Below are 113,061 nucleotides of genomic sequence, written 5' to 3'. Positions count from 1 at the left end.
ATGTCTAACAACAAGGGCACCTGGTATGTTGGCGTGTCTTTGTCGCCGCTGAACATCAGCATCCTTCACAATGCAGTGGCGGTAGAAACTCTGTCTCTTGATAACGTCGAATACGAGCAGGCCTTGAAGTGGCTCGATGCACAGCTCAACAACGCGGGACTGACACCTGCATCAACTGGCAAAATCCCTTACAAACTGCCTGACGAAGCAGCGGAAGTCACCGTCTTCCACGCCAGCCGCGAGGGAGCGGCGTTGCGTGCGCTCGCTGCCTGGTTCGATTTGGCCAACGATGTCCTCACCAACTTCGCCATTGCAAATGACGCCCTCCAACCTGGCCCGAGCCCCGTACGTTGCTGGCCGCACCACTTCGACATCGCCACCTACGTCGGTCTGGAAAGCGGCGACTTCGAGACGGCCCGTGGTGTCGGCGTCGGCCTTTCGCCCGGTGATGAGAGTTACGCGCAGCCTTACTTCTACATCAACCCCTGGCCCCATCCCGCCAAGGAGGATCTGCCGCAACTCCCCCTGCCCGGCCACTGGCATACGGAAAGTTTCGTCGGCGCCATCGCGACCGGAGAGGAAGTCGTCACCCTGAACGACCTGAAAAGCGAACTGCCGCTGTTCGTGGCGGGCGCCTTCGATATCGGTCTGAAAAAGCTGGGGTTCTAGTCAGCTATGTCGGCAGCGCTAACGATCTCGGTCCTGCTGGCCTGTTCAGTCGCCATTGTCCGCATCGCCTCCGTGGCGATGCGGCTGACCGGCCTGCCGGACGATGTGGCCCGCTTTCAATCCGTCTCCGCGCTGACCGGAGCCGGCTTCACCACGCGTGAATCCGAGATGATCGTCAACTATCCGGTGCGCCGGAAAATCCTCATGATACTAATGGTACTGGGTAATCTCGGTCTCGTGTCGGTCGCCTCGACCTTCATCGTTGCTTTCGTCGACGCCGATCAGAGCACTGATGCTATGGTCACACAAAGCCTGGCTATCGCGATCGCAATCTGCCTGACCCTCCTCGTCATGACCAACAAGCACCTGGATCGCTTGATGTGCCATTTTATCGGTCTTCTACTTTCGAAGGTTACAGCATTGGGCGCCCGCCCGTACCAGCGCACCCTGCAAATTGACGAAGGTTATAGCGTTGCCGAGCATGTCTTCAGGGGCTCGGCGTCGGTGTTGGTTGGCGAGCTTCCGATTGCAGACTTTAACCTCAAGCTCTTAGCCGTACGGAACGGCGAAGATTATCAAGTCAAGACAGAGGGCGGCGAAACCGAACTGTCTGCCGGCGATATCCTGGTCTGCTATGGCAGTGATACGGCGCATGACCGGTTCGGGCTTTTTACCAGATACCATTAGGCCAAGGTTTGCGCCTGCTCCAGTGTAAGCGGCATTGCCGCTTTCGATCGATTGGGACGCTGGCCGATATCGGCTGCTCTGGTCGTCGCTGGATCCAGCTCAGACAAGGCATCGTAATGGCTTAAATAGAGACGCCCAGCATGCGCGCAGAAGGATTCTGAACGTCTCAGTTTATCGGTAACCGGTCCTTTAACCTCTGCGAGATGCAAAGCGACACCAGCCGCTTCCAGGCGCTCAATCAGGGCCTCCAGGCTTTCCAAAGCGCTGGCATCGATCTCGTTGACCGCAGCGCAGTTCAGAACTACGTGTCGGACCTGCGGATCGGCGACCGCCATGTCGTAGATCTTATCTTCCAGCCAACGGGCGTTGGCGAAGTAGAGGCTCTCGTCGATGCGCAGGCTAAGGACGGACGGGCTGGCGATCACATCGTGGCGTTTGACGTTGCGGAAGTGGTGGGTACCCGGCACCTGACCCAGCCGCGCGAAGTGCGGGCGCGCAGAACGTGCCAGGAACAGCACGACCGAAAGGCTGACACCGGCGATGATCCCGGCCTCGACCCCGACGAACCAGACAGTAAGGATTGTGGCCAGCATGGCCGAGAAGTCCTTCTTGGAATAGACCCAGGTGCGCTTGATTGCGCCCAAATCGACCAGGGACAGCACTGCCACGAGGATCGTCGCGGCCAGAGTGGCTTTGGGGAGTTGATGAAACAGCGGCGTCAGCAGGAGTGCTGTTAAACCGATGCCTACGGCGGTCAGAACACCGGCCAGCGGCGTACGGGCACCCGCATCGAAGTTCACCACCGAGCGGGCAAAGCCGCCGGTCACCGGATAGCCGCCACTGAAGGCCGAGACGATGTTGGCGGCACCCAGCCCGACCAGTTCCCGGTTCGGCTGGATGCGCTCCCGGCGCTTGGCGGCAAGAGTCTGGGCAACCGATACCGATTCCACGAAGCCGACAATTGAGATCAGAAATGCGGAAGGCACGAGCAAGCGCCAGAGTTCCGGGTCGAAGCCGGGAATGGAGATAGGCGGCAGTCCCTTGGGGATTTCGCCAACAACCCTCACGCCGGCCACATCAAGGGACAAAAACTCCACCACAAGAATGGTCGCGATTACGGCGGCAACGGGACCGCCCTTGGCAAAACTGTCCGCCAAACGGTCGCTACAACCGAAGCGCTTAAGCAGCGGTTTAAGCTGAGCCCGCACCCAAAAGAGAAAAAGTGTGGCGAGGCCGCCAATGAGCAAGGTCGGTAGATTGGCTTCGCCGATATGCGCAACAAGGGACTGCGCGAGTTCGAGCAGCGTGTGACCGGAGGCCTCGATACCGAAGATATGCTTGAGCTGGCTGGCGGCGATTAGAATCCCGGAGGCGGTGATAAAGCCGGAGATCACAGGGTGGCTAAGCAGGCTCGCGAGAAAGCCCAGCCTTAAAAGCCCAAGGGAAATAAGCATCAAACCGGAAAGTAGGGCCAGCACCAGCGCCGCACCGAGATACTCGGGCGTCCCGACGGCGGCGAACTGCCCCACCGCGGCCGCCGTCATCAGGGACACCACGGCAACCGGCCCAACCGCCAAAACATTCGACGAGCCAAAGAGCGCATAGCCGACCAGTGGCAGAATGCTCGCGTAAAGGCCGACCTGCGGCGGCAGGCCGGCAAGCAACGCGTAAGCCAGGCTCTGTGGAATCAGCATGATGGTGACAATCACCGCCGCCATGGCATCGCTACGCAGAAGTTCGCCGTTGTAGCGGCGCAGCCAACCGAAACAGGGTAGAAAGTGGTCGACTTGAGATGACAAACCTGAGCCCCTCATACCGTCAGTTGACCACTTCCGGGGCCACCTTCTCAGGTTTGGCCAGCCATTCCCTTCCCTGCAGCATGGCCTGCCAATAGACCGGAGGCAGGATCTTTTCCTTCATCAGCCAAGCCAGCCGGCTGGGTTTCTGGCCGTTGATCATCCAGGAAGGAAAGCTCGGGAGCAGCTTGCCGCCGTAGCCGAATTCAGCCAGTACGATCTTGCCGCGCTCCACGGTCAGTGGACAGGATCCATAACCGTCGTAGTGTGCAACAGAGACATTCTTACCCATATCGGCCAACAGGTTTTGCGCCACGACGGGGGCCTGCTTGCGTGCCGCCGCCGCCGTCTTGGCATTAGGCGCATTCATAACGTCGCCGAGGCTCCAGATGTTCTCATAGGTCTTGTGACGTAGGGTGTTCTGATCGACATCGACCCAACCGGCTGCGTCGGCCAGCGGGCTGACCCGGATGAAATCAGGTGCGCACTGCGGTGGGCAGACGTGGATCATGTCAAAGCTGCGCTCGACGTATTCGCTCTTGTCGTCGGAATCGGTCTTCACGAAGAAGGCCCGCTTTGCCGGCCCATTGATCGAGACCAGGTTGTGGGTGAACTGGAGGCTGATATCGTACTTCTTGACGTAATCCATTAGTGCCGGCACGTATTCCTTTACACCGAACAGCGCACCGCCGGCATTGTGGAACTCAATATTGATGTTTTTGAGAGCACCGCTGTGCGCCCAGTGATCCGCCGAGAGATACATGGCCTTCTGCGGTGCCCCGGCGCATTTGATTGGCATGGGCGGTTGCGTGAAGAGCGCCGTGCCCTGACGCATCGACTGCACCAGCTCCCAAGTGTAAGGAGCGAGATCGAAACGGTAGTTCGAGGTCACGCCGTTCTTGCCAAGGGTGTCGACCAGACCGTCGATCTTGTGCCAGTCCAGCTTCAGCCCCGGGCAGACCACAAGCCGGCCGTATTCGATCAGGCGACAGCCTTCCAGCAGCACCGCATTGCGGTCGGGCTCGAAAGCGGCGACCGCGGCCTTGATCCAGTGCACTTTGTCCGGCAGCACTGAGGAAAGGGTACGCACCGTTTCGTCCGCCTCGAACACGCCCCCGCCCACCAGGGTCCAGCCCGGCTGATAGTAGTGGATGTCGGCGGGGTCGATGACTGCGATTTCCAGGTCCGGCGCACGGGTCAGCAAGGAGGCCGCAACCGAGATTCCGGCGGAACCGGCGCCCACGATCACCACATCGAACTTGCCGTCGACGGCCTCGAGCGGCGTCTTGCCGTTGTTCGCGATACGCCGCACCACGCCGTGCATGTCGTAGCCGGCATTCTGGGCCTTTTCCAGGATGTCGGTCAGTCCCATCATCCCGGCACGGCTCAGCGACCAAAGCGTGACCGAGCGAGTGCCTGTCCGGCAATAGGCCAGCGCCGGCTTGGGCAAACCGGCGAAAAGCTTGCCGAAGGATTCCGCGTCCTCGTCGGTGACCTTGCCGCTTACGACCGGCAGGTAGTGACAGCTCAGGCCGGCCTGTTTGGCGGCCTCTTCGATCTCGTGGAACAACGGCTGATCGTTGCCCTCGCCGTCCGGGCGGTTGCAGACGATGGACTTGAAGCCTGATTTGACGATCTCCGGCAGATCGGCAGCGGTGATTTGTGGTGAGACACTGATGTCGCAGTCAACTTGTTTGATTTCCATAGTTGGTTTCCTCTCACCTTTCGGGCGTATTACTTGAATCTCTGATCTGCTTTAGGTGCGTCGTTCCTACAAGGCGTCAACAGGCAACTTCAAATAGTGGACACCATTGTCATCCGCAGGCGGCAACTCGCCGGCGCGCATGTTGACTTGGACAGACGGCAGAATGAGTTTCGGCATTTCCAGTTGCTGATCGCGCGCCGAACGCATGTTGACGAACTCGTCTTCGCTGATGCCGTCGTGGACATGAATGTTCCCAGCCCGTTCGGCAGCCACCGTGGTTTCCCAGCAATAATCCCGACCACCCGGCGCATAGTCATGGCAGAGGAACAGCCTGGTCTCGGGCGGCAGCGTGAGGATTTTTTTGATCGAGCGAAAAAGGGCGCGGGCATCGCCGCCGGGAAAGTCGCAACGTGCGGTCCCGAAGTCGGGCATGAAGAGCGTGTCACCCACAAAGGCCGCATCACCGATGAGATAGGTGACACAGGCCGGCGTGTGTCCCGGCGTATGAATAACTCGCGCCTGCAGCTCGCCAATGAAGAAGACCTGACCATCCTCGAAGAGGTGGTCGAACTGACGGCCGTCAACTGCGAATTTTTCCTCAGCATTAAAAACAGACTTGAAAACGCCCTGTACCGCCTGGATTTTAGATCCAATCCCAATCTTCCCGCCGAGCTCCTCCTTAAGATAAGGCGCTGCTGTCAGGTGATCGGCATGAACATGAGTCTCCAAGATCCAATCGACTGTCAGGTTCTGCGCTCTGACAAAGGCGACAACCTCGCCGGCCGATTTTGTGGAAGTCCGGCCGGACTTCGGGTCAAAATCCTTCACTGAATCGATGATCGCGGCGCGGCACGTTTGATGGTCGATAATCACGTGAGTCGCGGTGTTGGTCGCCTCGTCGAAGAAGCTTTTAACCTTTGGCTGCATAGATGTTTCCACTCCCCTTCTCAACCCTGGGCTTTTTTCAAACTGCAGATTCCAAGCAGACGGTAGATTGGACAAAAACGGATTAAAGCGGTGACCAGGGGAACGATCCCGATGAAGCCCCAGACATAGGTGGAATCCCAAAGCGCGAGCCCGATCAAAGCCATGCCGACGATCACGCGAAGCATCCGGTCCAAGGGTCCAATATTTGCTGACATTTCATTTCTCCTGGAGTGCGATGGTTCTTGATTGAAGCAATCAAGAACGCGATCCGCCCTCTATCTATACGTTTGGAGACTGGCTCTCGCTTTTAACTGGTTCAGTGAAAACCGATCAGCCTCCATGGCATTATCGCTGTAGGGGTGAGGCAATTTGCGCCAGACTATGGCTTGCACGCTTTGGCCGTCTGTGACTTAGTCACGTTCCCGCGAACCTTTACCTTGGGAGCAACTGCAGGAAGCCTCATGAGCGACAACTGGATCGAACGATTTCCCGAGCTCGCGGCTTTACCGCTCCAGGATCAACGGCATCTGAAAGAGCGCGCAGCCAGAGTAGCGTTGCCGGCGGGCACAACGGTGTTTGCGCCTGGAGTGTCGGCGGAGAGCTTTCTTCTGATCCTCGGCGGTACCGTCCGGGTCCAACAGGTTTCACCAGGCGGCCGGGAGATCGTGCTCTACCGCGTGACCGGCGGCGAGACCTGCATCATGACTACGTCCTGTCTGCTTGCCGACGAAAACTACGTAGCGGATGGTGTAACCGAAACCGATGTCGAGGCTATTGCAATTCCCAAAGCAGCTTTCGAAGAGGCGCTCGCGCAGTCGCCGGGTTTCCGAAGACTTGTCTTCGCAGGCTATTCGCGACGCATATCCGATTTGATGCATGTGGTCGAGGAAGTGGCCTTCGAGCGGCTCGACAAACGCTTGGCCCAGCGGCTGCTGGCCCGTGCGGGTGCAGCGACTGCAATCAAGGTCACTCATCAGGATTTGGCAACCGATCTGGGCAGCGCACGAGAGGTCGTTGGCCGACTGTTGAAAGAGCTGGAACGGCGCGGTTGGATCGCCTTGTCCCGCGGCCGGATCGACCTGCGGGAACCTGCTCGGCTTAAGACGCTGGCCGAGGGAAGCTGATCTTTCGGCAGGAGGACTCGCGTGACATCTGCAAGTGACACTAACTCATGACAATCCTTCGGACAGAGCGCTTGTTGCTGCGTCCCGTCCGGGAGGAGGACGTGCCGACTTTCGAAGCTTTCTATGGCGACCCTGAGGTGATGTCGGTTCGGAAGTACGGCGTACTGGATCCTGAAACCGCACGGGTTCATGTCAGGGCGATGCTGGATCATTGGGACAAGCACGGCTTTGGCATGTGGGTCGTGGCCGATCTGGCGGACGGCGTCTTCATGGGGGAATGCGGTGTCCGATGGCAAGAAGAGGGCGCCGAATTCGAGTTGAGTTACGGTCTTAGTTCCCAATTCCGTGGACGCGGCCTGGCCACCGAAGCGGCACGGGCAGTGATCGATCATGCCCGTGGGACGCTCAAACTCGAACGCGTTGTCGCCATCGCCCGGAGCAGCAACCATGTGTCGCATCGGATTCTGGAGAAGCTCGGCATGGAGTTGATCAGCCGCAATCCCTTCGGGCGCCCCGATTTGGTGAAGTATCTTCTTTCGACAAGAACAGGCGCCTCAAGTTGATCAGTTTAAAACACAAACCAATCAAGAAGCTTGCATAGTTACGCTGATTTGCGCAGTCTCATAAAATTAGTACACAAACAAAAAAGAGTCGGCGTTATGTATCTCAACATTGGTTTCGTTACCCAGCTCGAATTCGGCCATAATAAAAACCGTATGGATCCGACGGGCTGCTGGTACAGCAGTGCCTGTATGGTTGCCTATGCCTTCGAGGCAGGCCCGCGCTTGGGCGTGCCCGAGCTTTTTTCCCGCCCAATTGAACACGCAGACGGCACAGCCGGTATCGGCCACTGGGCAATGGAGCTCGGTTGGCTCCCCACCTTCATGAAAAACGAACATCTGGTGAAGGTCGAAGATGGACTGCCAGCGGATATTCCCGCGATCCAAAAGCTCCTCAAAAAGTGGGGCCCTATGATCATCTACTGGTACAAGACCAACGATAAGGGACAGAGTTACGGCCATGCGTCCGTCCTGATTGGAGCTGAGGATAAAAATATTATCCTGCACGATCCGGAGAATGCGCCGCACACGATCATCAGCTTGAAGAGCTTCCGACCGAAGTATGATCACATGGCAGGTGAGAATAATGAGTGGTGGCCTTTGTTGCGCCACGAAGGCCCAGAATTTGGCTACAAGGGCCCGGTCGTCGGTTAGGCGAATGACCACACCCAACTTCGCACTCTAGGGCTGGGGGTTAATACAACGCTTCGAGCCCCTCGTCCCAATAAGGGCGTTCGGCGCCAAAGCGCTCGACCGCATAGTCGACGAAGACACGGACCTTTGCCGGCAGATGACGGCGTTCGGGAAAGACCGCATAGAAGATCTGCGATGGCATTGGGTATTCCTCCAGCAGCCGCACCAGGCGGCCCGCCGCAATGTCCGGCCCGGCAATGAAGGTCGGCAGTCGGCCGATCCCACAACCGCCGATCACAGCTTCGCGCAGCGCCTCGCTGTTGTTGACGTGATAATTGCCGCGAGTCTGAATTTTCGTAGCGGCATCATGTCCCTGAAATACCCATTCCTGGGCATCGCTGGAATAGGCGTAATGTAGGCAGTTGTGATCCAGGAGATCCGACGGTTTAGAAGGTCCGCCACTTTCTGCGATGTATTCGGGCGCTGCGCAAAGAACATTGTAACAGGGCGCTAGCTTACGTGCGATCAGCGCAGAGTCCGGCAGACTACCGGCACGGATGGCAACATCGAAGCCCCCCTCAATCAGATCCACAACCCGGTCCTCCATCACCATATCGATTTCGATTCCGGGGTAGCGCTTCAGGAAGGCAGGGATCAGAGGCGCGATATGTAGACGCCCGAAGGACATGGGGGTGTTGATTCTCAGCCGCCCCTGAGGTGCGCTCTGCAGCTGGGCTACTGCATCCTCGGCTTCCCGCGCCGCAGCGAGCGCTTCAACGGCGTGTGCGAAATAGCGTTCACCTGCTTCCGTCAGGCTCAAGCGCCGCGTTGAGCGATGCAAAAGTAGAACACCGAGGCGGCTTTCCACCTGCGACACTCGCTTGCTGACCGCGGATTTCGACACACCCAGCTTTCTGGCAGCCGCCGCGAAGCCACCGTTTTCAACGACAGCCACAAAAACCGGAATGGCACCAATCCCCTCCATATATCCCCCATAGTCAACTTTTTCTCAACTTACTGTTTCTTTTTATCGCAATTATCATTCTTAAGGAAACGAATTACATCCCTTTCCATTAGGAAGATAAAGGGACTGGACCATGGGGAAGATGTTGAAAAATGGCGAACTGCACAGCAAATCTAGCGACCTGAACGGCCAGTTCGTGAGAGCCGACAGTGGTTTCCGCGATTGGGTCAGTCGGGACGGCAGCACTGATTTTCCAGCGGAGGCCGACCGCTACCATCTCTACGTCTCGATAGCGTGTCCCTGGTCGCACCGCACCATGATCATGCGCACACTCAAGGGGCTGGAAAAGGTCATTACGGTGACCACTATGGACGCCCTGTTGGGTGAAGAAAGCTGGCGCCTCGATCAGAAGAGCTTCGACGAGACCGCCGGTGTCCCAAGAGATACTTTTCTCTACGAAGTCTATTTGCGCGCAGCGCCACGCTACAGCGGCACAATTACGGTCCCACTGCTTTGGGACAAGAAGACACGGCGTATCGTGAGCAATGAATCCGCAGATATCATGCGCATGCTCAACAGCGCTTTCGACGACTTCGTAACCTTTCCCACCGATTATTATCCCGGCGACCTTAGACCCGAGATCGACCGAATCAACGCTATGGTCTACGACGCCATCAGCAACGGTGTTTATCGGGCGGGCTTCGCTGCTTCCCAAGACGCCTATGACGAATCGGTAAACACGCTCTTTGAGGCGCTCGACAATCTGGAGCTTCTGCTCAGCCATCGGCGTTATCTTGCAGGCAATAGAATAACCGAAGCCGACTGGCGTCTCTTTACGACACTGGTCCGTTTCGACCCGGTTTATGTCACGCACTTCAAGACCGATCGCAAAAGGATCGCAGATTACCCGAACCTAAGCGCCTATCTTCGGGAACTCTACCAGGTACCGGGTATCTCCGGGACCATCGATATACCCCACATCCGCCGGCACTACTTTCTGAGCCACCGCCACCTCAACCCGAGCGGCATCATACCTGCTGGACCGGAGGGAAATCTCGACGGACCGCACGGGCGCGAGTTTCCTCCGCAAGCCGTCATCCCCTCAGGCCGATAAGGCCGGTTTCCGCCTGCAGAAACCCTAGACCCTAACAAAACGATAGGACCTTAACGATGATCAAACTTGAGCACGCAAATCTGGTGGTCGAAAACATCCCCGCAAGCTTGGAATTCATCCAGACCGCATTTCCCGACTGGAAGATACGCGGTCAGGGTAAAATGACGTGGCACGGCAAACCGCGCAATTGGCTTCATGTCGGCAGCGACGACACCTATCTGACACTGAACGACGACGGCGAAGGACCGAATCGGGACCTCACCGGACACAGGCCCGGCCTCGCGCATTTAGGATTCGTGGTTGACGATCTCGACGGCGTCGTCTCCCGCCTCGAGGCCAAGGGCTACGAGATCGACATTAAAGGCGCCGATCATCCCTTCCGCAAAAACGTCTACTTCCTCGATCCCGCCGGCTTTCAGTTCGAGTTCGTCGAATACATCAGCAGCAAAGCCGAGGAACGCAATCTCTACGATTGATCACTGCAATAAAGGAACTGCCATGCACACCAAAAACAATACCCGCCAGCGCGCCCACGACCTGGTGACAAATCTATACAGAACCGTCGACAGCCGGAATGTCGCGGCACTGTCGAAATTCCTCTCTGATGACGTCGTCTTTCAACTCGGTAATCATGAACCGATCCGCGGCAGGGATGCGGTTCTGACCGCCAACGCCGCTTTCTTTAAAACCATCAACGGAATGGCTCATACGATCGAAGGCGTCTGGGCACAAGACAGGGACGTTATCTGCTCAGGCTATGTCCAATACATCCGCAGCGACGGCACCGAACTCTCCCTCCCCTTCTCGACCATTCTGTCTCTGGAAGACGGCCTCATCGCCGACTATCAGGTCTACGCGGATATCTCTCCGCTGTAGATCGGCAGCTGAATCAGACAGCGCCGCCACTAATGCTGCCACTGAGTGCGCTTCTCCCATTTTGCCCGTGCGAGAACTTTGGCCGGCCCACGCTTGCGATACATAATCGCAACGCGTATTTTCTCGCTAAGCTTGTGGGCGCGCAAAACGATTTCGAATACTGGCACATCAATCGCTTTGGCTGTGTTTCATTGGATGATCTTCTGACCGGCGGTGAAGTCGAAATGCCGCCGGGAGCGCCGACGCTGTCAAAAAAGACCCTGACCAACTCGTCGGGAAGCAAGTGCAAGTTCGTAGCGATCACGATACTCGAAGAAAAGGGCAGTTCGAACATCGCATCAGTCGACCCTTTTGCTGATTTTAAGGAACAAGAAACAGTTGACGACTGGGAAATCTTAACTTGGACATTTAGGGCCCGCTGGCAAGCACATTCCGAAGCCGCTGCAGGTCCTTGAGATAGGGAAGCCGCACCTGCGCCGCAGTGACTCGCTCTATGTCCAGTTCAGCGGCTATAACTTCCTCGCCGTCCCCTGCCCGCACGACGTCCGATCCGTCGGGTGCAACGATGCAGCTGGCGCCAAGATAACACGAGCCGTTTTCCTGGCCGGCGTGGTTGGCGTAGAGAAGCCAGACCCCATTTTCAAAGGCACGGGTCGGCATCATTTGATAGGCGACCGAACCCCAGTTGTCGACCAACGCGGTCGGTACGAGCACAACCTGCGCACCAGCCTCGGCAGATGCTCGCACAGCCTCTGGAAATTCCGCATCGTAGCAGACCAGGATGCTGCATCGAATGCCATTCAACTCAAACAGAGTCAGTCCTCCACCGGATGTGAAGTACTGTGATTCGAAACCGGGCGGTAGAAGCAGCTTGCGATGGTTGGCAAGGAGCCGACCACTGGAATCGATGCAGGCGGCCGAGTTGTAGATCTTATTGCCATCTCGTTCGGGATAACCGAAAACGATTGCTGTGCCGCAATGCCGGGCAATCTCGGTCAGCTGTCCTGTCAGTGCGCCGCCAAAAGCTTCAGCCAATTCGGTTATCGACTCGCCCACGTTGTAACCCGAGAGAAAGAGCTCGGGGCAGACCACGAGATCCAGTTGGGTCTTTAGTAACGCCGCCGAAAGTCTATCGAATCGCTGCTCGGGCGTCAGACCGCCTCCTGCCGATTGAAATATACCTGAACGCATGCGATTAGCGATCCGCGACCAGAATTTCGCGCGGGTAATCGGTGAGATATTCGCTGCCATCTTCCGTCACAACAATGGAATCCCCGATGCGGCCGCCCAGGCTGCCGTCAATTGAAATGCCGCCATCGACTGCAAATGTCATGCCGGGTCGGAGGATCGTCTTGTCGCCTGCTTTCAGCTCGGGTGCCTCCAGATAGGACATGCCGATCGAGCGGCCGGTGCGATACCCGGTCTCATATCCGCGGGCGCGGTAAATTTCGTTGGCCGCTTCTGCCACCGATTCCGCGGTGACCCCAGGCCTGATGGCGGCAACGGCGGCCTGCTGCGCATCGATCGCCGCCTGCTGCACCCGGGCGGCCGCGTCAGAGACTTCCCGGACAAAGAACATGCGATCGAAACCGAGTTTGTAGAGTTTGAACTGGGCCATGTTGCAGAAGCAGAAATAGACCGGATCACCCTTTTCCAAAGGCTTCACACTCGCGCGCCGATGCACCATCGAGGTATCGCGGCCCGACTGCATGATCTGCAAGTTGTGAATCATGGGCGAGATGAAGGCTTCCCACCCTTTTGCCGTCAAGAAACCCGCCGCCTTACGGGTTCCGGCATTGATCACGGCCAATGCAGCTTCATATTCCGGCGCACCTTCGCTCAAAGCATCTTCGGCCGCCTGCATCATGGCACCTGCGATTGCACCTGCCTGGCGCATGACGTCGATTTCCTCCGGCGACTTAATCGTACGCATGGCGCCCAACAACGACGAGACATCTTCCAGCCTGGTTTCGGGCCGTTGGTCGTCGAACCAGTTGCGCACGATAGGCGGCAAAGCGCTGGCCTCTACGCCAATCCGGCCCGGCGTCTCGCCCAGGGCGCGCGCCAGCACCTTCTCCCAACGGTTATCGCCAGCATCTTCCCAGGTCACGATGTCTTCAACCCAGGTCATGGCCGACACCATTTCGCTTTCCATCAAAGGCGTGATCACGACCGGTGGAACATCCGGACGCAACAAAAGGAATGTCGGCCGCCCGAACTCGACCGACAGATAGCCCCAAAAGCCTGCGAGATAGGCGATCGAACTCTCGTCCGTGATGACGGCAACATCAATCCCGGCCTCCTGCAGCCGGGACTGAAACTGCGCCGTTCGCCGGCGGGCCTGATCAAGCATGTCGCGCTCCCCAAAATTTGATGGTTGCTCGTCTGTTTCGAAAAAGCGATCAGACTCTACGCGCGCTGATACTTCAATAGGGAAAAACCGGCCGCGACAAGTGCCACCCCGGTCAGGCGGTTTGTCAGGCGGATCGCGCGCGGCGACGCGAAGAGCTTTGCAAGCGTTCGGGCGGCCAGCACATAACCGCTGTCTGCGACGAGGCACAGCAGAATGTAGCTGACACCCAGGATCGTAAGCTGAAACTGGGGATCGCCCCCTGGCGACACGAACTGAGGCAAAAAGGCGATATAGAACACCAGACCTTTCGGATTGGTGAGAGAGGTCAGGGCCGCCTGAAAGAACAGCACACGGTAAGGCGTTCCAACGGCAGGGTTCGACGCAGCGACAGGACCTGTACGTATCCGCCAGTACTGAACACCCAGATAGACCAAATAGGCCGAGCCAACCCACCGCAGAACATCGAAAGCAGTCTGCGAGGCCACAATCATCGCGCTGATGCCAAGAACCGTCGCCGACACCATTGTAATGTTCGCGATCAGCGATCCGGTGATGAGACTAACCGGTCGCCGGATATCGCCGGTCAACGACTGCGCAAAGATCTGCAATACTGTCGGTCCCGGCACCGCAGCGACGGCCAGACCGGCAACAAGAAACAGGCTATAAAGAGTCCAGTCCATTTTTTTACTCCGGTGGCCACTTCCTCTGGCCACAGGCTCCCTCAAGTTACACTGAGTAGGGAAATCTCGATCAGATCTGTTGGTCTATAAATGCGGCAGGAGGATTTTGTTTCTGCAGAAATGCAGCGGTCGCTTCCCAGAGCGCAAACCGCCCCATCTCAAGATGCATCAGATGGGTGGCTTTTGGAATGACAACATCGCACTTCTGCTCACTCCCAAGACGACGCAGCAGAAACCCGGCGTCTTGATCGTTGCAGAGGCTATCCCATTCCCCGCGTATCACCAGGGTTGGCAACTTGATCGAAGCTGGATCGTAGCCCAATTCGCCTTGCCACGCAGCCGCAATATCGGCTGCCGGTCCGCCGGGCACTTCGACCGACGGTGGATTCCGAGTCAAGGCAACAGGATCGCTGGAGAGATAAGCCGGCCCCCAAAGACGAAGATCCGGCTCTTCGAGCACGGGAGGATTTCCATTGGGCAGGTCGGCGATAAAACGCGCGAGTTGCGCTTCTACAGTGATCAGGCGCGTGGCGGGCAGTGCATCCACATTTGCAGTGCTACTCCCCTGCCTCTGCGCGATTGGGCCGAAGAAAACCAGCCGCCCGAACGAATGAGCGCAGTGGTTCAGATAACAGCCGGCAGCGATGCTGCCCCACGAGTGCGCGATAAGATTGACGGGCTCACCATCCCTTTGCTCACGGATGTAGTCAACAACACGGCTAATCTGCTCCGCAGCCGATTTCGCCCGGCTATCAGAAAGAGACGTTGACGAGGCATCCATACGCTCCGATCCACCGAAGCCGGCAAAGTCGAAACTCCAAGCATCGAATCCGCGGCTGTGGAGATCGTCCTCCCAGGAACGACCATCTACGAACCGATATCCGAATGACAACGCCGATGGAAAGGTTGCACCATGCACATAGAGGACAGGCGGACCACTGTTGCGCAAGCGACGCAATTGAAGAGCCGGACGACCGGCAATCAAAAACACTTCCACTTCGGACACCGGAACTCCCCACTCTTGCCATCTGCGTCAAGCACGCAGGCCGACAGGATAACCTATGGCGGTTAGAGAACAATTCGGTCGGTACCGAATTATGGTAGCGCCTGATTAGTGGTGGCTCGACCTGCCGGTATTTGCTTTGTGCGCCAACACAAAATAAATGTTGCCTCGTTCGATCTATGCAAAGACCTCACGTCGACCGTCACGACATCAGGCCTTTCATTGTGTATTTGTTTTGGGTCTTAACTATACCGCGGGCGGCTAATCCAGATTTGACCCCGCCAATGCCTGCGCGTACTGCCCCGGTGTGACGCTGAAAGCCTTGCGAAAGTGTCGGTTAAGTGCGCTTTGATCGTAGAAGCCGACCATGAGTGCGACTTCGGCCGGACGGCGGCCTATAGCTAGCAGGCGGCGGGCCTCGCGCAGGCGCAGCTGGTTCAGGTAGGCGTGAGGCGACAGTCCGGTTTCCCGGTTGAAACAGCGGATCACGTGAAAGGCCGTCATGCCGGCGAGTTCGGCAAGCTGCGCCAGGGTCACGTCCTGGCTGAAGTGTGCTGACAGAAATTCGATTAGTCGGGCAACGGTTTGACGTTCTTCGCCGGGGAGCTTGGGTTGATAATGCGGTGTGCCATGGCGTTCGAAGAGCTCGGCCAGCGCTTCCAACAGACTGCTGCTTTTAGTGAGCGTGGCATCGCCCTGTTCAAACGTTTGATGCAAGGCGACAAAGCGGCGGGCAAGCTCGGAATCCAGCAACTTGTTGTCTTGGAAATAGGGTAAGAGCGGCATCCGCAACTCGAGGCCTTCCGCCGCCTCGTCCAGCGCGGCTGTCGAGAGGTAAATCGCACGGTAGCGCCAGCAGTTATGATCACCGACCCGCCCGGAGTGAGGTTCGTCCGGATTAAAGACCAACAGGGTATCCGGTTCCGCATGGTCCTCTACCCCTCGACTGCGGAACCTGGAGCCACCTGCCTCCGTTACGGCGATAACCAGTTCGTCATGCACATGAGGCGCGAATTCAAGTGTCGTGAAGTCGGCGCGCATCATCAATGTGCCGGGCACGGCACCGTCACTCCACAGAATGCTGCGGTTGGCGGTTACCACGTCGTTCATCCTCGCCTACTGCTCGCACCGGCCACCCAGGCCGGTACGCACGCGAGCATAGCAAAGCTGCGTATCACTGGGCCAGGAATCCGCCATCCACCGCCAGGACGTGACCGGCAACGAACGCCGCGCGTTCCGACGCGAGCCAGAGAACGGCCTCAGCCACTTCCTCCGGCTGTCCCAAGCGGCGCAGTGGCAAGCCGGCGGCGACCGTAGCCATATCTGCCACTTTCGATGCCCGCAGCATGGGGGTTTCGACACGTCCAGGTGCGACGGCGTTGATACGGATGCCCTGCGGAGCGTACTCCATCGCCACCGACTTGGTCAGTGAGATCATAGCGGCCTTCGAGGCCGAATAGACGGAAAATCCTGGGTTAGGATTACGCACACCGCTGACTGATGCGGTATTGACGATCGCCCCACCGCCCTGCGCCAGCATCACCTCAATCTGGGCCTGCATCGCGATGTGAATCGCGCGGACGTTAACTGCGAATATCTGATCGAAAACCTCCAGTGGCTGATCGAGGAAGGCCGCGCGATTTTCCTGACATCCGGCGTTGTTTACGGCAATGTCGAGACGACCTAAGCGAACGACGGCTTCTTGCGTGACCTGCCCGATCTGATCCGGCACGGACACGTCGCAAGACATAAAGGTAATCTCGCCGGTAAGAGGCACCGCTGCACGCACCACCTCTTCGGCGGCTGCCAGGTTGCGGCCGGTGATCACGACCTGCGCACCCTGCCGCGCGAAGGCCAGTGCGGTGGCACGGCCGATCCCGGAGGTGCCACCGGAAAGTATTACGGTCTTGCCTTCAAACCCGGGGCCATTCTCCTCAATTCCGGGATCATCCGTCATAATGCCAACTCGACCAGGCCGATACGCAAACGGCGGTTATGACGGCCCTTGTTTTCCACCTTCAGGATCTTGATTTCTCCGGCTTCGCCCGTGGAGCCCAAGTGAGTACCGCCACAGGCCTGCCGGTCCAGACCATCGATCTCTACGATCCGGATCCGGCCGTCCGACTGCGCCGGCGGAGAAACCGCCTTGCTTCGCAGAGTGCCTTCTTCCTGAGCCGCGGCAGACAAAGGCACAAGTGCCGTCCGAACGGCAAGATCCTGACGCACAACATCGTTGATGCCCGGCTCGAGCGCACGAAGCCTCTCGTTATCCGCGTCCGGCAGGTCGAAGTCGATCCGGGCGACGCCGCTGTCCGACATTTGGACGCCGGTCACGAGCGATCCGTCGAATTCTTGAAACACCAAGGCGTTGACAATGTGAAGGACTGTATGGAGACGCTGCATCTGCGCGCGAAAAACCGGATCCACTTTCGCCACAACAGTGCCGCTGGGCATGATTTCCTCGGCCAACAGATGCCAGATCTGCCCGCCCCGGCTTTCCACGCCGCTTACAGCGGTTTCACCGCCCGCCCACAACAGGCTGCCACGATCAGCCGGTTGTCCGCCACCACCCGGGTAAAAACTGGACCCCGAAAGCAGGACCCGTCCAGGTTCCGCCTTGATCACGTTGCATTCGACATCAAAAAGCGTTGGATCCTCGTGACATAAATACTGCGACATCAATACATCCTGCGCTAATAAAACAGCATCAATGAGAACAGCGCCACCAGTTGCTGTCTTGGTAAAAATTGACCTGTAATCTGATAATCGCCGACAACCACCAAGCCTGTATTTTCCAGAAAAATTAAGTGGTACCGGGCGCTCAGGCTGCCTTTACTGCGGCGTCTAACTGCCGATTATCCAGCAAGTCTTCATGAAATTCCCACGTTTCCCTCAGCAACCGGCCAAGCATGGAAGGTCGATCGCGGCTATCTCTTGTGCATCGATTATTGGGATGCAACAGAGAAAGACCCGCTCAATGAACAGCTTAAAACCCAGCCTATCACCAGCGCCCGAGGATACGCCTTTTGTCGAATTCTGGAACGAAGTGCTCGCGCCCAAATTTATCAGATTCAAACACATTCTCGTCGATGGCCTGACGCAACACAGCGAAGCCGTTTTCTCATCTCTGCCGGTGCAGAGAGGCGACCGGGTCCTCGACGTCGGCTGCGGCTTTGGGGATACGGCGATCAAACTGGCCGAACTGGTAGGCTCCGACGGCGAGGTTGTTGGGTTGGATTGCTGCGACGCTTTTCTCGAGTATGCGCGTAAGGACGCTTTTGCCGAGGGAGCAGGCAATGTGAGTTTCATGCGCGGCGATGCCGAAATCGCACTGCCGTCGAGGGACTTTGATTTCGTATTCGCGCGGTTTGGTACAATGTTCTTTGCCAACCCGGTCGCCGGCCTTCGCAACATGCGCACGGCCCTGCGACCGGGAGGACGAATGGTGCACATCGTTTGGCGTGACCGGGTCGACAATCCCTGGCTCTCCATGGCGAAAGACGTTGTACTTCGCTACTTGCCACAACCGGGCACGGGCGCTCAGACCTGTGGTCCGGGTCCATTTTCCATGTCCAACGAAAACATGGTCAGAGCCATGATGCAGTCTGCCGGGTATGATAACATCGAATTTCGGCGGGTCGACGCACCCGTTCTGGTTGGCAACGACGTCAGTGATGCAATTGCCTTCCAACTCGCCATCGGACCAGCCGGCGAGGTGTATCGCGAAGCCGGTGACACGGCAGAAGAAAAGCACAACGAGATAGAGGCCGCGCTTACCGACGCAATCAACAAGCAAAAAACCTCGGCTGACGGGATTGTCATGGACAGTTCGTCATGGGTGATCACTGCGACAAACCCCGAATAACAAGGAGACTTTTTAATGAATTTTCATGACGCCAAACGGCTTTCATTCGACAAACCCGGCCGCGGGCGGGTCTACGACAGCATTTTGGAAACGATCGGCAACACACCGCTGGTCCGAATCGGAAAACTTGCTTTCGAAATGAAGTGTCAGGCCGAAGTACTGGCCAAACTCGAATTTTTCAATCCGATCTCGAGCGTGAAGGACCGAATAGCGGTTGCAATGCTTGAAGCGATGGAGGCCGATGGGACCATTGGACCAGGCAGCGTGATCGTTGAACCGACGTCGGGGAATACCGGAATTGGCCTGGCCTTCGCCTGCGCCGCGAAAGGCTATCGCTGCATTCTTACGATGCCCGACAGTTTCTCGATCGAGCGACGCAAGCTGATGAAATTTCTCGGAGCAGAGCTCACGCTGACGCCACGTGAAAAGGGCATCGGAGGCGCTATCGAGAAGGCCAAGGAAATCATTTCCGAAACCGACAAGGCAGTGATGCCATGGCAATTCGGCCATCCCGCTAATCCGGAGGTCCATCGGAAAATGACGGCAGAGGAAATCTGGCACGATACCAACGGCGTCATCGACGCGGTGGTTCTCGGCGTAGGCACGGGAGGTACTCTGACCGGCGTCGGTGAACTGCTTAAGGAGCGTAAGCCTGATGTGAAGGTCATTGCGGTGGAGCCTGAAAACAGCCCGGTGCTATCGGGTGGCGAGCATTCACCCCACATGATCCAAGGTATTGGCGCGGGCTTCGTACCGGATGTTCTTAACACCAGCCTCATCGACGAAGTTCTGCTCGTGAGCAATGAAGAGGCAATGGAAACTGCGCGGAAATTGGCTGCGTCCGAAGGGATCCCTGCCGGCATCTCATCCGGCGCTGCCCTCACCTGTGCGATGCGGGTCGCACAGCGGGACGAGATGAAAGGCAAGACGGTCGTCACCGTGTTACCGAGCTTCGCAGAACGCTATTTGTCGACGGCACTGTTCGATAGCTTCGGCGAAGACTGACATAGTTGGATGCGCTGCTGTCCTGGCAACCCCAGGCAGCAGCGCTGCTTATTCGGGCGCATTCAACCAAGTCGAATAGCGCATTGAAGAGTGTTAGCCGTTAAGCGATCCCTGCTTTCGCCAGCCCTTCGATATAGGTCTCTATCTGGTCGGCCTGCTTCAGATAGAAAAGGTGTTCGCGTGCAAAATCGATGGAGAATTCCGGCTTGGTTTTTTTCAACTGACCGACTGCGCTCTTGATCTGTTCCTCGTCGCCGAGATGTCCCAGCGCCGCAACGAGATGTGCACTGGCCCAGTACTGTGCGTTGGGAATCTGCACAGATTTCCTAGCCCACAGGACGGCATCCTGAATCTCCCCGCGAAAGAGATGAGCAAGAGACCGATAGGAATAGAATGCCCAACGGAAGGGATCGTGAGGACTCAAGCGAATAGCCATCTCGAACTGCTCTATCGCCTCGTCGAGCCGCCCTTCGTAGGCAAGGGAATCACCAAGTCCGCAATATACCACCGCAAGGCAGGGATTGAGTTCCACGGCGTGTTCAAGTGCATCGATTGCGAGACTGTATTCACAGCGCGCCAAGTGGACGCGTCCGATTGTAAAGTAACCGTTGGCGTCTTGGTCATCCAGCTCAATCGCCCGTTTGGCGGCAACGAGCGCCTCGTCCATCACCGTCTGATCGGGCGGCGCGTCAAAGTAAACCATGCTGAGAACAATAGCGTAGGCGAGTCTCGAGTAAGCGCTGCTGAACTCTGGATCCAACTCCAGTGACTTGCGAAGCAGTTCCTGAGACTTGAGGTTGGCCTCTGGGGTAAATTTGTAAAACTGAGCAACGCCCAGCTGATAGAGATCCCAGGCGCCAAGGTTTTTATGTGGCCGTCTCTCGGCCTTTCTCTGTTCTGTTAAACCGAGTTCAGATTCAATGCGAGCGCTTACCGTTTCCGAGATTTCATCCTGTAGATCGAAAATATCGACCATGTCCCGGTCGAACCTTTCAGACCAAACCGAGTTTTCGGTCTCGGCATCGACGACCTGGATCGAGATGCGTGCGCGCGTACCGGCTTTTCGAACGCTTCCCGTCACGATGTAGTCGGCTTCGAGCTGCCGCCCGATCGATCTTATGCCGTCCGTCGAATTGCGAAAAGCAAAGGCGGAATTCCGGGCAACAACCGTCAACCATCGGTTCTTGGCCAACGCTATCGATACGTCTTCGGTAATACCGTCTGAGAAATAATCCTCGCCCGGATCGCCGCTGAGATTGCTGAACGGCAACACGGCAACTGAGGGCTTCTCGGCAATCGATGCGAGCGCCTTTTCCTCCAGGTCTCCAATTCGCCTGTTGTTGAGTACAGGCTTGCCGTCTTCAAGAGGTGCTACAAAACGAAACCCGCGACCATGGATGGTACGAATTGTGTGCTGAGATGTACCGTCGTCACCTATGGCTTTTCGCGCGGCCTTGATTTGACTGCTGAGCGCCGCATCCGAGACGATCCTGTTGTCCCAGATCTCGGCAAACACCTCGTCCTTGGTTACTGTCCGGTCGTTGTTTTTTGCCAGATAGACAAGCAGGTTGAATACCTGTGGCTCGACAGCGACACGCTTTCCGGACTCGCGCAGCTCAAACAGAGCGCTATCAAGTTCGTAACTGCCGAAGCGAATTACACCGGACGCCGGCGCCGTTACTCCAACGTCAACACGGAACGCCTCGATCGGCCTGGCAATATTCTTCACCGTCTGCTCGCCCAGAGATACGAACTGCGCTTGCACATTGCCGCCGATGTGATCGTGTACTTGCTTTGACAAAACGATGCCACCCGGTTGCGCGATACTCTCCAACCGTGACGCGACGTTGACGCCGTCACCGTAAATATCGTCGCCTTCCACGATGACATCGCCGAGGTGGAGACCGATACGCAGCTTGACCTCATGCTTCTCGCCAGGCGGGCTGTTACGTTTGCCAAGTTGCTCCTGGATGTCTATCGCACATTGAAGGGCTGTAACGACGCTCGAAAATTCAGCGAGTGTGCCATCCCCCATCAGCTTTACGACTCGCCCGGAGCGCTGCCCAATGGCGGGATCAATGATATTGGTGCGAATTTCCTTCAGACGTTCAAGAGTGCCCTCTTCGTCGGACTCCATCAGGCGGCTGTAACCGACAACGTCCATCGAGACGATGGTCGTCAATTTCCGTTTCATCCGCCTTCCCCCGCCGTTCCGTTCAGTCGTCCGGAATTTACCAAGCTTGTAACGCCCCCACGTCAAACCAAATCCGAGTAGAACAGTCTGCTATTGGCAGGGGCAAGCCCAATTTACCGCAAACATCGAAGGGTTGTAGCGCAACTGCCGAAACACCCGTGTGTTCACTACATGATCCAAAAACCGAATTCTCTCAGCCGCTAACACCGGACCCTGCTCCAAATTTCTTGTGAATTTGACAGAACAACGCGGCTGCGCGAATACTCCCGATCTGACCGGGTCTGACAAGAAGCCCGGCGGAACAGGGAAGAAACGCATCTAACCGGCGCAGGGCAGCTAACATTTTGGATCAGCGGAAACGCCTCGAAAGCTACCGAAACAGACTTTACGGCTACGCGGTTAGCTTAACCCAAGATCCCGATCTTTCTCGGGACCTGGTTCAAGAGTCGGCTCTTAAAGCCTTGAGCGCAAAGAACGTTCCAAGCGATGAACCGGCCTTTCGGGCCTGGTTATTTCGGATTCTCCGCAATGCATTCCTCGATCACCTGCGCGCTGCCAATCTTTTGGCCGGCTTTATGGAGGAAGAGACTGAAGAACCAGATCAAGACGTATGGACAACGGAAGAGCGCATGGTGGATGCCATCACGGTTCGCATCGCCATGGCAGCCATGCCGGCGAGCCAGCGCGATATTATCGCGTTGATCGACATCGCGGGCCTGCGCTACGCGGAAGCGGCAGAATTGCTTGAAATTCCCGTCGGAACCGTGATGAGCCGCATCAGCCGTGCGCGCCAGGCTTTGCTCCTCAGGATCTCGGACTCGAACGTCACACCGATGAAGATTGTACACGGAGGCCGCAGACCATGAGCCGCCTTGAGAACGATTGGAAATCGCTGAACGCCTACGTCGATGGGGAGCTATCGCCCAATGAGGCAGCAGACGTTGCACGTAAAATTGCCCGGGATCCAGAGGCCGCCGCTGCAGCCGCATCACTCTCGAGCCTAAAATCCTCCCTGCTCGAAGATGCTGAGACATCGGATGAATTCGAGCTGTTTCCGCAAGTAGCGACACCCCTTAAGGCAAACGCCCTTTGGCAGGCCAGTCACTTGGTCGCCGCCGCCGCCATCCTGGTGGTCTGTATCGCAGTCGGCGCACTCTATCAATGGAGCTGGACAGGCACTGGAGAGGGACTTTCGAACGTGGCCGCCACTGCCTGGTACCGGCAGGCCACCGATATCCACCAGGAGTGGGCGGTTGCAACGGCGAATGAACGCCCGCCATCACTTACCATAACAGCCACAGGCAACATGAGCGCAGCGGAAATCCGTATTCCCGATCTTTCAGATAGTGGCCTCGTGCCGATCCTGCTCGAACCGGTCTCACAGCTAGGCGCAATGGACGGCTACCGCGTCGGTTACGGTGGCAGCCGGGGTTGCCGCATTAGTCTTTTCGTGCTGCAGGGTGCAGGAGAAATCCCAGATCACCTGGCTGAGTTACAAGATGGCGTACCGCAAGTCTACGCATGGCGGCACGATGAAGCACGCTATCTGCTGCTGGCTGAAGGCATGGCCGGTCCGCGCTTTCAACTGATCGCAAGGACCTTGAAGAACGTTACGGCCAAGTGGCAGCCACTTGCCCCTGACGTCCGAACCGCTCTCCAAAGCAACCGCCGGGAAAGCGTCCCCTGCGCCGTCTGAGAACCCGCCGAATATAAAAATCCGATTTGGATGGAATAAAACTGCTTCATCCCGCGTTTCTTCTCCCAATCGCATAAAGCGACTTATAAAAACTTTGGGAGGAAGAGATGGCTAAAGGGAACAAAGACCGCGGGCTGTGCGAGGTCTATCAGGACGATCCGGACCGCGCCGACAAACTGGTGTTCGGACGCGAAGCCCATAAAGACCGGAGAGGCTTTCTGCGCGGCGCCGGCCTCGCGACCATGGGTGCCATGCTCGGTGCCACCATTCCCTTCCATCGCAATTTTCCCGCCGGTTTGATCCCGTCCGCGCTGGCCGACGACAGCGAGGTGGCACTCTTCAAAGTCAAAGACGGCCTGACGCTCCTGAACGATCGGCCGATCAATGCCGAGACTCCGCCGCATCTGTTGGATGATTCAGTCACTCCGAACGACCGTCATTTCGTCCGCAACAACGGCGTTGTTCCTGACATCGCTTACCGCATGGATGCGTCAGACTGGAAACTGACGGTCGATGGCGAAGTCGATACTCCGCTGGAATTCTCGCTCGACGAGTTGAAAAACAAGTTCGAGAACGTCACGCTGAAGCTGCAGGTCGAATGCGGCGGCAACGGCCGTGCCGCCTTTAATCCGCCGGCCAAAGGCAATCAGTGGACCTTGGGAGCGATCGGCAACGCGGAATGGACTGGCGTGCGCTATGCGGACGTTCTTAAGGCCGCAGGTGTGAAGGAATCGGCGATCTACACCGCGCACTACAGCCTGGATGGACACCTGTCCGGCAAGCCTGACAAGCTCCCAATCTCTCGCGGCGTGCCCCTCGCAAAAGCCATGGAACCGCATTCGATCATCGCCTTTGCCATGAACGGTGAGCCAATCCCGCCGCTGCACGGCTTTCCCGTGCGCACTATCTGCCCAGGCTGGCCCGGGTCGACATCGCAGAAATGGCTGCAGCGGATCGAATTGCGCAACGTTGTCCACGACGGGCCCAAGATGACGGGCACCTCCTACCGTGCCCCCTACTATCCGGTAGCGCCAGGCACGAAGGTCGACAAGGCCGACTTTAAGATCATCGAGTCCATGCCGGTCAAATCTCTGATCACCACGCCGCAAACCAATCAAGCTATCACCGGCCGCAGCCTGGCCCTGCGCGGTCATGCCTGGGCCGGCGACAACAGTGTCTCACGCGTCGACATCTCCCACGACTTTGGTGCCACCTGGACCCGAGCCGATCTGTCTGCTCCGCCCAATCCTTTTTCCTGGCAGGACTGGACCGCCGAGATCTCATTCCCCGAGAAAGGCTACTACGAGATTTGGGCGCGAGCGACTGACGACAAAGGCAACAGTCAGCCCTTTGCGATCAACTGGAATCCCAAGGGTTACCTCAATAACAGCATGCATCGAATTGCCGTGACGGTCCGCGCCTAAACTCCGCGCGACGCACCGCCGTCGGACGCCCCCAGCCCGACTGGCGTGGAAAGCCGGCCAAGTTCCCCAGGCCGGCTTTCCTTTGGCCCTGTTCCAGCTTTTGCATTTGGATCCTGTTTTATGCTCTCGATTTTCCAGAACCCTATCCGAAGCACTTTTGCGATTCTCCCTGTTACTTTTGGTCTCGTATTTCCATTCACCCTGACCAGCTTCGCCGAGACTCTGTCTCCTGCCCCGGTGCAAACAGCAACCAGTGACACGACAACGAGCAGCCTCGATGAAGATGACGAGTTCGGTCGGGATTGGCCTCTCGGCCCGGGCCGGGATGACACTGGTTATCTCTGCAGCGCCTGCCATTCTCTCGCTATCGTCAAGCAACAGGGCCTGAAGCGTGATGATTGGGATGAACTGCTTGACTGGATGGTTGACGAACAAGGCATGGACGAACCTGAAGCGGCCGACCGCAAAGTGATCCTGGATTACCTCGCCAAGAACTTTAACATCGATCGGCGGCTGAAGTAGCTGCCCTGAGGCAATGCCATGGAACATCGCCTGTTTTTTTTGCACTCTCTAACTTTGTAACACAGGGGCTGTCGGTGACTTTTAGGACGAAGCCGCAGCATTGACCTGATTGGCGATCCAGTCGAACACCAGCGCCGGTCCACGCGAAGGGCTGGCATAGTCGCGTGACATGACATATCCCGCCGCACTGGTCACAACGTCCGTCGTTGCGCGCACCAGCAAGCCGTTCTGCAAAAGGTCATCGACCAGACCAAGCCATCCAAGAGCCACTCCATGTCCGGCAACCGCCGACTGAGTGACCATGTCGTAGTTATTGAAGCTGACGTAATTTTGGGAGCGTTCACCAACAATACCGAGACTGTCAAACCAACCCTGCCAGGTTTGCCACTCTGCTGAAGGCGGCTTCGACAGGCTCAACAACTGGGTGTCCAGCAATTCGGTAGATGAAGATATAGCTCCGTTTTTCTTAAGAAAACCGGGGCTACAGACAGCAGCGACTTTTTCCTCCAACAGAAGGACGTCACCCTCCAGCATTCGGCTCAAGGAATTCACGTGAATAGTGACATCACAATCATCATCGTCCGGATCCGGTGGTACCTGTGACGCAAGAATTTGTATCTCGATTTCTTCTCCAAGATCCGAACGCAGCTGAGGCAAGCGCGGAAGCAACCAGAAAGTCGAAAAGGCAAAGTCGGCGGACAGCCGGACCCTCGGCTTCGATTTGCGGTCGAGTAACGATGTAACCGAGTTGGATAGCTGCTTCATCGAAGGCCGCACGACATTGAGCAATCGCAACCCATCGTTCGTGAGCGTGACGCCACGGTGCTCTCTCCTGAACAATACGACCCCGAGTTCAAGCTCCAGGCTCCTGATGCGCTGAGAGATCGCCGATTGGGATATTCCCAAGACCTCAGCTGCCCTGGTGAAATTCCCATGCTGGGCAACAAGGTCAAATGCACAGAGACCAACGAGATTCTGACTAAATTTCCAATAATTAGAGCTAATGCCTGCCATAACTAATTACCTACTACAAATCTTGCTGTGATTGCGACACAACTATAGTTGATCGCAATTCAGGACAAGTGGGATCTTAATTAAGACTCGATGCAGATGTCAGGTATTTCCTGAAATCTGCAAACCAATCGGGCTGCTCACTGTGCAACTGGGAAATGTGGGAGGACAAGAAGAACACATGTCAATCAAACCAGCTTTAACGGAACTACCCATAAGTACAGCTGATACAGGTTTCTACCGAGGTTTCAGCCATATCGTCACGATCTCATCAAAACTCCTGATCGGGGGACTGGTTATCTGGGCTATCGCGTTTCCGGAACAATCGGGCGCAGTCCTCAACAGCATCAACAGCTTTATTCTGGCGTCCTTTGGCGCCTGGTACATTTGGACGGTCGCTTTGTTCATTTTGGCCTGCATTGGCCTGGCGATATGGCCAACTGCCGGCAGATTGAAACTGGGCCTGGCGGATGACGTGCCGGAGTTTTCGAATTTCTCCTGGTTTTCCATGATGTTCGGTGCCGGCATCGGGGTCGGCATGCTCACCTGGGCTGTCGCGGAACCCGTTTATCACTGGAACAACAATCCAGAAGTGATCCAGGGCATTACCAACGGCGGGACCGCGGACAATATCCGCATGGCCTACAAGTGGTCTTTCCTCCACTGGGGATTGGGCGCTTGGGCTTGCTATGCGATTGCCGGACTGGCATTGGGTTTCTTCAGTTATCGCCGCGGCTTGCCGCTGACTATGCGGTCATCCCTGACCCCGCTGTTCGGCGAAAGACTGTCAGGCTCCATCGGCCATGTCGTCGACATCGTTGCCGTGGTCGCCACCATTCTGGGTGTGGCACAGACACTGGGTTTTGGTGTGGAACAATTTGTATCCGGCCTGACGCGCATCGGCATCGGCGGCCTGACAAACGAGGCAGGCACCGCAAACACAGCTGGGGTCCTGGTTGCGATTGTCGTTATCATGGCAGCCTCAACGGCATCGGCTCTGTCGGGCGTTGGTAAAGGCATCAAATGGCTGTCCAATATCAACATGGTCTTGAGCATTGCGCTGTTGGGTTTCTTCCTGCTGTTTGGATCAACCTTCTTTGGCATGCAGGCCCTGATCGTGGGTCTTTGGGACTACGTGATCGCCCTGCCTGATATGATGTTCCGCGTGTGGTCCACGGACGGCGTTGAAGGAAGTATCGCCGCAAAGCTGGAAAGCTGGCAGGGAGCTTGGTCGGTGTTCTACTGGGCTTGGTGGATTGCCTTCGCCCCCTTCGTCGGGCTGTTCCTGGCACGTATCTCCAAGGGCCGGACAATCCGTGAGTTTGTCCTGGGTGCGATGATTGTGCCGTCACTGATGTGTTTCGTCTGGTTTACCTGGGCGGGCGGTACCGCGATCGATCTGGAGTTGACCGGCGGTGCGAGCGGCGTGATTGCCGGTGCGCCAGACGGCGATAAAATCTTCGCAATGGTCCAGTACATGCTCTCACCGTTCCTGGGCTGGGCAATGTCGGTCATGATCGTCATCCTTCTCATGACTTATCTTGTAACGACAGCTGACTCCGCGGTCCTGATTGTGAACACAATCAATGCCGCCGGTGACGAAGGCCCCAAAGCACGCCCTCACATCATCTTTTGGGGTGTTGCGTTGGGCGCAGTGGTTACGGCGCTTCTGCTGGTTGGCGGCTTGAAAGCCATTCAGACGGCAATGGTGATCGGTGCCTTGCCGTTCTCGGTCGTCATGGTCTTGCAATGCGTTGCGTTGACCAAGGCAATCTACAACGATGGCAGACGAGAACAGGCGGGACAACCGACGACGGTCGTGCCAGCGACCGAGCCTGCCGAGTAGCATCACTGAGGTCGTTTTAAGAATGAGAGTCCCTCATTGAATTTCAAAGGGGGACTTTCTTCTTTTTAGTCCATACCGCGTTTCATACGGGCGTTGACTGCATCCAATGCGCCCGACCAACTCGCAAGAGCCCCTTCGCCGTCGAGCGCATCTACACATTGCCACGTGATACCGCCAGCCGTCGCGATGCCCTCTACGATGCTGTCCAACGGTTGATCGATTGTTCGAACCACCTCGGCATTCCCGCGCAGGGTTTCGGCAACCAGATTGCGCGCGACATCGGCCGGGACTCCCTGCGCCTCGAACCAGGCAACGATCCGCTGCATGAAGACGAAACTGGCACCCGAGAATGCGCCGAAGACGCAAGCGGCCTCGAAGGCCCCTTTGTCCTCGAATATATGGACGGGGCCGAGACGACCTAAGAGTTCTTCGCAGACTTCGTTTGCCGGATAGAGCAGGCTTGGCCCTATCCCCAAGGCATTTGCGTAACCGGGCATCATGGTGCAGTGCGCGCTTGCCGGCGTGACAATCTCCAAAAGCTCCTCAGAGCTCGTTCCAGCCATGGCGGAGAGTACGGTCTGACCCGCGCGGAATTTCAGGTCGGACAGGATGCCTCTGCCAGAGGCAGCCGGCAGCGAGACCAGGATGACATCGCAGGCATCGATGACGGCCTGGTTGTCCGGTGCAACCTCGGCGGCGAATCTTTCCGCCAGCGCAGCGGCTTTCGCCTTACCGCGAGGGGAGAGAACAACACGATCTTGTCTGCCGCCGCTCCTCAGACCTTCCAACAGAAAGCCAGCCAGATGGCCAACGCCTAGTATGCCGATCACGCGTTCGGACATTGCTGACCTCCTACATCAGGGCATTTCGTCGAGCACTTCCGCGATGGCATTCGCGGTGAAATCGATTTCGTCTTCTGTATGAACAATAGAGGACAGAGAATGCAGGGTCGCCGAGGGATTCATGTAAACACCCTTATCGAACAGACGCAGTGCGAAGTCACGGAACTTCAGGCGGTCGACGTGCGCACAGAAATCCCGGTAGCCGGTGATCTCTTCCTGATCGGTGAAGAAAATCTGGAACATGGAATTCACGCCCTGACAGACCACACCATGTTTATTGTTGGCGCGCGCGGCCTGTTGGATTTCCGATGTCATCTTCTGGCCCAGGTCCTTAATGCGCGTAAAACCTGCCTGATTGTCCGCCAGCATCGTGGTCAACATGGTCTTGCAGATATGCAACGCCAACCTGCCGGCATTGTGTGTACCGAAATGCAGAACCTTGCCCCACTCCAGCCCTGACATGATCTCATCGGAACCGCCGATCGCGGCCATGGGAACACCGCCGCCCAGCGCCTTGCCATAGGTCACGATGTCCGGCTTCAGGCCATAAAGTTCAGCGCAGCCACCGGCGGCCAGACGGAAGCCTGTGACAGTCTCGTCCAGGTAAAACAACGCGCCATAGTCGCGGCAGAGCTCCTGCATGCGCTGCAAATAACCATCTTTCGGTGGGATCACGCCCATATTCGACATCACACCTTCGGTCACGACACAGGCAGCATCACGTCCATGGGTCTCCATCGCCCGTTCGAGCGCGTCGAAGTCGTTCCAGGGTACGACGATGGTATCGAGCCAACTCTCCTCCAGGATGCCCGAACTATCGGGTATCCTGATGGGTGAGTTAGGATGCCCAAGAGCGGTTGTCGGTTGCGGATTTGTGTTCAGGAGAACCGAATCCCACCAGCCGTGATAGTGCCCTTCGAACTTGATGATCTTACGCCGGCCGGTGTGACCGCGCGCCAAGCGGAAGGCAGCCATGGCAGCCTCGGTGCCAGTGTTGGCGAAGCGCACCTTCTCAACATGAGGCAAGAGATCGACCAGTATTTCGGCCACCTCGACTTCCACCTCAAGGGCGGTCGCGAAGTGACTGCCGCGGGCGATCTCCCGGGTGACCACCTCGACAATAGCCGGATGGGCGTGGCCCAGCGGCAAAGCCCCGAAGGCCATCATCCAATCGAGGTATTCGCGTCCGTCGACGTCATAGAGCCGAGTGCCCTCTCCATGCGACATGTAGCGCGGTGTCGTGCCGAAGGCCGCCGGCCCTCGTGAGGCCGAGGACACGCCCTCTACCAGCACTTTCATCCCACGTTCGAACAGACTCTCAGATACTGCGCCGCTCATTGCATAGGCCTCGCGTCAACGTTTGCAAAAGTAACAAATTGTTATTATAAGAACATATTGCTGTCAATCGTGATCACGAACTACGCGACGATGCTAAACGCAGAAATCGAACATTCAGGACCTTCCGGCCCCCGAGCCGAGGATCCGGCCCACGCGGAACTGTCCGCGCGCATTCGCCGCTGGCGCCGGGCACGCGGCCTTAGCCAGGCGGAACTGGCCGAACGCTCCGGCTTCGCACGCTCGACCCTGTCCAAGATTGAAAACGGACAGCTCTCGCCAACATTTGAAATTCTTTTGAAGCTGGCTCGGGGATTTGACGTGGAAGTCTCGGAACTGATGCGCCCGGAAAACCCGCCATCTCTGGGCGGACGCCTGGCGGTCGACCGCGGCGAGCTGGCGAATGCGGTCGAATACGCAAACCACCGGCTCTTTCCCCTCGCGGCGCAGCTCAAGGACAAACGCTTTCAGAGCCTGATCGTGGATTTTACCTGCACGTCACTCGCGGATTTCGGCGAGTGGAACCGCCATGACACCGAGGACATGCTGTATGTCCTCTCAGGGAAATTGGAGTTTCACTCTGAAGCCTACGAAACCCTTACCCTGACCGCGGGCCAGAGCGTCTACTTCGACGGCCGTATGGGACATGCTTGTCTCTCGAAAGGCAAAAAGCCCTGCCGCTGCCTCTACGTATTTGCATCAAACTGATTGGGGCTGCGCAGGCAGCCCTGGCGTCAGGCGCTACTCGGTAGAGCCACCCGATTCCATCTGAGCCTGTTTTGGCTCCAATGGGTTTCGATGGATTGGGTGAAATCGGCCCGCACGATCTTACCGCGCGCTTGGCACCAATCCCCGGCATCGCACCTGACCACAAAGCCCTCAGCCAGCGCGTCGGAATATTGGCTCTGACGAACTTCGAGCTGATCAAGCAATTCGCGAAGCTCGAAGATCCCGCGTAGCAACTCGGGCACGACCGTAAGACCAACCTCTGTTGCAAGCTGATTGCGCCGCGACTGGCTGGCGAAGCGGCCTGACGGCCGGTCGTAAAGATCGAACAGCAGAAACCAATCGGGCAAAATTGAGTATTCGATTGAATGCACCGCGGCGCACCATTCGCCGAACAAGATCGTGTCAGAATCAAGAAACTCATGTAGCGCATACTGATGCTGCGCCAGCCACGCATTCAAACGCGAGAACTGCCCCTTGTAGGGCGCTTGAAGATATTGGCCGCGGTTCTGAACGCGCAGTTCACCAGCATCGTCCAGCGAGATTCCGATGTTCGCGCCGTCCAGTTTTTCTTCCACCACCACTTCGTCAGCGAAAAGCGCGTCAACTTCGCCCGGTGCCAGAAGCTTGTCGTCGCGTGGCATGTCCTGGCCCAGCCAAGTGAGATGACCGGTATGCGGAAATCTAAAGAAGTCAGTCATAGCGCGGCATGGGGTGTATTTGCATCGGAACGGCCGCCGTCTTACCACGTCGCACTGCCGAAGGAAACGCAGCCTGCGTGGCAGTGTAATCTAACCCTGATATGTTGACCGCTCATTGCACGGAACAGATCGATGACAGTGACGACACGCTTATCCGTTCATCTGGGCGACATCACCAAGCTTGAGATCGACGCCATCGTGAATGCAGCAAATACCTCGCTGTTAGGCGGTGGCGGGGTGGACGGCGCCATTCATCGGGCTGCGGGTCCGGATCTGGTCATGGAATGCCGGATGCTGAACGGCTGCAAAACCGGCGATGCCAAGATCACTAGAGGCTACAAGTTGCCGGCAAGCTTCGTCATCCATACAGTTGGTCCGGTTTGGAACGGCGGCGACGCAGGCGAACCGGAACTGCTGGCATCCTGCTACCGGCGTTCGCTGGAACTGGCCACGGAAAATGCGCTAAACCGGATCGCCTTCCCCGCCATCTCAACCGGCATCTATCGTTTCCCGCCTGACCAGGCCGCTCGGATCGCAGTTGAGAAAACGGTGGAATTTCTATCGAGCGACACTTCCATTCAGCAAGTTATCTTCTGCTGCTTCGACGCCGCGAGTTTCGCCCGGCACGAAGAAGCGATTGCCGCACAAGCCTGACAAAACGACATCTCCAGACTTGACATGATACCATTTGGCATCATATTAAAATGATACCCTTTGGTTTCACATTGAGTTTGCCATGTCACCAACATCACAGCTTAACTTTATCGGGAGGTCGAATTGATCGGCTTCGGACACCACGAAGCGCAGGGCGCATTTCGCGCCCTCGCCGACCCAACGCGGCGTGACATCCTGCTGCTGCTCAGCGAAGACGACATGACCATCGGCGAGGTGGTCGAGCGCTTCGATATCACCCGTGCTGCTGTCAAGAAACACCTGACCATTCTCGAAGAAGGCGCGCTGATCTCCGTTCATGCCAGTGGCCGGGAACGCATCAATCGACTGGAGCCTCTCGGCCTTAAAAGCGTTGCCGAGTGGCTGAGCTACTTCAACCAATTCTGGGACAAACGTCTGCAGGCTCTGCGGGTTGCTATTGAAAAGGAAGAGAGCGAAAAATGACCACCCTGATGACAGACACCGTACCAACCACCACCATCCGAAAGACCGTTTTCTTCAAGGCTTCCCGCGAAACCGTCTGGGCCTTCCTGACCGAGAAAGAGAAGCTGGCACAGTGGTTCCACCCACCCGAGAAGGACCTCGCAGCGGGAGAGGACTATGCCCTGATGCGGACCAAGGACGATGGGAGCAGATCCAGGTTGATCTGGGGCCGGATACTGACAATGGAGGCGCCAAAGAAACTGGTCTACAGCTTCGTCATCGACCCCTTCGACGGCGCCGAGACGATTGTGACCTGGATCCTGGAAGAGGCCGCAGGCGGAACGCGCCTTTCGCTGACCCACGAAGGAATCGCAGAGGCCGCCGGTGCGGCGACAATGCAGATGCTGCAGTCACTGGACGCGGGCTGGGACGAGCATCTGGAGAGTATGCGTAAGGCAGCAGCCTAAAGGGTAACAGAACGATCCAGTGCTTTACCCCAGGCTAGAATGCGGAACTTGCGGTGCTCGGGACTGAAGTAAGGGTCGTTCAGAACAAGCTCGACGACCTCGTCGTAAATCTCGGCCTCGACGACCCAGAGTCCACCAACAAAGGGTGCATCTGGAACTGAACGCAGACCGCCGCCAATCAGGATGCGGTCTGCGTTTTCCTTCAGATAGGCGATATGCTCGCCGCCACGGGCCTTACGTACCGACAGCATGCCCGGCGTGTCGTCGAAGATTACCACCCAGCGCGTCATGTTTCCCGATCCCTAAAAGTCCCAACAGGGTCGTCCGGTAGCAGATGGCAACGAACAAAAGAAGATCCAGACCCGAGAATCGCTGGGTCCAGAAACTCTCCTGTTTCACTTAGACGTTCACATCCACCACGACGCGGCCCTTGACCTGCCCTTTCAGGATCGCTTTTCCGAGTGCGGGGAGATCGGCAAGTGTGGCCGGTTCGATCATGGCTTCAAGCTTATCCATCGGCAGATCCTTGGCGACACGTTCCCAGGCTCGGACCCGTGCGTCATAGGGTTTCATGACCGAATCGATGCCCAGCAGATTGACTCCACGCAACAGGAAGGGAATGACCGTGGCCGGCAGGTCGGCACCCGCTGCGAGGCCGACTGCGGCGACCGAAGCCCCGTACTTCATCTGGCCGAGGACGCGGGCCAGCATTGCACTGCCCACTGCATCGATACAGCCCGCCCAGAGTTCTTTTTCCAAAGGACGTTTGACTGTCTCGTTGATCTCTTCGCGGGGCACGATCTGGGTGGCACCAAGCGACTTCAGATAGTCGGCGGTCTCCGGGCGTCCGGTTACTGCCGCCACCTCATAACCCAGATTAGCAAGGATCGCAGTCGCCACGGAGCCAACACCACCAGCTGCACCGGTTACCAGCACCGGCCCGTCCGCGGGTTTGAGCCCGTGATCTTCCAGTGCCATAACCGCCAGCATCGCTGTAAAGCCGGCTGTCCCCACCGCCATGGCGTTGCGGGTCGAAAGGCAATCAGGCAAGGGCACGAGCCAGTCGGCTTTGACGCAGGCCTTTTGCGCGTAACCGCCCCACCAGGCCTCGCCCACGCGCCAGCCGGTAAGCACGACCTTGTCGCCCGTTTTGTAGCGATCGTCGCTGGAGGTCTCGACCGTACCGGAGAAATCGACACCGGGGACATGCGGATAGTTGCGGACCAAGCCGCCCCCGGAGCCCACGCACATGCCGTCTTTGTAATTCACAGTCGAATATTCCACAGCGACAGTCACATCGCCGTCGGGAAGCTGGGCATCCTCGATCTGCTGCACCGCTGCTGCGGTTTTTCCTTCTTCGTCTTTTTCGACAACCAACGCGTTGAAGCTCATAGCCTCTTTCCTTCTTTCCGATAACAATTTACCCGCCTCAGGTCTCGCGGGCCTTTTCTCTTAAAACGAATTTCTGAATCTTGCCGGTCGCGGTTTTCGGCAACTCACCGAACACAACCTTTTTGGGCCGCTTGAAGCCAGCCATGCGCTCACGGCAGAAGCCGATCAGTTCCTCTTCGGTCAGGCTTTCACCAACTTTAAGCTCTATGAAGGCGCAAGGCACTTCACCCCACTTGTCGTCCGGCTTGGCAACGACAGCGGCAGCAGCGACAGCAGGATGACGGTAGAGCACGCCTTCAACCTCGACAGAGGAAACATTTTCGCCGCCGGAGATAATCACGTCCTTCAGGCGGTCTTTAATCTGGATGTAACCGTTGTCGTGCCAGACGGCGGCATCGCCGGTGCGGAACCAGCCGTCGACAAAGGCTTCGTCCGTCTCATCCGGGCTCTTGTAGTAACCCTTCATCACCGTATTGCCGCAAATAGCGATCTCGCCCTGAGTTTCTCCATCGCGCGGCGCCAATTCACCTGTCTCTCTGTTAATGACGGCGGCGCTTTCATTCATGGGGAAGCTGACCCCCTGCCAACTCTGCAGCTCCGCCTGCTCGGCGAAACTCAAGTCATCCCAGTCTTCCCGCCAGAGCGCCTGGGTGACGTGGCCGAAGGTTTCAGTCAGGCCATATACCTGCATCACTTCAAAGCCCATGGCGCGGGTCTTCTCCAGAACCGCAGCGGGCGGTGGAGCGCCGGCCGTCATCACCTTGACCGGATGTTCAAGCGGCACACGGTCTTCTTCCGGCGCATCAATCAGCATTGAGAGAACGATCGGCGCCCCTCCGAAGTGCGTCACCTCGTGTTGGCGGATCGCGCCGAACACTGCCTTGGCGCTGACCGCCCGGTTACAGACGATAGTGCCGGCCAGCAGGGTCATGGTCCAGGCATGGCCCCAACCGTTGCAGTGAAACATCGGTACTGTGTAGAGGTAGGTCGGATGACGCGGCAACTCCCATGCCACCACAGTGCCCATGGACATCAGGTAGGAACCGCGGTGGTGATAGACCACACCCTTGGGCCGGCCCGAGGTGCCGGAAGTATAATTCAGGGTGAGCGCCTGCCACTCGTCGGCAGGCCCCTTCCAGTCTATATCCGGATTCCCTTCCGCCAGCAGCGCCTCGTAATCGAGCGCGCCGATGCGGTCTCCACCCGGCCCCGCGGCGTCAACGATATCAACGACCAGAATATCGCGCTTTACAGATTTGAGCGCCTCGGCGACCACGCTGGAAAGCGCGGTATCGACCATTACAACTTTGGCGTCGCTGTGATCAAGGATGTAAGCGACTGTCTCGACTTCCAGGCGAGTGTTGATGGCATTGAGCACCGCGCCCGCCATGGGTACGCCGAAGTGCGCCTCAAACATCTCGGGTGTGTTCGCGGCCATGATCGAAACAGTGTCGCCTTTTTTGATGCCGCGTTTCGCCAGCGCCGAGGCCAACCGCATCACCCTGTTATAGGTCTCGGCCCAACTATAGCGGCGGTCTTCATAGATCACTGCAAGACGGTCGGGAAAGACATCAGCTGTGCGCCGAATGAAAGACAACGGCGAGAGCGCTTGATAGTTTGCGCCGTTTTTCGCCAAGGCCTCGTATTCTGAATCCATCGCCTCGTCTCCTACCCTGCGTTCAGCCTCTTAAATGAAGGACTGTTCCCTGATCGTCGCGCCCCGCATCCCGTCCGGTGTCTCGACCTCGACGCGCATGCCGTCATCCCAGTGGGTCATGCGGATCATCCCGATTGCGACGTTGGTTTCGAAATCCGGCGACCAGGCCGACGAAGTTACACGGCCCACACGTTTGCCGCCTGCAAAAACCGGCCAGACTCCGCCGCAAGGTGCCAGGGCGTCACCGTCGATGGCAAGGCTGCGGATCTGTCGGGTCGGCCCTTCCACCGCTACCCGCAACAGGGCGTTGCGGCCGACGCAGCCGATCGCCGACTGAGTCTGACAGAATCTACCCAGCCCGCATTCATGAGGCGTGTTCTCGCGGGTCATGTCGTTGCCATAGGACAGCAACCGTCCTTCGATCCGTTCTATCAGATTCGGACAGCCGGGGCGGACCTGAAGATCATCGCCAGCGGCAAAGAGTGCGTCCCACAGTGGTTCACCAAGGTCCGATCCGTCGAGATAAATTTCGAAGCCGCCCTGCTTGGAATAGCCGGAGCGCGCCACCACCAGATCCCGGCCCTCGAAGGGCAGCACGGAGTAACGGAAAAAGCGGATATCGCGCACGGCATCGCCAAACACCCGTGCGACCAGATCGTCGGCCTTGGGCCCCTGCACCGCCAATGGTGAGACATCAGGCTCGTCAACATCAACTTCAAAGTGAAGACCGTAGGCCAGGCCTTTGATCCAGAAAAGTAAGTCGCTATCGGCAATGGACACCCAATAGCGGTCTTCGCTGAGCTTGAGTGTGACCGGGTCGTTCAGCATGCCGCCAGTTTCGTCGACCATCGGCGTATAGAAGCATTGTCCGATAGTCATCTTGCCGAGATCACGCGGCGTGAGCATCTGGATCAGCTTGCCGGCGTCGGGCCCCCGGATCTCGACCTGCCGCTCGCAGGAGACATCCCAAACCTGCACGTGGTTCTTTAAATGCCGGTAGTCCGCTTCCGCAGATTCGAATGCAGTCGGCAACAGCATGTGGTTATAGACGGTGTAGCTTTTGACGCCCTGTGCGGTCACCCGGTCGGTGAAAGGCGTGTGGCGCGTGCGCCGGGAAACGGAAAGAAGCGGTGCAGGCATAACTCGACCTCTAACAAAAACGACGCCATCGCCGCGAACCTGTGAGAGTCTGGAAAAAAAGTCAAATGATAAATTGTCTGACAATAAAACATATATAGAATTGACAGATTACGAGGCCACTCGTTAGGTTCTGACGCTCAAGGAGCCAACGTATGTCCATCGTGTACAGTGGAATCAACAAAGAAGGTCTTTCGACCCAGATCGCCGATGCCATCCGCACGGCGATCATGGAAGGCCGGCTGGTGGTCGAAGAGCGCCTACCCAGCGAGACCGAGCTCGCGGAGCGCTTCGGTGTGTCGCGGCCGACCGTACGTGAAGCCCTGAAACGCCTGGCCGCCCAAAACCTGATCCGCACCCAGCGTGGCCCGACCGGTGGTGCTTTCGTAAACCGCCTGAGCTGGTCTGAAGCCCACGACGCACTGGTCACCACCAGCACGCTACTCGTGGGGATGAACGACATCCCCTTCGAAGATGTGGTCGAGGCCCGCTTTACCCTGGAAGCCGCCTGCGTTCCTCTCGCCGCCAGGCGCCGGGAAGACAAGCACCTGGAAATCATGCGCCGGGAAATCGCCCAGCAGCGGATCAAGGACGAGACCGACGAGGGCTTCTGTGCTTCGGATGTGCGCTTTCACCGTGCTCTGACCGATGCTGCCGGCAATCCGGTGCTGTCCTTTCAGATGGCCGGCGTCATCGAAGCCATGCAGCCGCTGATGAACATGGTCACCTACCGTATGCGCGACCGAACGCGAATCGCCGACCTCCATAGCGCCCTCACGGACGCGATCGAAGGCAAAAAGACTCGTGCTGCGCTCAAGGTGCTGGAAGAACTCTCCGCCTACACGCTCGAACTGATGGCCGCCCGCCGCAAGGCACGGGAAGCGAAGAGCTAAGGGCTTTACAGATTTAGCGGCAACCTCATCGCGCACTGGCCGATGAAGGCAAATAAAGCGTCCAGCACCGCAGGCAGCAGCAATAACAGACTCCGAATTGTACGGGCGCGTGTTTTCGAACACCTGAACGCCCCGATCGAGCTGTCCCGCTTCGGTTACCTCCAGGTCTGGCATCTACGCACCGAGCTGGACCCGGCCGTGATCTGGCTGCGGCAACTGATCAAGCGCTGTTCTGGTTGATTACACTTCCGAAAAAGCACCTGCCCGGATGATCGCATCGGCCGACCGCAACTTTTCCGGATTGCGGACCAAATAGAACGCCGAGATGAGGCCGTCAACGACCTCAATGTTTATTGTCTGATCGAGTGTGCCGTCGATATTGACCACGATACCAGGTGCGCCGTTGATCAGCACAAGCCGAACTTCGATAGTGACACCGCTCATCTGATGTTTTCGCGCCACGCCAATAAAATAGCGCGCTACCTTGTCCGCTCCAAAAATGGGATTGAGTGCAGCGACCTTAAGCCCGCCACCATCCGAATAGGTGACCACATCATCCGTTAGCATCATCTGCAGGCGGCTGACGTCACCGGTCATGACTGCTTCGGCAAACTTCGAAAGCAGAGCCTTATGCGCACCAGGCGGAGCCGGACTTCCGGGTTTGGCACTTCTGACGGCCTTACGGGCGCGAACTGCAAGTTGGCGGCAGGAGGCTTCGCTTTTCTCAAGAACGAGGGCAATCTGTGCGAAGGGTGTATCGAACACATCGTGAAGAAGAAATGCCGCGCGTTCCTGCGGCGATAGTTTCTCCAGTGTGAGCAATAGAGCAAAGGACAGATCGTCCGCCAATTCGGCAGCACTCTCAGGAGAAAGTGATCCCGAATCAATAACAGGCTCAGGCAACCAGGACCCAACATAAACTTCACGTTTTACCCGAGCGCTTTTCAGATGATCAAGACAGAGCCGTGTCACTGTCGTAAAGAGAAATGCCTCGAGGTTTCTGATATTGCGTTGATTCCGGCCTTTGACACGCAGATAAGCATCTTGGACGATGTCTTCCGCATCCGCGCGGCTCCCAAGCATGCGGTAAGCTAGACCCAGGAGCCGGCCGCGACTGGCCTCGAGTGATGCTTCAACCGTCGTCATGCAACCTCCTTGAAAACCTCGACCGACTGATCGCCAACCCGTACCCGTTGGCAGGAAGCGGCAAAGCCCAACCCTTCCTTCAACATCGGGAAAACGCGCCCGATCTGCACCGCAAAAGTCAAATCGAGAACGCCCATCTCTCCCCACTGCTGGCGCACCGCCTCACGTGCATCGCCTTGTTCCGGCGACCGACGCGCCAAGGCGTCGGCAAATCGATATCCGATCAAGGTATCGACGCCCATGGCGCTCAGGTTTCGTTGCAGAATTGCCTCCACACACCCAGGAGGCACACCCGCTTCCTGCGCCATGTCGATGACAAGCTGCACACAAGGCCCACAGTCTTCTGTAAGGGCGCCAACCAGTTTTGCAGCGTAAAAGGCTTCCTTGGGCGCTGCCTTTCGGTGTTGGGCGAGTTTGGTCAGTGCAGTGAATTTAAAGAATGCGTCCGGCGACAGCTTTAGTATGTGATGCATGAAGGCCACATCGTAACCGTAGTGTTCTCCGAAAGCGTTGACGGACCGGCGGGCAAAGAAACTGCGCATAAAAGGCTCCTCGAAAACAGGGGTAAAAACACTTGAGAGCCATTTAGCCGCCCAACACCTTTTAAACCATGCTGTTATGCACGGACGGAACAGGCCCTCATGCCGCTATGACGAGACAGCCACCCAATTTGTGACAGCAGGATGGGTTTTTCTGCTGCCTCATACATTTACGTGACCAATCCGACCAGCTTCAGACGCGAAGCGTCAAAGGCGCCCCAATCTGACGACCCGCCATTGAGCTAGTTTTCAGGCGCTCTCACTTGCTTTCTCATAAATACCCGCTCAAAGCCGGCCTGCAGGGCACGGCCAGTCTCTTCCCATCCAAGACGGCTATAAATCGCTATGTTCTCAGTCATGCTTTCATGGGTATAAAGCTGCAACTCTGTGTAGCCGCGGCGCACGGCTTCGGCCTCGGCAAATTCCATCAACCGCCTGCCTAGACCGTGACCCTGGGCATCGGGGTGAACGGCAATGTTGTCGAGCAGCAAATGGCCGTCCCCATCGATCAACACGAGCAAGCCCCCGACACTGCCATCGAAATCGGCGACAAATGTCTCGCTCTGTGCAACACGCCTGGCATAGTCGTCGAGCATCGGCCCCGGCGGACGTCCCATACGCTCGACATAGTGGCCATAGGCGCGCTCAACGATGTCTCGAATGGCGTTTAGATCGGCCGGAACTGCGGCCCGGATTGTCATGCTGATTTACTCCTCTCAACGATGTACAGAGTAACACTAAGTCTGATTCCGCCACTCCATAATCATGAACCAGGGAACACACAGATACTGCGCTTGCCTTTCCCCGCAGCCGGAGCGTGGAACGGGCTCGTCGAAGAAAGTGAGCTTCAGGCAACGAAGCTTTTGAGGTCCGCACCCCGCCGGGCTCGAGGACGCGTGCCATCTCGGCAAAAGCCGTAGGAAAATCGCCGATATCGATGAGGGTCAGATAGAAGACCACAAGGTCGAAACTGTCCGCTTCGAGAGGAAGATCTTTCGTCTGCGCCACTTCGTAGCAACCCAAAGGATCCCTTTGACAGGCGGTCTCAATCAGCGCCTTCGTCGGCTCGATTCCGAAAGTTTCGATGCCGTGTGCGGAGAGACTACGACAAAAGCGACCCTCCTCGCAGTCGGCGTCCAGTGCCCGCCTGTAGCTACCTGCCTCGACCCGCTCCAGCATCGCGGGGTTCCAGAACGTGTTCACGCCCCCAATCCCCACACTCACCCATGGCGGAAACCCAAGCATCCGTAGATTCACCCCATCCATTCATTGTGATTATCTCCGAGCGCCTTAAGGGCAGCTTGTTTACCCAGAAAAATCAATGAAATCAAAGCGATCATCCGAGACACCTGCAGGTTAAAGCATGAAAATCAAAACGCTAATTATTCTATTGTGAAAAACTAATTGATATTTTCACGAACTCACTTACAAATAGCGCTATGAATGGGATGGTGCAGAAACGAGACAGTCACAAAGATACTGAAAAGCTCACAGCTCAGCGTTTGGCTGTGGGCCGGGATCTCCGCGCGCTGCGGCAGTCGAAGCAAGTCACACTACAGCGGCTTGCCGATAAGATCGGCCGCTCGGTTGGCTTTTTGAGCCAGGTCGAGCGTGGAATTTCGGATTTGCCGATCGCCGACCTGCGCACCATCGCCGAAGTGCTTGAAATCCCTATGGGATTATTTTTTACCACCGGCGAGGCTCTGTCGCAGCAGTCGCCCAGCGAATCCCTTTATATCGTACGCGCGAATCAGCGCCGCCGTCTGGGCTCGCCCGAAACCGGCATTACTGAAGAACTGCTGTCGCCGGATCTTGGCGGCGGCTTCGAAACTTTCCTGACCGTGATCGAACCCGGCGCAGAGCGCGAGCAACCCATCGACCGCGGCGCCGAAGAGGCCGCCTATCTGGTTTCGGGTTCGCTGGAGATCCGCGTCAGCGATCACTGTTTTACCCTAAACGAGGGCGACTCCTTCCGTATCGAGCGCGAAGCCTTTAGCTGGCGCAATCCGACAGACAAGCGCGCGGTTCTGGTCTGGACCCTGTCGCCCCCTGTTTATTAAGCCAAATTCTTATTAGGCCAATTCCGATCCGAACACTCTGAGATGAAACCCGGCTCCCGAAGCCAAGCGAGAGAAAACAAAGTCATGGCACAGATCCCCTCTACGGCCCGCGTGGTCATCATCGGCGGCGGCGTCATCGGTTGTTCCGTCGCCTATCACCTAGCCAAACAGGGCTGGAAAGATGTCGTGCTGCTGGAGCGGCGGCAACTGACCTGCGGCACGACCTGGCATGCTGCCGGACTGATCGGACAGCTGCGCGCCACCCACACCATGACTCAGTTGGCGAAGTACTCCGCCGACCTCTACTACAATCTTGAGGAAGAGACCGGCGCCGCCACGGGTCTGAAGCAGAATGGCTCGGTCAGCGTGGCGCTCACCAACGAACGTCTCGAGGAGTTGCAGCGTGGTGCTTCCATGGCGCGCTGTTTTGGACTGGAGGTTCACGATCTCTCTCCGGACGAATGCAAACAACATTATCCCCTGCTGAACCTAGAGGGCGTCACCGGCGGTGTTTTCCTGCCGACCGACGGCCAGGGCGATCCGACCAACATCGCCCTTGCACTGGCGAAGGGTGCGCGCCAATACGGCGCCAAGATTATCGAGAATGTTAAGGTGACGGGGATCAAGACCTCCCAGGGGCGCATTACCGGCGTCTCGACCGCCGACGGCGAGATCGCCTGCGAGAATGTAGTCAACTGCGCCGGCATGTGGGCACGAGAAGTCGGTGCCATGGCTGGCGTGCGTGTGCCGGTCCAGGCCTGCGAGCACTTCTACATCCTGACCGAGGGCATCGATGGCCTGCAGCGCGACCTGCCGGTGCTGCGTGTACCCGACGAATGCGCTTACTACAAGGAAGACGCTGGCAAGATCCTGCTTGGCGCCTTCGAACCGCTCTCCAAGCCTTGGGCGGTCGACGGCATCCCTGAAGATTTCTTCTTCGACCAATTGCCGGAGGATTTTGATCACTTCGAACCAGTGCTCGAACAGGCCATCAATCGCGTGCCTCTGCTGGAGCAGGCTGGCATCGCCACCTTTTTCAACGGACCGGAAAGCTTCACACCGGACGACCGATACCTGCTTGGCGAGACACCCGACGTGAAGGGACTGTTCATTGCTGCAGGCTTCAACTCCATCGGCATTCAGTCCGCAGGTGGCGCCGGACGCGCGTTGGCCGAATGGATGGAAGCAGGCGAGCCAACCCTTGATCTCTGGGATGTAGACATCCGCCGCATGTATCCCATGCAATCGACCCGCAGCTACCTGAAGCAGCGGGTGAGCGAAACCCTAGGCCTGCTTTACGCCGACCACTTCCCCTATCGCCAATATGCCTCTGCGCGCGGCCTCCGCCGCACGCCGCTGCATGAGCTTCTGGCCGAGAACGGCGCCTGTTTCGGCGAGACGGCAGGTTGGGAACGCGCGAACTGGTTCCTGCCGAAAGAAGCGAAGGAACGGGGTGAAACGGCTGAGTATCAATACACCTGGGCGCGCCAGAACTGGTTCCCTTACGCAGCAGAAGAGCACAAGGCGGTGCGCGAGACCGTGGGGATGTTCGACCTCAGCACCTTCGTGAAGATCCGGCTCGAAGGCCGCGATGCAGAGCCCGTGCTGCAGCGCATCTGCGCCAATGATGTCGGGGTCGCGCCGGGCAAGATCGTCTATACTCAGTGGCTCAACCGTAACGGCGGGATCGAGGCGGACCTGACCGTCACCCGACTATCGGAAACCGAGTTCCTGATCGTGACCGCCGCAGCCAGCGGCGTGCGCGACATGGCGTGGCTGCGCAATCACATTCCCGACGACGCGCATTGTATCGCCACCGATGTGACTTCAGGCGAAGGCGTGGTCGCGGTCATGGGCCCGAACGCCCGTAACCTGCTCTCCAAGCTGACCCATGAAGATCTCTCCAACGAGGCCTTCCCCTTCGGCACCGCCAAGACCATTGAGTTGGGCATGGCTCTGGTCCGCGCACACCGCATCACTTACGTGGGCGAGCTGGGCTGGGAGCTTTACGTCTCCAGCGAGATGGCGAGTTACGTTGCTGAATTGGTCCTGGCCGAGGGCGCAAATCATGGGCTGCGACCCTGCGGCATGCATGTGCTGGACTCCTGCCGCATGGAAAAGGGCTTCCGTCACTTCGGTCACGACATCGTCGATCAGGATCACGTGCTGGAAGCTGGGTTGGGCTTCGCGGTCAAGACCGGCAAGGAAACCTCGAAATACGGCGACTTCATTGGCAAGGACGCAGTCCTGAAGCGCAAGGAAGAAGGTTTGCGAAAACGGATGGTTCAGTTTCTGCTGACCGATCCTGAGCCTCTGCTCTATCACAACGAACCGATCGTACGCGACGGCGACATCGTCGGTTACCTGACCAGCGGCAACTATGGCCACCATTTGGGAGCCGCCATCGGTCTCGGATACGTACCCTGCGAACCAGGCACACCGGCCTCCGCCATCCTGGAGTCCAGTTACGAGATCGAAGTGGCTGGCAAACGCGTCGCCGCCACGGCGAGCCTGAAGCCGCTCTACGATCCGAAGGCCGAACGGATCAAGGTGTAGTTTGAGTTTCGATCGATGCCGCTACGCTATTAGGCATGCGGCATCGACCGATCAAAGGCTATCGCTGCGCAAGGCTTGCCCACCAATCCTTCGGCCTCAACCGCACGCCATTGGGGAAGCGTGTCTCCCACCAGAGCGCCAGCTTGCGGTAGCGCGAGGTTGCCAGCGCCCGCCAAATCCGCGCAGTCCAGCTCGAAAAGTCCCGATTGAAGGGGCAGACCCGCATGCAGATCGCGCAGTCCGATTTCAGCTTGGCCCAATAGGAAAAGCACTTTTCGCAGTCGGCCGACCATTTCCGCACCCCGGAAATCGTCGATTGATTCGGCGGGGTCGTATCAGGCGCCCCAAAGGGCAGCGCCTTAGGCGGACATTGGTCTGCACACTTGGTGCAGATGTTGCAATATTCAGTCACTCCATGACGTTTCGGCTGGTCGGGTGTCAGCGGCAAGGAAGTGAAGATCTTAGAGAAGCGCAGCCGCGGCCCGAACTCCGGCGTGATCACCATCTGATTGCGACCGTACTCGCCCAAGCCCGCCTTCACTGCGAGGGGTATCACCAGTCCGGTATCGTTCATGGAGGGCACGGCTTCGTAGCCGAGATTGCGGATGTAGGAGGCAAGCTGGATGACGATGGCTGCCTCATGACTGTACTCCAGTCCGGTGGAAGCGCCGGCCAGGGCCGAGGGATAAGTATCGACCAGTTCCCGGTCCATCGAATGGCCCAGGACAATCACATGGGTGATGTCTTCCGGTAGTTCGTTCGGGCTCTCGGAGAAATCACGCGTATCCACCCGCGCGGAGTAAAGCCAGCGTTCGTCATGCTCCGTCACCCCGGCAAGATCCGCGCCGAAGAGTTTGGCAATTTCCTTCAGTTCTTGGGTAAAGTTTGCAGAGTCTTCGATCTCCAACTGCTCGTCGGCAACTGGAGTCAGCAGTTCGATCGCCGCCTGAAAACCTTCCCGTTTGCCCTCACCTTCGCCGCGCGCAGAGACCATGTCGGAGACTGCCCAGGCCGCATTCCGGAGTGCGAAATCCTTGAGTGTAAACCCGTCACCCCGTCTGGGTGCAGTCTTCATGCGATAACTGCTGAAGAACGCGTCCGTGTCTTTGGTCCGAACCGTCTCGTCCCAGAAAGCCCGGGTGAACATGTCGTTCATCTGGTTGAAAGGTTCAAAATCCTCAGTGACCTCGATTCCCGCTGCCCGGTCGCTGTCTTGGAAACGCGCCTTCCAGTTACGCCGCTGTTCGTCGCTCACGTTGCGGACGGGCGGCTGATTGGATGGCCAGGAGGTCATAGTTGTGTCCGGTCGGTTAACTGGCTTCTTTTTTAGCGGCACCGCGCTGGGCAATCCAGTCGTGCGCAGGATCGTTCTGAAAACGCCACTTGCGTATCGGACCAGCCATGACGTTTAGATAGTACATATCATAGCCGTGCGGCGCGCCACAGGGATGGTGACCGCGCGGCACGAGGACTACGTCGCCGTCCTTGACCGTAAAGGTTTCGTCAAGTTCGCCGTCTTCGGTATAGACCCGCTGGATGCCAAAGCCCTGAGGCGGGTCCAGGCGGTGGTAGTAGGTTTCTTCCAGGTAGGTAATGTTTGGGTAGTCGTCCTCATCATGACGGTGGCTGGGATAGGACGACCAGTTGCCATTGGGCGTGAAGACCTCGGTCACCAACAGGCTGTCGGCCACATCCTGACCTTCCATGGCAATATTGTTGATGTAGCGTGTGTTGCTGCCCGATCCGCGCGGCATAGTCACGACGCCATCCGGGCCGAGTTTTTGGGCCTTGTGATTTCCATTGCCCGGTGCTGTGCCCACAGCAAGTGTGCATTTGGTCGTCGCCACGACCTGCCAGTCGGCCCCGTTCGGCACATAAAGACAATGAGGGGGCGTGCGTTCGAAGACGTTCATTCGATCGCCCATCTCGCCGAAGTCTTCGCCCGCAGCGGTGATTTCGGCCTTACCCTCGACCAGCACCAGTATCGCTTCCCGATCTCCGGTCTGTTCAGCCACCTTCTCTCCTGCTTCCAAGTGATAGAGCCCAAAGCCGACATAGCCCCAGCCTGCGTTTTCCGGCGTGATGTCGAGAACCTTTCCGGAGCCTCCAGCGGGTTTTCTATGCAGTTCAACCATTTACTCTACCTTTCGAACGAATTTTCTAAAACGAGGCGCCACGCAGCCAGGTGCTTCCGGTCTTGCGCGATTTTCCAACTGGGGTCTGCCTTGACCAGCAGAAAAGGCATTCTCGCAAGAAACAATTCAAACGCAAGAAGCGGAGTTTCCTAATCCTCCCGTTCTTGTTGAATGCTGAGAGAAAACAGCGAGGAAACGGAAATGATCACTCTTTTTAGCTACGGCCCATCCCAGAACGCCTACAAAGTCCGCCTTTTGCTCAATCAATTGCGCAGGGATTATCGGACGGTGGATATCTCTATCTTCGAAGGTGAAAGCCGGACTCCGGAATTCTTAGAGAAAAATCCAATGGGTACCGTTCCGGTGCTGGAACTGGAAGACGGAACCTATCTGCCGGAATCCAACGCGATCCTGGCCTATCTGGCCGAAGGAACGGAATTTTTCGCGAAGGAGCCGCTGGAGCGTGCCCAGACTCTGCGTTGGATGTTCTTCGAGCAAGAATACGTCCAGTCCAGCATTGCCACCCTCAGGCACCGAACGCTGACCGGCAAACTGGATTTCGACAGTCCTATTACAGCTGAGCGGCGGAGGCTGGGCGAGCGCGTGCTAACCGCACTCAACAACCACCTTGGCAACTATGACTTTCTCGCCGGCAACCGCTATTCGATTGCCGACATATCTGTCTTCTCATACGGCGGGTTGGCAGACGATGCCGGCTACCGTCTCGCCGATTACCCGGCAGTCAAGGACTGGACCAGCCGCATCCGGTCCCAGTCGAAATTTCTGGACGACATCATCCCCTACTCAGTCGACCCTTATTCAAGTCGGGAATTGGGTTGATCTTATTGCTATTGCGCCTCTTTTTGTTGAGCAAAGGATACTACGAATTGTCATCCGACTGACAGGAAGGGCGGATACGGGCGCCCCTACCCCCGCATCCTCGCCGCATCGGGATCGAAGAGTGCCGCCGTCTGTACCTTGGCCGGGCGACGGTTACCCAGGATCTCAATCTCGAAGCTATCGCTGGTTCCGCCGTTTGCCAGTTCCGTGGGCACATAGCCCAGCGCCACTGATTTCGCCGCATCGTGGGCATAACCGCCGGAGGTGATCCAGCCGACAACTTTATCTTCGTGCCAGATCGGCTCGTCGCCGATCACATCGGCATCTTCAGCCTCGACGGTGAAGGTCAGCAATTTCAGATCGCAGCCTTCCTGCTTGTCGCGGGCGGCAGCTTCGCGGCCGATGAAGTCGTTCTTGGTCAGATCGACGAAACGGTCGAGACCAGCCTCGAAAGGACTGTAGATGGGCCGGTACTCCCTCGCCCAAGTGCCGAAGCCCTTTTCCAGGCGCAGAGCATTGAGCGCCCGCCCGCCAAAGAGCTTAATGCCGAACTCCTCGCCCTCTGCCATCAGCAGATCGAACAGCGCCTGCTGAAATTCCGGCTTCACCCAGATCTCGTAACCCAGATCACCGGTGAAGCTGATACGTCCTACCAGAGCCGGGATCATGCCCAGGTCCAGTTCGCGGATCGCCATAAAACGGAAAGCGTCGCCGGAAACGTCATGGTAGGTCAGTTTCTGCAGCAGCTCGCGCGACTTGGGCCCCGCGATGGAGAGACCGGTCATGTTGAGGCCCAGCGCCTGTATCCGCACGCCGCTTTCCGGCAAATGGGATTCGAACCAGCGCATGTGGTAATCCTCGGCCACACCCGAGCCGAAAATGTAGAAACGCTCGTCGCCAATCCGCGCTACGGTGAAATCGCCGATCAGCTTTCCGGCAGGATTGAGCATCGGCGTCAGAGTGATGCGGCCGTTCCGCGGCATCTTGTTGGCCAGCAGACGCGACAACCAGGCCTCTGCATCGGGGCCGGTGATTTCATACTTGGCGAAACTGGAGGTCTCCAGCAAACCGACACCGTTACGAACGGCGGCACATTCCTCTGCGACGGCCTCATGCGCGTTGGAGCGTTTGAAGGTGACCTCCTCAACGGCTTCCTTACCCTCGGGCGCAAACCAAAGTGCGTGCTCCAGACCTGCAGCGGCACCAAAAACCGCATTCTTTGCAGCCAGACGATCGTGGATTGGCGTCATACGCAACGGACGGCCTGCTGGCAATTCCTCATTCGGGAAGGCTATCGAGAAACGGCGGCCATAATTCTCGCGCACCTTGGCATTGGTATAGGCTTTGGTCGCCCAATCGCCATAACGTGCCGCGTCCATGGCCCAGACGTCAAAGCCCGGATCGCCGTCGATGATCCAGTTGGCCAGAGCCAGACCGACGCCGCCGCCTTGGCTAAAGCCCGCCATAACGCCGACCGCGAGCCAGTAATTGTCCAGATTACGGACCGGGCCGATCACCGGGTTGCCATCAGGGGCAAAGGTAAAGGGGCCGTGGATGATGTTCTTGATGCCGGCATTGTTGAAGGCCGGAAACCGCTCGAACCCACGAGTCAGGTTATCGGCGATTTTATCCAGATCCGGCGGCAGCAACTCGGCTCCGAAATCCCACGGCGTGTCATGTTCGCTCCAGGGCTCCCCGTTCTTTTCGTAGGTGCCCATCAGCATCCCGGTGCGCTCCTGGCGCATGTAGATCTCGCCGTCAAAGTCGATGCAGTGAACGACTTCCTTGCCTTCGTTGCGTTTGTTGTAGGCTACGACTTCTTCCATCTCTTCGGTCAGAATGTACTGATGGGCCATAGCGAGAACCGGTAATTCCTGTCCGACCATGCGGCCAACCTCGCGAGCCCAAAGGCCGCCGGCATTGACTACGTGCTCAGCATGGATATTGCCCTTGTTGGTCACGATATCCCAGGTGCCGTCGACTCGCTGCTGCAGATCGGTCACGCAGGTATGTCGATAGACCTCGGCACCGTTTGCCCGAGCCGCCTTTGCATAAGCGTGGGTTGTGCCTGACGGATCCAGGTGACCTTCCAACGGATGCCACATGGCGCCTGTGAACTTGTCCTTATCCATGAGCGGAAAGTGCTCATAGGCTTCGTCGAGAGAGATCAACTCGGTCTGGACTCCGAGATAGCGGTTCTTGGCATGGGCCGCCTTCAGCCAATCCAAACGCTCCTCGCTGGAGACCAGCATGATACCGCCGGTTATATGCAGTCCGCAGGCCTGCTCGGAGATCTCCTCGATCTCCTTGTAGAGTTCAATCGTGTATTCCTGCAGCTTCGCGACGTTGGGATCGCCGTTCAAGGTGTGGAAACCACCGGCAGCGTGCCAGGTTGAGCCTGCCGTCAGTTCCTCTCTCTCGAGCAAGACGACGTCGTTCCAACCGCCCTTGGTCAGATGATAGAGTACGCTGCACCCGACAACGCCACCGCCGATAACCGCGACTCGAACCTCAGACTTCATCTCATCGAAACTCCAGAAATCCGCCCTGTAACTGCGGAAATTGAGCGCGCAAGCGCCGTACACAAAAGTTGTGAGATGCTGTCATAGCTCGTAATGGAAACACAGTTCCATTAGCGACACCGATTGGGAATATCTCGCAGGCTAATGCTCTTACGCGGTCACTCTGCGCAATAACTCAAAAGCCGAGAGTGCCGGTAGAGGTGGTCATGCCACCGACAGGGCATGCCTGATTTCGGCCCCTGTGGGAAAGGACGGCTGTGCGCCCGACTTGGTACAGGCCAAAGCACCCGCGGCTGCCGCATGCCGCATCGCGGTTTTGAGATCGTCTCCGGCATCCAAGCCGGCCGCAAGAACACCTGCAAAGGTATCGCCTGCACCCGTGGTATCAATCGGTTCAACCGGCAAGGTCTCGACCCGAGTCTCCTTCGTGCCGTCCGACGCGACAGCTCCTTCGGCCCCCAAAGTGACAACCACAATTAGGTCCAGGCTCTCGGCCAGTGCCCGTGCAATCGAATCATGTCCTGATCCGGCGATCCCATAGTGTCCAACCAGATCAGCCGCCTCGGTTTCATTGACCAGCAGGATCGAGATATCCGAAAAAGCTTCTCGCGCGAGGGGCACGAAGGGAGCCAGGCTCAGAATCACTTGTGCGCCCGCTGCTTTCGCTGCACCGGCAGCAGCGAAGGTCTCTCGTTCAGCCACTTCCATCTGCAGCATCAAGGTATCTCCAACACCGAACGCATCGAACGAAATTTGCCTGGCGTCGCCACGCAGGTTGGCACCGGGCGATAGAATGATTGTATTCTCACCGGCTTCATTGACCGTAATCACGGCAACTCCGGTTGTGTCACCGCGCACTTCGACGGCAGAAAGATCGACACCGGCGTCCCGCAGTTCGGAAAGGGCGAGCGCGGCGAAGTCGTCGCTGCCAACAGCGCCGACCAGCCGAACGTCCGTACCAGCGCGGCAGGCAGCCAAAGCCTGATTCGCCCCCTTGCCCCCCGGAAACTGCGCGATGTCGGAACCATAGACCGTTTCTCCCGGCCTGGGTAACTGCACAACACGGGTCACGAGGTCGAGGTTGATCGATCCAAAAACCGTGATCATTTGATTCCCTTCTTGGAGGCCTGCGGCTTTTCCGGGGTCTTTTTTATTGGGCCCCGCAGCCAAACACTTTTCTTCGGCTGAGAGATCTGGTGTTCCTCACAGTTTATGACGCGGAAGCTAATCGCAGCAAGACTTGGCGAGGTTGAGGCTCCACAGGCTGGGCAGGCCTCATATGCACTGCAAAAGCACATAATCGGCACAACAGCTTTTTCGTTGATCCGGCTCTTTCGACTTGTATACTAGTGCACAAGACAAATTCTTCCTGATCTTCCAACAACGCCAGTATGCCCCTTTCAACAGCTTTCAGCGTCTCGGCAGACCGTCCGGCAGCCAATCAGATTGTCGAACGATTGCGGACTGCTATTGTACGCCTTGAGCTGCCGCCCGGACAGATGCTGTCCGAAAGCGATCTGGCCGAACGCTTCGGCGTCAGCCGCACACCGGTGCGCGAAGCCCTGATCAAACTGGCGCAGCAGGGCTTCATCGAGGTCCGCCCTCAACGCGGCACTTTCATCACAAAGATCCGGCCAAAGGAGCTCCTCGAAGCCCGCTTCATCCGCGAAGCCATAGAGACGGCAGGCATCGAACGAATTGTCGGCCGCCTGGACCAGGCAACGATCAGCAAGTGCAGGCTGTTGTTGGAAGATCAAAAAGCCGCTGCCAGCGCTGAAGACGTCTACGCCTTTCATCGGGCGGACGACGCCTTTCACCGAGCGCTCGCTGAGGCAACCGGTTTCGAACGTCTCAGCAGTTTGATAGAGGGTGAAAAGGCCCTTATGGACCGGGTTCGCATATTAAGTCTTAAGACAACTCCGCCCTTCAAACGGCTGATATCACAACACAAAGCTATTCTTGATGCAGTTGTTGCAGGTGACCGGCAAAAAGCCCTGTCCCATATGCGCAAGCACCTGCGCGAACTCCTGACCACCCTGCCCCAGGCATCGCGTGACCACCCACAGTTCTTTACCGAAACGATCGACCCCAGCAGTGACTGGGCCGAGACAGATTCCGGAGCACCCCTATGAAAATCCAATCCGCCAAGGTTATCGTCACCTGTCCCGGCCGGAACTTCGTTACCCTGAAGATCACCACCGAGAACGGCACCTACGGCATCGGCGACGCCACCCTGAACGGACGCGAGCTGTCGGTGGTTTCCTATCTGGAAGATCACGTCATTCCCTGCCTGATCGGACGCGATGCTGGACAGATCGAAGACATCTGGCAGTATCTCTATCGGGGGGCCTATTGGCGGCGAGGCCCGGTGACCATGTCTGCGATCGCCGCCGTCGACATCGCGCTTTGGGACATCAAGGCCAAAGCGGCAGGTATGCCGCTTTATCAATTGCTCGGTGGCCGTAGCCGCAATGGCGTCCTGGTTTACGGCCACGCCAACGGCCGGGATTTGGACGAAACCCTGGATGCCGTCGGGCGCTACATCGAGATGGGTTACCAAGCCATCCGGATTCAATGCGGCGTTCCGGGAAATTCAAGCGTCTACGGTGTTGGCAAAGGCGATCTATTCTATGAGCCCGCCGAAAAGGGCTTGCCACCGGAGGAAGTCTGGTCAACACCAGACTATCTGCGCTTTATTCCTGGTGTGTTTAAAGCCGTACGCGAAAAATACGGCAATGCTCCACTCCTGCTGCACGATTGCCACCACCGCCTGACACCAATCGAAGCCGCCCGTCTGGGCAAGGACCTGGAACCCTACCGTCTGTTCTGGATTGAGGACGCGACCCCGGCTGAAAATCAGGAAGCCTTCCGCCTGATCCGACAGCACACCACGACGCCATTGGCGGTCGGCGAGATCTTCAATACGGTCTGGGACGCGAAGGATTTGATCCAAAATCAGCTGATCGATTACATCCGTGCGACCTTGGTCCATGCCGGCGGCATCACTCATATGCGTACAATTGCTGCGCTCGCCGCGCTATACCAGGTGCGCACCGGTTTTCACGGCGCAACCGATCTTTCACCGATCACCATGGGTGCAGCCCTGCACTTCGATAGCTGGGTACCCAACTTTGGCATTCAGGAATACATGCGCCACACGCCTGAAACCGACACGGTCTTTTCCCACGACTACAACTATGCGGATGGCATGCTCCGGGTGGGCGATACACCGGGACACGGCGTCGATATCGACGAAGATCTTGCCGCGAAATATCCCTACGACCGCGCTTATCTGCCCGTCAATCGATTAACCGACGGAACGCTTTGGAACTGGTGACGCCCTTTTCGTCTTAAGCGTCGAGCTTTTTCGAACAGCGGTAAGAAAGGCGTCCAGGTTGCGTTTTGGCGCCGAATCCTTGCGGCGAACAAAGTATGTCGGTAGCTCAGAAAATCGCTTTGGCAGAGATTCTGTCTCAAGGTCACCGGCAAAGCTGGACGCTGAGATTACCGCTTCAGGCAAAAGTGTCACCCCCAATCCAGCAGCGACACAGCCAAGAATGCCGTCCAAGGTGCCGAATTCCATGACCCGGAACGGCAATTGTCCCTGATCTCGCAGCCAGGCCTCGCTGCGCAGCCGATAAGAACAACCACGCCGGAAGACTATCAATTGTTCTGGCGTATCGCTCCGCCGCCGAGGTTCACGGCCGACAGGCCGGACTAGCACCAGGCGTTCAGCGAAAACCTGTTCGCCGACCAACTCGCCGTGGGTCTGATCCCCAGCAACGAAAGCACCATCGAGGCGATAAGCCAGCAATTCATAAAGCAGTGTCTCGGTCGGGCCGGCGGTCACCTGGACCTCCAGCTTCGGCTGTTCAGTCTGAAGCCTCTTGAGAATCATCGGGAGGCGAATTGCGGCGGTTGTCTCCATAGCCCCGATCCGCAGCAAACCGCCCTCACCCGCACAGTCCCGCATTGCCTGCCTAGCTTCATCGCTCAAACGGTCCAGGCGCCAGGCATAGCTCTGGAGAACCTGACCCGCCGAAGTCAGCACCATACCCTTACCGGTGCGGTAAAACAGCTCTACTCCAAGCTCGCGCTCCAAATCCTTCAAACGCGCGGTCACATTAGACTGCACCGTGTTCAGATGACGCGCAGCACTCGAAACGCCGCCGGTATCGGCGATCGCAGTAAAGAATTTCAGGTTCCGTAGATCCATCACTAAAAACGAACATATTATACATAATTTATCGTTTGTAATGATCACTTGTCGAGATTAGCCTGTCAAGCCATGAGCACGCGAAGCAGATTACCAACTCCAGGAGAGGCGGACGTGGAGGACGTCCCCGCCGCCCTGAAACCTGCCCTGATCGGAGGGCTTTGCACTCTCATCATTGCAATGGGTATCGGCCGCTTTGCCTACACACCGATCTTGCCGGAAATGCAGTTGGCACTTGGGCTAAGCCACGAAGAAACCGGCCTGTTGGCATCTCTGAACTACCTGGGCTATCTGATCGGCGCCCTTGCGGCCGGGTTCGTGACATCTGGTCCAGCGCGAACTCGCGCATTTCGCATGGCACTGCTACTCTCGGCAGCAACCACCGGCCTGATGGCAGCGGGCGAATCGTTTGCGGTTTGGGGGCTTCTTCGCTTCGCTTCGGGTGCGATCAGCGGTCTGCTCTTCGTCTTCAGCGCAGACATGGTGATGCGCGTGTTAGCAGACGCCGGTAAGCCACGTTGGCTTGGCATTCATTTCGGCGGTGTCGGGATCGGAATTGCCGTTTCGGGACTTTTGGTTCCGGTCCTCGCCATCGCCGGCGGCTGGCGCGCAGATTGGATCGGTCTCGGTCTGCTTGCGACGGCCCTCGCTCTCCCCGCTATACTCTGGCTGCGTGATGGACCCAACCTGACGCACACTACCAACGCAGCACCACAGACAGTTGGCGATAAACAACAGAAACGACTACCCGCCGAGGTCGTCTTGCCCCTTACGATCCTCGGCATCGCCTACTTCTTGGAAGGCCTCGGCTACGTGGTCAGCGGTACATTCCTGGTCGCAATTCTACAGACAGAGGCCAGTGATGTCGGTGTTCTCGGTGCTTTGGGAGACATTGGTAACCTAGCTTGGGTGATGGTCGGGCTGGCCGTCGCACCCTCCTGTCTCTTCTGGTCCTGGGCGGCGGAGCGTTGGGGTGAAGTACGGGCTATGATCGCTGCCCACCTGCTGCAGGCGGTAGGTATTGCCGTGCCGCTGTTCTCGACTGCCTTGCTGCCCTCCCTGATTGCGGCGACACTGTTCGGCGGGACCTTTGTCGGCATTACTCTGCTGGTTGTCGCCTACGCCCGAAAGATCGCACCCTCGGCGACGGCAGTAGCGATCGGCGTAATGACCGCTGCCTTTGGGCTCGGTCAGATTCTAGGGCCACTCGCCGCCGGCATCCTGGCCGAACGAAGCGGATCTTTTCATTCGTCACTCACGCTTTCCTCCATTGCCGTCATCGCCGGTGGTGTGTTGCTTATATTCCTAGCATCAGACTCCAATATCCGAAAATAGCTGTAAACACACCTCTTCATCCAAGCTCGGCAAACTATTTTCCGCTCTCATTATTATCGATTTTGCCAGGCAACTTGGCTTCCTCAGTCAATCACGAACGATATAGAGAGTAATTGGACGCGTCTCGCGATCGGCTCAAGTTGTCAACCTGCGGTTTTCTGCAACTGTTTGATCGTTATAGGTCAATCGACAACCAACATACGTGCGCCAGCTCCCAGAATGGTCTTATTGGTCTCTCTTGATCAAGGGATCGCACATCCAAACCAAGTCCCCACACTCATCTCAAATAATAGAAACATTCCAAAATTTTCTATTTTTAACAAGTTCAGCTTATTTCACATCTCAAAAATAGGATTAAATATTTAATATTGCCATTTACTCTGATCCCATCCAGAGTAAATCAAATCAATAAGTTATTTTTCATTCTACTCAATATACATTTTATTAAATAACTACACATATGATCGGATCCGTTACTACGCTTCGACTCCATTCTTTTACAGGTAACGACCGATGACATCTCTTCGAAACAGCATTGCTTGGAAACTGATTCTGCCTGTGCCGATCGCTCTGGTGATTTGCGTTGTGGCAACCTGGATTTTACTTCCTCAACAAATCGCCCAGAATGCGCGCGCAGACGCAGTTCGTGCGGCCGAACAAACGGCAAAGCAGTTCAAGACGATCCGGGGTTACTACACCAAGAATGTCATCAAGAAAGCAGTCGCGGACGGCAGCCTTAAACCCTCTTTCAACCATAAAACCGAAGAAGGCTCGATCCCGCTTCCTGCGACCTTGATCCATGACCTGAGCGAACTGCTGAAGGAAGAGGACACAAGGATCAACCTATACAGCCAGTTTCCCTTTTCAGTCAGAGAAAGCCGGGTTCTGGATGATTTTCAGAATGAGGCCTGGAATTTCCTGAATGACAATCCGGACGAAACTTTCGTCCGGCAGGAAAGCCAGAATGGTCAGGAAGTCGTCAGAGTGGCAATCGCGGACCGGATGGTCGCAGAAGCCTGTGTCAATTGTCATAACGGACATCCGGACTCTCCCAAGACCGATTGGGCAATGGGCGATGTGCGTGGCGTCCTCGAAGTCGATACTGTCATAGATACGCAGTTGGCGGCCGGAACATCCTTGAGCAATAACCTTATCTTCTCAGTCATCGCCGGCGGCCTGGCTCTCATGGCGATATCGTTTTTTGGCGCCCGTTCCGTTTCACGTCCCCTCGCCGGGATGACCGTGACGATGAAACTGCTGGCCTCTGGCGATCACAGCGTTGACATCCCCGATCGGGAACGCCACGACGAGATCGGTGCCATGGCCAAGGCCCTAGAGGTATTTAAGAGAAACAGTGTCGAAATGGATCGTTTGCGCATTGACCGCGAACAGGAATCACAACAGGCGCAGGAATCGCTGAAGCGTTCGATGGGCGAGTTGACCCACGAGTTGGAACAGAGAGCTGAGACAGCGGTTGCGGGTATCGTTTCCAAGACCGATGCCATGCATCAGCTGGCTGAAGAAATGTCCAAGGCGGCCGATAGAGTCACGGAAGACAGCGGCACAGTCGCCGGTGCCGCAGAGGAAGCGACCGCCAATGTTCAGACCATTGCCAGTGCCTCCGAGGAAATGGCCAATACGATTAAAGAAGTTTCTCGTCAGGTGAGCGAGTCCACTTCGATTGCGACACAAGCGGTCCAGCAAGCAGAACACACTAACGAGACGGTTCAAGGTCTTGCCCAGGCGGCATCTAAGATCGGTGAGGTAGTCGACTTGATCAGCGATATTGCCGAGCAGACCAACCTGCTGGCATTAAACGCCACGATCGAAGCTGCCCGTGCCGGCGAAGCGGGTAAAGGCTTTGCCGTGGTCGCCTCTGAAGTCAAAAATCTTGCAAACCAGACTGCCAAGGCGACCGAAGACATCAGCAGTCAAATCGGCGGTATGCAGAGCGCCACCGGTGAGGCCGTCAATGCGATTGAAGAGATTCGCGAAACCATTCAGAAGATCGACAGCATTGCAGGCTCCATCGCGGCATCCGTCGAAGAACAGGGCAACGCGACCGATGAAATAGCGCGCTCGGTCCAGGAGGCCGCAACGGGAAACCAGGAGGTTTCTTCCAGGATCGGTCAGGTCTCGAGCGCCGCAGCGGAATCAGGCCGCCTGGCAGGCGAAGTGCGCACCAACTCTACCGAAGTTGCACAGGGCGTGAATGATTTGCGCGAGGATATCTCATCCGCTATCCGCAAGGGTGCGGTCTGAGTCCTGTCAAGTAATCTCCTCGCGCTTGGGAGAGCCACGCCTTCACAAGCGGAGAGCTAAAGTTCCCGCATCACCCGGCAGGGGTTCCCGACAGCCACTACGTTCGATGGAATGTCGCGGGTCACCACGCTACCGGCGCCGATCACCGCGTTATCGCCAATTGTCACACCTGGACAGAGAATCGCGCCGCCACCGACCCAGACGTCGTGGCCGATGGTGATTGGCTGCGCGCTCTCGCGGCCGCTGGCGCGTTCCACGGGATCGAAGGCATGAGTGGCGGTATAGATCTGAACGGACGGGCCGAACATAGAGTTGGCACCGACCTCGATCCGGGCGCAGTCGAGAATGGCGGCGCCGGCATTGAAGTAGACGTTCAATCCCAGGTGCAGGTTCACACCGTAAGCACAGTGAAACGGCATCTCGATGAAGACACCCTCACTCATGGTGCCCAGAAGTTCTTTCATCACGGGATTGGGGCCATCGCCTTCCAGGAAATCCGAGCGGTTGAAATCGCGCAACAGCTTGCGAACGCGGTTACGCATGGCCACCAATTCGGGATCCCGGTCATAATAATCCAGGCCAGCCAGCATTTTTTCCCGCTCAGTCATGGTATCGGCCATCTCTATTACTATCCTCTTGATTCCGTCAGCATGTCGAAAGGATCATGACCGCGCGCGCCGAGATGGAAAACGTTTTTTACTGCGTGAAAAACAGGTCAACGCGTAGATGGCGCTTGCGCTTTTTTCAGCCGTCGTCTTCAAACTCTTCGGCAAGGTCCGAGATAAGCTCCCGCCAGAGCGGTGCCTTTCCGCCCAGGCGGTTCGCAACTGCGCCGGACAAAAGTTGGGCCATGCTGAGAACACTGGTTTGAGTCAGGTGATCACCCGGCGTCGAAACATGACAGCTGAGCACAAGTGCGTCCTGGCGTGCCGCCCGGCCCACGTTGGTCGGATCGGTAATGACAATGGTTTTAAGACGGGTTGTCTTTGCGAAGGTAAGCATGGTCGAAACGGGTTTCGGCCAGGGCCGCATCGCAATGACAATCAGGGCGTCGTTTGGTCCGGTCGATGCAAGCTCCTCTGGCCAGGTGCCGGTGTTCTCCGAAATCAACTGCACGGAAGGACGGACACGCGCCAGCAGAATTCGCAGATGCTGCGCCAAGCCGAACTCGATGCCCAAACCCGCAACCCAAACCCGGCCCGCGGCGGCAATTTCGTCTGCAGCCTCGTTCAGAACGTCCGAGCGAAGTCCCTCAAAGGTGCGCAGGAGATTGGCGCTCTCGATCTGCAAATGGACTGAAATCGACGTGGCTTCGGTGACCGCGGCCTGCGGCATGGGAATCTGCTGTACCGGCCCGGTCCGATTGCGCTCCTCGCGTGCCTGTAGACGCACATCGTTGAAATCCTGATAACCGAGATTTCTAAACAATCGGGCTGCAGTCGCCTTCGACACGCCGGTAAATTTCGCCAGCTCCGTTGCCGAGGCCGCGAGGATTTCATCGGGACGGTCCATGAGGAACTGTGCCAGCTTTTGTTCTGCCGGAGTCAGCACGTCAAAGCGCTCCTGAATGCGCAACGCTAACCTCGTTCCCATTCCATCCCTTTCGATGCCAATAAACTTCTACAGGCGCAGCGTTGCATGCCTGTTTCCGAGCACTCGCTCTCGAGTCTGGTCGTTTTCCATGAGATCAGCGGAAAACGTGAATCAGTCTCTTAAATCCATATCGAGAGAGCGAATCACACCCTCAATTGATCCGACTTAGAACCACTACGCTCTCGAACCGGAATCGATAACAACTTTCGCCGGCACAGTAAAAAAGAACGTGACAATTTTCACGCTCCATGAAACCATCGTTTCAACAATCTCTCAATAAGAAACAATTGGAACACAACGTGACAAAGACCAAGATCGTACGGGAGAAAATCTGGTCAAAGCTGGCAGGGGTCGCCCAGCCGGATTCACGATTCCACCTCAACTTCTCTGAAGTCATTCCTGATTTTGTAGGGTCTTCCGCCGCCACGGACCGCATCGCGAAAGAAGACTTTTACCAGCGCGGTGGCTACGCATTCATCACGCCCGACAATTGCCTTGTAGACCTGCGGGCGCGCATGCTGAAGGCAGGCAAGTCCATGGTGGTCTCCACCTATGGCATCTACCGTGGCTTTTACCTGTTGGAGCCAGCCATGGTCCCCGCTGGGCAGGAGCTCTTCGCGGCCTGGCTCGATGGTCTTGAGCATTTTGGCAAAAAAATATCTCTTGAAGAGGTTGCCGAACGCGGACGGTTTGACTTCATGGTCACGGGTGCTTCAGCCGTGTCGCTGGACGGTGTTCGCTTCGGCAAGGGACATGGCTTCTTCGATCTGGAGTGGGGCATGTTTACTGAGCTGGGAATCGTCGACGACAACACGAATGTCAGTGCGGTCGTCCATGATGTCCAGGTCGTTGAAGATAAACTCTTTCCCAGCCCCACTGATATTCTGGTCGACGTCATCGCCACGCCGAACAAACTGTATCGCATTGAAAACCGGGCGCCGCGTCCAAGAGGCATTCATTGGGAGTTACTGGAGCCCGAACAGATTGCAGCGACGCCGCCGCTTCAGGAATTGCGGCGCATGCATGGGCTTCCGGTTGGCTAGCCACGCAAATCAATTCAGTCCTTTTCACAGGGGGAAACATCATGGCTTTTCATTCCAACAGAAGGCGTTTCATTAAAATCGCCGGCACCGGCGCTGCCGTCGCAATGCTTCCGGGTTTGACGGGGCGCACAGCGGCAGCAACACCGCTGACAATGCAGGCCGCGTGGATCAACGATGCCGAGTTCGCCGGTTATTTCGCTGCCATTGACGAGGGGCACTATAAGGCGGCCGGTCTCGATCTGACCTATCTCTCGGGCGGCCCGGACGTCATTCCCGAAAGTTCGATCATCGCCGGCAAGGCGGATTTGGCACTCACCACACCAGACACCACGATAAAGGCAATTGTCGACCAGGGTGCCCCCTTCAAGATCATCGGTGCCCAGTATCAGAAGAATCCGATCGGCGTCGTCTCCTTGGCAAAAGCACCGATTAATACGCCGGAAGAACTCAAAGGCAAAACGCTGGCGGTCCCCCCGGTCAATGTGATTTCAGTCGAGGCAATGCTGGCCATCAATGGCATAGAGCGCAGCGACGTGAATATCGTTCCCTATGCCTATGACCCGACTCCATTAATCAAGGGCGAAATCGACGCCTCGCTCGATTTTACGACCAATGTCCCCTACAGCATCGAACAGCAGGGCGAGAAAGCCACAAGCTTCCTGCTCTATGATTTTGGTTATAAAACCTACAACGACACGGTTGTCGTTACAGAGGAGACACTGGCCAGCAAGCGCAGTGAGCTGGTCGCCTGGCTTAGAGCGAGCCGTAAAGGCTGGGATGCCAACTTTGCCGATCCGCTTGCCTATCCGCCGAAGTTTGCAGACAGTTGGTTCAAGGGTACGGGGCGGACCATCGAAAACGAGATTTTCTTCAATCAAGCTCAGATGCCACTGATGACACATTCAGGCGGAATCTTCGCGATGGATGACGAGGGCATCCAGGCCAATATCGATACACTCGGGCGTATCGGCATCAAGGCCAGTCGCGACATGTTCGACACCAGCCTGCTCGCGGAGATCTAGGGTTCGTCAATGCAGGGCCTGCCTCTTTCCTTTGTCGATGTCGAAAAAACATTTCATATCAAGGGGCAGGCCCTCACGGTTTTCGAGCAACTGACACTCGACTGTCCGGGGGGCTCTTTCACCGCCCTTCTCGGCCCTTCAGGCTGTGGCAAATCAACGCTGCTGCGACTGGCGCTGGAGCTGGAAACCGCCGACGCAGGCAGCATTCTCGTGGGTGACGAACGTCCCAGTGCCGCGCGCAAAACCGGTGCCGTAGGGGTCGCGTTTCAAGACGCCGCGCTCCTGCCATGGCGTAACGTTGAAGACAACATCCTACTTCCCTTTCAGGTCCTTGGAACGAAACCGCCGGATCCCGAACATATCGGCAAACTGATCCGGCTGGTCGGTCTGGAAGGTTTCGAAAAAGCCCGTCCGGAAGAACTATCGGGTGGAATGCGCCAGCGCGTGGCCATTGCCCGGTCACTGGCCACAGAACCGCGCGTGCTGTTGATGGACGAGCCTTTCGGCGCGTTGGATCTGATCCTGCGCCGGCAAATGAATCTGGAGCTGCAGCGGATCTGGTCGGCGGCACGGCCAACCACCTTGCTGATCACACATGGGGTAGATGAAGCGGTTTATCTGGCGGACCGCGTGATTGTCCTGTCCGCGAGGCCGGCGGAAATTCTCGCCGACATTACCATTCCTTTTGCGCGGCCGCGTGCGCCGGAACTCTTAAGGGATCCGCAGTTTCACAAGCTCTGTGACGAAATCGGTGCATATCTCGAACCGCAGCAAAATCAGACTGAGGCATGAAAAGCAGGCACGATACCCTCGGCACTGCAGCCTTGCTTCTGCTGATTCTCATTGCCTGGGAAGTAGCCGGACAGCTTCGTCTGGTCGCAGACGGCACCCTTCCCGCCCTAAGCGCAATCCTGACAAGGCTCTTTGCCGAACGAAGCGACTACTGGCCCCACATTCTGGCAACGCTGGAAACCTCAGGCCTCGGCTTCATCATCGGCAATCTGATCGCTGTTGCGGCAGCGCTTGTTTTTTGCCTCTGGCCAATCGGTGAACGCCTGCTACGCGGCGTTAACATTGCTGCCTTTGCGGTGCCGCCGATCGCAATTGTTCCTGTGTTGGTCATTGCATTGGACGGTGATGTAGCGCGCATTACCCTGGCTGCACTCCTGGTGTATTTCCCGACAATGACCGCTACGCTCGCGGGTCTCCGCGAAGTGGATCCACGCAGTCTCGATCTCGTCTCGGCCTATGGCGGTGGGAAGCTAAAGGCACTGCTGCTGGTTCGTCTACGCGCGGCCGTTCCCGCGATTATGAGCGGTTTTCAGGTCGCGGCGCCAGCAGCCGTCCTTGGTGCAATCCTCGCCGAATTCGGCAGCGGCGCGCGTTGGGGCCTGGGCACCTTTTTACTGGGTTCGCTTGGTCGCGGTGAACCGGACCGTCTGTGGGGGATCGGGCTGGCCGCGACCGCCATTGCCGGCGTAGGTTACGGGCTTGCCGCCCTGGCCGCCCAGTGGACGACGGGCCGCAACCGGGCGGTCACGATCGCGCCGCCCCCATCGGAATCGACCTCACCGCAAGTGGAGAGATGGCGTCGCAGTCTCTTGACGCTGATCGCGGTACTCCTGCCTTTCCTATTCTGGCAGATGCTGCTTTTAGCTGGAGATTTATCGCCGATTATAGCCAAAACACCGTTGGGTGTTTTGGACTATCTGTTCTTTTCAAATGCCAGTCCCTCGGCACAATCCAGGCTTCTTCAAGCTCTGTCTGAAACGATCCCAATCACGATCGGCGGTATGTTCATAGGACTGGCGGTCGCCTTTCTCCTCGCCCTCCTCTCCTTTGCCACACCGGTCGTAATGCGTGCCCTCTTGCCTTTCGCACTGGTAACTCAAACGATGCCGCTGGTCGCCTTGACGCCACTCGCCGTTTTGATTTTCGGACGCGGGATCACCGTAACTCTGGTGATAACAATCTCAGTGACCTTCTTCGCCGCTTTTGTCCTGCTCGCGCAGGGCTTCGCCCTGATCCCACGGCCGGCGTTTGACTTGGTGGATGCCTACGGTGCCTCGACCCTACAGAAGCTGCGCTTGATCGCCATCCCAGCAAGCCGGAAATGGCTTTTTGTTGCGGCAAGACTGGCGATGCCCAAAGCGCTGCTGGGCGTGATGATCGCCGAGTGGCTGGCGACCGGCAAAGGGCTTGGCAATCTTCTGAACCAATCACGCGGATACCTCGACTACGGCATGATCTGGACCGTCGCCGTCGTATCGGTTCTGGTTGCCATCGCGCTCTATCAACTGACCTACACGGCAGAGCGCTTGACAGAGCGCTGACGTCCCCTAGCTCTGCTCGTACTACACTACAATCGAGGATCCACCGCCTCGCTCTCCATGGCCAGCACGCCGAAGACGCATTCGTGCACCCGGCGCAGCGGCTCACGCTTGGCAAAGCGCTCAAGCGCCTCGATACCGAGCGCAAATTCCTGCAGAGCAAGAGCCCGCTTGCGTCCCAGCCCGCGACGCCGCAGGCGCGTCAAGTGCTCAGGCCGATCGTAGTCCGGACCGTAGATGATCCGCAGATACTCCCGGCCACGGCACTTTACCGCCGGCTGCACGTAACCGCGGGGGCCACGGGTCACATAGTCCATCGGCTTTACCACCATACCTTCACCGCCTTGTGCGGTCATCTCCAGCCACCAATCGCAGGCAGCCTGAACCCGCGCCTCGTCGGACAGGTCTATAAAGCGGTGATCGGTTTGGAACAACAAGCCATTGTCCGCCTCGCAGAGCAGGCGCAGTTGTTCCATGTGCCAACGGTGCGACTTGTCGTCATGCACCGCACCTTCACTCCCAAGTAGATGGAACGGCGCAATACGCAGGTCCTCAAGCTTCTCCACCGGCCATACGTAGTGCCCATAGGCCTTACGGTAGGCGTCTGCGTTTTCCAGTCGTGATGCCGTCTTCTCCTGCAGCGTATTCAGATCCAGGCCGCGCGCGACCCCGTGCTGAACCGCCGCGAGCGCCGCCTGCAAAGCTGCGTTGGCCGCCGCACCGACAGCGCCGTACTGGTGCTCAATCAAGGACTGCGCCTTGACCGACCAGGGCATGATCTCGGCGTCTAGACAGAGCCAATCGGTCTCAAGAGCATCCCAAAGACCGCAGCGCTCGGCCGCCTCTGACACCCGTGCGAGAATTCCTCTAACCACTGTCGGGTCATAGAAGAATGGGCGGCCCGTGCGGGTGTAAATCGCACCCAGTGCCTCACTCTCGATCCCAAAACGCCGCAAAGCCACAGTCTCATCACGGGTAATCACCAGCACAGCGCGCGAGCCCATGTGCTTTTCCTGGGCGACTACGGTATCTACCCCCTGCGCCTTGAAGTATCGCAGAGCATCCTCTGGATGCTCCAGAAAACCTTCGCGCGCCGAAGTCTCGGACGGAGACATGGTCGGTGGCAGGTAGATCAGCCATCGTGGATCGATTGCGAACCGGCTCATGACCTCCAGGGCCGCCGCGCTCTGATCCTCACGCAGTGTGACGGCCCGGCGGAGACGGGTCGAGATGATCCGCTTGCCCGTGACATCTTCCAGGTCCAGCAAGGCATCCGGTGCCGCATTGGGGTCAGTGGCCACCTCACTCACCGGATTCAACGGTCGCGCGGGTTCCATGTAGGTCCGCTCAGCCGGCACTTCGACCAGCTCCATTTCCGGGTAGCGCAGCGCCGTCAGTTTGCCGCCAAACACGCAACCGGTATCAATGCAGATGGTGTTGTTGACCCACTCCGCCTCAGGCACCGGTGTATGGCCGTAGACCACCCGCGCCTTTCCCCTGTATTCGGATGCCCAGTCGAAGCGGATCGGCAGACCGAAATCGTCGGTTTCACCCGTAGTCTCGCCATACATTGCGAAGGCCCGCACCTTGCCCGAAGATCGGTTCTGCATTTCTTCGCGCAAGCCCGCATGGGCAACAACCAGACGACCATCGTCCAGCACAAAATGACTGATCAGGCCATCGATGAATCGCAGCATTTCCTTCTTGAAGGCGTCGCTCTCGCTTTCGAATTGCTCCATGGTCTCAGCGAGGCCATGCGTCAGCTTCACGTTGCGCCCACGCATCGCCCGGCCCAGTTTGGCCTCGTGATTGCCCAGAACGCAGCGCGCGATACCGTCATCGACCATGGATTTTGCAATCCGCAGAACATCCGGCACCCGCGGCCCCCGGTCGACCAGATCACCAAGGAAGATTACGCGCCGGCCCTCCGGCGCAGTGACGTTGTAGCGTCGCTCGCCACTGGTCTCGTCCAGAGTCACGTCGTAATCGAGCTTCTCCAGAAGTTGCTCCAACTCGCTCGCGCAACCGTGAATATCGCCGATGATGTCGAAGGGCCCCTGCTCGTCACGCCTATCGACCCAGAGGCGATCGCGTGCGATTTCAACCGCATCGACTTCCTCCTCAGTCTTGAAGCGGTAGATAAATCGGATTCCGTCACGATCCATACGCCGTTGGCCGCGACGGAGCGAACGTATGTGGTTACGCACGACATGCGGTCCAAAGTTCCGATCCGGACGTAGTGCGTTTCGCTCATGGCACAGCGCCTCCGGCACGTCGAAGACGAAGGCAACCACCAGTGCATGGTAGCGCTTGGCCAGATCGATCAGGCTACGCCGGTCTTCCGAGCGCACATTCGTAGCGTCGATCACGGTCAGACGGCGACGTTTGAGGCGAGCCTCTGCCGTATAGTTCAGAAGCTCAAATGCATCATGGGTCGCCTCCAGGTCGTTCTCATCGTCGGACACGATCCCCCGGCAGCGGTCAGAGGAAATCACCTCCGTCGATTGGAAATGGCGCGCGGCAAAGGTCGACTTTCCGCAGCCGGTCGGCCCGACCAGCAGCACCATGCAGTACTCCGGGATGTTAATTCTGTTCTTATCAGTCATCAAAAAAACCTACCTGGAAAAAACGGCCATCTGGGTCGGCGCACCATGTTCTTCATGAAGTTGGCCAATACCGTCGAACTCGACCTGATAATCGTTACGCTCCGCCACGCCCTTCGCCCAGCTCTCAAATTCCGCACGGGTCCATTCGAAGCGGTGATCCGGATGTCGCAACCGCTCCGGCTCCATATCCTCAAAGGTCGCGTTGTATTCCCGATTAGGCGTGGTGATAACCACGGTCGGCGACTGAGCCTCGGCAAAAACCACCCGCTCGAAAGCCGGCAGGCGCTCTGGCTCCAGATGCTCAATGACCTCAACTGCCGCCAGCGCATCGAAGTTCTTCATACGCTGATCACGATAGAGCATGGAACCCTGCAGCAATTCGATCCGCGCGCGCTGACGGTCAGGCATACGCTCCAGGCGCAGGCGCCGCTCGGCCTGTTGCAGCACCTTGGGCGCCACATCCAGTCCTGCTATGCGGGTGAACTGCTTTTCCTTGAGCAGGTTGCGCAGCAACCTCCCCTGGCCGCAGCCAAGGTCCAACACGCTGGTCGCGCCAGCATCCAGCAGCGTGCGGGTCACGGTTTCCATACGCAGTTCGTTCAGCCGGATCGGCTTTTCCAGCTCCTCTTCCGGCGCATCCAGAACTTCCTGGACTTCTCCGGTCTGTGGCTCTTCGCGGGAGGCCAGACCTTCCAATGCCGCCCGGGTCAAGCCGCGTTGATGGCGCAGGTAGCGTCGCACGATCAGGTCCTTATCGGGATGATCGTCCAGCCAGCCCGTGCCCTTGGCGAGCAACTTCTCCACTTCGTCGTTGCCGACGTAGTAGTGCTTCTGATTATCAAGCACCGGCACCAGCACGAAAAGGTGCGTCAACAGGTCGGTGATCCGTTGGCTTGCTCGCAAGGTGGCCGTGACGTATTGACTGTCGCCCCAATCGGGAAAGGCCGGATCCAACGGATGGGTTTCAACCTCAACCTCGTAACCCAGAGGCCCGAAAAGCCGTTCCAGAAGATCACTCCCGTCTCGACAGGCCAAGGGAGTGATACAAACCTGAAGCGGAATGGCTATCTTGGCAAGCTCGGGTCGCTCCTTAGAGCGGCCGGCCAGGGCCGTGCCGAGCAGCTTGGAGATCGCCGCGGAAAGAAAGGACGAAGCCACGTAGGGCCGATCGTTGACATACTGTCCGAAAGCGCCGCCCTGCCACGCCCCTTCCCGGCCGCGCACTAGCCGAACCGGATCGACATCCAGTAGCAGTGCGGCCGTACAACGCTCTACAGAGGCTTCCGGGTAAAAGAGATGCGCCTTGCCGAAGGCGAGTTCGCGCGCATGCAACGAACCCGGGTTCTTGTGCAACAGGTAACCCAGATCCGTCGCCGGTCGGTGAGTGGTTGTTATGGTCAGCAACATTTATCTAACTCTTCATGACCCAGTCTGGTCTGGAACTTCTTTCTCGAAGCCCAGGAAAGACTGGAAGATCTTGTTGGCATCATCGATCAGGCGTTGAGGTGGCGAAAAAAGCTCCTGACCCGGCGCGCGGGCAAGGTCAAATTCTTCGGTGATGAAGTCGTCAAGCAGCGGAATACGCAGCCCGTTGCCCAACTCCCTGGTGATACGTTTGCGTTCGAGGAGATCGTCCAGGAAGTTCGAAACTTCGCCCGGCAGGCCGCAGCCTGGCCGAAGCTCGGGAACGGACATTGGCACCCGCTGATCGGGATTGTGCCGCAGCCAACGCAAAGCCAGCGCCGGCCGCAAGGCGTAAAAGTACTTCTTGATTGAGACATCATCCTTGCCGGCAATAAAGCGGTTCCACTGCTTCTCACCGAGCTTAAGATAATGATACCGCGCTGGCGTGTGGTGCAGCGTGCGATCTGCCAATGACCGCATTGCCGATACAAAGGCCTGATCACTGCGATAAATAATGGGCGAACCCAACCATTCATGCAGCACGGGGTTGGGCTTGATTAAAAGCTGTAGAGCCTTTTTCAAGTCCCAGCCGTTAATGTCCAACTCGTCCTCGATCGGAAGCTCAATCACGTCACGGCCAGGCTCGATTGTCAGGTACCACTCCGGCCGATGCACATAGAGAAACCGCACGTCGTAATCGCTATCGGGTGACGGGAAACCCCAGGCACGGCTTCCTGACTCGACGGCGAGTAAAATCTGGACGTGATAGTTTAACTCGACTTGATCGAGCTGCCGCTGAATTTCATTTTGAATAGTTGGATCGATCACAACGCCGAACTCTCTTTCCCCAAAACATCCTGACACTGACCTTAACCGAAATCTGTTGCTGTTCCCTTTCACTTCACTTGACCGTCAGAAGCAATTACACGGCCACTTCGGCGTGGCCGGGAATGACAGCAGCATCGCTCAATTGGTGCTGACCGATGCTGCCGTGCAATCTTAAGCGCCAAGCGCTAACCCAGTTTCGTTATCCCAGGTTCTTTTCGGCCCCGCATTCGCTGCAGTGCCGGTCATACTGAGACCGCAGCAGTTTGCCGCAGCTCCAGCAGGGCGGGCCGAGACAGGACTTCTGGTGCACCAGGATGTGGTGCGCCGAGGTACTGACCCCGCGCAGGTCAACACCGGTTAAGGCCAGATGCTTTTCATAGACCGGTGCGAAAAGCTCGGCCTGAGGCACCTGGGCGTCCGGGCCGCCGTGCGCCGCACGGTAAGCCCGGACTTTCTCCAAGGCAGAACTGCAGGTCCGTTCGATCGCCGTCACCTGGTCCTGGGAAAGCAGCGGCACCTCAACCCCGCAGATTCCACAGAAACCATAGTTCTGATCGTTCACGACCTGGCTCGCCAAACTTGCATCACACATTACAGCCTCCATACAGCCGCCTCTCGACGGCCGTTCCTCCATCGCCTACCTAACGCGTTCACCTTTGTGGTAGGCCGCCACGACCGCGATCGGCCCCAGCAAGTTTCTATTCAAAGCCTCGAGTTCCTCCGCGGGAACCCAAAGCTCGCGGTGTGCCGAGCCACCGGCTTCATTGGCCTCAAAGGACTCGGCAAAGCCATCATCGACTTCAAACTCGGTCACAAAACCGACGTGATCGTGATCGGCCGAGGTCGAATTCCAATCGCGGGCAATCTTTTCGGCATAATCGAAACTCAGGACCGGGTAGAAAATCGGCTGCTCGGGCAAGCGGGGCGGAAAACCCTTCATGTCCACAGCCTCGATCTTCGCGAGTTCTCTCTGCCCAACGGGACGCCATAGTTTCATCACTCCGCTCCCTCTCCTCTCACGCATTGGTTTTTTTACGGCTGCCGGGTTCATTTTTCGCCCTGCGGCCGCCGGGTCCGGATTGACCCGGCGGCACCGCCTTCTGTTTCGCAAACGAACGGGGGCATTCGTTTGCGGGTCGGCCTCACCCCTTCACGCAGACAACCTGCTTCAGGGTATGGACCACATCGACCAGATCGGCCTGAGCGGCCATGACTGCGTCGATGTTCTTGTAGGCCCGAGGCGTTTCATCCAAGACACCCCGGTCCTTCCGGCACTCCACGCCTGCAGTCGCATCGAGATGATCCTGCAAAGTGAACTTCGCCTTGGCAGCCGTCCGGCTCATGGTCCGTCCGGCACCGTGACTGCAGGAGTGAAAGGACTCCGCATTGCCCCGTCCCCGGACGATGAAGGACTTCGCCCCCATCGATCCCGGAATAATTCCGAGTTGCCCCTCACGGGCCGAAACAGCCCCCTTCCGGGTCAGCCAAACGTCTGCGTCGAAGTGCCGCTCGTTCGCCACGTAGTTGTGGTGGCAGTTGACGGCCTGCTTCGTCGTGGTGAAGGGCGGCAGCAACGGGCGGATCGCAACAAGGATCCGCTCCATCATCACCTCCCGGTTCACCCGGGCGAAATCCTGTGCCCACAGCACCGCTTCGAGGTAGTCATCGAAGAGTTCGTCTTCGCCCTCGATGAAGTAGGCCAGGTCACGGTCGGGCAGTTCATGGCCCAACACCTTTTTCTCGATCGACTTCCGCGCTTCATGAATGAAGTAGGTGCCGATCCGGTTGCCTACGCCCCGCGATCCGGAGTGCAGCATGATCCAGACCTTGCCTGCTTCATCGAGACACAGCTCGATGAAATGGTTGCCTGCACCAAGCGACCCTAAGTGAACCACCGAGTTCGCCCCGGCGACCGCCGGATGCTTGCTTTCAATCCGACCCAGGCCTTCGCCCAGGCCGCTGTCACGGAAGCGTTTCGACACGCGCGAGGGGATCTCGTCCTTCCAGCCACCCTTCTTACCGGTGCCGCCATGCGGCACGGTCCGTTCGATGGTAGAGCGGATTTCGACAAGAGAATCAGGCAATTGTTCTGCTGTCAGGCTGGTTTGCACCGCCATCATACCGCAGCCGATGTCGACACCGACGGCGGCAGGAATGATTGCGCCTTTGGTTGCGATCACGCTGCCGACGGTCGCTCCCCGGCCGAAATGGACGTCCGGCATGACAGCAACATGGCTGTGCACGAAGGGAAGCCGAGCGACGTTGGTGAGCTGTCGGCGCGCCGAATCATCAACCGGCACACCTTTGGTCCACATCTTCACGACGGCGCGTCCCGTCTCGATAATTTCAAAGCCACTCATGCTCTATCTCCTCTTCCACCTTCTTGGCGGAACATCCCGAACGCGCCTCTTCGTTTCGTCGCGCAGTTCGGCCAAAAAATAAAAAACCCTCCCGAAGCCTGTGCTTGGGAGGGTGTTTGTCGAAACCGGAGACTGCGCTTATCTTGTTACCGCAGTGATCTCCCACCCTCCCGTAGGCATGCAATTTCCCATGCAGTATCTGCCAGGCGTTTGCCGTGGAATTGCATGTTGGAATTGACGCCTTGATATAAGGTCGGGCTCATTGATCTCATCCTGGTTTCACAAAGCCGCGCCCAACGAGGTCGCGGCAACTCAACTAAGAGGCGAGAGGCTGCCTAGGTCGGTGAAGAAAGTCAAGTCTGTTTTTGTCTCGGTACAAATTAGTTTTACGGAGGCGGCACTGTCGGCAACTCCAGTGTTACCGAGCATCGCTCTTCACTGCGGCAGGCGAGTTCAATGTTCTCGCGCCCGCAACGCCCCGGGTTTGGTCTGCCAATCGTTCATCCATGAACGTCAGCATATCGGCCTGAACCGGGGCGATCCACGTCAGTTGTGGCGCTAAGGCTCCGACCAACCGGGAATGCCCGATGTCATCGTAGAATTGATAGTCCGCACGCCCCCCAGCAGCTTGAATACGTTCCGCAAGAATACGGCTGTCAACCGCCTCAACCGTTGTGTCTGCTGCACCGTGGACCAAGAGAAGCGGCGGCCCACCCGCCCGCGCAAAATTGACCGGCTGGGTCAACTCAATCGCTTTGACGTGACCGAACGACTGCCGAGTGGTCCGGTAAAGCCGCGGATCAAAATCATAGGGCCCGGCCAAACCAACAACCCCGGCCAGCTGATTTGGATCAACACCGCCCGACTGCAACCAACGTTCCTCAAGCGCCAGCATAACCGTTATCCAGGCGCCGGCCGAATGCCCCGCAATAAAGGTGCGTTCAGGCACCAACGTGCTCAGATCAGGATGTGCGGCAAGTGCACTGACAGCCCCTGCAGCATCTTGCAGAAAGTCAGGATAACGCACCTGCGGATAGAGACGATAATCGGGAATGGCAACCGCATAGCCGGCAGCTGTAAAAGCAGCCGCGACAAAGCGGTAGTCGGATTTGTCGCCGCTATCCCAGCCACCACCATAGAAAAAGACCAATAATCCCTTGGGCGCGTCGTCAGCCGGCAGATACACGTCAACCGTCTGACGCGGATCTTCACCGTAGCCAATCGCGTCCAGCTGCCGCCAGGCGCCTTCTGGAAGCGTGGCGTCGACAAGCGTTAGAGGCGAACAGGCCGGAGCAACAAAAAGAAGGAGCAATGCAAAACAAAGACCTTGCCCGTTTAATCGCCAATTCAAACACAGCCAGCTCATAGTCCCGCGCAACTCCTCGACATATCTACAGCTCGACAACTGGGGTCGTTCAATCTCCGAAGCCCATTAAAGATAATGTACCGAACTTCCGTTCCAATGAGACGTCTCATCATCTCACGCCGAGTTGAGCACCGGGCATTCTCTTAAAAAAGGTACGAACGTCAGACGACATTGGATGCAATCCTCCAGAACAATTTCGGGTCGAACGATTCGATCACAAATAAATAATTCTACCAAAAATAATCACCGAAGTAATAAATACACTCTATGCGGCATTGTTATGATAGCAGGACAGATACCTTAAAAAACGATTGTTTGTACGCAAGGTAAGCGTAGTCGCACCTATTTATCAACAAATCACGCTTCTGGTGAATGCCTAGCCTTGACATCCAAAACCAATAAAGCCTTAATAAAAATAAGGGTAGAATACGTTGATTGCAGAGATTGAAACATTGATTACGTTTCCGAGGAAAACAAGACGGCGGCTTTGAAGCAGTTTTATTGTACCGGTCGTTTCAATATTCAGTGATGTAAAAACGAAGAACTACCCGCAATAGAATTAAACGGCTTTCCTGGCAAAAAAGAACAAGTGCCCTGTCTTAACTAAGTAAAGTGAGCTGGTAAGGGAATTTTAGCTTAAGCTGAAGAAGTGTCTGAATCGTTGCCACGATTAATGACGCTTGTTTGGCGTTTTTTCTCAATCCGGTTCCATTTGACGGCCCGCTGTAAAGTGCAGCGATCAGCCGATGCAAGGTGCTAACACTCACGGGAAAACCGATGTTCTGAGCAATCCCAGGTGCCGGGAGGTGGCACAACATAGATCTGACGCGTCAGTTAAGACAACAACAGTCAGATAGTCGGCGAGGTCACAGGATGTGGTATTCGACTAAGAAGGCGGGAGATTCGGCAAACATGCCGCAGAGACAAGCGGGCGCGAGCCTTAATGCTAGTCTGTTTTCCCATGGTTGTGGGGAGGCTCCGCAATGTATCTGCTAATTACAGCCGTGAAATGGCTGTCGATCCTCTTTCTGACACTCCGGCTTCAGCGTGAGATTCGAATTCAGGCCCGCATTTGCCGGAACGCAGAGCGAAATAAAGACGCGGAATAGCTTGACCTTCCAGATACTGGAAAGTTTAAGATAGGACAGTGAGCAGAGCAGAATCGGCCTGCTCGAACCAACTGCCTAGAGTAGCCAACAGATAACCGGATTCGATTATCTACTGATAAGCTGCCCTGTTTCATATGGTTAGAGCGTCTTCGGCGCGTCAGGCATTGCGCACGATTGCTCTTGCGGCTGGAGTCATCACATGAAGATTGGTGAAGCGTCCGATTTGAGCGGCCTGCCGGCCAAAACCATCCGATACTACGAGGACATCGGGCTGGTGCAGTCAGGTCGCCGTGAAAACGGCTATCGCGACTACGGCGGGCAGGAAATCCATAAACTCAGATTTATTCAGCGGTCGCGGAGCCTCGGTTTTACCGTCGAGCAATGCCGCACCCTGCTCTCACTCTATGACGATCCAGATCGAACCAGTGCTGACGTTCGCGCTCTGGCTGAGACGCATCTGGAAGAAATTGAATTAAAAATCCGGGAGTTGGCCGGTATGCGCGACACCCTGTCTCAACTCGTCGAGACCTGTCACGGCGACCACAGACCAGATTGTCCGATCCTGAATGACCTTGCCGGCGATGCGGAGACAGCAAGGAGCAGTCGCGTTTAGAGAGAGATTTTTCCTGATCGCTTCAATCCAGAGTACAATTCCTTTCCTCACCAGTTGGGCTTTCTCGCACCAAAACATCCCGCGTTTTGAAAAGGCTGCATCTTTCGCTTCCCATAAAAAGCGGAAGAAGGGTCTAATAACGTCTTTGCAGGCGTTTTCGGCTCGGGTGGTTTTATGTTTCGTTTTCATCATTATTTCGCGGCAATTTTGATTTTCAGTGCAATCGGCATCGTGCAAGCAGCCGACCCTGCTGACAATATTATCAAGAACTCTCTCTCCGATATCGTGCGCTTCGAACAACAGGCGCAAGGCTTGACGGCCGCACGAAGGTCGAATGTCCGGCGCTTACTCAAGCTAATGACGATCACACGCGATCGGCTCGACAGCTCGGCGAACCAAGACCACGCCTCTTGGAAAGAGGCCGATCAACGGCTCTCCGGCCTCCGCAGCCAGCTCAAAAACCTGATCGAACCAGCCACTGCCACGACGCCGCAGAAGGTGCCGAGTCAAAGCGGGACAGTTGGCGGACAAACGACACAACCCGCGCAAGCCAAGGGCCGTAATTCCGCCGCACAGCAGCCTGATGTGCGGCCGCTTGTGTCCGGAGAACGGGTGCGGGTCAAAAAACTGGCACGCGATCTTGCAAACGTGCGCGACAACATCGTGACTGAAGGCCCATCTCACCTGCAGGCGCAGCAAAATCTCGCGCAGTTGAAGAAGCGGTTCGACCAGTTCTCCGCCGCGATCAAACGCTATCCGCAGATCGACGACCCTGATGTCCAGAAGGCCCGTCAGGAGTATCAAGCGCTGAGCGAAGCGGCCACGGCTGAGGTAGCCCGCGCGAAGGCACAGCTTGCACAGCTCGGTGATGTGCAACAGCGCCTCGCCAAGATTGAGGCGGCTTTACGTGGCGCACCCTTGCCCGGTGTGCTCGACGCCCCCTTTACCCGGGCGCAGGCCGATGCATGGGTCGCAGCCGGCAGAAAACTGCATCCGGTTGCTCAAGGTGCGAAAAAGGAAATCGAGCAGATTGCACCGATAGCCTATCTGCCCTTTACCACCGGCACACCGCCCCATGACGCCTACGATCACACAGATCTCGATCGTCTCTACGGTTTCGCTGACTCTCAATTGAAAGATTTAGGCAGACAACTTGAGGGAATGACGGTCAGTCTCGACCGCGGGATTGAAGATATTCGCACCAGCCTTGCCGCGACCAACGCCGACCGTGATCCGACCAACCCAAGCGACCTGTGGGTCTATCTTCAGGAGGGGATGAGGGACGAGATGCATAAGAGGTTGGACGAGAAACGTGCGCGCGTAACCTCCGGCATTCAGTTCTACGAATCGCTGGGGAGAGAGCCACCCGCTGCTCACCGCCAAATGCTGACAGCTATAGAAGACGCGGGGACAAAGTTTGACCAGGATCGCGCAACGGCACTGGATACGTCCAAACTACCCGAAGCCGCTTCCAAGAGTTCCGAATTGCTCGATGTTGCCAGGACAACTCTCGCGAACCCAAGCTATAGTATCGACAATCATGAACGCCTGGTTATCAACGCAGACCTCGCAAGCCACGAAACCGAGACCAGTGAAATCGACATCGACAAGGTCGACGTAACGCTGGGCGGTGACCTCAAGCTTTCCGGCACGCAAACCACCTGGACCTATAAGTGGGACCAGTTTCAGGTTTCGACTGTCGAACGCCAACCCGACGGCATCTATTACATCTGGCACACAACGCTGAAAAATTATTCTTCAGGTGGACCGAATACACCGCTGAACAAGTGGATCGTTGCCGGGCGGATCAAGGGCAACGAAATACTGAAAGAAAACATCGACAAATAACGTGCCTTCACGGAGCCAGCGGTCAACCGTTGAAGGATGTTACTGCATTTCTTTCTGGCCCTCGACGCGCTGATTTTGCGCCTCGAGGATCAACTTGTAGGCAATGTAGTATTTGAAGATATTGCTGACGTATTGAACCGTTTCGCGGCCGATCCGCTTGGCAGCGATCAGTTCGACATTGCGAAACCATTTGTTCGGATCAAGGCCGGCCGAGCGCGCCTCTTTACGCAGTTTACTCACCTTTGCCGGCCCCGCGTTGTAGGCGGCGGCGGCGAAGAGCCATTGATTGAACAGGTCGATATCGTCGACCTTGAAATAGCGGTCGTGAAGGAAATGCAGATACTTCACGCCGGCATGAATATTCGGCTCCAGCTCCTCTATGTTCGTTATGCCTACGACTGGATCGCTTGCGGTACTGGGCAGCAGCTGCATCACGCCGATAGCTCCGGCATCACTGCGTTTACTCTGATCAAGAGAAGATTCCTGATAACCCAAAGCCCCTACAAGCAGCCAGTCCAACCCATATTCCCCGGCATACTTGCGAAGGAACTTGACGGTCGCATTAAATTTCTCGAGCTCTATGGGATCGAGCGCGTTTCGTACGTAGCGCGTATCCTCCAAATATCTCTTGAAGAGGATGTTGCCCAGGACCGTGCCCTTCCTGTTCTTCTTGACGAAACGGTTCACTACGTCCTTGAGCTTGGGACTGTCTTTGCGAAAGGCCCAACCAATCTCGCCTCCACTGCTCACCGCGAGATCCGGGTGGAGCTGTAACTCCTTGAAAGTCTGCGCCCAGAACTCGGCCTTGTGGCCATCGACGATAGCCATTGGCAGCAGGCCCGCGTTGACCATCTCGAGAAGATCTGAATCCTCCAGATTTTCATTTGCATCGACAACTTTGATTGGCCGGATGCCTTTGGCCTCCAATGTTTCGTTGAGGCGTCGAACGCTCTGGTAATAGCTGCTGGATGGACGAAGATGCAGCGGCTGGCCGGATAGTGCCTCCAGACCATCAGGCGTCGGTAAGTCTGGACCCGTAACGAGAATCTCATCGACACCGGTCAGCAGAGGCACCGAAAAATCAACGAGCTGTTCCCGCTCCGGCGTGATCGTCAGATTGCCCACGGCAATATCGCCACGTCCCGCGATCAAGCCATCGATCAGTTCGTCCCGGGGCACCGGCACAAAAACCACCTGCACCTTCACGGTGCGACGCTTAAGGTCCTTGTTGATCCGGTTTTCGAATGCCGTGAGCATCTCATAGGCGAGCCCAAGCTGCCGGCCGCGGTCGAGAAAATAATAGGCTTTGTTATAGGGTACCAGCGCTCGGATCCGATTGCGCTCAACCATCCCGTCGAAATCACCGGTCCAGGTTTCCACCAATTCAGCCTCACCGGCCGGACGTTCCGGCGGATCCAGCTTTTCTGGTGTCTCGACCAGCCCCTGCGCCGGCATATTGCCGAGCACGAGCAGGCAGAACCCCACGGCAACGGGCAATCCGCGCCGCACAACATTAGGCTCCGAGATGTTCTCGGAAGTCGAAGTCTTTCCCCTCAGCACGAGTCAGCTCCCCTGTTGAACCGCCCGCCGAAACGAACAGCATAACCGCGCTTTGCGGAACAGGTCTAGATCAATCGACAGATAACCACGTCTGATCGTCTGTTTATTATTTGTTCTATTTCATATGGTTAGAGCACCTTCTCCGCATCGAACTTGATGCAAGATGCTTCGGCAAGCCGTCGCTCTGTGTCACAGCACCTTTGCAATCGAATGTTCTTTATCAGGAATATCGGTCAACCGATTGAATTAACGCGAATAAAAATTCAAGAGCTGTCAAAAACGATGCGACAACCCCTTCCGCCAATACATTCGGGAATTCAGCTCAACGCACTTCGCCGTTGAAGATTGGCAGGTTGCAAACCAGAAAGCGTTTGATCTCGCCGCTCTTCCCAAGGGGCAAGATCAAACGATGCCAATGGCTCACTGTGATCGCGGGCGGCGCCTCGTGGACGGTGTAGATGGGGCAACGTAGCCTGCGTGCGGCCATATAGCAGGCGGCAAAAAAGTTCTGGACCGTTGAGGTGGTCGCGATGTCCCAAATCCCCTTACCGGTCATGTCGAACCCTGAGACGTTAGCAATTCTGGAGCCGTAGAGTGCGTAGCGAAAGTCGTCGTTTTGATCATCAATATCGAGCAATATCAGATACCCAAGCGCCGGACGCACTTCCTCTGGTGAGATCTTGACGACATCGGGTACGCCGTCGATCTTCGGAAGCTGAGACCAGAAACGCAGTACTGAAGTGAGCTGTTCGGCAGGCATGTCGCGCTCCAGCGGGTCGCGGACAAGCTCAAGGTCGTTGATCGGAATGTTCAGATAGTGCGAAGGCGAATGCCCACCCGCGTCCGTTGTCAGATAGTCGACTATTTTATCGGCGAGATCTCTAGCCTCGGCGCGGCTCATCAGAATTCCTCGTAGCAACACGACTGCCAGATCACCACATCTGGACTCTCGCTCCAATCTAACGCGCGCAGCCGAATCGTAAATACGGATTAACCCATATGTACAATTATGATTCAACTTTCGGGTTTCTGCGCGAGATGTTGCAAAGGAAAACGGCGGTCACTTCTGTAACCGCCGCCCAAAAAACGACCTATCGATTTCCTGCTTAGCCAATCCTTCATGCGGCCTGGGAAGAATCACTTTCCGTTTGCTCCAACAATCCAGCGATCAGGCCTCGCGTCTCCTCGCAAATGTCAAAGCCAATGTGAAGTCCTTTACCCGATATTCCGACAACACTCGCCTTTATCACTTCAGGCAGGTCAGCGATCTCAAGTAACAAATGGTCGGCTGTGGAAAACTCGCCTTCGGCCTTGATCAGCGCGCCACCGAGGGACAGGTCGCTGATCCGACCACTCGTAGCGACACCATCACGATCTATTTTCACCGCCCAATTTCCGGAATGCCGTATATGCTGACGCCGGTTCCCATCGCCAGACTCGCGAAATTCCTTAAGCGCCTCGCCCGCAGGCTCACCTTGGTTCGATCCCGCGCGGACCTCTTCGATGAAGGCGGCAACTTCAGAACGCAGAGAGCTGGAAGACTTCATCAGTTCCTGCGCGCGTTCGAGAACATGATGCGCCGAGGAACCAGTCTCTCTTACGACGCCTCGCACTTCGACGATGCTGCTGGAGACACTTTCGGTGCCTTGTGCCGTGCTGGCCACGCTGGAGGCAATCTCACGCGTTGCGGCGCCCTGTTGCTGGACGGTTCCCGAGATGGTTGAAACGGTTTCATCCATCTGGTCGACGATCTCGCCGATGCCGCGGATTGCCGTAACAGCCTCGCCGGTCACGCCCTGAATCTCGCTGATCTGATCCGAAATCTCCTGCGTCGCGTTCGCGGTCTGACCCGCCAGGCTCTTCACCTCATTTGCAACAACGGCAAAGCCTTTACCCGCTTCACCGGCGCGCGCAGCCTCGATCGTCGCGTTTAGTGCCAGGAGGTTGGTTTGCTCGGTAATATCGGAAATCATCTTCACGACCGCACCAATTTTCTTTGCCGCCTCGTCAAGGCCCTGCACGGTCGCGTTGGTCACTTCGATCTGCTTCACCGCCCGAGTGGAGATTTCCGAAGACTGTACGACCTGCCGGTCAATCTCATCGACCGAACTTGAAAGTTCCTCTGTCGCTGCAGCAACCGTCTGGACGCCGTTTGACATCGTCTCAGATGCGTTGACCACACTGTCCGATCTGTCGCCGGCGAGCGCCGCATTGTCGGTCATGGTCTGAGCCGTCGACTGAAGTTCACAGGCCGCAGCGGACACATTCTCGACAACGCTCGACACACGCTCCTCAAAATTTGCAAGGAGACGGTTAATCGCTTCACGTTTTTCGATCTCGGCACGTGCCTTAATTTCTGCCTGTTCGGATTCCATGCGCTTAACCTCAATGAGCTTTGCACGGAAGACCTGAACCGCCTTCGCAATGGCACCGATCTCGTCGTTAGACTTAACTTGGAGATCAGCAGAGGTATCACCGGCCGTTAAGGCATCCAGGACTTTCACAGTCTTGCGCAGCGGTCTCACCACGGTCAGGTTTAGGACGAAGACGATCGCGAATACGAGAAGCAGGGCAACGCCCAGGGACACCAGCGTAATAACCTGTGCCTGTCCGACCTTTTCTTCGGCCGTGATCTGGAATTCGAAACCTTCACCAGCCGTCGCCTCGACCAGATCCGACAGGGCAGTTTGGATCTCCGCAACAAGCTCCGGATCCTGTATGAAGCTTACTGCTTCACCATCCAGAAACTCTTGGTTTTCCTCCTGCCACTTTGCAACCAGAGTCGTTACACGCTCGGCCTGGTCATGTGTTTCGTCAGATAGGGCGCGCTCGCTTGCGACTTCGATGTTGTCGACAAAATTTTCGAAGTACTCTGCAATCAGCTCCGCTTGAGTACTCACGTCAGTTTCAGAGTCAGAGCCAGCAGTTTCTTCAGAGCCTGCGGTTTCGGCGGCATCGGCATCAACAGCTTCAAGCTCCGGTGCTTCAGCTTGCCCGGTTTCAATTTGAGCCGGAGTAGCCTCGGCGGCCGCACGCACAAGCCGCTGACGCTCGCTCAAGCCCTGTGGCTGTGACCCTAATGTTGAGGCATCGATCCCCTCAGCATCCAACAGAAGGCGTTGCCGCTCGCTTAAACTATTCGGATCCAACTGGAGCAGACGAATGATGGCGGCATCAATCCCGGCTGCACTGAGAACGAGGCGTTGCCGCTCACTCAAGTTTTTTGATTGCGGCTGCAATTGAGGCTGGGGTTCAACCTGAGTCTTTGACTGAGACGGCTCTTGGGGTTGAGGTTCCAGGAGGGTTTGTTCCTGCGCTTGCGACTCAGCCTTCGGCAATCGTGCGACCGTCGCATCGATCATCGCAAAGTCCGTCGCAGCCGCACGGGCGAAATTAATCGCCATCAGCGGCTTGTTATACATTTCCATCGCCAAGTTACCCATGCCCGTCACCGAGTATAGGGCATAACCACCCAAGGCGGCGGTCATCAGCATGACCAGGAAAAAACACAGGAAAAGCTTGTATACAAGCGACATTCCAACCCCTCTTTGTCTCTTATCGACCGCTATCAGTTGACGACGACGGTAATTTTCATCTTTGGATGAATGCCGCAACGGACCTTGAACTTGCCGTTTTCGTCAAAGGCAACATCAACCTTTTCACCCGGCTGCTGAATACCGGTGCTCACGTCCATCTTCTTGATCACGATGTTATGCTTGACCTTGTCGTCGTTCACAAAGGTGATGCTGTCACCCGCCGCGATCGACATCTTCTTCTCTGAGAACTTTTTACCGGTCTGAGAGATCGTGTGGTTGGTCGAGGCAGTTGCCGTGACAGCCCCGAAGGCAGCGGCTAACAACGCCAACGCCGCAGCGGAGATCACTTTGTTTTTGAAGATCTTCATATCTATCTCCCATAACTTACGTCTTGAGCGAAACAGGGCGTTTTCAGTGAAAAACGGATCACGGAATGCGCCCTATTCCTTTGATTTTACGAATCTTTCCCGTGCGAAAATGACTTCATCTTCGCAATCAAAGAGTTAGTTCGGCAGGATTGGTATCTCGACCGGATCGTCGTCACTGGTCAGAGTTTCCAGGAAGGCAATGAGGTCCTGCTTCTCGGCGGCGCTCAGCTTGAATGGCTTCATCTCGTCGGAAAGACTCGGGCGCTGGGCGAAACCATCTGCATAGTGATCGATGACCTCACTCAGGGTCGCCAGAGAACCGTCGTGCATATAAGGTGCACGCTGAACGATGTTGCGCAGACCAGGCGTCTTGAAAGCATGCTTGAACTCAGGCATGTCATTCATCTCAGCCGCACGGCCAACGTCATCCGATGCCAGACCGATATCGTGAAAGCTGTCGTCGGTCATGTTCCAGCCGGAATGGCAAGAGACACAGTTAGCGGTCGTATTGTAAACGACAAAGCCCCGCTTCGCGCTTTCGCTTATGGCGTTCTCGTCACCGTCGATCCAGAGATCGAAAGGTGCACGGTTCGAGACCACTGTTCGTTCGTAAGTGGCAATCGCCATGCCAATCGTATCACCGGAAATTTCTTCTCCGGGGAACGCTGCTTCAAAGAGCACAGGGTAACCCTCAATGCCCTGGAGCTCAGCGATCAGCTCGTCAAGCGGCTGCGCCATCTCGACACCGGCCTGGATTGGACCCAGCGCCTGTTCCTCAAGGGAGTCCATACGTCCGTCCCACATGAAGAGTTCTCCCCAGGCGAGATTCAGGATCGTGGGCGTATGCCGGCCAAGACGATTCATACCGTGACCTGCTCCTGTCGGCTGACCGTCTTCCCAACCAAAGCTGGGATTGTGGCAAGAAGCACAAGATATGAGGTTCGCTCCCGAGAGACGTGGATCGAAAAACAGCATCTTGCCAAGCTCGGCCTTTTCCGCGGAGTACGGATTATCTTCGGGAAAGGGAATGCTCTTTGGGCGGGAATTCAGCTCCATCATCTTCTGAAGCTCTGCAGGATCAACGCCCGCGACAGTGCGGCTTGCAAGTTGCTCTGCTGCAATTGTAGGCAGCACAACCGCAGCTAACCCCAACGCAACAACTCCACTTAGAGCAAATCGGATAACGTCCTGTTTTCTCGACTGCATGACAGTCCCCTAGATTGATAATTTAGAATTGCGACGAATGCACAACCGCGTATTTTCATGCCCAAAACTTGATCATTCGGATTAAAAATTTATGAAGCGAAAATAGGGGAACGAGGGGGAATTCCGCGTATAGCGCGAAAAGAAGAACTACACGCCAAAGAAGCGCAAACTCATAAAATTCGAAAGCCTGCAAAGCAAATTGGCGGATTTCTTTTGCTTTCAAAATCACACTGTTTTTGCGCTTTTTAGAAAAATACCTATTGCGGGTAATCGTGAATGGGGCGCAAAATTAAAGGAAAAAGAAAATATAAAACTCGATTTAGTCGAAAGAGCACCATTATTGACACTCAGAGTTTACCGCATACAAACAATAATCCATGACCATAAGTAATGAACGAATAAACCAGATGGAATGAGTCACATACGTTCAATAAACACTGAATTGACAACGGGCGGCGTTTAGATCAGTGAACACCGCCCGTTTTGATGCATCCAGATAAATAGTTTGGAGCTATCAGAGCCTAAGCGAACTCGACGCCGCTTTCCGAAAACGGAAGTGTGAATATCCGTTCTCCCTTGGCCGCATAGACCGCATTCGCCACTGCCGGAGCAACAGGCGGTGTGCCGGGCTCACCCACACCGGTAGGCGCCTCGGAAGAAGCGACGATATGAACCTCGATTTCGGGCATTTCTGAAATACGCAGCGGTTCGTATACGGGAAAGTTATCCTGTTCGACTTCGCCGCCGTCAAAGGTGACCGCATTGCGGATCGCTGTTCCCAGGCCATAGACGATACCGCTTTCCATTTGTGCGACAACCACATCGGGATTAATCGCCAGACCGCAGTCGACGGCACAAACGATCCGCTTAACTCTGATTGCGCCGCCGTCCTCCACGGCAATCTCGGCAATCTCGGCTACATAGGAGTTAAAGGACTCGTGGACAGCAACGCCACGTGCCCATCCCTCAGGGAGTTCAGATCCCCAATCCGCTTTTTCCGCCGCGAGCCTCAGAACTCCCTGGTGGCGAGGGTGATCTTTCATGTGCTTCAAACGATACTCGACCGGGTCTTCACCAGCTAACTCGGCCAGCATATCGATCATCACTTCCGTCGAGTAACCGGTGTGCGTATGACCCACCGAGCGCCACCAGAGCACTGGCACACCGACTTTCGGCGAATGAAGATCCACTGTGATATTAGGCATGTAATAGGAGAGATTCTGCGCGCCTTCAACCGAAGTAGCATCGATCCCGTCCTTGATCAGAAACTCCTCGAATGGCGTCCCCGCGAGGATCGATTGCCCGACAATGCGTTGATGCCAGCCGACGGGATGCCCCTGCTCGTCGATTCCCGCTTCGACCCGATGAAGGTTCAGCGGCCGATAGAAACCACCTCTGATGTCGTCCTCGCGGGTCCAGACCAGATGGACCGGCGAGCGGCCATCGATGGCCTTGGCCACCATGGCAGCTTCTGCGACATAATCGGCATTGGGGGTCGCCCGACGGCCAAAGCTGCCGCCGGCGTAGACGGTATGGATCTTCACCTGCTCCGGTTTTAAACCAAGAATCGCCGCAGTCACGCCCTGCTCCATAGTTGGAAACTGAGAGCCGGTCCAAACCTCGGCACTTCGGTCATCGCTTCGGATGACACAGTTGAGCGGCTCCATAGGCGCGTGGGCCAGATACGGGAAGCGAAAGGTCGCCGCGACTTTCTTGCTGGCCTGGGCAAGCGCCGTCCCGGCGTCACCGTCCTGGCGCGCAACAGCGCCGGCTTGTTTGGCCAGAGCCTCATAGTCGGCAAAAATCTCGTCAGTGCCACGGAGTTCTGCCCCGGTCTCGTCCCATACAACCTGTAAGGCTTCACGGCCTTTAATGGCCGCCCAAGTGTTCTTGGCATAGACGGCCACACCGCGCTCGACTGACTTCACATCGACAACGCCACGAACCTTCATGGTTTCGCTGGCATCGAAGGACGCGACCTTCCCGCCGAACTTCGGTGGCCGTTGCAGGACCGCCGTCACCATGCCCGGCACCCTGACGTCCAAGGCAAAGACTGCCTCTCCGGTCGTCTTGGCCAAGGTGTCCTTGCGCGGAATGCTCTTGCCGATCAATCCGAACTTTGCAGGATCTTTCAATGTCGGCTCTTCAACAGCCTGCAAACCCGCCGCGTGAGGCACCATTTCGCCGAAGCTGGCATCGCGTCCGCTGACTTCGTGGATCAAACGTCCCTTCGCGGCCTTGATCTCGACTGCCGGAACCTTCCAGGCTCCTGCAGCCGCGCGGACCAGAATGTCGCGCGCTGCCGCACCTGCCTTGCGATACTGCATAAAGGAGTTGGCTATTGCTGAACTGCCGCCTGTGCCTTGAAACGCCCCCCAATGAAGATTGTTGTAGACCGTGGCGTCCGCGGGCGCCCATTCGACGACCACCTGCCCCCAATCGGCATCAAGCTCTTCGGCGACGAGGGTCGAAAGCCCAGTTGCACTGCCCTGCCCGGTTTCGAAGTGTTTAGCAATGACCGTGACAACGTTATCGGGCGTGATCCTGACAAAGGGGTTGTGAACAAGGCCGTCACCACCTGCGGCCAAGGATGCTTTGCCGGGCCGAAAGCCGACAACCAATGCCGCCGCCGTGCCGCTCGCTCCCAGCAGGAACCCGCGGCGAGAGGTGTGACTTTCTTTCGATAAGGATTTCATCATGATTCAGATCTCCAGCTTTCCGGCAGCCTTATGGATGGCGCCGCGAATACGCACATAGGTTCCACAGCGGCAGATGTTGCCGGCCATGGAATTGTCGATATCCGCATCGCTGGGTTTTGGGTTCTCGCTCAACAATCCGATGGCTTGCATAATCTGGCCGGATTGACAGTACCCGCATTGCGGGACATCGATCTCCTGCCAAGCGGCTTGCACGGCCTGCGCTACAGGGCCATCCAGCCCTTCGATCGTGGTCACTTCGAGACCGGCTGCATCCTCGATCGGAAGCTGACAAGATCTTGTCGGCTCGCCGTTCACATGAACGGTGCAGGCACCACAGGCCGCCACCCCGCAACCGAATTTCGTACCCGTGAGATTTAGTTCGTCGCGAATCACCCACAACAGCGGCGTGTCGCCATCGACATCAACGCTGCGGGTCTCGCCGTTTATTTTCAGTTCGTACATGGAATACCTCCGTTTGCCCTGGCGGAGTGGCGTCCGCAGGCATGCTTTCAAGCCGTTCGGTCATTCTTTGGATAGTAGAAGCGTTTTAGACCATCAGAGTTACGGGAGGATCCGCAGTGCGGACGGCAGCACGTGATAAACCGCAAGCGCGATGTACCGCCGGTATGTCCCGAACCTGAAATTTGTCTTTCCACCTTTGTCGCGCATCTGCGTTGGCGCAATTAGTAAAGTTCCATATGGGCGCCTCAGCTCAACTTGACCAGTGCCCCGTGCAAAAATTCTGGCACCGGGCGAAAAGCGGTGAGACACTCACGGCACAACAACTGGGAATGGACCGCCATGTCACTCACCTATCTCGACCACGTCAACATTCGCACCAGCAAACTCACAGAAATGGTCCGCTTCTATGAAGACGTCGTCGGACTAACGGACGGTGCGCGCCCGCCCTTCTCTTTTTCTGGCGCCTGGCTTTACTGCGGCGACCGGGCTGCGCTGCATCTGGTCGAGGTTGCCAGCAACGAAAGCGCGCCCGACGGCCAGATCGATCACTTCGCCTTCATGGCATCCGGCCTTTCAAACTTTGTCGCCAAACTGGAAAATGACGGTGTCGAGCATTCGATCCGAACCATTCCTGAGCTCGGCAATACCCAAGTCAATGTACGCGATCCGGACGGCAACCGGATCGAGATCCAGTTTCCCGCCAACGAGAATGACTGAATCGAAATTCCAGGGCGGTTTGAATCCACCGTCAATCGAGGCCAATAATGACCGAAGCTGCAAAACCAACCGTCTTCATCGACAACGACAAAGTCCGGGTCACCGAATGGCGCTTCGCGCCCGGTGCCGCCACCGGCTGGCATCGCCACGAATTGGACTACGTCGTCGTGCCTATGCTGGACGGCCAGCTCAAGATCGTCACTGAAGGTGGCGCAGAAAGCATTGCAGACCTGAAGAAAGGCATACCCTATTTCCGCGAAACCGGGGTCGAGCATGACGTCATCAACGCCAACGACTTCGAGTTCGCTTTCATCGAAGTCGAGACCAAATAAGCACGTCGCTTACATATCGCGATTGCTGTCCAGAATTTCACGCACTTCTTGCAGCAGGGGAATCACTTCGATCAGCTTATCAAAGTCGATTTTCTCATCCAGCATGGCGAACATTGGGGCAAGACTCTCGATTGCAGTCTTGTGAAACACACGGCCGTCATCGGTTAGAAACACCAGCTTACTGCGCCCGTCCAAAGCGTTGGGTTCGACCCGAACCAACCCGCGCTTGGTGAGCCCAGCAAGCGTATGGGTCATAGTCCCCTTGGTCACCTGAAAGGATTCGGCCAGGGAAAGCGGCGTCTTGCCATCACCTAAACGCATCATGTGATTTAATATTGAAAAGTGGGAAACATGAAGTCCTTCCGGCAAGCGCTTATTGAACAGGGCCGTTCCAAGCTGCTGAATGATCCCCACTTCGGTGAAGAACTGGAACGCGAGCTTTTGCCGCGCCGGGTTCTTCAGGGCTTTTCCGCTCGAAACTGAATTGGTCAAACCTGCTCTTTCATAATTTTTGCGCTGAGCGGCCAACGTGGGCTCTGCGGAATCGAGGCACCATAACCCAAACGCGCTAGCATTTGCACGGTTCCGCCCTCCGGCGCGACCATGCGATGGATCTCTTCATAGTGCGTCGCCATTTCCGGATACTCCTGCAAAGCCTGACTCAAAGGCTGAATGCCCAAACCCAGAGAGGTGGCGGCAAGATTGACCCGTAGCCAATCTCGCCCCGCGTTGATCTGGTCGTTACGGCTGTTGCCGGGCGTTCCCAGCCAAAAGTGGGCCATCGTCGCATCTATGCTTTTTAGAACAATTTCACGACCCTGCGAAAAGCTGCTCGAAGTCCGGTCCAGCGCCGCCTCGCGCGAGAAGAGACCGGTCAGATGCATTGTTTCGAACATCGGGCCTGAAAAATCGATACCGTCGGGATTGGCCTCGACCTCTGATTTGCCAATGCGAAAGAGGTCGACGCTCTCCTTATAAGTACGGTGGGTTTCGATCTCCACAATCATGGCATCCCGGGTCAGCGCGCGCAGTGACTGCACTACAGCTCTGTCGTTGCTGCTTCCGGATACTACGCCATCACCGGTAACGGCCTGGAGTTTGGACAGCACCTCCGAAGAAACCGCACGCTCCATATCGTACGGCTCCTTGAGCGATCGGCGCGCAAGGACATGCTTAAACAGCGGATCGGGCTTCACCGTACTATCTTTAACGAAGGTCGCGATCGCAATTGGCCGCCTGTCGAGTGCTTCGCTATCCTGGCCTTGCGGGAAAAGATCCATGTCGACACGAAAACCATCATGGCCGGCGGCCATACGCATCAGTTCCAGAAAACACCCCAGCCCAATTGTGATTTGCCGGCTGTAGGGATCCGTGTGGGGAAGCAATCGGTCAGTATCCACGTAGATCGTGGCCTGCCCCACTTTCGAAAGATCAATCAGCCAAGGCTGACGATTGTGCGGGTTTGGCGCCAGGATCGCGTAGGACAAAGCCTTTTTGCGCGGATCGGAGTAAACAGAGCCTGCGTCCTGCCAGGGCTGCAGGGCTTTGTCGGGCGTCCTGGTCACAAGGAAGCCGCCGGTGCCTGCGGCCAAAATCACACCGCCGCCGGCAAGCGCAACGAATTTTCGTCTGTTCATGGCATCACCTCGATTAGTTTGATATCAAACCATTTAGTTTGATGCCAAACTAATTTCAAGGCAGAATTTTACGCCGGCTGTTCAGGTGCTCCAACACGAATACAACGAGACCTGCAACCAAGCCCCAAAAGGCGGCGCCAATGCCAAACGCGGAAACACCAGATGCCGTGACAGCAAAAGTCGTTGCGGCGGCAAAGCGATTTCCCTCTCCTGTCAGGCTCGCACTTAACGAAGCGACGAAAGGGCCGGCGAGCGCAACCCCGGCAACGGTGGCGATAAGAGCCTCAGGAAAGCTCGCAAAGAGGGTCACCAGCGATGCACCGAATATGGCAAGAAGCGCATAGCCGGCTGCATAGACCGGTCCGCAAAGCCAACGTTTGTTTTTGTCAGGATGTGCTTCGGCGCCTGTGCAAATGGACGCGGTGATCGCGGCAAGGTTCGTGGTGTGAGCACCCACACCGGCAGTCAACAGAGAGGCGAGTCCCGTCACCGACAGGATGGAACGCGAGGGAACGCAATAGCCTGCCGCCTTGAGCACTGCAAAACCCGGAAGGTTCTGCGAGGCCATGGTTACGATATAGAGCGGTAGACCCAACCCAATCAGCGTCACCGGATTGAAATCCGGCTGAACCCAGGTGAAGCTGGAAAACCGCAAATCGCCAACCGGACCCGTCATCCCCAGAATGTGCGCGAGCAGGCCCCCCAACATCAGTGCGATTAGAACCGCCCAAGCCGCGGAGTATATCCTAAGCACAACGAAGGCGGCCAAAAGAGGCAGAACCAGTTCGGGGCTGATCTGCAGGTGATCGAACATGGAGAGCACAAACCCGAACAGTACGCCAGCCAGCATGGCGGACGCGATGGCTGTAGGTATCCTTGCAATCAGTGCACCAACCGGCCGAAACGCGGCGGTCATTAAGATCAGGACCGCCGCCAGAAAGAAGGCACCAACGGCTTCTTGAATCGAAATCCCGTGGGACGTCGCGATTAAGGCCGCACCGGGTGTTGACCAGGCCGCCACAATCGGCATGCGGTGACGAAAACTCAAGATCGCGGTCGTTGCCGCAATCGATAGGCAAAGAGCAGCCACCCAAGATGACGCCTGATCAGGGCTGGCGCCTACGGCCCTCGCCGCAGCCAGAATAACGGCCACAGAGCTGCCGAAACCCACAAGGATCGCAACCAAAGCGGAGATGATAACTGACGCACGCATATCGCTATTTCATATTGGATACAATTTTTCCATCTGGATCCAATATGATTATTTTGTCAATGCTCAAATTGAGTTACCATTCCTCCGAAACAAAGAATGACGCCGAGATGAAAAGACCCTCCGCTGTTATGGCCCATCAGGATGAAAGCGCGTCACAGGGCCGCCATGGCGAACAGGCCTTGGAAATCCTTCAGACGCTCCGTGAGGATATCATCAGTGGCCGGCTGACCGCCGGCAGCCTCTTGCGCCAACAGCTGTTGGCGGAACGGTTCGGTGTAAGTCGCATGCCAGTCCGGGAAGCGCTCTATCGCTTGGAGGCCGAAGGCTTCATCGCCTTCACACCCAACAAAGGCGCAACGGTCGCGCCGGTCAGCGCGGAGGACGTCCGCGAGATTTACGAAATGCGGAGTGCCGCTGAGACGCTCGCCCTGCGATTGGCGCTACCCGAACTTACCAACGCGCAGATCGGCCGGGCAGAAGATCTTCAAGCAGAGATGGAGACGGCGCCAGTCGGCGAATTCGGCAAGTTGAATGCGGCCTTTCACCAGACGCTTTACCAGCCCTGCGCCCGCCCGAGATTGCTCGCCCATGTCGAAAACCTCAGCAACGCCGCCGACCGCTACCTGCGGGTTGCCATCGGTACTTTGGATTACGCCGAAAAGTCCCACCGCGAACATCGCACTTTGCTGGAAGCGTGCCGGCGGCGCGACGAAGCAGACGCGGTAGGTTGCCTCATGCAGCACATCGAAGAAGGCGGTCAAACCCTTTACAGGCGTTTAACCGAACTCTGAGCAACTGAGTCTTTAAACGAATCAGCAAGACTGCAGGATTTTCCGGAGCAGGTAAGATTACCCATACCGAGCCTGGTGTTAAAGTGGACAACAGCGCAATTGACGCTGCAAAGCAGCTGATGCCGCGGCGCCCGAACCAAGGAGAAGGCAAAGGCCCACCCATAGATACAACCCAGCAGGTCCGCTGACATCCATCGCCAGTGCCGCCCCAAAAGGTCCAAGAAAAGTGCCTAGATTATAGCCGATCAATCCGGCCGTGGTAGACATGATCAACTCGTGGCCGCCATCCACAAGCCGGCCATGCCCAAGCGCATAGAGTGGGCTACCCAGGCCGATAACGATTGCCGCCAGAGTCGTCATCACAAGAAATGAGCCCGACAACTCAAAGGCTAGGATGAACGCGCACGCCGCCGCCAATGCGGAGACCAACACACCCGTCTGCGCGCGACCGAAAAGATCCGCAATGGCCCCGACGGGCAATTGCGTCACTGCCGGAGCAAGCAGCGTCACCGACACGAACAACGCGACCTCAGCCCGTGAAAAATCTTGGCTTTCAGCGTAGATCGCGCCGAAACCATAGAACGAAGAGCTCAAGAACCCGGCAACAACCGTTAACGCAATCGTACAGGGAGAACATACGAACAGGCCTAGGGCTTCTCGCCACTCGACACGTTTGAAACCGGTGTCTGGCGGCTGAGCTCCAACGATCGGAACGATTGCAAATAGGAAGACGGCGCCAATCAATGCAAAGGCAGTATGGGTTGCGGCAACCAGCAACAAAAGAGGCCCCAGGGCCACGGCCGTGATACGGATCGCTTCATAGGACGCCAGCATGCGTCCGCGCGTGGCCGGCGTTGCGAGGCCGCTGATCCAGCTCTCCATCAACAGGTAATAGACGCCTAGGCAAATCCCGCCAGCGAAACGCAAGGTAAGCCAGACAAATGGCGAATCGGAAAGGTTCAATCCCCACACTGAGAACGCTGCCAGTACAGCCGCGCAGAGGAAGGACCGGCGATAGCCGAACCGACGCATGATCGGTCCGCCCAATGCCGAACCAAGAAAGGTGCCAAGGTACCACGCGGAGGTTACGGCACCGATGAAAGCCTTGCTGAGTCCGCTTGAAGAAAGTTCGAGCGCAATGAGAGGGTAGAGCGCGCCAGTGCTGAAGGCGAACAACGGTATGACGGCGAAGAGCCGCCGTGCCTGCCAAGCCTGCACAACAAAGCCGCCGTGATGACGTTCAAGCATCCTGCAGCTTGTTGCACGCTTCGAGCTCGCTGAAGCGTTCGTCAAAAGCCTTTCGAAACGCAAGAAGTGCTGCACCATCCAGACAGTAGCAGGAGCGCGGACCATCAATGCTGCCACAGAGCAAGCCCGCTTTCTTCAGGATTTTGAGGTGCTGCGACACAGTCGACTGCGCCAACGGCAAAACCTCGACGATTTCGCCGCAAACACACTCTCCACGCTCCGCCAGCAGTTCAAGAATCTGCAAGCGGGCCGGATGCGCTACGGCTTTAAGTTGAGCAGCCAGTCGCTCATCAGCACCCGAATGCACCATTTCGACGAACCTTTTATTGTACATCGACGATTAACGATAAAAGGCAATAACATTGATGTCAAATCGACTATCGATCAATAAAACTGTTTCGGCAGCCAGAGCGCCAGATCGGGGAAAGCAAGCAGCAGACCGATGACCACGAACATGGCCACGACAAAGGGGATGATCCCGACCATTACATCGCCGATCACGCCCTTGGTGCGGATACCTTGCACGACATAGAGATTGATCCCGATCGGCGGAGTAATCAGTGCGGTCTCCAGTAACACCATCAGCAATACGCCGAACCAGACCGGGTCATAACCCAGCGCAATCACGATCGGAGTGATCAAAGGCGCGGTCGTAATCAACATGGAGAAAGTCTCCATGAAGCAGCCTAAGATGACGTATCCCAGGATGATCAGCAGCATGGTCTCCAACGGACTCAGACCGAGGCCGGTCACGAAGCGCACGAAGATATCTGTCACGCCGGTGGCCGAAAGCACGAAGTTCAAAAAGATGGCGGCGATAATGATCAGCATGATCATCGCGGTCACCCGCATAGTGTTCTCGAAGGCGATGCGCAGCATCGCCAAGGTGAGTGTCTGGGTCCAGGCAGCCAGGCCGAGCGCGGCAAAGACACCCAGCGAAGCGGCCTCGGTCGGGGTGGCAAATCCCGCATAGATCGACCCCACAACGACCAGAAAAATCAGTATAGGCGGGATCAGATCGGGCAAGGCAGCGATCCGCTCGGCCCAACTGTAGTGTGTCGCGTCACCGCCGAGTTTTGGCTTCGCCAGGCAGGCAACGGCGACCACGGCCATGAAGACAAGCGCCAAAACGAAGCCGGGAAGAAACCCCGCCAGATAGAGTTCCGGCACGGAGGTATCGGTCAACAGCCCATATACGATCAGATTGATCGATGGCGGGATGAGGATTCCAAGAGTTCCGCCGGCAGCGATCGTGCCGAGAAACAGCGGTTCGTTGTAATTACGCTTATGCACTTCAGGCAGCGCGACCGTGCCAATGGTGGCCGCTGTCGCCACGCTGGACCCCGAAGTCGCAGCAAAGAGTGCAGAGGCACCGATGTTTGAATGCATCAGACCACCGGGCAGCCAGGATAGCCAACGGGCCATGGCTTCGTACATCCGTGTAGCAATCCCGGCGCGCAACAGGATCTCCCCCAGCAGGACAAACATAGGAATGGCGACCAGGAGGAATTCGGTCGAATTCTGCCAGGCAATATCGCCGATCGCGCGATGCAGCGGCATGGATGAAAAAAGTTCTGCCGTGATCAACCCCAGCAAGCCGAGAGAGGCGGCAACGGGAACACCGATCGCGATGAGGGCCAACAGCAGGACGGCGATTGTCGCAACCATGGCTTAGCCCTTCTTTTCTTGAGGGAGAATATCGGCCGATTCCGTCTCGATTTCCTCGTCGAGTGACTTTATGCCGATCAGTTTTTGTGCTGCGGCATAACGCCTTTTGGCAATCGCCGCCGCACCGGCAACGAACAAAACACTTCCCGAAAACAGGGCAAAGATTAACCCGGCGATCCAGATCGTCTGCGGGATTGCCAGCGGCGTGCGCAGCGGCGTGACCGCCCGAGAGCCATGCTGAAAGGAGTCCGACAACAGGTTCCAGCCGTAGTAGGTGACAACCCCGAGAAAAGCGAGCAACAGCAATAACGCAAGCAAATCAAATGCGCCCTGCAACAGCGACGGAAAGGACTTAACCGCAAGATCGATGCGGATGTTCGCCCGTTCAAAAATCACAAATGCCAGGGACAAGGCCACAGCATCCGCGAGGACGTAACCTGAAATTTCGTCAGCACCTGCTAGCGAGAAGCCGAAGAACTTGCGGGCTATGACATCAAAGGTCACGACACCCGCGGCGACCAGCACAGCGGCACCGCCGACCCACGCAAGTCGGCGCGAGATTCGGTCCAGAGAACCAACAAGGCTGTCGAGCATGAGACAGACCTCCCCAATAAAAAATGCGGGAAGAGCCTTCAAACGCTTGCTCTTCCCGCATAGTGTCGCAGGGTTACTTCTTGGCGGACAGCCCGACGATCGGTCCGACGGTCTTGTTCCAGTTGTCGGCGCAATCTGCGCCGCAGCGCTCTGCCCAGCGGGACAAAATGACATCGCGTGCAACCGCTTCCGTGGCCTTCAAGTCCGCGTCGGACGGCTCAACCAGCACCATGTTCGCGGCGTCCCCGATCTCACACTTGCCACCGGTCAGACAGGCAACTGCAACTTCGTCTTCTGTCGCCGTCTCCGCCCACATGGCCTCAGTCAGGGCATCGAGCTCTGTCGTCAGGGTGGTCTGTTGATCAGCCGAAAGCGAATTCCATTTGTTCAGATTCATCGCGCCGAAAGCCAGGCCCCAGCCGACCCGCAGTGTATAGGCATGGGTGGCAACCTGATGCCATTTGGCGGTGTAGGCGGACATGGTCCCTGTGATCGCGCAGTCAACGACACCCTTTTCCAGGGCCGGGATCACTTCGCCGAAGGAGACCGTCACGGACTCGCCGCCCACGCCCTGCACGAAATCACCAAGCGTTGTCGAATAGACACGGATCTTCTTACCCTTCAGATCCTCGATGCCCGAGACTGGCGTGGCGCACCAGAGGGTCTGGCTCGGGAAGGGATAGAGCTGCAGCAGTTTGGCCCCGTAGATTTCCTCGAAGGATTTCTCCAACGTCGGGAAATAGGCATCGGCAATCTTACGCTCGGTCTCGATATCCTGTGCGATCGTCGAAAGGTCAGCGCCCTCGAAAATCGCATTCTCAGAGGCGACATAGCCTGGTAAGCCATGGGCGTAATCGAATACGCCCAGCTTCAACAGGCGCATGATCTCGAAGCCTTTCAGGCCAAGTTCGGTCAAGGGTTTGATTTCGCCCTTGATCGAACCGCCGGAGGCCTCCCCGATCTTCTCAGCCCAGAACGGGCCTTCGTGCTTTTGATAGTTGGTCAGGTTGGCCCAGGTGCCTACAACCTTCAGGGAAACGTCGGCAGCACTTGCCGAGATACTCGGAATGGCGGTACAGGCCGCCAAGCCTGCCGCCAAAATTGCGTTACGCGTAAACATGTTAGAACCTCTCTGTTCATGTGTTTTGTTATTTGTTCGTTGTGATCATTGAAAAAGGGAAATCGACCGTCGGCGGTTCATCGCCGTTTAGGTCGGTCACCAGCATGGATCCGGGCGAATGTGTTATGCAGATCGGTGGTTTTGCGACGCCAAGCGCCAGTTGTGGTGTGACGCCGCAAGCCCAAAACACGGGCACTTCCCCTTCCGCGACTTCGATGGCATCGCCAAAGTCCGGTTTGTCGAGATCGGCAATTCCAAGATCCGACGCCGCGCCAACATGGATTGGCACGCCGTGGGAGTGGGTGAAAGGCCGCGTCGCTTCGAATGCAGCGGGGACCAACTCGGTCTTCACCGGCCGCATAGTAACGATCAGTGGCCCGCAGAAAGGCCCTGCCGGCATAGTCTCGATGTTGGTCCGGAACATCGGCACATTAAGTTCATCATCGATGTTCCGCACTGCAACACCATTGTCTTGCAGGGCCTGTTCGAAGGTGAAGGAACAACCGATAACAAACGTCATGAAGTCGTCACTCCAGAGTTCGACGATGTTGGTGGTTTCTTCGTCGTATACTCCGTTGTGAAAGACCCGATAGCGCGGCAGATCTGTGCGAATATCGATATCCCGCCCGAGCGAAGGCAGCGCAGGATCACCGAGCGCCGACACCCCGATCAACGGACAAGGCTTCGGATTGTTCAGACAATATTGCAGGAAGGAACCGGCATGACTGGAAGGCAAAATAACGACATTGCCTTGCAGGTTACCACGCGCCAGGCCAGAGGTATGGCCGCTCAAGTCTCCCGATCGGGCACTTTGCCGGACCGCCTGACCTTGTGTTGAATAGTCGAATTGGATCGCCGCTTTCATGACCGAAGCGTAACAAGATAGTTTCAATAAATTCCAATTCTAACTTTTGATCATTTTCGATAGATCTTTTTTATGAGTTTGGGTTTGAGAAAAGCCTGTGCCGCCTTAGCGACATCCGCGGGAACACTGGAGAACGGTGACATGGCATAGGAGGCCGTGAAGCCAATCGCATTGAGCTGCAAATCCGTCTTCAACACACAAAGCGACCCGGACTCTATTTCGCCTGCTACAGCAGCCAACGGCAATACACCCAAGCCGACCCCTTCGCGCACCAGTTTGGTCAGAGTAGAGAGCGAGCTGGCGCTGGTCATCTTGAGCGCAGGCAGGTCGGGTCCGCTCAGCAATTCCAGGAGCTCACGATGTGGCCGCGTATTACTGGCGAAGGTCAGCAATGGCTGTGCGGCAAGCGCAGCGCAAGACCAGGATTTGTGTAATGCCGACAGCTTGGGCACTGCAACAAAGGCCATCTCGAATTGACAGAGTTCCAGATTACAAATGGAAGAATCCGAGACCGGCCCCATCAGGCAGGCCAGATCGATTTCCCGCTGGACCAGTTGTTCCCGAAGCACGGATGTAGCGTCCACGTGTATTTCCATCGAGACAGCAGGCCGCTCATTCGATAGTCGAGCCAGGAACTCAGGGAACCACGTCGTTGCAAGTGTCTCGGAGACTCCAACGCGCAGCGCGGCACCCGCGCCACTTTGTTGGCCGAAGTCCCGCAGCAGAGCCTCTTCCAACCGGATAAATTTCTCCGCATAGACAAGGAGTTTGCGGCCGTGAGGCGTAAGCTGGATTGAGCGCCCTTCCCGGTCGAACAGCGCAACATTGAGGTTCTCTTCAAGAGACGCTATGCGCGCAGAAATCGCGGGCTGGGTGAGAAAAAGCTTCTCGGCCGCCTTGCGAAAGCTCTTTAGTGTCGCAACCCAGTAAAAGGTATCGAGGTTTCGTTGCAGCATCACAGACCTAGTGTCGGGGTTCTCTTTTCTTATCTCCCGAAAGCCGCTGCCAGGTAAAGCGTAACGCTTAATGGGTGCTGCTTACGTTTGTCCCAAGAGCCGCGGCTGCGCTTCGCGAAAAGACTCTACGATCCAGTCCGCAACCGCGCGGACCGAGTGAACCTCCCGCTGATCGGGTCGCATCAAAAGCCAGGCTTCACGAACAAGGTTGAGGTCTTTTTCGTCCGGCACTACAGAGAGCCGGCCGAGCTTTCCCCTTTGTGTTGTCTGCGCAACAAACATTGGCAAACAAGCAGCACCTGCCCCGGTTTCGACCGCCGCCGTCAGGGCATCCAGGTCGTTGCTACGGAGCACCGGTTCGGCCCCATCCAGCTTGCCTGCGACAAACCTGGCTTCGGGCAAATGGGCAAGGTCATCGTGATAGGCCAGCCATTTGCGCGTTGTTGCCTTCTTTACTTCAGGCTTTCTGTTACCAGGGCTTTTGTTATCAGGACTTTCGAAGACGGCAAAGCGAAGATCGGCAAGTTTGCGGACCACTAGGTCGCCCCGCTCCGGTCGGGCGAGGCGCACTGCCAGATCAGTTTCCCAGCGTGCGAAGCTGACGTTCTCATGCCCGGTGAGGAAACGTAGCGTGACCTTGGGATGCGCCTTCAGCAGCTTGCCGATCTGCGGTGCCAAAATATGCCGAGTCATCATGTCAGTCGCGGCGATACGTACACATCCGATGGCTTCTTCGGTATTCTCGCCAGCGAGATGTTCCAGCCGCAGCGCCTCGACTTCCAGGCGCTCGGCTTGGGCAATGAGCGTCGCGCCGCGAGAAGTCGGTATCCGGCGACCGTCGTGAGCCTGAAACACCTCTAGACCCAGGGCACGTTCCATCCGAGTCAGCCGCCGCGCAATGGTCGTTTCGTCAAGCCCCAGAGTCCGGGCCGCAGCAGCGAAGGTACCGCCTCGCGCGACCGCAAGAACCACCTTTGCATCATCCCAATTTATCATGCCTGCAAAAATGCAGGATGTAGCTGCAATTGTCGAGGATTTGCAGGAAACATACATTAGCTAAAATGGGAAACCAGACGAATTCCTTGGAGACAAAAAATGTCCGAACCCAAAACACTGCTCGACCTTGCGGGCGCCTCTCTTCCTCAAGCCACACTGTCTAACGCCACGCTCGTCATGATCGACCTGCAGAATGAATACGCGGACGGTCCGCTCAAGCTCCATAACGTCGAGACCGCCGTGTCACATGCCGCAACACTCTTAGAACGCGCCCGGGCGGCAGGCACGCCAATCATCCATATCGCCCACGTTGGCGGCCAGGGAGGCGCCTTCGACCGCACCGCCCAGCGTGGACAGATCATGGACGCAGTCGCTCCGGAAGCCGGCGAACTTGTAATCGAAAAGCGCAAGCCGAACGCGCTGGCCGACACGAACCTGCAGGAAGAGCTGGAGAAGATCGGCCGCAAGGATCTGATCCTTGCGGGTTTCATGACACATATGTGCGTGAGTTCAACGGCCCGCGCCGCCTTCGATCTGGGTTACAGCAACACGATCGTGGAAGAGACAACCACAACACGTGCTCTGCCGAAGCCAGGTGGCGGGGCGGTGGAAGCGAGTGTCCTGCACGAGAGTGCGCTGGCAGCCCTGGCTGATCGCTTTGCTTGCATCCTGCCGAATGTAACGGATATCGCTGATTAACCGGGCTCGAGAAACCCGGGTCCCTACTCGAGATACATGGGGCCCGGATTGCTGTGAAGTTCTTCATAATGTACGAGGCTTTGTTCGCCTAGCAGCGGACAAGCCTCGCCGTTACGGAACGCCCATTCGCCCCGGTCGCAATTGTCCGCGACCACATAGCCATTAATGTAGAAACGCCGATCGATGCTTGAACGGTTGGGGCCTGAACCATGCATCGTGTGGACATGCCATAGCGCAACGTCGCCCGGCGACATCTTTAGTACGGCAATCTTGTCGGAACGAATGCCCAGGCGCGACAGATCCGCGGTATCCATTTCCTGGTCCATGGAACGCTGGTTCGTGTCGAACGGCAGGTCGCCGCGCAGATGGCTCTCGGGACAGACCACCATGGCGCCGTTTTCAATCGAGTGCGGATCAATAGCGATTCCGGTCTGAATATAGGAACTGGCCAGATCGCGATAAGCTTCTCGTGGACGGCGAGAGCGGGAATCCTGATGAAAACCGAATTCCGCCGATGCGCCGGGGGCCTTCCAGTGCATCTGATTGATGATCTGCTTTAGATCCCGACCGATTAATGGAGCAAGGATCTCCAGAAACCGAGGGTCGCGGCGGACTTGCTCCAAAGCTTTATCGATCCAACCCGGCCATTGTACGTAACGTAAAATCCGGCCTTTCGCTGGATCATCGGCCAGGCAGAAGTAGGTATTGCGGTCACGCCAGTTGCGTCCGCCAGAAATCGCTCGCTCGTGGATAGCATCAAAAGCTTCCGCCATCCGGGCAATCTCTTCAGGCGAGAAGACGCCGCGAACGATGGCATATCCCTGCGCTCGAAATTGGGAAACGTGATCCTGAGTCATGGACAATCCGCTTACCGGTGATCCTGAAGGACAAACACTATCGCCGCGAAGCTAAAATTCGATAAATGAATCTTCCGTGTCAAATGTTGAGATATCACGGGGCTTTCGCAGTTGCGTCGAAACAGGTAAGCACCGGAAACAGATCGTTTCCGACACTACGATTGAACCACTCGCTATTCATGACCAGTTGGTCAACAATCAATTAAGGAGAGAGGGCGGTTGCTCTCTGTCGACCGAAATCAGCCTCCAGAGGGGAAATCTCAGTGAGCGATCTTTCAAACTTTCCGATAACCAAGCGCTGGCCAGCTGCCCATCCCGACCGTATCCAGCTCTATTCTCTTACAACTCCCAATGGCGTGAAGGTTTCGATCGCCCTGGAGGAGATGGAACTACCTTACGAACCGCATCTGGTGTCTTTCGGCAATGATGATCAGATGACACCTGAATTTCTGTCCCTCAACCCAAATAATAAAATCCCCGCGATCATCGACCCTGATGGTCCGAACGGAGAGCCGCTCCCGCTGTTCGAAAGTGGCGCAATCTTGCTTTATCTCGCTGAGAAAACGGGAAAGCTGCTGCCATCCGACCCATCGGCCCGGATCGAGTGCATTCAATGGCTGATGTTCCAGATGGGCGGTGTCGGCCCGATGTTCGGCCAGTTTGGACACTTCTTCAAGTTCGCCGCAGACAAAATCACCGACCCTTATCCGACCGAACGCTATCTCAATGAGACCCGACGCCTGATGAGCGTGATGAACGGGCGCCTAGAAGGCCGTGACTACATCATGGGCGCAGATTACAGCATCGCGGACATCGCAACTTTCCCATGGATTCGGACCGTAGTCGGATTCTACGAGGCAGGCGATACTGTCGGTATGAATAACTATCCCAATGTCGTGGCCTATCTGGAACGTTGCCTCGCCCGCCCAGCCGTTGAACGAGGCCTTGTCCAGCCGTCCAGAGACTGATCCGTAACATCAGAGAACACCTTATGCGGAAGAAATGCCGCTTGAAGGCATTCGCAGACCCTTTCGGTTTTTTTCGAATTCGAAAGGGTCTGCACTCTGCAACGATATCAGTGTTTCTGAGATCCAATGCGAACCGACAGGTGAGCAACGCCTCTGTCTTTTTCCTGCCACCACCATAATTTTGCTTTCTCAATCACGTTATTGACAGCGGTTCGCCCGATTTTTTGTGAGTCGTTTCGTAACTCACGAACTTTGCATAACTCATTGTTAAAATGTGTTTTTTTAAGTAAAAAATACAACTCAAACGCCTTGGCTTTTCTCAAGTTCTCCAGCTGCGACCCATTGACGGTTCATTGAGAAAATCGCCCGCAAAATCATAAACTACTTTGCGTTTTCCTTATCCGCCACAGCGCTGGTCTTTCTCTAAGCCCGTTACCCTTTTGCGTTCTCAAACGCACATTTCCCGATATCGAACCGAATCATTTTGCTTTCTGAAACGTAGTTGTTACAAATAAATGACAATTATGTTTCAATCAAAAAGACTTCCTGGGGACATTCAATGCGCCGATCGAATCGTCAGGAGGAGTTAAGGAGACAAGCAGAATCAATCTGCTGATATCACAAACAACAAATACAAAAACACAGGGAGAAACTGATGAAACTTCGAGACATTCTGTTTAGCTGTGCAAGCGTTCTAGCCTGCCTTTCATTCAACGTAACGACCGCCTCGGCTGCTGACTGCCCACGGGGCGACCTCGACACTCGATTTTGCGATGCCGATGGCGACCTGATCGCCGATACGCCGACTGATTCTTCCAAATGGCTGGACCCTGACACGCTGATCTTTGCCTATACACCGGTAGAAGACCCCGCTGTCTATAAGGAAGCCTGGTCGGATTTTATCGATCACCTGGAGAAGAAAACCGGCAAGGAAGTCATCTTCTTCCCTGTCCAATCCAACGCAGCGGAAATCGAGGCCATGCGCTCCGGTCGCCTGCACATCGCCGGTTTCAATACGGGATCGAACCCGCTCGCGGTCAACTGCGCCGGGTTTAAGCCCTTTACCATCATGGCCCGCGACGACGGAAGTTTTGGATATGAGATGGAGATCATCACCTATCCGGGCAGCGGTGTCGAAAAGGTTGAAGATCTGAAGGGCAAGACCCTGGCCTTTACGTCCCCCACATCCAATTCCGGTTTCAAGGCGCCGTCTGCGCTCCTGAAATCAGAGTTCGACATGATCAAGGACCGCGACTTCGAAGCGACGTTCTCCGGTAAGCACGACAATTCGATTCTCGGCGTCGCCAACAAGGATTACGTTGCTGCATCCATCGCAAACTCAGTCAAGCTGCGCATGATATCGCGGGACGTCATCAAAGAAGATCAAGTGACGACGATCTACAAGTCGCAAACCTTTCCCACAACCGGCTTCGGTGTTGCCTACAATCTGAAACCCGAGATTCAGGAACAGGTCAAGGACGCGTTCTTCAGCTTTGAATGGGCCGGCACGTCATTGGAAAAAGAATTCTCCAAGTCAAAGGAAAGCAAATTCCTTCCCATGACCTACAAGGAGTTCTGGAGCGTGATCCGCAAGATCGATGCGGCGAACAACGTTTCCTACGCCTGCAAATAACAGGATTTCCTGATTAGACGAGACACGCTCGGCGCCTTTACCGGTGCCGGGCGTGCCGTGTCGTATTTACAGGTAGAACGCCATGTTAAAGCTGAACCAACTGACCAAGCGTTATGCGACGGGTGATCTGGCGCTGAAAGCCGTCGACGTGGAAATTCCCAAGGGGCAGGTCGTGGCCCTGATCGGCCCGTCCGGCGCCGGTAAAAGTACCTTGATACGCTGTATCAACAGACTGGTTGAACCGACGTCGGGCGGCGTCGACCTCAACGGCAAGGAACTAACGAAACTTGGATCTGGTGCCTTGCGGCAGGCCCGGCGGCGCATGGGCATGATCTTTCAGGAATATGCGCTGGTCGAACGCTTGACGGTCATGGAAAACGTTCTCTCCGGCCGTTTGGGTTACGTCGGCTTCTGGCGATCGTTCCTGCGACGCTATCCCCAAAGCGCGGTCGACGAGGCTTTCCGGCTGCTCGAGCGCGTTGGACTGGATCACATGGCCGACAAACGGGCCGACGAGCTTTCGGGTGGCCAGAGACAACGAGTCGGCATTGCACGCGCGCTGATACAGGATCCCGAACTGCTGCTTGTCGATGAGCCGACCGCTTCGCTCGATCCCAAAACCTCACGTCAGATCATGCGCCTGATCTGCGAACTTTGCGCGGAGCGCGATTTGGCAGCCATCATCAACATCCATGATGTGGCCCTGGCGCAAATGTTCGTCCAGCGGGTGATCGGGTTGCGCTTCGGTGAAGTGGTCTACGACGGCCCGCCCAACGAGCTCACACCGGATACCTTAACTCAGATCTATGGCGAGGAGGACTGGGAAGCAACCATAGAAAAGGTCGATGAAGAGGAAGTTGTTACGCCCGAAGAAGGAGCCGTTGCATGAGCGCGACCTTGTCCGCGCCGCGAAAATGGCGAAAGCCGCCGCTGATCAAAAATCCCTTTCTGCGTTGGAGCCTGTTGCTCGGGTCACTCGCCTACCTCCTGCTCGCTGTTGGATCCCTCGAGGTCAACTGGTCGCGGGTCTACGAAGGGCTGGATCGTGGCGGGCGGTTCATTCTGGCCTTCACCCACCCCGATTTTATCAGCCGTTGGTCCGATATCTACGACGGAATGATGGAATCCGTCATCATGACCATTACCTCAACGGCCGCCGGAATCATCATTTCCATTCCCATCGGCCTGGGCGCGGCGCGGAATATTGCACCCCTGCCCGTCTACATCATCTGCCGGGGCATTATAGCGGTCTCCCGCGCCCTGCATGAAATTATCGTGGCCATCCTGATGGTCGCGATCTTTGGTTTCGGACCACTCGCCGGATTCATTACATTGTCCTTCGCAACCATCGGCTTTCTCTCCAAGCTTCTAGCCGAAGACATCGAAGATACGGACCGCTCACAGGCCGAGGCCATCAAGGCCACGGGTGCCGCCTGGCTTCAGTGGATCAACTACGGCATTCAGCCTCAAGTCATGCCGCGCCTGATCGGTCTCTCAATGTACCGGCTGGACATCAACTTCCGTGAATCCGCTATTCTTGGCCTTGTAGGGGCCGGGGGTATCGGAGCGACTTTGAATACGGCGTTCGACCGCTATGAATTCGACACTGCTGCCGCCATCATCATCATCATCATTACGATCGTCATGTGCCTTGAATATCTATCGGGCGTCATTCGGGCAAAGGTGCAGTAATGGCAGTTTCAACAGACAAAAGCGGCCAAAAGGTCTGGCGGCTAAGCGACCGCAATGCCCAGCTCGCCCGCTGGTTTGCCTGGTTCGTTGCAGTAGCCGTCATCATGTACTGCTGGCAAACAATATCAGAGCAAACGACATGGTTCTTCGTGATGGACGCTCCCAATATCGCCGGAGACATCGCCTCCCGCGCAATGCCGCCGAAGTGGCCCTACATCAACGAGCTCTGGGAGCCTCTGTGGGATACGATCAACATCGCCACAATCGGGACTCTTTTGTCACTGTTCCTGGCCGTCCCTGTGGCCTTTCTGGCTGCCCGCAACACGACACCACATAAATATCTCTGCCGCTGGCCTGCACTGCTGATCATCGTCTCTTCCCGCTCGATCAACTCTCTGATCTGGGCTTTGCTGCTGGTCGCGATCATCGGGCCCGGTATTTTTGCAGGCACCATTGCCATCGCCCTGCGCTCCATCGGCTTCTGTGCCAAGCTTTTGTATGAGGCGATCGAGGAGATCGACGAAAAGCAGGTCGAGGCCATCAAGGCTACCGGCGCCAGTCCCTGGCAGGTCATGGCCTACGGTATCGTTCCGCAGATCATGCCCTCCTTCGCCGGCATCACTGTGTTCCGGTGGGACATTAATATTCGTGAGTCAACGGTACTGGGCCTGGTCGGTGCCGGCGGGATCGGCTTGCAGATGCAGGCGTCGCTGAACGTGCTGGCTTGGCCGCAGGTCTCCCTCATCCTGCTTGTCATCTTTGCCGCCGTGATCCTCAGCGAAATGGTTTCCGCCAAAGTCAGGGGCGCGATTATTTGACGGCGAGCCGGCCTTTAGAGTGGTTCCCAGGAACCAGTCTTATCTAGGACTGGTGAAAAGGCCTGAAACTCCCATTCGAACGGCAATGCTGCCTCGACGTAGATCAACTCGGTGACGGTGAAGCGCATCAGACGCTCGGCACCTTCGAAGGCTTCAACTTCCGCACCCTCCCATATCACTTCGCTTGTCCCGGTGATATAGAGCAAATCACCGGTCGCGAAGTCGAGGAACAGCAGGCCGGATTTGGGATTGCGTAGGATATTGCCGATTGTGTTGAAATGCGCGTTGCCGTGAAAGTCGGGCCACAGGATTTGCCGATCGCCCTCACATCGTACGAATCCGGGCTTCCCACCCCGATGGGACACGTCGGCTCCTTGTGTCGCGTCATCGCGATCCTGGGAAAATTGCGAAGTGATGAAAAAGGTGTCCGCTTGCTCGATCAGCCTGCGCTGCGCCGGCCCAAAAAAATCAGCACGCGTTGCGGTTGGTTGCAAGTCCCCCACTGTACTGCCGTTTGAGACCAGATTGCGCGTCTGGATGAACTTTGGGCAATTTCCAAAGGACTGATCCACCTTCACGGAAAAAGCGCCGGGGCGAAGCGTCACGACTTTGCCATTCATCCGGTTCCGGCGACGGCTGTGAAATTCCAGACCCAGCAGACCGACATCCATACCTTCCAGCAGCTCTCCACTCAAAGGGCTACCAGCAAGAGGTTCGGCGGCAATATGCAATTGCCTGGGATCAGGCGACGTAATGAACCCAGGTTGACCGATCAAGATAGAGGCCCATGGTCTGCCCTGTCCGTCCACGTGGCCAATCAATAGGGTCGAAAGCTTGGCAAAAAACTGACGATGTTGATCCGGCATGAAATCACGCACCACACGCCGGCCGATACGCTCCATACGCTCCCGAACGCCCGCGCGTGCTTGAGCTTCCTGCTCTCCCTCGTGGAAGGGCGAGCCTTCCGCATTCCATCCTGGTTCAGTCATCGCATTCTTTCCTGGGCACGACGCTTCAGCCCGCTGTCAGGCAACCAGTCCCGCTTTAGTCACCGGCATTGCAACAAAACCAGGCAAGGCTTCAACTCGGGCCAGCCAGGCACGGACATTGGGGAAAGGCTCCAGAGACACATTGCCTTCCGGTGCATGCGCGATATAGCTGTAGCCTGAAACATCGGCGATCGAGGGCTTCTCGCCGGCCAGAAAAAGCCTGTCAGCCAAAACCCCATCCAAGACACCTAGGATACCGGCTGCACGTGCAACCAATTCCTCGGCATTCAGCGGAGCGCCGAATACGGTCACAAGACGGGCCGCCGCCGGACCAAAAGCGATCTGCCCTGCAGCTACCGAAAGCCAGCGTTGAACCTCTGCAACGCCTACAGCGTCGCTCGGATACCAACTTCCATCATCGTACTTAGCAGCCAAATAAATCAGGATTGCATTGGAATCCGCAATCACGACGCCACCATCATCGATCACCGGCACCTGGCCAAGTGGGTTGAGTGCCAGAAAATCGGCAGCTTTGTGCGCGCCATTTGCCATGTCGAGATCAACGGTTTCATAGGGCAACCCCAGAATCGAAAGAAACAGTTCAACTCTGTGGCAATGCCCCGATAAGGGGTGACGGTAAAGTTTGATCGCTTGGCTAGGCTTCATGATTCTTCCTTTGTGCGTCACGCTCGAGAATTTTACCGAACGTTTGTTAAATATCCAGACACAGTCTTGTTATTCGCTGTCCTGTGGCCGCGTGTCCGTCTTCCGGAGGGTTCGGCCTCGCCGGATTAGCAATGCTAAGCAGCGGGTGCCAAAAGCCGGTCGGGTAGATTCGATAGGATACGTTTGAAAGTTTTCGACGACCCGGTCACCCGCGTGTAGACCAAGGCGCCTTCGATCGATACCAGTGCATCCTCGGCTCGGTACCGGGCCGTCGCCTTGTCGATCCCCGCATCCACGACCACTTCGGCAATAAGCTTTTCCCAGGCTTTCAGCGCGGCCGCCAGGTGGGGGGAGAACATGACCCCGGCCTGCCCGATGGCGAAAACGTCCAGAATGCAGGCGCGGGTACCACCGTCATAAAAGCGATGGAGGGCCGACGTCATTTTCTTTAGGCGTGACGCGGGCGTCCCTTCTCCTTTCAGCGGCTTGAAAACATTCTCGCCGAACCAGGCCTGAACCTGTTCAATCACGACCGACGCCATTTCCTCCTTACCACCAGGAAAGTAGTAGTAGAGGCTGGCTTTTTTCAGACCGGTCGCTTCGGACAATAAGGTTAAGCTGGTCCCCTCGTACCCCAAGTCGCGAAAGGCAAGTGCGAGGCGATCGATAACCTCTTCTTTCGACAATAATGGAGATGGCATTTCAAGGTACTTTCACATTAACGTATTGACCGATCGTTCGGTAAAACTATATGCAGAGGACATGAATTTCAAGATGTTGATTGGGATCTTGAGATGAATTTTCTCTCAAGCCCCGAAAACAGAGACGAACTGCTGGTAACACCGAACAGAAAACATGGCCGGAATTAGATTATGAATGACGATAGCTTTATCAGCGATATTGCCTTCACACCGGCGGTCAAACAGCTTCAAGAGCGCTATGGCTCACGGCGCGGCTATGCCGAGATGGAACGCACGGCAGACTGGCTGAATTTCATCACTGGCGAACTGGCTGCCTTCGTCGCGGACCGCAATTCCTTTTATCTTTCGACCGCGAATGCAGAGGGACAACCCTACGTACAGCACCGCGGCGGCCCCAAAGGCTTTTTGGCTGTTCTCGATGAAAAGCGCCTCGCCTTCGCCGACTTCAAAGGCAACAAACAGTACATCACCACCGGGAACCTGAGCGAGAATCCGAAGGCCTTCATTTTCCTGATGGACTACATGGGGCGGCAACGGGTGAAGATCTGGGGCCGCGCAGAGATCTCGGAAGATCCGGAATTGATCAAGCGATTGCATGTCGCCGGGTACCGCGCCCGACCAGAACGGGCCATTGTCTTCACCGTCACGGCCTGGAATGCCAACTGTCCGCAGCACATCCCACCCAAAATTGACGAGGATGTCGTTGCTCAAGTCGTGCAAAAGCTCGAAGCCAGGATTGTGGAGTTGGAGAGCGAGCTCGCAGCTCTTAAAGCCTAGATTGAAGTTTCGACTGCTTGCTCACGCCTGGGCGCGCAGACCGTCCAGTTCAGTCATCAAGGTAAGCGCGCGTTGCGAAAATGCCCGAAGCTGCTTCACCGACTTAAAGATCCTCACAAAGGCGAGCATAAGCGCGAACCATCCTGTCGTGACGCCGTTGCGAAGGGTTGAGAGAAAAATCGACAGAAGGTTGCCGACAATCTTGCCTCCGACAGCGAAAACTTCGCAGCGCAGAGCAATCCGCTCGGTGAGGTTATCAACCACGGCAGGATCTGCGGAGGCATTGACAAACACCTCGAAGTCCCAGTCTTTGTCATGAAACACGACCATATGTTCCGGGTCGGAACCGCGGACAATTTTTTCCTTCAAAAAATCAACTCCATCAACGACCGCTTTGATTGCCGCAACCACGTGTGAAAACACCTTCAACGCGGCGCCGTGCACGAATCGCGAAATATTGGTGATAACGCGCTTCGCGACCCTTTTCACGGTGGTCACGACTTTCTTGAAAACCGACTTTATCCAGTTCCAGGCCCGGGTCACGCCGTCCCATAACCGCGCGCCCAAGCTTTTAATCGCACCGCGAACGCCTGTCATGGTCTTCTCGTCGGCGAGCACTCTTTCAACAACACGGTCAGCATCCTCTGGGTTTTGCAGATCCGGCAGGTCGAGGCGAAGCGCTACAAGATGGGCAAAAAACCAGCCGAGTACATCGCTTTCTTCGCGCTGCGATCGAGCGCAAAAGGCCTTTTCCTTGCCGTGGTCACTACAGAAATCCTGCATTGCCGAATCAAAACTCTGTGTGAAACGGTCTGGCTTAAAGAACGGCCCTTTTCGTTTGAAGTTTCCGATGTCGACATTGTAGCCGTAGAGCCAAAGTTCGATCCGAGCGGTGTTGCACAGGAAACTCTTGATCAATTGCAGGTTTTGTTTTTGCTTCGGCGCCCAGGCAGGATTGTCCAGATAGACCTTCACCAGAGCGCAGACGGCATGCTGATCAAACAGCAGGCTGACTGTTTCCCGGACGAGTGCCGGCTCCAGCTTTGGCGCAGACGGCTGCAGCACCGCGACCGCTCTAACAAAATCACCAAGTCCCTCACTGATGTCCTGCGCTGTCTGTTCCTGCTTGCTTTGCAGGCGGGAGTTTGGGCGCGGCGGCAGCTTGGTCAGGCCAAAGGCGAAAAGTCGCAGATAAACCGCCCGCCACAATACCTCGCGTTGCTTCTCACCTGAGATCCATCGAGTCACGTCTGTCGGATATTCGAAACTCGCGAGCTGCTGAACGGCATCCCAGGTCTCAGGCCCCACCCAGCCATCGGCCGTCAATCCGGCATCGCGTTGAAAGTTACGGACGGCTTCGCGGATGTCGCCGTCACTGTCATGCCCCAATGAACGGCTTAGATCACCCGTCCGCTGCGACCGGTCTCTGGTGTCATCCGCGGGACGTTTCGCCAGATATCCCAACAGGAAGAGATACTCGCCGACAACGCGCCTGCGTGCTCGAACCACATCGGCGTTCTGGGTCTGAGGATCGATGCCGACGTAACCAAGCTGAACCGCATCGTCCAGCGCCGCACCGAGTCGGCTAAACGCAGCCTGTTCCTTTCCGTTCACTATTTAGTAGTTGCCTCGGGTTTGATCTTGCCAATGCCTTCCCGAACCAACCCCATGAACAAATCGAGAGTCGCTGCGCGCGACGCCTGACCAGCCTGGACGGCATTGTTGTGTGCGGCTATTGCCGATTCGGCCGCTGTGGCGGAGATGAACTGATCGACGTCTCCATCTATTTTCATATTCGTGTAACCGACAACCGTTAATTTGCCTTGCTGAGTAGCCTCCTTCAGGAACCCGGCAAGAGTGGCATCTTTTCCCTCCAGTTTCGCAGCGGTTACGACAATTTCCCCTGTAAAGGTGCGGACGTTTAACTGCGAAAGATCCGTGATTCCATCGCGAACCGATTCGAACGCCGTCTGAAAGGACATATCAAATTTCTCCTTGTCGCCAAAAATTTGCACCTGCCATAGAACATTAAACAGAGCAAAGCGCATTTTTATTGATACATAGCACCGAAAACTCCCGGCCTCGAACGATTACTTGGTAACACAGCGCTTGATAGTTGCATATGCGGAACGACACACCATAAACTTGCCCATTCTCGAGATCATACCCGGCTGACGCGATTCGAAGCGTCGGCCACAGACGAAAATCGCGACAATAAATTTGAAAGCACGGGTATTACGCAGGGCTTGTACGCCTGCATGGGGGAAAAAATGTTTGAAGGCAGCACGATCAAGACCGTCAGCTTCGAGGATGACGTCTATCCCGAGGAGTTGAAGCTGGTCCGCAAACGCCTGATTTCTCGTAATGGATTCACCGACGCGCGCGGCAACGGATTGCCCGACTTTGATCATCTCATGTCAGCGGACACACCCCGTTCAAATGTCCTCGCTCAGGTCATTGAAGAACTGAACGACGAAGACAACGAGCGCCGGTGGAAAGAGGACGAAGAGGACGAAAAAGTCAAAGCGGTGCAGCATAGGGGGCTTGTCGGTTTGGCATTTTCCGGCGGCGGCATTCGCTCTGCAACCTATAACCTCGGTGTGATGCAGGCATTGAAGAAGATGGGGCTCTTCAGGTGCGTCGATTATCTCTCGACGGTCTCGGGCGGCGGGTACATCGGCTCCTGCATCAGTTCCACCCTGGCGTCGGTTGAGAGATCCCCCGCAGCAGAACAGGGCAGCGAAGACCAGAATGATAAAAGTCCGGACGCCAATGCCGAAAGTGACGAATCTCCAGATAGCGATGACCCAAGTGACGAGGTGACGAAGGATCTGCCTGCGGAGCCTTTAAATGAAATTTTCGGTCACGAACAGGGCAGGCTAGAACCCAGTGTTTTCCGGCATCTGCGCGACAACGCGAATTACTTGGCCCCCAACGGCTTACGGGACGTACTGCGCATCCCGGCAATCCTGCTACGCGGTATCGTCGTCAATTTTCTAGTGATCCTGCCTTATCTGCTCGCGGCGGCGCTGCTCACGATCTGGATCAAGCCAACAGGGGCCAGCTTGAACGTCTCAACACTCGAGGATACGGTAAGAGCCGTTTTCGGCGACTGGTGGGTTCAGTCGCTTGGCAACAACTTCCTTGTGACCAAACTGTTGGTCGTCCTCCTCGTCCTGTTTTTTGCCCTCTACCCCGGTATCCACATGCTTGGTCAGAAGTGGAAACTGGGGACTGATTCGAACTGGACTCTACGGAATAAATTCGGCCGATTTTTGGGCCTCTGCATCGTGGTGGTTGCAGCGGTTGCCTTCGTCGAATTGCAACCAGTTGCAATCAAGCTCGTCCACGAAGCGAAACAGCAAGGCTGGTCGAAGCTGGAGATGTTTACGACGGGTACCGGCGTATTCGGAACCCTGGCCACACTTTTTGCAGACAAGCTCCTACCCAAACTAACAAAGTTTTACGGCAAGCTGGCCTTCTATGCGCTCGGCGCCCTCGGCGCCGCCTTCTTCTGGCTCCTGTACCTTTACCTTTGCGAACAAGGCATCGACTGGGAAGGCACGAGAACACCGGAAACAAGATGGGATCTCCCGGAGCGGCTCGCGGACTACGGAATTCCCGCAGTCATCCTTTGGATCTATACGCTTTGGACAGTGGACGTAAATTTTACCGGCATCCACAAATTCTACCGTGACCGCCTAAGCAAGGCCTACATCATCGGCCTGAAAAAACCTGACACAATTGTAAAGCCGGAGGGCGGCCATCCTGCCGACGATTCGAATGACCGGATAAAACTCTCCGACTACAGCGTGGTGCATAGCGACAAAGTCAAGCTCTCGGAACTCAACACCCAGCGCGGCCCTTACCACCTAATCAACACTCTGCTGAATCTTAAGAAAACCGAAGACCGCTATAAGTCGGGACGCCGTGGCGACTTCTTCATGTTCAGCAAGAGGTTTATCGGGGGTGACATCACCGGATACTGCAAGACCAGAGATATGGAAGACGCCAGTCGTCACGTCGATCTCGCGACGGCCATGGCGATCTCAGGCGCTGCTGCGGCTCCCAATATGGGAAAGATCACGGTGAAACCGCTGATCTTCATTCTCGCCATGCTGAATGTCCGCCTGAATTATTGGTTGCCGAACCCGGCAAAACTGCGACCAAAACCCGAAATCATGAAAAACGTCCGTTTCTTCAAAGATCTACCCATGGGCGCCATCAGCCGGGTTGGACCGATGTATCTTCTAGCGGAGATGTTCGGCATGAACACTGCAAAGAGCAAGTACATCAACCTGTCCGACGGCGGACACATTGAGAACCTCGGCGTCTACGAACTGGTTCGGCGCCAGTGCCGCCTGATCATCGCCGGCGACGGTGAGGCCGATCCCGAGCTGAAGTTCCAGGGGCTTGCGGAGGTTATCCGGATGATCCAGATCGATATGGGAATCAAGATCCAGGTCTCCGGCCTGGACGAAATCCGCAGGGGCGAGCAGCACCACGCAGTCGGCACCATCCGCTATCCCAATGGCCGCATCGGCAAGCTGATTTACCTCAAGTCATCACTGCTAGGTGACAACAATTTGAAAGCAACACTGGACAAGGAAAACTATACCACCTCGCCTTACCGGGACGACAATATGCTGTTCGACGATGGC

General features: G+C 56.7%; 109 protein-coding genes and 1 pseudogene (2 of these 110 only partly in view). 46 read left to right on the top strand and 64 right to left on the bottom strand.

Annotation, left to right across the window (positions count from 1 at the left end; all coding sequences use genetic code 11):
* Positions 1-669, top strand: the 3' portion of a protein-coding gene (locus QMZ18_RS23660) for a hypothetical protein (protein ID WP_282608834.1). 183 nt of this gene lie to the left of the window's left edge; 669 of the gene's 852 nt are visible here — the last part of the coding sequence; its start codon lies beyond the left edge, outside the window; it ends in the stop codon at positions 667-669.
* 6 nt (positions 670-675) lie between these two features.
* On the top strand, positions 676-1,356 hold the full coding sequence (locus tag QMZ18_RS23655) for a hypothetical protein (RefSeq protein WP_282608833.1): 681 nt from the start codon (positions 676-678) through the stop codon (positions 1,354-1,356).
* On the opposite strand, the gene QMZ18_RS23650 is transcribed toward QMZ18_RS23655, so the two are convergent.
* From QMZ18_RS23650 to QMZ18_RS23635, 4 genes are all read right to left on the bottom strand, one after another.
* Positions 1,353-3,155 (bottom strand): sulfate permease, encoded by a 1,803-nt coding sequence (locus tag QMZ18_RS23650; RefSeq protein ID WP_322097265.1) that lies wholly within the window; start codon positions 3,153-3,155, stop codon positions 1,353-1,355. The two genes, QMZ18_RS23655 and QMZ18_RS23650, sit on opposite strands and share 4 nt — an antisense overlap.
* A gap of 19 nt (positions 3,156-3,174) precedes the next feature.
* Positions 3,175-4,857: a bifunctional protein tyrosine phosphatase family protein/NAD(P)/FAD-dependent oxidoreductase gene (locus QMZ18_RS23645; RefSeq protein WP_282608831.1), complete on the bottom strand. Its 1,683-nt coding sequence runs from the start codon at positions 4,855-4,857 to the stop codon at positions 3,175-3,177.
* Between the two features lie 66 nt (positions 4,858-4,923).
* Positions 4,924-5,784 carry an MBL fold metallo-hydrolase gene (locus QMZ18_RS23640; protein WP_282608830.1) on the bottom strand — a complete coding sequence of 287 codons (861 nt, stop codon included), beginning with the start codon at positions 5,782-5,784 and terminating at the stop codon, positions 4,924-4,926.
* 20 nt (positions 5,785-5,804) lie between these two features.
* Entirely contained in the window at positions 5,805-5,999 is a 195-nt protein-coding gene (locus QMZ18_RS23635; RefSeq protein ID WP_282608829.1) for a DUF2892 domain-containing protein, read from the bottom strand.
* 246 nt (positions 6,000-6,245) lie between these two features.
* Between QMZ18_RS23635 and QMZ18_RS23630 the strand changes: the two genes are divergently transcribed.
* The 3 genes from QMZ18_RS23630 to QMZ18_RS23620 all read left to right on the top strand — a co-directional run bounded on the left by QMZ18_RS23630 (position 6,246) and on the right by QMZ18_RS23620 (position 8,122).
* Entirely contained in the window at positions 6,246-6,908 is a 663-nt protein-coding gene (locus QMZ18_RS23630) for a Crp/Fnr family transcriptional regulator (RefSeq protein ID WP_282608828.1), read from the top strand.
* A 47-nt stretch (positions 6,909-6,955) separates the two neighbouring features.
* Positions 6,956-7,471, top strand: a complete 516-nt coding sequence (locus tag QMZ18_RS23625; protein ID WP_282608827.1) for a GNAT family N-acetyltransferase — start codon at positions 6,956-6,958, stop codon at positions 7,469-7,471.
* Positions 7,472-7,567: 96 nt separating this feature from the next.
* Positions 7,568-8,122: a papain-like cysteine protease family protein gene (locus QMZ18_RS23620; protein ID WP_282608826.1), complete on the top strand. Its 555-nt coding sequence runs from the start codon at positions 7,568-7,570 to the stop codon at positions 8,120-8,122.
* A gap of 40 nt (positions 8,123-8,162) precedes the next feature.
* Here QMZ18_RS23620 and QMZ18_RS23615 read toward each other — a convergent pair whose 3' ends face one another.
* Complete coding sequence (locus QMZ18_RS23615) at positions 8,163-9,086, bottom strand: LysR family transcriptional regulator (protein ID WP_282608825.1); 924 nt, start codon at positions 9,084-9,086, stop codon at positions 8,163-8,165.
* Positions 9,087-9,198: 112 nt separating this feature from the next.
* Here QMZ18_RS23615 and QMZ18_RS23610 point away from each other — a divergent pair, with 112 nt between their 5' ends.
* Genes QMZ18_RS23610 through QMZ18_RS23595 form a run of 4 tightly spaced genes read left to right on the top strand, consistent with a single transcriptional unit; the run spans position 9,199 to position 11,510 of the window.
* Positions 9,199-10,179: a glutathione S-transferase family protein gene (locus QMZ18_RS23610; RefSeq protein WP_282608824.1), complete on the top strand. Its 981-nt coding sequence runs from the start codon at positions 9,199-9,201 to the stop codon at positions 10,177-10,179.
* Positions 10,180-10,235: 56 nt separating this feature from the next.
* Positions 10,236-10,655, top strand: a complete 420-nt coding sequence (locus QMZ18_RS23605) for a VOC family protein (protein ID WP_282608823.1) — start codon at positions 10,236-10,238, stop codon at positions 10,653-10,655.
* Positions 10,656-10,677: 22 nt separating this feature from the next.
* Positions 10,678-11,055 carry a nuclear transport factor 2 family protein gene (locus tag QMZ18_RS23600; RefSeq protein ID WP_282608822.1) on the top strand — a complete coding sequence of 126 codons (378 nt, stop codon included), beginning with the start codon at positions 10,678-10,680 and terminating at the stop codon, positions 11,053-11,055.
* Between the two features lie 32 nt (positions 11,056-11,087).
* A complete protein-coding gene (locus QMZ18_RS23595) occupies positions 11,088-11,510 on the top strand; it encodes a hypothetical protein (RefSeq protein WP_282608821.1) in 423 nt (140 codons plus the stop codon).
* On the opposite strand, the gene QMZ18_RS23590 is transcribed toward QMZ18_RS23595, so the two are convergent.
* From QMZ18_RS23590 to QMZ18_RS23560, 7 genes are all read right to left on the bottom strand, one after another.
* Entirely contained in the window at positions 11,464-12,246 is a 783-nt protein-coding gene (locus tag QMZ18_RS23590; RefSeq protein WP_282608820.1) for a carbon-nitrogen hydrolase family protein, read from the bottom strand. The genes QMZ18_RS23595 and QMZ18_RS23590 overlap by 47 nt on opposite strands.
* Positions 12,247-12,250: 4 nt before the next feature.
* Entirely contained in the window at positions 12,251-13,408 is a 1,158-nt protein-coding gene (locus tag QMZ18_RS23585) for a Xaa-Pro peptidase family protein (RefSeq protein ID WP_282608819.1), read from the bottom strand.
* A gap of 56 nt (positions 13,409-13,464) precedes the next feature.
* Positions 13,465-14,088 carry a LysE family translocator gene (locus tag QMZ18_RS23580; protein ID WP_282608818.1) on the bottom strand — a complete coding sequence of 208 codons (624 nt, stop codon included), beginning with the start codon at positions 14,086-14,088 and terminating at the stop codon, positions 13,465-13,467.
* Positions 14,089-14,158: 70 nt separating this feature from the next.
* Entirely contained in the window at positions 14,159-15,094 is a 936-nt protein-coding gene (locus tag QMZ18_RS23575) for an alpha/beta hydrolase (protein WP_282608817.1), read from the bottom strand.
* 258 nt (positions 15,095-15,352) lie between these two features.
* The gene (locus tag QMZ18_RS23570) at positions 15,353-16,201 is read right to left on the bottom strand and encodes an AraC family transcriptional regulator (protein ID WP_282608816.1); all 849 of its coding nucleotides are present in this window, start codon (positions 16,199-16,201) and stop codon (positions 15,353-15,355) included.
* Positions 16,202-16,265: 64 nt separating this feature from the next.
* On the bottom strand, positions 16,266-17,048 hold the full coding sequence (locus tag QMZ18_RS23565; protein WP_282608815.1) for an SDR family NAD(P)-dependent oxidoreductase: 783 nt from the start codon (positions 17,046-17,048) through the stop codon (positions 16,266-16,268).
* Positions 17,045-17,770, bottom strand: a complete 726-nt coding sequence (locus tag QMZ18_RS23560; RefSeq protein WP_282608814.1) for an alanyl-tRNA editing protein — start codon at positions 17,768-17,770, stop codon at positions 17,045-17,047. The genes QMZ18_RS23565 and QMZ18_RS23560 overlap by 4 nt, the downstream gene beginning before the upstream one ends.
* A 298-nt stretch (positions 17,771-18,068) precedes the next feature.
* Between QMZ18_RS23560 and QMZ18_RS23555 the strand changes: the two genes are divergently transcribed.
* Positions 18,069-18,956 (top strand): class I SAM-dependent methyltransferase, encoded by an 888-nt coding sequence (locus QMZ18_RS23555; RefSeq protein WP_282608813.1) that lies wholly within the window; start codon positions 18,069-18,071, stop codon positions 18,954-18,956.
* 15 nt (positions 18,957-18,971) lie between these two features.
* Positions 18,972-19,961: a cysteine synthase A gene (gene cysK, locus QMZ18_RS23550; protein ID WP_282608812.1), complete on the top strand. Its 990-nt coding sequence runs from the start codon at positions 18,972-18,974 to the stop codon at positions 19,959-19,961.
* Between the two features lie 100 nt (positions 19,962-20,061).
* Here cysK and QMZ18_RS23545 read toward each other — a convergent pair whose 3' ends face one another.
* Positions 20,062-22,155, bottom strand: a complete 2,094-nt coding sequence (locus tag QMZ18_RS23545; protein ID WP_282608811.1) for a tetratricopeptide repeat protein — start codon at positions 22,153-22,155, stop codon at positions 20,062-20,064.
* Positions 22,156-22,499: 344 nt separating this feature from the next.
* Here QMZ18_RS23545 and QMZ18_RS23540 point away from each other — a divergent pair, with 344 nt between their 5' ends.
* From QMZ18_RS23540 to QMZ18_RS23525, 4 genes are all read left to right on the top strand, one after another.
* A complete protein-coding gene (locus QMZ18_RS23540; protein WP_282608810.1) occupies positions 22,500-23,021 on the top strand; it encodes an RNA polymerase sigma factor in 522 nt (173 codons plus the stop codon).
* The gene (locus tag QMZ18_RS23535; RefSeq protein ID WP_282608809.1) at positions 23,018-23,851 is read left to right on the top strand and encodes a hypothetical protein; all 834 of its coding nucleotides are present in this window, start codon (positions 23,018-23,020) and stop codon (positions 23,849-23,851) included. The genes QMZ18_RS23540 and QMZ18_RS23535 overlap by 4 nt, the downstream gene beginning before the upstream one ends.
* A gap of 107 nt (positions 23,852-23,958) precedes the next feature.
* Complete coding sequence (locus tag QMZ18_RS23530) at positions 23,959-25,275, top strand: sulfite oxidase (protein WP_282608808.1); 1,317 nt, start codon at positions 23,959-23,961, stop codon at positions 25,273-25,275.
* 120 nt (positions 25,276-25,395) lie between these two features.
* Entirely contained in the window at positions 25,396-25,797 is a 402-nt protein-coding gene (locus QMZ18_RS23525) for a hypothetical protein (protein WP_282608807.1), read from the top strand.
* Positions 25,798-25,878: 81 nt separating this feature from the next.
* Here the strand turns inward: QMZ18_RS23525 and QMZ18_RS23520 are convergent, their stop codons facing one another.
* Positions 25,879-26,562: a LysR substrate-binding domain-containing protein gene (locus QMZ18_RS23520; RefSeq protein ID WP_282608806.1), complete on the bottom strand. Its 684-nt coding sequence runs from the start codon at positions 26,560-26,562 to the stop codon at positions 25,879-25,881.
* Positions 26,563-26,604: 42 nt separating this feature from the next.
* A pseudogene (locus tag QMZ18_RS37100) lies at positions 26,605-26,811 on the bottom strand (LysR family transcriptional regulator); the annotation flags it as partial.
* Positions 26,812-26,989: 178 nt separating this feature from the next.
* Between QMZ18_RS37100 and QMZ18_RS23515 the strand changes: the two are divergent.
* On the top strand, positions 26,990-28,654 hold the full coding sequence (locus QMZ18_RS23515) for a BCCT family transporter (RefSeq protein WP_282608805.1): 1,665 nt from the start codon (positions 26,990-26,992) through the stop codon (positions 28,652-28,654).
* 65 nt (positions 28,655-28,719) lie between these two features.
* Here the strand turns inward: QMZ18_RS23515 and QMZ18_RS23510 are convergent, their stop codons facing one another.
* The gene (locus QMZ18_RS23510) at positions 28,720-29,496 is read right to left on the bottom strand and encodes an NAD(P)-binding domain-containing protein (protein ID WP_282608804.1); all 777 of its coding nucleotides are present in this window, start codon (positions 29,494-29,496) and stop codon (positions 28,720-28,722) included.
* 15 nt (positions 29,497-29,511) lie between these two features.
* Positions 29,512-30,834 carry an aspartate aminotransferase family protein gene (locus QMZ18_RS23505; protein ID WP_282608803.1) on the bottom strand — a complete coding sequence of 441 codons (1,323 nt, stop codon included), beginning with the start codon at positions 30,832-30,834 and terminating at the stop codon, positions 29,512-29,514.
* Positions 30,835-30,924: 90 nt separating this feature from the next.
* On the opposite strand from QMZ18_RS23505, the gene QMZ18_RS23500 reads away from it, so the two are divergent.
* The gene (locus QMZ18_RS23500) at positions 30,925-31,539 is read left to right on the top strand and encodes a helix-turn-helix domain-containing protein (RefSeq protein WP_282608802.1); all 615 of its coding nucleotides are present in this window, start codon (positions 30,925-30,927) and stop codon (positions 31,537-31,539) included.
* Between the two features lie 26 nt (positions 31,540-31,565).
* On the opposite strand, the gene QMZ18_RS23495 is transcribed toward QMZ18_RS23500, so the two are convergent.
* Positions 31,566-32,258, bottom strand: coding sequence for an RNA ligase family protein (locus QMZ18_RS23495; protein ID WP_282608801.1), 693 nt, complete (start codon positions 32,256-32,258; stop codon positions 31,566-31,568).
* Between the two features lie 132 nt (positions 32,259-32,390).
* Between QMZ18_RS23495 and QMZ18_RS23490 the strand changes: the two genes are divergently transcribed.
* The 3 genes from QMZ18_RS23490 (at position 32,391) to QMZ18_RS23480 (ending at position 33,820) form a co-directional block, all read left to right on the top strand.
* Positions 32,391-32,912, top strand: a complete 522-nt coding sequence (locus QMZ18_RS23490; RefSeq protein ID WP_282608800.1) for an O-acetyl-ADP-ribose deacetylase — start codon at positions 32,391-32,393, stop codon at positions 32,910-32,912.
* A 123-nt stretch (positions 32,913-33,035) separates the two neighbouring features.
* Positions 33,036-33,374 (top strand): helix-turn-helix transcriptional regulator, encoded by a 339-nt coding sequence (locus QMZ18_RS23485; RefSeq protein WP_282608799.1) that lies wholly within the window; start codon positions 33,036-33,038, stop codon positions 33,372-33,374.
* On the top strand, positions 33,371-33,820 hold the full coding sequence (locus tag QMZ18_RS23480) for an SRPBCC domain-containing protein (protein ID WP_282608798.1): 450 nt from the start codon (positions 33,371-33,373) through the stop codon (positions 33,818-33,820). Before QMZ18_RS23485 ends, QMZ18_RS23480 begins: the two co-directional genes overlap by 4 nt.
* Here QMZ18_RS23480 and QMZ18_RS23475 read toward each other — a convergent pair.
* The 4 genes from QMZ18_RS23475 to QMZ18_RS23460 all read right to left on the bottom strand — a co-directional run bounded on the left by QMZ18_RS23475 (position 33,817) and on the right by QMZ18_RS23460 (position 38,009).
* Positions 33,817-34,110: a YciI family protein gene (locus tag QMZ18_RS23475; RefSeq protein WP_282608797.1), complete on the bottom strand. Its 294-nt coding sequence runs from the start codon at positions 34,108-34,110 to the stop codon at positions 33,817-33,819. The genes QMZ18_RS23480 and QMZ18_RS23475 overlap by 4 nt on opposite strands.
* A gap of 109 nt (positions 34,111-34,219) precedes the next feature.
* On the bottom strand, positions 34,220-35,212 hold the full coding sequence (gene acuI / locus QMZ18_RS23470) for an acryloyl-CoA reductase (protein WP_282608796.1): 993 nt from the start codon (positions 35,210-35,212) through the stop codon (positions 34,220-34,222).
* 37 nt (positions 35,213-35,249) lie between these two features.
* The gene (locus tag QMZ18_RS23465) at positions 35,250-36,869 is read right to left on the bottom strand and encodes an acyl-CoA synthetase (RefSeq protein ID WP_282608795.1); all 1,620 of its coding nucleotides are present in this window, start codon (positions 36,867-36,869) and stop codon (positions 35,250-35,252) included.
* A 30-nt stretch (positions 36,870-36,899) separates the two neighbouring features.
* Positions 36,900-38,009, bottom strand: coding sequence for a dimethylsulfoniopropionate demethylase (locus QMZ18_RS23460; protein WP_282608794.1), 1,110 nt, complete (start codon positions 38,007-38,009; stop codon positions 36,900-36,902).
* 152 nt (positions 38,010-38,161) lie between these two features.
* Between QMZ18_RS23460 and QMZ18_RS23455 the strand changes: the two genes are divergently transcribed.
* Together QMZ18_RS23455 and QMZ18_RS23450 are read left to right on the top strand one after the other, a co-directional pair.
* Positions 38,162-38,899, top strand: a complete 738-nt coding sequence (locus QMZ18_RS23455; RefSeq protein ID WP_282608793.1) for a FadR/GntR family transcriptional regulator — start codon at positions 38,162-38,164, stop codon at positions 38,897-38,899.
* A 42-nt stretch (positions 38,900-38,941) separates the two neighbouring features.
* Entirely contained in the window at positions 38,942-39,139 is a 198-nt protein-coding gene (locus QMZ18_RS23450; protein WP_282608792.1) for a hypothetical protein, read from the top strand.
* On the opposite strand, the gene QMZ18_RS23445 is transcribed toward QMZ18_RS23450, so the two are convergent.
* From QMZ18_RS23445 to QMZ18_RS37095, 4 genes are all read right to left on the bottom strand, one after another.
* Positions 39,140-40,045, bottom strand: coding sequence for a sigma-70 family RNA polymerase sigma factor (locus tag QMZ18_RS23445; RefSeq protein WP_282608791.1), 906 nt, complete (start codon positions 40,043-40,045; stop codon positions 39,140-39,142).
* A complete protein-coding gene (locus tag QMZ18_RS23440) occupies positions 40,042-40,587 on the bottom strand; it encodes a hypothetical protein (protein WP_282608790.1) in 546 nt (181 codons plus the stop codon). The genes QMZ18_RS23445 and QMZ18_RS23440 overlap by 4 nt, the downstream gene beginning before the upstream one ends.
* A 239-nt stretch (positions 40,588-40,826) precedes the next feature.
* Complete coding sequence (locus QMZ18_RS23435; RefSeq protein WP_282608789.1) at positions 40,827-41,285, bottom strand: GNAT family N-acetyltransferase; 459 nt, start codon at positions 41,283-41,285, stop codon at positions 40,827-40,829.
* Positions 41,230-41,763, bottom strand: coding sequence for a class I SAM-dependent methyltransferase (locus tag QMZ18_RS37095; RefSeq protein WP_282608943.1), 534 nt, complete (start codon positions 41,761-41,763; stop codon positions 41,230-41,232). The genes QMZ18_RS23435 and QMZ18_RS37095 overlap by 56 nt, the downstream gene beginning before the upstream one ends.
* A 269-nt stretch (positions 41,764-42,032) precedes the next feature.
* On the opposite strand from QMZ18_RS37095, the gene QMZ18_RS23425 reads away from it, so the two are divergent.
* A complete protein-coding gene (locus QMZ18_RS23425; protein ID WP_282608788.1) occupies positions 42,033-42,644 on the top strand; it encodes a helix-turn-helix domain-containing protein in 612 nt (203 codons plus the stop codon).
* 84 nt (positions 42,645-42,728) lie between these two features.
* Complete coding sequence (locus tag QMZ18_RS23420) at positions 42,729-45,200, top strand: FAD-dependent oxidoreductase (protein WP_282608787.1); 2,472 nt, start codon at positions 42,729-42,731, stop codon at positions 45,198-45,200.
* Positions 45,201-45,258: 58 nt separating this feature from the next.
* Here the strand turns inward: QMZ18_RS23420 and QMZ18_RS23415 are convergent, their stop codons facing one another.
* Positions 45,259-46,494, bottom strand: a complete 1,236-nt coding sequence (locus QMZ18_RS23415) for a reductive dehalogenase (protein ID WP_282608786.1) — start codon at positions 46,492-46,494, stop codon at positions 45,259-45,261.
* A gap of 16 nt (positions 46,495-46,510) precedes the next feature.
* On the bottom strand, positions 46,511-47,335 hold the full coding sequence (gene iolB, locus QMZ18_RS23410) for a 5-deoxy-glucuronate isomerase (protein ID WP_282608785.1): 825 nt from the start codon (positions 47,333-47,335) through the stop codon (positions 46,511-46,513).
* 201 nt (positions 47,336-47,536) lie between these two features.
* Between iolB and QMZ18_RS23405 the strand changes: the two genes are divergently transcribed.
* Positions 47,537-48,175, top strand: a complete 639-nt coding sequence (locus QMZ18_RS23405) for a glutathione S-transferase family protein (RefSeq protein ID WP_282608784.1) — start codon at positions 47,537-47,539, stop codon at positions 48,173-48,175.
* A gap of 86 nt (positions 48,176-48,261) precedes the next feature.
* On the opposite strand, the gene QMZ18_RS23400 is transcribed toward QMZ18_RS23405, so the two are convergent.
* Entirely contained in the window at positions 48,262-50,697 is a 2,436-nt protein-coding gene (locus QMZ18_RS23400) for an FAD-dependent oxidoreductase (RefSeq protein ID WP_282608783.1), read from the bottom strand.
* Positions 50,698-50,901: 204 nt separating this feature from the next.
* Complete coding sequence (locus QMZ18_RS23395; RefSeq protein ID WP_282608782.1) at positions 50,902-51,804, bottom strand: ribokinase; 903 nt, start codon at positions 51,802-51,804, stop codon at positions 50,902-50,904.
* Positions 51,805-52,088: 284 nt separating this feature from the next.
* Here QMZ18_RS23395 and QMZ18_RS23390 point away from each other — a divergent pair, with 284 nt between their 5' ends.
* A complete protein-coding gene (locus QMZ18_RS23390) occupies positions 52,089-52,829 on the top strand; it encodes a GntR family transcriptional regulator (protein WP_282608781.1) in 741 nt (246 codons plus the stop codon).
* Positions 52,826-54,034 carry a D-mannonate dehydratase ManD gene (manD, locus tag QMZ18_RS23385; protein ID WP_282608780.1) on the top strand — a complete coding sequence of 403 codons (1,209 nt, stop codon included), beginning with the start codon at positions 52,826-52,828 and terminating at the stop codon, positions 54,032-54,034. The genes QMZ18_RS23390 and manD overlap by 4 nt, the downstream gene beginning before the upstream one ends.
* Here manD and QMZ18_RS23380 read toward each other — a convergent pair.
* On the bottom strand, positions 54,005-54,913 hold the full coding sequence (locus QMZ18_RS23380; protein ID WP_282608779.1) for a LysR family transcriptional regulator: 909 nt from the start codon (positions 54,911-54,913) through the stop codon (positions 54,005-54,007). The genes manD and QMZ18_RS23380 overlap by 30 nt on opposite strands.
* A 114-nt stretch (positions 54,914-55,027) precedes the next feature.
* Here QMZ18_RS23380 and QMZ18_RS23375 point away from each other — a divergent pair, with 114 nt between their 5' ends.
* Both QMZ18_RS23375 and QMZ18_RS23370 read left to right on the top strand, forming a co-directional pair.
* A complete protein-coding gene (locus QMZ18_RS23375) occupies positions 55,028-56,248 on the top strand; it encodes a YbfB/YjiJ family MFS transporter (protein WP_282608778.1) in 1,221 nt (406 codons plus the stop codon).
* Between the two features lie 513 nt (positions 56,249-56,761).
* Entirely contained in the window at positions 56,762-58,510 is a 1,749-nt protein-coding gene (locus QMZ18_RS23370) for a methyl-accepting chemotaxis protein (RefSeq protein ID WP_282608777.1), read from the top strand.
* Positions 58,511-58,566: 56 nt separating this feature from the next.
* Here QMZ18_RS23370 and QMZ18_RS23365 read toward each other — a convergent pair whose 3' ends face one another.
* Both QMZ18_RS23365 and QMZ18_RS23360 read right to left on the bottom strand, forming a co-directional pair.
* The gene (locus tag QMZ18_RS23365) at positions 58,567-59,130 is read right to left on the bottom strand and encodes a sugar O-acetyltransferase (protein WP_282608776.1); all 564 of its coding nucleotides are present in this window, start codon (positions 59,128-59,130) and stop codon (positions 58,567-58,569) included.
* Between the two features lie 124 nt (positions 59,131-59,254).
* Positions 59,255-60,103, bottom strand: coding sequence for a MurR/RpiR family transcriptional regulator (locus QMZ18_RS23360; RefSeq protein WP_282608775.1), 849 nt, complete (start codon positions 60,101-60,103; stop codon positions 59,255-59,257).
* A 299-nt stretch (positions 60,104-60,402) separates the two neighbouring features.
* On the opposite strand from QMZ18_RS23360, the gene QMZ18_RS23355 reads away from it, so the two are divergent.
* From QMZ18_RS23355 to QMZ18_RS23340, 4 genes are read left to right on the top strand one after another with little or no spacing between them, the layout of a single operon-like run.
* Positions 60,403-61,146, top strand: a complete 744-nt coding sequence (locus QMZ18_RS23355; RefSeq protein WP_282608774.1) for a 5-formyltetrahydrofolate cyclo-ligase — start codon at positions 60,403-60,405, stop codon at positions 61,144-61,146.
* 41 nt (positions 61,147-61,187) lie between these two features.
* Positions 61,188-62,168: an ABC transporter substrate-binding protein gene (locus QMZ18_RS23350; protein WP_282608773.1), complete on the top strand. Its 981-nt coding sequence runs from the start codon at positions 61,188-61,190 to the stop codon at positions 62,166-62,168.
* Positions 62,169-62,177: 9 nt separating this feature from the next.
* Positions 62,178-62,960: an ABC transporter ATP-binding protein gene (locus tag QMZ18_RS23345; RefSeq protein WP_282608772.1), complete on the top strand. Its 783-nt coding sequence runs from the start codon at positions 62,178-62,180 to the stop codon at positions 62,958-62,960.
* A complete protein-coding gene (locus QMZ18_RS23340; RefSeq protein ID WP_282608771.1) occupies positions 62,957-64,501 on the top strand; it encodes an ABC transporter permease in 1,545 nt (514 codons plus the stop codon). Before QMZ18_RS23345 ends, QMZ18_RS23340 begins: the two co-directional genes overlap by 4 nt.
* A gap of 26 nt (positions 64,502-64,527) precedes the next feature.
* Here QMZ18_RS23340 and QMZ18_RS23335 read toward each other — a convergent pair whose 3' ends face one another.
* The 7 genes from QMZ18_RS23335 to QMZ18_RS23305 all read right to left on the bottom strand — a co-directional run bounded on the left by QMZ18_RS23335 (position 64,528) and on the right by QMZ18_RS23305 (position 73,062).
* Positions 64,528-67,104 carry a polynucleotide kinase-phosphatase gene (locus QMZ18_RS23335; RefSeq protein ID WP_282608770.1) on the bottom strand — a complete coding sequence of 859 codons (2,577 nt, stop codon included), beginning with the start codon at positions 67,102-67,104 and terminating at the stop codon, positions 64,528-64,530.
* A 9-nt stretch (positions 67,105-67,113) separates the two neighbouring features.
* Complete coding sequence (locus tag QMZ18_RS23330; protein WP_282608769.1) at positions 67,114-68,511, bottom strand: 3' terminal RNA ribose 2'-O-methyltransferase Hen1; 1,398 nt, start codon at positions 68,509-68,511, stop codon at positions 67,114-67,116.
* A 12-nt stretch (positions 68,512-68,523) separates the two neighbouring features.
* The gene (locus tag QMZ18_RS23325; protein WP_282608768.1) at positions 68,524-69,336 is read right to left on the bottom strand and encodes a nucleotidyltransferase domain-containing protein; all 813 of its coding nucleotides are present in this window, start codon (positions 69,334-69,336) and stop codon (positions 68,524-68,526) included.
* Between the two features lie 199 nt (positions 69,337-69,535).
* Positions 69,536-69,928 (bottom strand): hypothetical protein, encoded by a 393-nt coding sequence (locus QMZ18_RS23320; RefSeq protein WP_282608767.1) that lies wholly within the window; start codon positions 69,926-69,928, stop codon positions 69,536-69,538.
* Positions 69,929-69,973: 45 nt separating this feature from the next.
* Entirely contained in the window at positions 69,974-70,333 is a 360-nt protein-coding gene (locus QMZ18_RS23315) for an ADP-ribosylation/crystallin J1 (RefSeq protein WP_282608766.1), read from the bottom strand.
* A 145-nt stretch (positions 70,334-70,478) separates the two neighbouring features.
* Entirely contained in the window at positions 70,479-71,696 is a 1,218-nt protein-coding gene (locus QMZ18_RS23310; RefSeq protein ID WP_282608765.1) for an RtcB family protein, read from the bottom strand.
* A 418-nt stretch (positions 71,697-72,114) separates the two neighbouring features.
* Complete coding sequence (locus QMZ18_RS23305) at positions 72,115-73,062, bottom strand: alpha/beta hydrolase (protein WP_282608764.1); 948 nt, start codon at positions 73,060-73,062, stop codon at positions 72,115-72,117.
* Between the two features lie 1,308 nt (positions 73,063-74,370).
* Between QMZ18_RS23305 and cueR the strand changes: the two genes are divergently transcribed.
* Both cueR and QMZ18_RS23295 read left to right on the top strand, forming a co-directional pair.
* Entirely contained in the window at positions 74,371-74,784 is a 414-nt protein-coding gene (gene cueR, locus QMZ18_RS23300; protein WP_282608763.1) for a Cu(I)-responsive transcriptional regulator, read from the top strand.
* Between the two features lie 174 nt (positions 74,785-74,958).
* Positions 74,959-76,632, top strand: coding sequence for a hypothetical protein (locus QMZ18_RS23295; protein ID WP_282608762.1), 1,674 nt, complete (start codon positions 74,959-74,961; stop codon positions 76,630-76,632).
* 39 nt (positions 76,633-76,671) lie between these two features.
* On the opposite strand, the gene QMZ18_RS23290 is transcribed toward QMZ18_RS23295, so the two are convergent.
* The 7 genes from QMZ18_RS23290 to QMZ18_RS23260 all read right to left on the bottom strand — a co-directional run bounded on the left by QMZ18_RS23290 (position 76,672) and on the right by QMZ18_RS23260 (position 86,463).
* Entirely contained in the window at positions 76,672-78,192 is a 1,521-nt protein-coding gene (locus tag QMZ18_RS23290; RefSeq protein ID WP_282608761.1) for a lytic transglycosylase F, read from the bottom strand.
* Between the two features lie 322 nt (positions 78,193-78,514).
* Positions 78,515-79,093, bottom strand: coding sequence for a PAS domain-containing protein (locus tag QMZ18_RS23285; RefSeq protein ID WP_282608760.1), 579 nt, complete (start codon positions 79,091-79,093; stop codon positions 78,515-78,517).
* Positions 79,094-79,310: 217 nt separating this feature from the next.
* On the bottom strand, positions 79,311-81,728 hold the full coding sequence (locus tag QMZ18_RS23280) for a methyl-accepting chemotaxis protein (protein WP_282608759.1): 2,418 nt from the start codon (positions 81,726-81,728) through the stop codon (positions 79,311-79,313).
* A gap of 32 nt (positions 81,729-81,760) precedes the next feature.
* Positions 81,761-82,096, bottom strand: a complete 336-nt coding sequence (locus QMZ18_RS23275; RefSeq protein ID WP_282608758.1) for a plastocyanin/azurin family copper-binding protein — start codon at positions 82,094-82,096, stop codon at positions 81,761-81,763.
* A 135-nt stretch (positions 82,097-82,231) separates the two neighbouring features.
* The gene (locus QMZ18_RS23270; protein ID WP_282608757.1) at positions 82,232-83,302 is read right to left on the bottom strand and encodes a cytochrome-c peroxidase; all 1,071 of its coding nucleotides are present in this window, start codon (positions 83,300-83,302) and stop codon (positions 82,232-82,234) included.
* Between the two features lie 521 nt (positions 83,303-83,823).
* Positions 83,824-86,001, bottom strand: a complete 2,178-nt coding sequence (locus QMZ18_RS23265) for a xanthine dehydrogenase family protein molybdopterin-binding subunit (RefSeq protein ID WP_282608756.1) — start codon at positions 85,999-86,001, stop codon at positions 83,824-83,826.
* Between the two features lie 3 nt (positions 86,002-86,004).
* Entirely contained in the window at positions 86,005-86,463 is a 459-nt protein-coding gene (locus QMZ18_RS23260; protein ID WP_282608755.1) for a (2Fe-2S)-binding protein, read from the bottom strand.
* 300 nt (positions 86,464-86,763) lie between these two features.
* On the opposite strand from QMZ18_RS23260, the gene QMZ18_RS23255 reads away from it, so the two are divergent.
* Together QMZ18_RS23255 and QMZ18_RS23250 are read left to right on the top strand one after the other, a co-directional pair.
* Entirely contained in the window at positions 86,764-87,180 is a 417-nt protein-coding gene (locus tag QMZ18_RS23255) for a VOC family protein (RefSeq protein WP_282608754.1), read from the top strand.
* 47 nt (positions 87,181-87,227) lie between these two features.
* The gene (locus QMZ18_RS23250) at positions 87,228-87,512 is read left to right on the top strand and encodes a cupin domain-containing protein (protein WP_282608753.1); all 285 of its coding nucleotides are present in this window, start codon (positions 87,228-87,230) and stop codon (positions 87,510-87,512) included.
* 9 nt (positions 87,513-87,521) lie between these two features.
* Here the strand turns inward: QMZ18_RS23250 and QMZ18_RS23245 are convergent, their stop codons facing one another.
* The 3 genes from QMZ18_RS23245 to QMZ18_RS23235 are packed head-to-tail and all read right to left on the bottom strand — an operon-like array spanning position 87,522 to position 90,362.
* A complete protein-coding gene (locus QMZ18_RS23245; protein ID WP_282608752.1) occupies positions 87,522-88,004 on the bottom strand; it encodes a MarR family winged helix-turn-helix transcriptional regulator in 483 nt (160 codons plus the stop codon).
* The gene (locus QMZ18_RS23240; protein WP_282608751.1) at positions 88,001-89,149 is read right to left on the bottom strand and encodes a twin-arginine translocation pathway signal protein; all 1,149 of its coding nucleotides are present in this window, start codon (positions 89,147-89,149) and stop codon (positions 88,001-88,003) included. Before QMZ18_RS23240 ends, QMZ18_RS23245 begins: the two co-directional genes overlap by 4 nt.
* 55 nt (positions 89,150-89,204) lie before the next feature.
* A complete protein-coding gene (locus QMZ18_RS23235) occupies positions 89,205-90,362 on the bottom strand; it encodes a benzoate/H(+) symporter BenE family transporter (protein ID WP_282608750.1) in 1,158 nt (385 codons plus the stop codon).
* 107 nt (positions 90,363-90,469) lie between these two features.
* Between QMZ18_RS23235 and QMZ18_RS23230 the strand changes: the two genes are divergently transcribed.
* Positions 90,470-91,153, top strand: a complete 684-nt coding sequence (locus QMZ18_RS23230) for a GntR family transcriptional regulator (RefSeq protein WP_282608749.1) — start codon at positions 90,470-90,472, stop codon at positions 91,151-91,153.
* A 78-nt stretch (positions 91,154-91,231) separates the two neighbouring features.
* Here the strand turns inward: QMZ18_RS23230 and QMZ18_RS23225 are convergent, their stop codons facing one another.
* From QMZ18_RS23225 to QMZ18_RS23190, 8 genes are all read right to left on the bottom strand, one after another.
* Positions 91,232-92,401, bottom strand: coding sequence for an MFS transporter (locus QMZ18_RS23225; protein WP_282608748.1), 1,170 nt, complete (start codon positions 92,399-92,401; stop codon positions 91,232-91,234).
* The gene (locus tag QMZ18_RS23220) at positions 92,394-92,735 is read right to left on the bottom strand and encodes a helix-turn-helix transcriptional regulator (RefSeq protein ID WP_282608747.1); all 342 of its coding nucleotides are present in this window, start codon (positions 92,733-92,735) and stop codon (positions 92,394-92,396) included. The genes QMZ18_RS23225 and QMZ18_RS23220 overlap by 8 nt, the downstream gene beginning before the upstream one ends.
* A 50-nt stretch (positions 92,736-92,785) precedes the next feature.
* The gene (locus tag QMZ18_RS23215) at positions 92,786-94,069 is read right to left on the bottom strand and encodes a TRAP transporter large permease (RefSeq protein ID WP_282608746.1); all 1,284 of its coding nucleotides are present in this window, start codon (positions 94,067-94,069) and stop codon (positions 92,786-92,788) included.
* A gap of 3 nt (positions 94,070-94,072) precedes the next feature.
* Complete coding sequence (locus tag QMZ18_RS23210; protein WP_282608745.1) at positions 94,073-94,663, bottom strand: TRAP transporter small permease subunit; 591 nt, start codon at positions 94,661-94,663, stop codon at positions 94,073-94,075.
* 73 nt (positions 94,664-94,736) lie between these two features.
* Positions 94,737-95,783, bottom strand: coding sequence for a TRAP transporter substrate-binding protein (locus QMZ18_RS23205; RefSeq protein WP_282608744.1), 1,047 nt, complete (start codon positions 95,781-95,783; stop codon positions 94,737-94,739).
* A gap of 28 nt (positions 95,784-95,811) precedes the next feature.
* Complete coding sequence (locus QMZ18_RS23200) at positions 95,812-96,648, bottom strand: putative hydro-lyase (RefSeq protein WP_282608743.1); 837 nt, start codon at positions 96,646-96,648, stop codon at positions 95,812-95,814.
* Between the two features lie 50 nt (positions 96,649-96,698).
* Positions 96,699-97,604: a LysR family transcriptional regulator gene (locus tag QMZ18_RS23195; protein ID WP_282608742.1), complete on the bottom strand. Its 906-nt coding sequence runs from the start codon at positions 97,602-97,604 to the stop codon at positions 96,699-96,701.
* Positions 97,605-97,685: 81 nt separating this feature from the next.
* Positions 97,686-98,600 carry a LysR family transcriptional regulator gene (locus QMZ18_RS23190; RefSeq protein WP_367575957.1) on the bottom strand — a complete coding sequence of 305 codons (915 nt, stop codon included), beginning with the start codon at positions 98,598-98,600 and terminating at the stop codon, positions 97,686-97,688.
* 99 nt (positions 98,601-98,699) lie between these two features.
* Between QMZ18_RS23190 and QMZ18_RS23185 the strand changes: the two genes are divergently transcribed.
* Entirely contained in the window at positions 98,700-99,299 is a 600-nt protein-coding gene (locus QMZ18_RS23185; protein WP_282608740.1) for a cysteine hydrolase family protein, read from the top strand.
* Positions 99,300-99,322: 23 nt separating this feature from the next.
* On the opposite strand, the gene QMZ18_RS23180 is transcribed toward QMZ18_RS23185, so the two are convergent.
* Entirely contained in the window at positions 99,323-100,156 is an 834-nt protein-coding gene (locus QMZ18_RS23180) for a phytanoyl-CoA dioxygenase family protein (RefSeq protein ID WP_282608739.1), read from the bottom strand.
* A gap of 263 nt (positions 100,157-100,419) precedes the next feature.
* Here QMZ18_RS23180 and QMZ18_RS23175 point away from each other — a divergent pair, with 263 nt between their 5' ends.
* From QMZ18_RS23175 to phnE (QMZ18_RS23155), 5 genes are all read left to right on the top strand, one after another.
* The gene (locus QMZ18_RS23175; protein ID WP_282608738.1) at positions 100,420-101,124 is read left to right on the top strand and encodes a glutathione binding-like protein; all 705 of its coding nucleotides are present in this window, start codon (positions 100,420-100,422) and stop codon (positions 101,122-101,124) included.
* Positions 101,125-101,779: 655 nt separating this feature from the next.
* Positions 101,780-102,757 (top strand): phosphate/phosphite/phosphonate ABC transporter substrate-binding protein, encoded by a 978-nt coding sequence (gene phnD, locus QMZ18_RS23170; protein WP_282608737.1) that lies wholly within the window; start codon positions 101,780-101,782, stop codon positions 102,755-102,757.
* A gap of 82 nt (positions 102,758-102,839) precedes the next feature.
* A complete protein-coding gene (gene phnC / locus QMZ18_RS23165; RefSeq protein ID WP_282608736.1) occupies positions 102,840-103,646 on the top strand; it encodes a phosphonate ABC transporter ATP-binding protein in 807 nt (268 codons plus the stop codon).
* The gene (gene phnE, locus QMZ18_RS23160; RefSeq protein WP_282608735.1) at positions 103,643-104,449 is read left to right on the top strand and encodes a phosphonate ABC transporter, permease protein PhnE; all 807 of its coding nucleotides are present in this window, start codon (positions 103,643-103,645) and stop codon (positions 104,447-104,449) included. Before phnC ends, phnE (QMZ18_RS23160) begins: the two co-directional genes overlap by 4 nt.
* On the top strand, positions 104,449-105,267 hold the full coding sequence (gene phnE, locus QMZ18_RS23155) for a phosphonate ABC transporter, permease protein PhnE (protein ID WP_282608734.1): 819 nt from the start codon (positions 104,449-104,451) through the stop codon (positions 105,265-105,267). The genes phnE (QMZ18_RS23160) and phnE (QMZ18_RS23155) overlap by 1 nt, the downstream gene beginning before the upstream one ends.
* Before the next feature lie 14 nt (positions 105,268-105,281).
* Here phnE (QMZ18_RS23155) and QMZ18_RS23150 read toward each other — a convergent pair whose 3' ends face one another.
* From QMZ18_RS23150 to QMZ18_RS23140, 3 genes are all read right to left on the bottom strand, one after another.
* Complete coding sequence (locus tag QMZ18_RS23150) at positions 105,282-106,256, bottom strand: pyridoxamine 5'-phosphate oxidase family protein (protein WP_282608733.1); 975 nt, start codon at positions 106,254-106,256, stop codon at positions 105,282-105,284.
* A 36-nt stretch (positions 106,257-106,292) separates the two neighbouring features.
* Complete coding sequence (locus QMZ18_RS23145; protein WP_322097264.1) at positions 106,293-106,922, bottom strand: glutathione S-transferase; 630 nt, start codon at positions 106,920-106,922, stop codon at positions 106,293-106,295.
* 134 nt (positions 106,923-107,056) lie between these two features.
* Complete coding sequence (locus QMZ18_RS23140) at positions 107,057-107,623, bottom strand: TetR/AcrR family transcriptional regulator (protein WP_282608732.1); 567 nt, start codon at positions 107,621-107,623, stop codon at positions 107,057-107,059.
* Between the two features lie 171 nt (positions 107,624-107,794).
* Between QMZ18_RS23140 and QMZ18_RS23135 the strand changes: the two genes are divergently transcribed.
* The gene (locus QMZ18_RS23135; protein WP_282608731.1) at positions 107,795-108,400 is read left to right on the top strand and encodes a pyridoxamine 5'-phosphate oxidase family protein; all 606 of its coding nucleotides are present in this window, start codon (positions 107,795-107,797) and stop codon (positions 108,398-108,400) included.
* Positions 108,401-108,421: 21 nt separating this feature from the next.
* On the opposite strand, the gene QMZ18_RS23130 is transcribed toward QMZ18_RS23135, so the two are convergent.
* Positions 108,422-110,014, bottom strand: a complete 1,593-nt coding sequence (locus QMZ18_RS23130) for a peptidoglycan-binding protein (protein ID WP_282608730.1) — start codon at positions 110,012-110,014, stop codon at positions 108,422-108,424.
* Entirely contained in the window at positions 110,014-110,448 is a 435-nt protein-coding gene (locus QMZ18_RS23125) for a hypothetical protein (protein WP_282608729.1), read from the bottom strand. The genes QMZ18_RS23130 and QMZ18_RS23125 overlap by 1 nt, the downstream gene beginning before the upstream one ends.
* A gap of 222 nt (positions 110,449-110,670) precedes the next feature.
* Here QMZ18_RS23125 and QMZ18_RS23120 point away from each other — a divergent pair, with 222 nt between their 5' ends.
* Positions 110,671-113,061: the 5' portion of a patatin-like phospholipase family protein gene (locus QMZ18_RS23120; RefSeq protein ID WP_282608728.1), read on the top strand. The gene runs 171 nt beyond the window's last position; 2,391 of the gene's 2,562 nt are visible here — the first part of the coding sequence; it begins with the start codon at positions 110,671-110,673; its stop codon lies beyond the right edge, outside the window.

Source organism: Pelagibius sp. Alg239-R121 (genome assembly GCF_947331435.1).
Lineage (GTDB): Bacteria > Pseudomonadota > Alphaproteobacteria > Kiloniellales > Kiloniellaceae > Denitrobaculum.
Note: the sequence above shows the minus strand (reverse complement) of the source record. Positions and strands in the feature narration are given on the sequence as shown.

Excerpts from the sequence above, each read along its gene's own strand:
- QMZ18_RS23655 (WP_282608833.1), top strand. The coding sequence starts at position 676 with ATGTCGGCAGCGCTAACGATCTCGGTCCTGCTGGCCTGTTCAGTCGCC.
- QMZ18_RS23645 (WP_282608831.1), bottom strand. The coding sequence starts at position 4,857 with ATGGAAATCAAACAAGTTGACTGCGACATCAGTGTCTCACCACAAATC.
- QMZ18_RS23640 (WP_282608830.1), bottom strand. The coding sequence starts at position 5,784 with ATGCAGCCAAAGGTTAAAAGCTTCTTCGACGAGGCGACCAACACCGCG.
- QMZ18_RS23635 (WP_282608829.1), bottom strand. The coding sequence starts at position 5,999 with ATGTCAGCAAATATTGGACCCTTGGACCGGATGCTTCGCGTGATCGTC.
- QMZ18_RS23630 (WP_282608828.1), top strand. The coding sequence starts at position 6,246 with ATGAGCGACAACTGGATCGAACGATTTCCCGAGCTCGCGGCTTTACCG.
- QMZ18_RS23625 (WP_282608827.1), top strand. The coding sequence starts at position 6,956 with ATGACAATCCTTCGGACAGAGCGCTTGTTGCTGCGTCCCGTCCGGGAG.
- QMZ18_RS23620 (WP_282608826.1), top strand. The coding sequence starts at position 7,568 with ATGTATCTCAACATTGGTTTCGTTACCCAGCTCGAATTCGGCCATAAT.
- QMZ18_RS23615 (WP_282608825.1), bottom strand. The coding sequence starts at position 9,086 with ATGGAGGGGATTGGTGCCATTCCGGTTTTTGTGGCTGTCGTTGAAAAC.
- QMZ18_RS23610 (WP_282608824.1), top strand. The coding sequence starts at position 9,199 with ATGGGGAAGATGTTGAAAAATGGCGAACTGCACAGCAAATCTAGCGAC.
- QMZ18_RS23605 (WP_282608823.1), top strand. The coding sequence starts at position 10,236 with ATGATCAAACTTGAGCACGCAAATCTGGTGGTCGAAAACATCCCCGCA.
- QMZ18_RS23600 (WP_282608822.1), top strand. The coding sequence starts at position 10,678 with ATGCACACCAAAAACAATACCCGCCAGCGCGCCCACGACCTGGTGACA.
- QMZ18_RS23595 (WP_282608821.1), top strand. The coding sequence starts at position 11,088 with ATGCTGCCACTGAGTGCGCTTCTCCCATTTTGCCCGTGCGAGAACTTT.
- QMZ18_RS23590 (WP_282608820.1), bottom strand. The coding sequence starts at position 12,246 with ATGCGTTCAGGTATATTTCAATCGGCAGGAGGCGGTCTGACGCCCGAG.
- QMZ18_RS23585 (WP_282608819.1), bottom strand. The coding sequence starts at position 13,408 with ATGCTTGATCAGGCCCGCCGGCGAACGGCGCAGTTTCAGTCCCGGCTG.
- QMZ18_RS23580 (WP_282608818.1), bottom strand. The coding sequence starts at position 14,088 with ATGGACTGGACTCTTTATAGCCTGTTTCTTGTTGCCGGTCTGGCCGTC.
- QMZ18_RS23570 (WP_282608816.1), bottom strand. The coding sequence starts at position 16,201 with ATGAACGACGTGGTAACCGCCAACCGCAGCATTCTGTGGAGTGACGGT.
- QMZ18_RS23565 (WP_282608815.1), bottom strand. The coding sequence starts at position 17,048 with ATGACGGATGATCCCGGAATTGAGGAGAATGGCCCCGGGTTTGAAGGC.
- QMZ18_RS23560 (WP_282608814.1), bottom strand. The coding sequence starts at position 17,770 with ATGTCGCAGTATTTATGTCACGAGGATCCAACGCTTTTTGATGTCGAA.
- QMZ18_RS23555 (WP_282608813.1), top strand. The coding sequence starts at position 18,069 with ATGAACAGCTTAAAACCCAGCCTATCACCAGCGCCCGAGGATACGCCT.
- cysK (WP_282608812.1), top strand. The coding sequence starts at position 18,972 with ATGAATTTTCATGACGCCAAACGGCTTTCATTCGACAAACCCGGCCGC.
- QMZ18_RS23545 (WP_282608811.1), bottom strand. The coding sequence starts at position 22,155 with ATGAAACGGAAATTGACGACCATCGTCTCGATGGACGTTGTCGGTTAC.
- QMZ18_RS23535 (WP_282608809.1), top strand. The coding sequence starts at position 23,018 with ATGAGCCGCCTTGAGAACGATTGGAAATCGCTGAACGCCTACGTCGAT.
- QMZ18_RS23530 (WP_282608808.1), top strand. The coding sequence starts at position 23,959 with ATGGCTAAAGGGAACAAAGACCGCGGGCTGTGCGAGGTCTATCAGGAC.
- QMZ18_RS23525 (WP_282608807.1), top strand. The coding sequence starts at position 25,396 with ATGCTCTCGATTTTCCAGAACCCTATCCGAAGCACTTTTGCGATTCTC.
- QMZ18_RS23520 (WP_282608806.1), bottom strand. The coding sequence starts at position 26,562 with ATGAAGCAGCTATCCAACTCGGTTACATCGTTACTCGACCGCAAATCG.
- QMZ18_RS23515 (WP_282608805.1), top strand. The coding sequence starts at position 26,990 with ATGTCAATCAAACCAGCTTTAACGGAACTACCCATAAGTACAGCTGAT.
- QMZ18_RS23510 (WP_282608804.1), bottom strand. The coding sequence starts at position 29,496 with ATGTCCGAACGCGTGATCGGCATACTAGGCGTTGGCCATCTGGCTGGC.
- QMZ18_RS23505 (WP_282608803.1), bottom strand. The coding sequence starts at position 30,834 with ATGAGCGGCGCAGTATCTGAGAGTCTGTTCGAACGTGGGATGAAAGTG.
- QMZ18_RS23500 (WP_282608802.1), top strand. The coding sequence starts at position 30,925 with ATGCTAAACGCAGAAATCGAACATTCAGGACCTTCCGGCCCCCGAGCC.
- QMZ18_RS23495 (WP_282608801.1), bottom strand. The coding sequence starts at position 32,258 with ATGACTGACTTCTTTAGATTTCCGCATACCGGTCATCTCACTTGGCTG.
- QMZ18_RS23490 (WP_282608800.1), top strand. The coding sequence starts at position 32,391 with ATGACAGTGACGACACGCTTATCCGTTCATCTGGGCGACATCACCAAG.
- QMZ18_RS23480 (WP_282608798.1), top strand. The coding sequence starts at position 33,371 with ATGACCACCCTGATGACAGACACCGTACCAACCACCACCATCCGAAAG.
- QMZ18_RS23475 (WP_282608797.1), bottom strand. The coding sequence starts at position 34,110 with ATGACGCGCTGGGTGGTAATCTTCGACGACACGCCGGGCATGCTGTCG.
- acuI (WP_282608796.1), bottom strand. The coding sequence starts at position 35,212 with ATGAGCTTCAACGCGTTGGTTGTCGAAAAAGACGAAGAAGGAAAAACC.
- QMZ18_RS23465 (WP_282608795.1), bottom strand. The coding sequence starts at position 36,869 with ATGGATTCAGAATACGAGGCCTTGGCGAAAAACGGCGCAAACTATCAA.
- QMZ18_RS23460 (WP_282608794.1), bottom strand. The coding sequence starts at position 38,009 with ATGCCTGCACCGCTTCTTTCCGTTTCCCGGCGCACGCGCCACACGCCT.
- QMZ18_RS23455 (WP_282608793.1), top strand. The coding sequence starts at position 38,162 with ATGTCCATCGTGTACAGTGGAATCAACAAAGAAGGTCTTTCGACCCAG.
- QMZ18_RS23450 (WP_282608792.1), top strand. The coding sequence starts at position 38,942 with ATGAAGGCAAATAAAGCGTCCAGCACCGCAGGCAGCAGCAATAACAGA.
- QMZ18_RS23445 (WP_282608791.1), bottom strand. The coding sequence starts at position 40,045 with ATGACGACGGTTGAAGCATCACTCGAGGCCAGTCGCGGCCGGCTCCTG.
- QMZ18_RS23440 (WP_282608790.1), bottom strand. The coding sequence starts at position 40,587 with ATGCGCAGTTTCTTTGCCCGCCGGTCCGTCAACGCTTTCGGAGAACAC.
- QMZ18_RS23435 (WP_282608789.1), bottom strand. The coding sequence starts at position 41,285 with ATGACAATCCGGGCCGCAGTTCCGGCCGATCTAAACGCCATTCGAGAC.
- QMZ18_RS37095 (WP_282608943.1), bottom strand. The coding sequence starts at position 41,763 with ATGCTGGAGCGGGTCGAGGCAGGTAGCTACAGGCGGGCACTGGACGCC.
- QMZ18_RS23425 (WP_282608788.1), top strand. The coding sequence starts at position 42,033 with ATGGTGCAGAAACGAGACAGTCACAAAGATACTGAAAAGCTCACAGCT.
- QMZ18_RS23420 (WP_282608787.1), top strand. The coding sequence starts at position 42,729 with ATGGCACAGATCCCCTCTACGGCCCGCGTGGTCATCATCGGCGGCGGC.
- QMZ18_RS23415 (WP_282608786.1), bottom strand. The coding sequence starts at position 46,494 with ATGACCTCCTGGCCATCCAATCAGCCGCCCGTCCGCAACGTGAGCGAC.
- iolB (WP_282608785.1), bottom strand. The coding sequence starts at position 47,335 with ATGGTTGAACTGCATAGAAAACCCGCTGGAGGCTCCGGAAAGGTTCTC.
- QMZ18_RS23405 (WP_282608784.1), top strand. The coding sequence starts at position 47,537 with ATGATCACTCTTTTTAGCTACGGCCCATCCCAGAACGCCTACAAAGTC.
- QMZ18_RS23400 (WP_282608783.1), bottom strand. The coding sequence starts at position 50,697 with ATGAAGTCTGAGGTTCGAGTCGCGGTTATCGGCGGTGGCGTTGTCGGG.
- QMZ18_RS23395 (WP_282608782.1), bottom strand. The coding sequence starts at position 51,804 with ATGATCACGGTTTTTGGATCGATCAACCTCGACCTCGTGACCCGTGTT.
- QMZ18_RS23390 (WP_282608781.1), top strand. The coding sequence starts at position 52,089 with ATGCCCCTTTCAACAGCTTTCAGCGTCTCGGCAGACCGTCCGGCAGCC.
- manD (WP_282608780.1), top strand. The coding sequence starts at position 52,826 with ATGAAAATCCAATCCGCCAAGGTTATCGTCACCTGTCCCGGCCGGAAC.
- QMZ18_RS23380 (WP_282608779.1), bottom strand. The coding sequence starts at position 54,913 with ATGGATCTACGGAACCTGAAATTCTTTACTGCGATCGCCGATACCGGC.
- QMZ18_RS23370 (WP_282608777.1), top strand. The coding sequence starts at position 56,762 with ATGACATCTCTTCGAAACAGCATTGCTTGGAAACTGATTCTGCCTGTG.
- QMZ18_RS23365 (WP_282608776.1), bottom strand. The coding sequence starts at position 59,130 with ATGGCCGATACCATGACTGAGCGGGAAAAAATGCTGGCTGGCCTGGAT.
- QMZ18_RS23360 (WP_282608775.1), bottom strand. The coding sequence starts at position 60,103 with ATGGGAACGAGGTTAGCGTTGCGCATTCAGGAGCGCTTTGACGTGCTG.
- QMZ18_RS23350 (WP_282608773.1), top strand. The coding sequence starts at position 61,188 with ATGGCTTTTCATTCCAACAGAAGGCGTTTCATTAAAATCGCCGGCACC.
- QMZ18_RS23345 (WP_282608772.1), top strand. The coding sequence starts at position 62,178 with ATGCAGGGCCTGCCTCTTTCCTTTGTCGATGTCGAAAAAACATTTCAT.
- QMZ18_RS23340 (WP_282608771.1), top strand. The coding sequence starts at position 62,957 with ATGAAAAGCAGGCACGATACCCTCGGCACTGCAGCCTTGCTTCTGCTG.
- QMZ18_RS23335 (WP_282608770.1), bottom strand. The coding sequence starts at position 67,104 with ATGACTGATAAGAACAGAATTAACATCCCGGAGTACTGCATGGTGCTG.
- QMZ18_RS23330 (WP_282608769.1), bottom strand. The coding sequence starts at position 68,511 with ATGTTGCTGACCATAACAACCACTCACCGACCGGCGACGGATCTGGGT.
- QMZ18_RS23320 (WP_282608767.1), bottom strand. The coding sequence starts at position 69,928 with ATGTGTGATGCAAGTTTGGCGAGCCAGGTCGTGAACGATCAGAACTAT.
- QMZ18_RS23315 (WP_282608766.1), bottom strand. The coding sequence starts at position 70,333 with ATGAAACTATGGCGTCCCGTTGGGCAGAGAGAACTCGCGAAGATCGAG.
- QMZ18_RS23310 (WP_282608765.1), bottom strand. The coding sequence starts at position 71,696 with ATGAGTGGCTTTGAAATTATCGAGACGGGACGCGCCGTCGTGAAGATG.
- QMZ18_RS23305 (WP_282608764.1), bottom strand. The coding sequence starts at position 73,062 with ATGAGCTGGCTGTGTTTGAATTGGCGATTAAACGGGCAAGGTCTTTGT.
- cueR (WP_282608763.1), top strand. The coding sequence starts at position 74,371 with ATGAAGATTGGTGAAGCGTCCGATTTGAGCGGCCTGCCGGCCAAAACC.
- QMZ18_RS23295 (WP_282608762.1), top strand. The coding sequence starts at position 74,959 with ATGTTTCGTTTTCATCATTATTTCGCGGCAATTTTGATTTTCAGTGCA.
- QMZ18_RS23285 (WP_282608760.1), bottom strand. The coding sequence starts at position 79,093 with ATGAGCCGCGCCGAGGCTAGAGATCTCGCCGATAAAATAGTCGACTAT.
- QMZ18_RS23280 (WP_282608759.1), bottom strand. The coding sequence starts at position 81,728 with ATGTCGCTTGTATACAAGCTTTTCCTGTGTTTTTTCCTGGTCATGCTG.
- QMZ18_RS23275 (WP_282608758.1), bottom strand. The coding sequence starts at position 82,096 with ATGAAGATCTTCAAAAACAAAGTGATCTCCGCTGCGGCGTTGGCGTTG.
- QMZ18_RS23270 (WP_282608757.1), bottom strand. The coding sequence starts at position 83,302 with ATGCAGTCGAGAAAACAGGACGTTATCCGATTTGCTCTAAGTGGAGTT.
- QMZ18_RS23265 (WP_282608756.1), bottom strand. The coding sequence starts at position 86,001 with ATGATGAAATCCTTATCGAAAGAAAGTCACACCTCTCGCCGCGGGTTC.
- QMZ18_RS23260 (WP_282608755.1), bottom strand. The coding sequence starts at position 86,463 with ATGTACGAACTGAAAATAAACGGCGAGACCCGCAGCGTTGATGTCGAT.
- QMZ18_RS23250 (WP_282608753.1), top strand. The coding sequence starts at position 87,228 with ATGACCGAAGCTGCAAAACCAACCGTCTTCATCGACAACGACAAAGTC.
- QMZ18_RS23240 (WP_282608751.1), bottom strand. The coding sequence starts at position 89,149 with ATGAACAGACGAAAATTCGTTGCGCTTGCCGGCGGCGGTGTGATTTTG.
- QMZ18_RS23235 (WP_282608750.1), bottom strand. The coding sequence starts at position 90,362 with ATGCGTGCGTCAGTTATCATCTCCGCTTTGGTTGCGATCCTTGTGGGT.
- QMZ18_RS23230 (WP_282608749.1), top strand. The coding sequence starts at position 90,470 with ATGAAAAGACCCTCCGCTGTTATGGCCCATCAGGATGAAAGCGCGTCA.
- QMZ18_RS23225 (WP_282608748.1), bottom strand. The coding sequence starts at position 92,401 with ATGCTTGAACGTCATCACGGCGGCTTTGTTGTGCAGGCTTGGCAGGCA.
- QMZ18_RS23220 (WP_282608747.1), bottom strand. The coding sequence starts at position 92,735 with ATGTACAATAAAAGGTTCGTCGAAATGGTGCATTCGGGTGCTGATGAG.
- QMZ18_RS23215 (WP_282608746.1), bottom strand. The coding sequence starts at position 94,069 with ATGGTTGCGACAATCGCCGTCCTGCTGTTGGCCCTCATCGCGATCGGT.
- QMZ18_RS23210 (WP_282608745.1), bottom strand. The coding sequence starts at position 94,663 with ATGCTCGACAGCCTTGTTGGTTCTCTGGACCGAATCTCGCGCCGACTT.
- QMZ18_RS23205 (WP_282608744.1), bottom strand. The coding sequence starts at position 95,783 with ATGTTTACGCGTAACGCAATTTTGGCGGCAGGCTTGGCGGCCTGTACC.
- QMZ18_RS23200 (WP_282608743.1), bottom strand. The coding sequence starts at position 96,648 with ATGAAAGCGGCGATCCAATTCGACTATTCAACACAAGGTCAGGCGGTC.
- QMZ18_RS23195 (WP_282608742.1), bottom strand. The coding sequence starts at position 97,604 with ATGCTGCAACGAAACCTCGATACCTTTTACTGGGTTGCGACACTAAAG.
- QMZ18_RS23190 (WP_367575957.1), bottom strand. The coding sequence starts at position 98,600 with ATGATAAATTGGGATGATGCAAAGGTGGTTCTTGCGGTCGCGCGAGGC.
- QMZ18_RS23185 (WP_282608740.1), top strand. The coding sequence starts at position 98,700 with ATGTCCGAACCCAAAACACTGCTCGACCTTGCGGGCGCCTCTCTTCCT.
- QMZ18_RS23180 (WP_282608739.1), bottom strand. The coding sequence starts at position 100,156 with ATGACTCAGGATCACGTTTCCCAATTTCGAGCGCAGGGATATGCCATC.
- phnD (WP_282608737.1), top strand. The coding sequence starts at position 101,780 with ATGAAACTTCGAGACATTCTGTTTAGCTGTGCAAGCGTTCTAGCCTGC.
- phnC (WP_282608736.1), top strand. The coding sequence starts at position 102,840 with ATGTTAAAGCTGAACCAACTGACCAAGCGTTATGCGACGGGTGATCTG.
- phnE (WP_282608735.1), top strand. The coding sequence starts at position 103,643 with ATGAGCGCGACCTTGTCCGCGCCGCGAAAATGGCGAAAGCCGCCGCTG.
- phnE (WP_282608734.1), top strand. The coding sequence starts at position 104,449 with ATGGCAGTTTCAACAGACAAAAGCGGCCAAAAGGTCTGGCGGCTAAGC.
- QMZ18_RS23150 (WP_282608733.1), bottom strand. The coding sequence starts at position 106,256 with ATGACTGAACCAGGATGGAATGCGGAAGGCTCGCCCTTCCACGAGGGA.
- QMZ18_RS23145 (WP_322097264.1), bottom strand. The coding sequence starts at position 106,922 with ATGAAGCCTAGCCAAGCGATCAAACTTTACCGTCACCCCTTATCGGGG.
- QMZ18_RS23140 (WP_282608732.1), bottom strand. The coding sequence starts at position 107,623 with ATGCCATCTCCATTATTGTCGAAAGAAGAGGTTATCGATCGCCTCGCA.
- QMZ18_RS23135 (WP_282608731.1), top strand. The coding sequence starts at position 107,795 with ATGAATGACGATAGCTTTATCAGCGATATTGCCTTCACACCGGCGGTC.
- QMZ18_RS23125 (WP_282608729.1), bottom strand. The coding sequence starts at position 110,448 with ATGCGCTTTGCTCTGTTTAATGTTCTATGGCAGGTGCAAATTTTTGGC.